Consider the following 85,073-nt stretch of genomic DNA (forward strand, 5'->3'; position numbering starts at 1 on the left):
GGCGGAATTGGTAGACGCACTAGTTTCAGGTACTAGCGGGTAAAACCGTGGAGGTTCGAGTCCTCTCCTGGGCACCACGACTCAAGATGATCAAACCCGCGAAAGCGGGTTTTTTCGTTTCCGGGGTTCGGGTATCACGCGATGGCGGCGTCCATCCACGCATGGCATGGATCTACTGGATGATCAAACCCGCGCAAGCGGGTTTTTTCATGTCCAGCGCTCAAGAGGGACGCTTGTTCCGGACCGGCTTCCCCATCTTGATTGTCGTATCCGGCATGACACGACGGATGCTCGAGCGCGCTGCGACAGTGCGGGCGCGCGTAGAGTGGGTTTGAGAACCAAACCCGTCGCACATTCCTCGCGGTTTCGTATTCTTCCTACACGAAATTCCCTTCGCGCCGGTCCTGGAACAGGCAGATTCATTGGTGCAGGTTGCCTGGCCCCATCGCGATGCTCTGCCTCCTGCGCCCCTATTCCGTGCAAAGGAGTCTTCATGCAGAGCATCACCTGTCCCCACTGTCACACCACGTCAAACCGCGGTGTTCGCGTCTGCGTCGGATGCCAGGCAGAGGTGCACTACGGGGCGCCGAGAGAAGCCAGCATCGCCATTGTGATTGCAGCCATCGTCTGCGGCTTGTTCGCGGGCACCTACCTGCAGTCGGCTGTGGGCTGGGTGGCCGGCGCGGCCGTCCTCGTGGGCGGAATCTGGTCCATCACCCAGCTATACCGCGATCGTGTCGAGTTCAAACGTATCTACCGCACGCGGTAACCCGGTCCCAAAAACAGAAACCCCGCCTTCCGGCGGGGCTTCTGCATTGCATGGATGCGTTTCGCGGAAGCCGCCGGGCATGGCCCGGCGCTACCGGGTGGCAGATCGATCAGTGTCCGCCACCGGCGGCCGCGCCTGCACCCGCACCGAACGGCGGCTTGGCCAGCCACAGGAACGCGATGATCGCCAGGAAGATCCAGCCCAGCAGGAAGAAGATGTCGTTGAAGCCCATCTGCGATGCCTGGTGGTTGATCATGTTGTTCAGTACCGCTGCGCCGTGCTGCAGGTCGCCCTGCCCCATCGCCGTGACCTGGTCCTGCATGCCCGGCTGATAGGCCGAGATGTGCTCGGTCAGGTCGGCATGGTGCACCTGGGTGCGCCGCGCCCACAGCCACGTCGTCAGCGACGCCGCGAAACTGCCACCCAGCGTTCGCAGGAAGGTGGCCAGGCCGGAGCCGGCCGCGATCTCGCGCCCATCCAGGTCCGACAGCAGGATCTGCAGCACCGGCATGAAGAACAGCGCCACACCAATACCCATGATCAGCTGTACGCCGGCCACGTGCATGTAGTCCACCTGCAGGTTGAAGTTCGAACGCAGGAAGCTGGTCATGGACAGCACGATGAAGGCCACCGTGGCCAGCATGCGCATGTCGAAGCGCGATGCGTACTTGCCCACGAACGGGGTCATGATCACCGGCAGGATGCCGATAGGCGCCGTCGCCAGGCCTGCCCAGATCGCGGTGTAGCCCATGTCACGCTGCAGCCACTGCGGAATCAGCAGGGCGACACTGAAGAACGCCGCGTAGGCGACCACCATCGCCAACGTACCGGCGCGGAAGTTGCGGTGCCGGAACAGCTTCAGGTCGACGATCGGGTCCTTGTCGGTCAGCTCCCAGATCAGGAACACCGTCAGCGCCACCACCGCCACGCAGGCCAGCACCACGATCTTCATCGACGAGAACCAATCCTCATCGTTGCCCAGATCGAGCACCAGCTGCAGCGCACCAACGCCGATCACCAGGGTGACCAGGCCGACGTAGTCCATCTTCGGCTTCTCGATGTGCTCCGGGCGCCCCTTCAACTGGTTGCCCACCACCAGCGCGGCGAAGATGCCCAACGGCACGTTGATCAGGAAGATCCATTCCCAGCTGTAGTTGTCGGTGATCCAGCCACCGAGGATCGGTCCGCAGATCGGCGCCACCACGGTGATCATCGCCAGCAGCGCCAAGGCCTGTCCGCGTTTCTCGCGCGGATAGATCGAGACCAGCAGCGACTGCGTGATCGGGTACATCGGGCCGGCCACGAAACCCTGCAGTGCACGCGACAGCACCAGCATGCCCATGCTCTGCGCCAGGCCGCACAGCAGCGAGGTGATGACGAAGGCCAGCGTGGCCCAGACGAACAGCTTGCGCTCACCGAAGCGACGGCTGAGCCAGCCGGTCAGCGGCAGCGCGATGGCCGTGCTGACCGCGAACGAGGTGATGACCCAGGTCGCCTGCTGCGAACTGGCGCCGAGATTACCGGCGATGGTCGGCAGCGAGACGTTGGCGATGGTGGTGTCGAGCACCTGCATGAACGAGGCCATCGCCAGGCCAACGGTACACAGGGCGACGCTGGGCGGCAGGAACCCGGAGGCCGCACCCGGCGCCGCCGGTGCGCCCGGAGTGCCGGGCGCGGCTGGAGCTTGTGCGGACATGGCGACCTCAGCCCACCTTTGCCTGCTGCTGCGGCAGGTTGCCCTGGATGATCGTGTGGATCACCTCGTCGGCATCATGCAGCTGCTTGGCATACACGTCGGTGTCGAACACCGTGCCCTTGGCCGGGGTGCTCGGCAGCACTTCGCCCTTCTGGTCGCGCAGGCTCACTTCAGCCTTCATCGACAGGCCGATGCGCAGCGGGTGTTCGGCCAGCTGCTTGGCATCGATGGCGATGCGCACCGGCACACGCTGCACGATCTTGATCCAGTTGCCGCTGGCGTTCTGCGCCGGCAGCAGCGAGAACGCCGAGCCGGTGCCCAGGCCCAGGCTCTGGATGCGACCCTTGTACTTCACGTCACCGGCGTACAGGTCCGACTTCAGTTCCACTTCCTGGCCCAGGCGCATGTGGCGCAGCTGGGTTTCCTTGAAGTTGGCCTCGACCCACATCTGCTCGGTCGGCACCACCGCCATCAGCGCATTGCCCGGCTGCACGCGCTGGCCGACCTGCACCGAACGACGGGCAACATAGCCGGTGACCGGCGCGACGATGCCGGCGCGGGCGTTGTTGAGGAAGGCCTGGCGCAGCTGCGCGGCGGCGGCCTGCACGTCCGGCTGGGTGGCGATCACGGTGTCGTCGACCAGCGCGCGGTTGCGCTCGACGGTCTCGCGCGAACCGGCCACGGCCGCTTCGGCAGCGGCCAGCTCATCACGGGCATGGGCCAGTTCTTCGTTGGAGATGGCGCCGGTGGCAGCCAGGTCCTTGCGGCGGGCGAAGTCGTCGCGCACGCGCTTCAGGGTCACCTGGCGGGCGTTCAAGTCCGCCTGGGCGCCTTCCACGCTGCGGTACAGACCACGGGTCTGGCGCACCGTCTTGGCCAGGTTGGCTTCGGCCTGCTGCAGTGCCACCGAGGTGTCGGACGGGTCCAGCTGCACCAGCAGCTGGCCGCGCTCCACGCGCATGCCGTCATCGGCATTGATGGCGACCACGGTACCGGCCACCAGCGGGGTGATCTGCACCTGGTTGCCCTGCACGTAGGCATCGTCGGTCTCTTCGAACCAACGGCCGAACATGAAGTACCACAGCGCCAGTGCGGCAAGCAGCAGCACGACGATCACGAACAGGCCGCGCAGCAGGTTGCCGCGGCGGTTGGGAGCGGCCGGGGCCGCGGTGTCTTGGGTCTGGCTCATGGCGGGCGTCTTCAGGAATGCGAGGAATTGGAATGGGAGGCGATCGGTGCGCGGTCGGCGTCAGCGGGCTGGAAACCACCGCCCAGCGCCTTGCTCAGGCGCACCGAGGACTGCACCTGCTGCGACTGCAGCCCGACCAGCTGCTGCTGCGACTGCAGCAGGGTGGACTGCGCGGTCAGCACGTCCAGGTAGCTGCCGATGCCGGCGCGGTAGCGCTGCTGGGCCAGGTCGAAGGCCGAGCGCGCGGTGTCCACCGCCTGCTGCTGCGAGTGCGCCTGCTGCGCCAGCGAACGCACCGCGTTGACCTGGTCGGCAACGTCGCGCAATGCGTCGAGCACGGCCTGGTTGTAGTTGGCCACCGCCAGGTCGTACTGCGCATCGGTGTTGGCCAGGTTGGCGCGCAGCTTGCCGCCCTCGAAGATCGGCAGGCTCAGCGCCGGGCCGATGTAGGCGAAGGTGGAGCTGCTCTTCAGCAGATCACCCACGTTCGGGGCGACTACACCGGCCAGCGCGGTCAGGTTGAAGCTCGGGTAGAACTTGGTCCTGGCGACCTTGATCTGCTTGTCGGCCGCTTCCACGCGCCAGCGTGCGGCGACGATGTCGGGGCGACGGCCGAGCAGTTCGCTGGGCAGCACGCCCGGCAGCTGCAGGGCCATCGGATTCAACGGCTGCGGGCGCTGGATCGACAGGCCGCGGTCCGGGCCCTTGCCGACCAGTGCCGCCAGCGCGGTGCGGGCGGCATCGATGCGCTGCTGCGCGGCCTGCACCTGCTGCTGCGCGGCCGGCACGCGGGCTTCGGCCTGGCGCACCTGCAGATCGCTGTCGATGCCGGCGCTGCGGCGCTGGCGGGTCAGCTGCAGCGACCTCTGCGAACGGGCCAGCTCTTCCTCGGCCACGTCGTTGAGCTGCCACGCGTAGGCCAGGTCGGCATAGGCCTGGGTGATGCCGGTGGACAGGTTCAGGCGCGCGGCCTGGGCCTCGACGGTGGCGGCATGCGCGCCATCCACGGCGGCTTCCCAGGCGGCGCGCTTGCCGCCCCACAGGTCCACGCCATAGCTGAAGTCGAAGGCGACCTGGCTGCTGCCACCGTAGCGGCCGCCCATCTCACTGCGGACCATCGACTCGGGCAGGCGCAGGCCGGTGTAGCCACCGGACACCGACAGGCTGGGCAGCTCATCGGCACGCGCAGTGCCAACCTGGGCCTGGGCCTGGCGCAGGCGCGCATCGGCGGCATCCAGGCTCGGATGACCGGCCAGGCCTTCGGCAACCAGCGCGTCCAGCTGCGCATCGCCCAGTGCCTTCCACCAGTCCTGCGCCGGGAAGCCGGTGGCGCTCAGGTCGGTGTCGGCCAAGGTGCGTTCGCTGTGCAGGCTGTCCACATCGAGCACGTGGCCCTGCGGGTTGAGGCCACGGCTGCTGGCGCAGGCGGCCAGGGCCAGGGCCAGCGCTGACACCAGCAGCGCGCGCCCGGACCGGCGGAGAGTGGAATGCGGGATCGGGTTCATGGGGTCGTCAGGGAATCGCGGATTCGGGTAAGGAGGGACAGCAGCAGCGTGCGCTCGTCGGCGGAAAGATCACGCAGCGCGTAATCCATCACCGCGTCGCCGCGCAGCTTCAGCCGCGCCCACAGCGCGCGGCCTTCATCGGTCAGCACGATCTGCAGCGCACGCCGGTCCTGCGCATGCGGCTCGCGGCGGACGCAGCCCAGCGCCTCGAGCTTGTCCAGCAGGCGGGTGACCGCGCTGGGTACCTGGTCGATGGCCTGGGCCAGTTCATTGGCCGTGCACGGCGCCATGTTGGAAAGCACCTTCAACCCGATGTAGTGGGTGAAGCCGATACCCAGATCTTCTTCAGCCATGGACGCGTCGAGTTGCCGGACCAGGCCGTCGCGCACCTGGCGCAGCAGCAGGCCGAAGCTGGGGGGAGTGGTTGCAGGACAGATCATGGGGGAGCATTCTCTTCCAAAAAAAATATTTCTCAATGGAAATATTCGATCTGGCATCGAATGCTGTGTTGCAGCAGTGGGCTGGATCGGTGAAGGCGCCTACCTTAATGATCTGGTCAGGTGGCCCGGTAGTACAATCCAGCCAATGGATGACACATTTCAGCCAGCGGATATGATGAACAAGGCAGAAATCCCCCCTCCCAAGCGCCTGCTGCGCGACGACGCGCTGGACTGGTTCGAGCGCAACGACGGCCCGCCAGTGGTGGCCTTCCGCTTCGACAGCCCCCTCGGCCTGGTCAGGGAAGTGGACTGGCATCACCACCAGCGCGCCCAGCTGATCTGCGTCGAACGCGGCCTGCTGACCACCCGCACCTCGCATGGCACCTGGTCGCTGGCGCCGGGTTCGGCCGGCTGGATGCCGCCGCTGGAGCCGCATACGGTCACCCTGGACGGTCCGCTGCGTGGCTGGGGCATGGCGCTGGCCGCGCCGGCCTGCGCCACCCTGCCGGCCGATCCCTGCGTGCTGGGCCTGTCCAAGCTGGCGCAGGCGCTGGCCGACCGCATCTGCGAATGGCCACTGGGTTACGACACCACGCCCGAGCGCCAGCACATCATCGACGTGCTGCTGGACGAGATCCGTACCGCGCCGCGCCAGCGCATGCACCTGCCGATGCCTCATGACCGGCGCCTGCTGAAGATCGCCTCGCAGCTGCTGGCCGACCCATCCGACGAGCGCAGCCTGGCCGAGTGGGCGCACTGGGCCGGCCTGTCGCCGCGCAGCCTTACCCGCCACTTCCGCGACGAGACCACCCTCAGCTTCGCCCAGTGGCGGCAGCAGGCCCGGCTGTCCGAAGCCCTGCGCCAGCTGACCGACGGCCGCAGCGTGGCCGACATCGCCCATGCGTTGGGCTTCAGCAGCGCCAGCGCCTTCGTCACCGTGTTCCGCCGCCACTTCGGGCTGCCGCCGGGGCGCTACCTGGCACGGGCCGGGCATGGCCTGGAAACCGGGCTGGACCCTGCGCGTGGCTTGGCATCCCCCGCCGCATCCGGATAATCACAGGATTGCGAGCGGCGACCGCCGTCGCCGCCTCCCGACAACAGGTAACAACGCCGCATGACCGAACTTGCCCGCCCCGTGTTCCACGGATTCGAACAACTGCCGCTGCGCGAGTACGCCGAACGCGCCTACCTCGACTACTCGATGTATGTGGTCCTGGACCGCGCCCTGCCCTTCATCGGCGACGGCCTGAAGCCGGTGCAGCGCCGCATCATCTATTCGATGAGCGAGCTGGGCCTGAATGCCGCGTCCAAGCCGAAGAAGTCCGCGCGCACCGTCGGTGACGTCATCGGTAAGTACCACCCGCACGGCGACAGCGCGTGCTACGAAGCGCTGGTGCTGATGGCACAGCCGTTCTCGTACCGCTACCCGCTGATCGAGGGCCAGGGCAACTTCGGCTCCAGCGACGACCCGAAGTCGTTCGCGGCGATGCGTTACACCGAATCCAAGCTGACCCCGATCGCCGAAGTGCTGCTGGGCGAACTGGGCCAGGGCACCACCGACTGGGCACCGAACTTCGACGGCACCCTGCAGGAACCGACCTGGATGCCGGCGCGGCTGCCGCACCTGCTGCTGAACGGCACCACCGGCATCGCCGTGGGCATGGCCACCGACGTGCCGCCGCACAATCTCAACGAGATCGTCAGCGCGCTGCTGCACCTGCTGGACAACCCCGACGCCACCGTGCGCGACCTGTGCGAACACGTGCAGGGCCCGGACTACCCGTCCAGCGCCGAGATCATCACCGCGGCCAACGACCTGCGCACGATGTACGAGACCGGCAACGGCAGCGTGCGTGCGCGTGCAACCTTCACCAAGGAAGCCAACAACATCGTGGTGACGGCGCTGCCGTTCCAGGTGTCGCCGTCGAAGGTGATCGAGCAGATCGCCGCGCAGATGCGCGCCAAGAAGCTGCCGTGGCTGGAGGACATCCGCGATGAATCCGACCACGCCAACCCGGTGCGCGTGGTGCTGGTGCCGCGCTCCAACCGCGTGGACGCCGAACAGCTGATGGGCCACCTGTTCGCCACCACGGACATGGAGCGCAGCTACCGCGTCAACCTCAACGTGATCGGGCTGGACGGCCGTCCGCAGGTGAAGAACCTGAAGATGCTGCTCAGCGAATGGCTGACCTTCCGCAGCAACACCGTCACCCGCCGCCTGCAGCACCGCCTGCAGAAGGTCGAGCGCCGCCTGCACCTGTTGGAAGGCCTGCTGGTCGCCTTCCTCAACCTGGACGAGGTGATCCACATCATCCGTACCGAGGACGAACCGAAGGCGGCGCTGATCGCGCGCTTCGGCCTGTCCGACGACCAGGCCGAGTACATCCTGGAAACCAAGCTGAAGCAGCTGGCCCGCCTGGAAGAGATGAAGATCCGCGGCGAGCAGGACGAGCTGGCCAAGGAGCGCGAGAAGATCCTCGGCATCCTCGACAGCAAGGCCAAGCTGAAGAAGCTGATCCGCGACGAACTGACCGCCGATGCCAGGAAGTTCGGCGACGCACGCCGTTCGCCGCTGGTGCAGCGCCAGGCCGCGCAGGCCATCGACGAGACCGAGCTGGTGCCGAGCGAGCCGATGACCGTGGTGTTGTCGGAGAAGGGCTGGATCCGCGCGGCCAAGGGCCACGACGTCGATGCGTCCGCCCTCTCCTACCGCGACGGTGATGCCCTGCAGGGCGCGGTGCGTGCGCGCAGCACCCAGCAGGTCGCGTTCCTCGACAGCGAAGGCCGCGCCTACTCGACGCCGGTGCATACCCTGCCCTCGGCGCGCGGCAACGGTGAACCGCTGACCGGCCGCTTCTCGCCGGCACCGGGCACCAGCTTCGTGACCCTGGCCAGTGCCGAGCCGGATGCCCGTTTCGTGCTGGCCTCCAGTCATGGCTATGGCTTTGTCACCCGTTTCGAGAACCTGATCGGTCGCAACAAGGCCGGCAAGGCAATGCTGAACCTGTCGTCCGGCTCGTCGGTGCTCACTCCATCGGTGCTCGCCAACGTGGCCACCGACCGCATCGTGGCGGTGACCAGTTCGGGCAACCTGCTGGCAATCGCCGCCAACGACCTACCGGAACTGGACAAGGGCAAGGGCAACAAGATCATCGAGATCCCGAAGGCCAAGCTCGCCACCGAACGCGTGGTCGCCATCGTGGCAATCAGCCCGGGGCAGACCCTGCAGGTGCGCAGTGGCCAGCGCACGATGGGGCTGAAGTTCAACGAGCTGGACGCCTACCTCGGCGCCCGCGCCACCCGCGGCCACCTGCTGCCGCGCGGCTGGCAGAAGGTGGAAGGGCTGGCGGTGGAGTAAGCGGTAGTGCCGGCCGCTGGCCGGCAACTGCTGGATGTTGCTGGGATCCAACGTTGCCGGCCAGCGGCCGGCACTACCGGAATCCAGGGACGTCAGACACGAAAAAGCCGGGGCATTCCCCGGCTTTTTCGTTGTCGGCTGGCGGGCGGTGGAGCGGCTGGCTGGCGAAAGCTGGCTGGCGATGCTCCGGTGCTGGCGGGCGACAGAACGCTGTGCTTCGTCTGGTAGAGCCGACCGCTGGTCGGCTGCTTTTCTGCTCCTGGTAGAGCCGACTGTTAGTCGGCTGCTCTTCTGCTCCTGGTAGAGCCGACTGTTAGTCGGCTGCTCTACCGAAAAGCAGCCGACCAGCGGTCGGCCCTACAGAGAGCGGTGCCGCTCAGTGCGCCGGGGCGCCGTTGCCGTCGATCTTGCTCAGCTGGTACAGCTCCAGGCCGATGCGCTTGATCAGGCCCAGCTGCTGCTCCAGCCACCAGGCGTGGTCTTCCTCGGTGTCCTTCAGCTGCGCCAGCAGGATGTCGCGGCTCACGTAGTCACCGTTCTCTTCGCACAGCTTCATGCCGGCGGCAAGATTGTTCCGAACGGCGTATTCAGTATCGAGATCCTTCTGCAGCATCTCTTCCACCGTCTTGCCGGGCTCGGTGGCATGCGGGCGCATGTCCGGGTCGCCGCCGAGGAACAGGATCCGGCGCAGCAGCGCGTCGGCGTGCTGGGTTTCCTCTTCCATCTCGTGGTTCAGGCGTTCGTACAGCGCGAACAGGCCCTGGTCCTCGTAGCGGCGGGAATGGATGAAGTACTGGTCGCGGGCAGCAAGCTCGCCGCGCAGCAGTTCCTTCAGGCAGGCGATGACGTCCGGGTTGCCTTTCATGGGGGGGCTCCTGTGAATCGATGGGACATAGGGTGCCGCATTTCAAAATACGGTGATCTAATCGGAATCAGTCGCAGTTGCGCCTGCGGCTACAATCGACCCACGAGTTCGGAAAGGACGTGCGATGCGACGTACATGGCGTTGGGTGCTGGGCGTGCTGATCGCCATCGTTTTGGTCACCGCCCTGGTGCTGTGGCTGCTGCTGCGTGGCAGCCTGGCCGACCTGGACGGCGAGCATGCCCTGCCGGGGCTGGCCAAGCCGGTCACCGTCGAGCGCGATGCGCTGGGCGTGGTCACCATCACCGCCGCCAGCCAGGCCGACGCCATGCGCGCATTGGGTCGCGTGCATGCGCAGGAACGCTATTTCGAAATGGACCTGATGCGCCGCAGTGCCGCCGGCGAGCTGTCGGCGCTGTTCGGGCCGAAGGCCATCGACGCTGACAAGCGCATGCGCGTGCATCGCCTGCGCGCACGCACCGAAGCGCACCTGGACGCTGCATTGGGCGACAACGGCGATGCCGTGCGTGCCTACGTGGATGGCGTCAACGAAGGCCTGGCCGATCTCTCCGTGCGCCCATGGGCCTACCTGCTGCTGCGGCAGTCACCGCAACCGTGGAAGGCCAGCGACAGCGTGCTGACCGGGCTGGCCATGTACGCCGACCTGCAGGATCCGGGCAACCAGACCGAGCTTGCGCTCAGCCGCATCCGCGCGGTGGTGCCGCCGGCGCTGTACGCGCTGATCACCCACGACGGCACTGAATGGGATGCACCGCTGTTCGGCGAACCCACCGGCAACGCCGCCCTGCCCGATGCCAGCCAGCTCGACCTGCGCACGTTGAAGGGAAAATCCGGCATCGCGCAGGAAGAGGCGGACGCCGTCGGCAGCAACAACTTCGCGGTGGCCGGGGCGCTTACCGCCGATGGCCGCGCGATCGTCGCCGACGACATGCACCTGGGCCTGCGCGCACCGGGCCTGTGGTTCCGCGTGCGCCTGCGCTACCCCGACCCGCAGGCTGCCGGCGGGCAGGTCGATGTCACCGGTTTCTCGCTGCCCGGCCTGCCTGCGGTGATCGTCGGCAGCAACGGGCACGTGGCCTGGGGCTTCACCAACAGCTACATCGACACGGCGGACTACCGCACTGAACCAGCCAACGCCGCGGCGACCGTACATGAAGAACGCATCACCGTAGCCGGTCAGGCCGACGTGGTGTTCCCGGTGCGCGAAACCGCCTGGGGGCCGATCCTGCATACCCACGCCGATGGCGGCGGCGACGCGCTGCGCTGGGTCGCCCAGCTGCCCGGCGCGGTGCGCCTGGACTTCGGTGACCTGGCTCGCGCTGGCGATCTGGACGCGGCCCTGCAGTTCGCCGACCGCGCCGGCATTCCCGCGCAGAACCTGGTGGTCGGCGACCGCAGCGGACGCATCGCCTGGCGCCTGATCGGCGCCCGCCCGGACCGCGGCCCCGGCTGTGCACCTGCGGGCTTCACCGCAGCCAACAACCAGGACTGCGCACCCTGGCCGATCCGCAGCGATGCCTCACCGGCACTGATCGACCCACCCAACCACCGCCTGTGGACCGCCAACGGCCGCGTTCTGGACGGCCAGGCACTGGCCACTGCCGGCAACGGCGGCTATGACCTCGGTGCGCGGGCGCGGCAGATCCGTGACCTGCTGGCGATCCAGGAGCGCTTCGACGAGCATGACCTGCTGGCGATCCAGCTCGATGACCGCGCCGTGTTCCTGCAGCGCTGGTGGGCCCTGCTGCACGACGTCATCGAACGCAGTGACGACCCTGCGCTGAAGCGATTGAAGGCAGTCAGCCATCAGTGGGGCGGGCGCGCTTCAGCCGACTCGGTCAGCTACAGGGTGGTGCGCGAGTTCCGCACGCAGGTGATGGAGACGCTGTCCGATGCGCTGCTGGCACCGGCCAATGCGCAGCTGGGTAAGGACTACCTCGATCCACGCCTGGCGCAGCTGGAAGGCGTAGCCTGGCCGATGCTGCAGCAGCGCCCGGCCAACCTGCTGCCGCCGGCGTTCGACAGCTGGGATGCGCTGCTGATCGATGCGGCACGTCGCACGGAAGCCGAGCTCTCCAGGCAAGGCCCACTGGCCAAGCGCACCTGGGGTGAACGCAACACCGCGGCGATCTGCCATCCCATTGCTCGCGCGTTGCCGGACATCGCCAAGCGCTGGCTGTGCATGCCCGCCGACCGGCTGCCTGGTGACCGCGACATGCCGCGCGTGCAGACGCCGAACTTCGGTGCTTCCGAGCGCATGGTGGTGTCGCCCGGCCACGAGGCCGACGGCATCGTGCACATGCCCGGCGGCCAGAGCGGGCATCCCCTGTCTCCGTACTGGGGCGCCGGCCACGAAGACTGGGTGCATGGCCGCCCGACCCCGTTCCTGCCCGGCAAGGCGCAGCACATCATGACCCTGGTGCCGGCGCGGTAGCGCCAGCGCGGTAGTGCCGGCCGCTGGCCGGCAACCTCATGATGCTGGACACACCAGCCTGGATGCCGGCCAGCGGCCGGCACTACCCTCCGCACTCAGGCCCTGCGCCGCTCGATCAGGTTCAACAGCGGCCCGGTCATCGCCGTGGTCACCAGCGCCATGATCACCAGCACCGCGAACAGGCGGTCGCCGAGCAGGCCCAGCTCGTAGCCCAGGTTGAGCACGATCAGCTCCATCAGGCCGCGGGTATTCATCAGCGCGCCCAGCCGCCAGGCCTCGCGCGTGGGCATGCCGGCACTGCGCGCAGCGCTGAAGGTGCCCAGCAGCTTGCCGGCCGTGGCCACCACGATCACCACCGCGCACAGCACGATATCGCTGGCCTGCAATGCATCGGCGCGCATGCGCAGACCGGTCATGGCGAAGAACAGCGGCAGCAGCAGCGTCACCGCGAACGGTTCGACGCGGGCCATCAGCAGCTCGCGCAGTTGCACGTTGGACGACACCGCCACGCCGGCAGCGAACGCACCGAACAAGGCGTGGATGCCGAGCATTTCGGTGACCAGCGCGCTGGCCAGCGACAGCAGCAGGATGCCCAGCAGCCAGCGCCCCTCGCGGCCCGGCGCAACCTGCTGGCGGGCGAACCAGGGCTTCACCAGCCCCAGCATCAACGCCACGAACGCAACCACGCACAGCAGGTTGAGGCTGGCCGGCAGCCAGCCACTGGCCTGGGCCGCGGCGACGATCAAGGCCAGCAGGCACCACGCGGTGGCGTCGCCCAAGGCGGCGCAGGCGATGGCGGTCTGGCCCAGCGATGTCTGGGTGATGCCACGGTCGGCGAGGATGCGCAGCAGCACCGGGAACGCGGTGATGCTCATCGAGATGCCGACGAACAGCGCGAACGCGGTGAAGCCCACACCTTCGGGGCCGTGCTGCGGGTACAGCCAGATCGCCAGCGCGATGCCGAGCACGAACGGCACCGCGATGCCGGCATGGCTGACCGTGAACGCAAAACGCCGTCGCCCGCGCAGCGCGGCCAGATCCAGCTCGGCACCGGCCACCAGCAGGAACATCAGCACGCCCAGCTGGCTGAGCATGCCCAGCGGCCCCAGCGAACTGGCCGGGAACAGCGCCCCATGCAGCTGCGGCAGCACGCTGCCCAGCACCAGCGGGCCCATCATCAGGCCGGCCGCCATCTCTCCAATCACCGCCGGCTGGCCCAGCCGCTTCAGCAGTGCACCGGCCCCCTTGGCCACCAGCAACAACACCAGCAGCTGCAGCAGGAACAGGCCCAACGGCGAGGCCAGATGCTGCGCCCAGCCGCCCTCGGCGGCGGCCGTGGCGCGGGCAACCGCAGCGGGTGCAGCCGGACCAGCGAAGCGCGCCAGCAGCACACCGGCCAGCAGGGGCAGCGCGGCCCATGCCAGATAGCGCCATCCCCATTTCATCGGCGGCCGTTGGCTCCCGCGCGGTACGTCCATGAACATTCCCCAATGTGCAGGGCGCCGATGATACGTCGCAAAATGGGGACGGAGGGGATTAAGTCGTTTGTGCCTCAAACGACTTAATCCCCTCCGTCCCCTTTTTGCCGGATCAGGCCAGGGCTTGTTCGTGCACGCCGGCGATCGCGCGTCCGGAAGGGTCGGCCGCCGCCGCGAAGCTGGCATCCCAGGCGATCGCCGCCGGCGAGGAACAGGCAATCGACTTGCCGCCCGGCACGGTCTCGGCGGCCGCGCGGCTCGGGAAGAACTGCTCGAACAGGTGGCGGTAGTAGTACGCCTCCTTGGTCTGCGGCGGGTTGTGCGGGAAGCGCTTGTCAGCCGCCGCCAGCACACGGTCACTCACCTGCGCCTCGGCATGCGCTTTGAGGCCATCAATCCAGCCGTAGCCGACGCCATCGCTGAACTGCTCCTTCTGCCGCCACAGGATGCTGTCCGGCAGGTAGCCATCGAACGCCTCGCGCAACACCGCCTTCTCGATGCGGCGGCCACCGAACCCGGCACCGACCATCTTGTGCGCGGCATCGAAGCGCATCGCCACGTCGAGGAATTCGCGATCCAGGAACGGCACGCGCGGCTCCACGCCCCAGGCCATCATCGACTTGTTGGCACGCAGGCAATCGTAGTTGTGCAGGGCGTCGAGCTTGCGCACCAGCTCGTCGTGGAATTCGCGCGCGTCCGGTGCCTTGTGGAAGTACAGGTAGCCGCCGAAGATCTCGTCGCTGCCCTCGCCGGAGAGCACCATCTTCACCCCCATCGCCTTGATCCGCCGCGCAAGCAGGAACATCGGCGTCGATGCACGGATGGTGGTGACGTCGTAGGTTTCGATATGGCGGATCACTTCCGGCAGTGCATCCAGGCCTTCTTCGAAGGTGTATTCGAAGCCGTGATGCACGGTGCCCAGCGCTTCGGCGGCGATCGCAGCGGCGGCCAGATCGGGCGAGCCCTTCAATCCGATCGCGAACGAGTGCAGGCGCGGCCACCAGGCTTCGGTCTGCCCGCCGTCTTCGATGCGGCGGCGTGCATAGCGTGCGGCCACGGCGGCCACCAGCGATGAATCCAGGCCACCGGACAACAGCACGCCGTACGGCACATCGCTCATCAACTGGCGCTCCACGGCGTGCTCGAATGCCTGCCGCAGTTCGGCGAGGTCGGCCTGGCGGCCCTGCACATCCGCGTATTCACGCCACGGCTGCTGGTAGTAGCGCACCAGCTCGCCGCTGGCGCTGTCGAAATAGTGGCCCGGCGGGAACTGCGCGACATCGGCGCAGGAATCAACCAGCGCCTTCATCTCCGAGGACACCCGCAGGCGTCCCTGCGCATCGTGGCCCCAGTACAGCGGCACCACGCCGATCGGGTCGCGTGCCACCAGCACGCGGCCACTGTCACGGTCCCACAGCGCGAAGGCGAAGATGCCGTTGAGCTGCTCCAGCCACTGCGCCGGCGATCCGCCCTGGCGGTACAGCGCGTTGATCACTTCGCAGTCCGAGCCGGTCTGGAAGTCGTAGGCGGTGGTCAGCACGGCCTTCAGTTGCTGGTGGTTGTAGATTTCGCCGTTCACCGCCAGCGCCAGCTGGCCGTCGGCCGACAGCAGTGGTTGCGAGCCGCCGGCCGGGTCGACGATGGCCAGCCGCTCGTGGACCAGCAGCGCGCCTTCGTCCAGGTACACGCCGCTCCAGTCCGGGCCACGGTGGCGCTGGCGCTGCGACAGTTCCAGCGCATGACGGCGCAGGGCGGGAAGATCGTCACCGGCCTGCAGGCCGAAGATTCCGAAGATCGAACACATGGCGGAGCTCCTGTTGGGGGATTTCACGAGGGGAAGGTGTTCGACCGGCCATCCAGGCCCGGGAAGGCTGCGCCCGGGCACAAAAAAACCCGCATCGGCCGATGCGGGTTTTCTGGTGTCCGGGCGTGTGTTGCTGTCTATCTACCCAGGGCGCAGTCCCGCATCGGCCGCGCACGATTATTCGCGCGCAGATTATTGCGGTTGTTGTTATTGAAGGCGGTGGCCAGGCGGATCGACATGGGATCGACCCTACCCCGGTTTCCGGTGCAGCGCAACAGTTGCGTTGGCAACCACAGGCGAAGCGCATAATGGCGCGCCCTGCAATGTGTAATGGAAATGCAACACCGCACTGGATGCACCGCCGTACTGGCCGCCCTGCTCTGCCTGGGCCTGACCGCCTGCCAGAGCCTGCCCCCGCCCTCCAGGCTGCCACCGGCACAGCAGCAGGCCCTGGAACAACGCGGCAGTGACGGCAGCTTTGACGGCGCCTGGGATACCGCAGAAACCTTCGAGCGCTTCAACGATCCGCGCGCAGTCGCCTACTACGAGCGTGCCGCAGTGGTCACGCCCTGGACCTTCCACAACACCAGGGCGGAAGAAGCACTGGGCCGGATCTGGACCTCCGGCACGCTGCGGCATGCCGACAGCCCCCGCATCGATCCTGCGCCGGTGCTGCGTGCTTCGTGGCGACGCGGCGAGCGCGCCTACCTGGCCGCGGCAAAGCACGGCAATCCCTACGCGTTCTACGGGCTCGCCAAGGCCTATCGCCAGCGAGGCGACGCGCAGCAGGCGCTGCGCTGGGACCTGCGCGGAATGATCTACGAGCGCTACCCGAGTTCATCGTCGCGACTGCCGGAGGCGGTGGCCGCACAGGGTGGCACCGTGCATCCGCGGGTGGCGCAGATCCAGCGTCGCGCCGAGCGCGGCGACGCCGAAGCGCAGGTCGACCTGGGCGCGCTGCTGGAAAAGGGCATGGGACTGCCGCGCGATCCGGCACGTGCGCTGCAGCTGTACCAGCGCGCCGGTGAGAAGGGCAATGTGTTCGGCCAGTACTTCGCCGGTCTGCTGCTGTGCCGCAGTGCGCCGGGCGTAGAGAAGGACACCGGGGCGGCGGCACGCTGGTTTGCGAAGGCCGAAGCGCAGCACTTCTACATGGCAGCGCCAAGCTACTGGAAGAAAGCGGTCGAGCCGCCGTTCTTCATTTTTTCCGAGTAGAGCCGAGCCATGCTCGGCTGGGCGTTCCCTGCAGAAGCAGCCGAGCATGGCTCGGCTCTACAGGAAAGCAGTACCGGCGGGTGGTGTGCCGACCAGCGATCGGCACCCACCTCAGCAGGATCGAGGCCTACCCACCACTGGGCTCACGCCAGCAGCCGTTCCACCAGCCGCCGGTACAGACCCGGCAATGCTTCCAGTTCGTCCACGCGCACGTTCTCGTCCACCTGGTGGATGCTGGCGTTGACCGGGCCTACTTCGATGCACTGCGCACCCAGCGGCGCGATGAAGCGCGCATCGGAGGTACCGCCGCCGGTGCTTTCTTCCGGCGCGCGGCCGATGTGCTCGGCCAGCACTGCCCGTGCGGCGGCGCGCAGCGTGCCTTCCGGGGTATAGAACGGCTCGCCGCTGCGGTGCCACTTCAGCGTGTACTGCAGGCCATGCCGGTCCAGCAGTGCGGCGATCTCTTCTTCCAGCTTCGGCGCGTCCCAATGCGGGTTGTAGCGGAGGTTGAAATCCACTTCGAGCTCGCCAGGAATCACGTTGTTGGCACCGGTGCCGGCGTGGATGTTGGAAATCTGCAGGCTGGTCGGCGGGAAGCTCTCGTAGCCGTCGTCCCAGCGTCGTGCACTCAGTTCGGCCAGTGCCGGCGCCGCCTGGTGGATCGGATTGCGCGCCTTCTCCGGATACGCCACATGCCCCTGCACGCCCTGCACGCGCAGCTTGGCGGACAGGCTGCCGCGGCGGCCCACGCGCAGCAGGTCGCCCAGCGTCGCGGTCGACGACGGCTCACCGGTGATGCACCAGTCGATGCGCTGCCCGCGTGCGGCGAACAGCCGTGCAACGTGGCGCACGCCATCGATGGCATCACCCTCCTCGTCGCTGGTCAGCAGTACCGCCAGCGTGCCGGGATGGTCGGGATGCGCGGCGACGAACTGCTCGGCGGCGACCACGAACGCCGCCACGCTGCCTTTCATGTCGGCGGCACCCCGCCCGTACAGCACGCCATCGCGGATCTGCGGGCTGAACGGGTCGCTGGCCCAGGCCTCACGCGGGCCGGTTGGCACCACATCGGTGTGGCCCAGCAGGACCAGCACCGGTGCACCCTGGCCATGGGTCGCCCACAGATTGTCGACGTCGCCCAGACGCAGGTGGTCACAGTGGAATCCAGCCTGCTTCAGCCGCGCCGCCAACAGCGCCTGGCAACCAGCATCGTCCGGCGTTACCGAAGGTCGCGCAATCAGCTCGCAGGCCAGGTCGAGGACGGCACTCATGCGTCGCCCACGCCGAAGCGCGCCTTGAAGCCGTTGTCACTGAAACCCTGGCTGGCCCTGCCATCGGCGGTGACCACCAGCGGGCGCTTGATCAGCTGCGGGTACTCGCGCAGCAGCAGCTTCCACTCGGCCTCGGAATCAGCGGCCTTGCGGTTGTCCGGCAGCTGCCGCCAGGTGGTGGAGGACTTGTTGACCATGGTCGCCAGTCCCCCCAGCTGCGCGGCCCATTCCAGCAGCATTTCCGGACTGGGTTTGTTCTCGCGGTAGTCGACGAAGGTGTACGGCACGCCGAAGCGGTCCAGCCACTTGGTCGCCTTCTTGCAGGTATCGCAGTTCTTCAAACCGTAGACAGTGGTGCTCATGGCCATCTGTGATGCTGGAAAACAGGGGTCCAGAATCTCACAACAGGCGCTCGGACACGACCCGGAACGGCACCCCCGGCAAACGGAAAGCCAGGCCCGATTCAAGCGCCACACCCATCGCCTGCAGGCGCGGGCAATGCAGTTCGCCTTCCAGGCGCAGCGGCTGCAGGCTGTCGACGTCCACCGGCAGCGCGATACGGGTGCTGGCCCAGCGGCGATCACAGGTGCGGGCAATGGCTTCGTCCTGGCAGGTCAGGAAGCGCAGCAGGGCCTGGTGGCCACCGAAGCCTGCCGCCCACGCGTCCTGCTGCCAGCCATCGGCGGCCTGCCACTGCAGGCCCAATGCGGGTGCACTGCCCTGCCCGCCTTCGATCAGCGTGTGGCCACGACCGGCGGCATCCAGCACATGTTCGAAGCGGGTGGAAAGATGCGGCTGCATGGCATCACTGAACGCACGCGCGCCGGCGACGAAGGCCAGTTGGTCCATCACGTTGCGATCAAACAGCACCACCGGCGTTGCGTCCGGATCATCGTCACGGCGCAGGTACCAGCGCCAGTTGCTCTGCTGCGGCGACGGCATCAGCGCGCGCAGCGGCCCGGCCAGCGCGGGCCCGAAGTGCCCGTGACGGTAGCTGAGGATGGTGTACGGCGTGCGCCCGGCATGCACCACGTAGTGATGGCCCGGTGGCGGCAGCGGTGCATGGCGCACGTCGACCCACCAGTTCGCGTAGACCACGTCGCGCACATCGCTGGCCAGCGCCGGCATCGGCCAACGCCGTGACAGCGCGCGACGCAGCCGGCTCCAGCGGGATGCATGCAGCAGGCGCGGCAGCATCCGCCCGAACGCGTTGTCGGACGGATGCCGGTAGATCGCGGACTGCGCCAGGTCTTCCGGCGCAGCCACCTTCAGTCGGCCAGGCCGCGCAGCAGATCGTTGACGCTGGTCTTGCTGCGGGTCCTGGCATCGACCTGCTTGACGATCACTGCGCAGTACAGCGAATGGGTGCCGTCCTTGCTCGGCAGCGAGCCGGATACCACCACGCTGTACGGCGGGATGTAGCCGTAGCTGATCTCGCCGGTTGCGCGGTTGTAGATGCGGGTGCTCTGGCTGAGGAACACGCCCATGCCGATCACGCTGTGGTGGCCGACCACCACGCCTTCCACCACTTCCGAACGCGCGCCGATGAAGCAGTGGTCTTCGATGATGGTCGGGCTGGCCTGCAGCGGCTCCAGCACGCCGCCGATGCCGGCGCCGCCGGACAGGTGGCAGTGCTGGCCGATCTGTGCGCACGAACCCACGGTGGCCCAGGTATCGACCATGGTGCCTTCACCGACATACGCGCCGATGTTGGTGAAGCTCGGCATCAGCACCACGTCCTTGCCGAAGTACGTACCGCGGCGGGCAATGGCGCCCGGCACCACGCGCACGCCACCACGGCGGAACCTGGCTTCGTCATAACCGGCAAAACGCGATTCGACCTTGTCCCAGAACGGCGCCGGGCGCGCATCGACCACGGCCATGTCGTTGACGCGGAAGTACAGCAGCACCGCCTTCTTCAGCCATTCGTTGACCTTCCAGCCACCGTGGCCGTCCGGTTCGGCAACGCGGAATTCGCCGCTTTCCAGGCCATCGATCACGCGGTTGACCAGCGGCTTGGTCGAGCCTTCCAGTTCGTGCAGGGTCAGCGTGGCGCGGCGTTCGAAAGCACTCTCGATGCCGAACTTCAGTTCTTCCACGCCCGGCGCGGCGGGCTTGCGCAGCGACTTGCGGGCGATGGTTTCGGCGCGTGCGGCTTCGGCGCTCTTGACCGGGGCCTTCTTCGGCGCAGCCACCTTCTTCGCCGGGGCCTTCACCGCTGCGGCTTTCTTCGGCGCGGCCGCCTTCTTCGCGGCCGGCACGGCGGCAATCTGACCAGCCTTCGGCTGTTGTGGAGCGTTCTTGGCCGCTGCGCTCTTGGCGGTGGCAGCAGTCTTCTTAACAGGCTTGGTGGCCATCAGGCGGGGTCTCCGGCGTTTCGATCAGGGTCCAGGCAGGCCAGCATCGCGTCATGCAGCTGCTGCCGGGCAGGTTCAGTCAGGGGGAGGTCGTGTTCGTCACTGATCACGAAGGTGTCTTCGGCGCGTTCGCCGAACGTGGCAATGCGCGCATCATGCACGCGCAGGCCCTGGTTGCGCAGCACGAACGCCACGTCGGCCAGCAGGCCGGGGCGGTCGGGTGCGACCAGGGCAAAACGGGTTGCGCCCGGTTCATCACGGAACTCGATGCGCGGGGCGAAGCGGAAATGGCGCAGCTGGCGTGGCACCACCCGACGCGACGGGCGCAGGCGCGACAGGTCACCATTGAGTGCCTCGCGCAGCGCGGCCTCCAGGTTGGCGCTGCTGCCATCGGCGAAGCTGTCGGCCGGGTTCACTTCGAAGGTATCGAAAATGGTGTCGGCCGGACCATCCAGCACGCGCGCGCGATGGATGCCGTAGCCCTTGCGGTCCAGCGTCATCACGATGGCGGCGAACAGGCCGTCGCGGTCCGGCGAATGCACGAACACTTCCAGTGCCGGGTCGTCAACGCTGATGCGGCGCACTTTCACCAGCGCCTGGCCCTGTTTCACCGGTACCAGCGCGGCGGCCTGCCAGGCCAGCTGCTCCGGGCGCAGGCGGATGAAGCCTTCGTCGGGCATCACGGCGAACTGGCGGTCGATGGTGGCATCGTCGTACCCCTGCTCACGCACCAGCGCACGCACGCTGTCACGCGCCTCGGCCACGCGCTCGGCGGCAGGCACCGGGTGCTCGAGGCCTTCACGCAGCGCGCGCCGGGTCGCGAAGTACAGGTCGGCCAGCAGGCGGTCCTTCCACGCATTCCACAGCTTCGGGCTGGTGCCGGCGATGTCGGCGCAGGTCAGCAGGTACAGATAGTCCAGGCGGTCGCGGCTGCCGACCAGGGTCGCAAAGCGGTGGATCACCACCGGATCGGCGATGTCCTGTTTCTGCGCGGTCACCGACATGCGCAGATGCTGTTCGACCAGCCAGGCCACCAGTTCGGTGTCGGAGATGCTCAGGGCATGCGCCTGGCAGAACGCGCGCGCATCGACCGCGCCCAGTTCGGAGTGGTCGCCACCGCGCCCCTTGGCAATGTCATGGAACAGGCCGGCCAGCAGCAGCAGCTCCGGCTTGCGCAGGCGCGGCCACACCTCATGTGCGATCGAGAAGCGCTCGTCGGCACGGCTGCTGGCGAACTGGCCGATGTTGCGCAGGACCATCAGCGTGTGCTGGTCCACCGTATAGACATGGAACAGATCGAACTGCATTCGCCCGCTAACCTGGGCGAATGCCGGAATCCACTGGCCGAGCACGCCCAGCCGCGCCATGCGCGAAAGCGTGTCGACCGGGCGCTGGCCACGCAGCAGGGCCAGGAACTGCTCGCGCGCGTCGGCGTCGGCATGGTCGTAGGCCGGCAGCAGCGGCAGCGATTCGGCCAGCGCGCGCGCGGTCAGCGAATGCAGGCCGCGCACCTGCGGATTGTTGGCCCAGCTGGAGAACAGCGCGAACACCTGGCCGATATCGCCGCGCGGCCAGTCGGCATCATTGGCCGCCAGATAGCCGCGTCGCAGGGAAAAACCCACGGTCAGCGGTTCCGGCTGCGCCTCGCCGTCGAACTGTTCCTCGAAGCGCTGCAGCAGGCGGTCACTGATCCGGCGCACCACCAGCGCGGCGCGGTAGAAGCCCTGCATCATTTTTTCGACACCGAGATTCTCGGCATCGTCTTCGAAGCCCAGGCGCGCGGCCAGGGTCTTCTGGTAATCGAAACGCAGGCGTTCTTCCGGGCGACGCGCGACCAGATGCAAGCCAAAGCGCAGTCGCGCCAGCACCGCACGCTCGCGCTTCAGCGCGGCCGCTTCGTCGGCACCCAGGTGGCCCAGGCCGACCAGCGCTTCCAGGTCGCGCACGCCGAAGGCGCGCAGCGCCATCCAGCCCAGCGTGTTGAGATCGCGCAGGCCACCGGGACCATCTTTCAGGTCCGGCTCCAGGTTGTCGGCGGTGTCGCCGAAACGCTGGTGGCGGTTGCGCAGCTCTTCCAGCTTGGCCAGGAAGAAGGCACGCGCCGGCCACAGCTCACGGTCGTCGATGGCCTCGCGCAGCGCGCGGCGGGCCGCGTCCTCGGCCAGGATCGGGCGCGCCTCGATCAGCGCGGTCAACACGGTCTGGTCGGCAGCAGCCTCGCGGCACTGCGCAGCGCTGCGCACCGCATGGCTGACCGCCAGCCCGCAATCCCACAGCAGCGCGAACAGCCGCGCCAGTGCGGATTCGTGCGCCAACTGTGCCGGCGGATCGCCGAACACCAGCAGGTCGATGTCCGAGCGCGGGAACAGCTCACCGCGCCCATACCCCCCCACCGCGAACAGCGACAGGCCGCTGTCGGCCGGCAGGCAACGCTGCCAGGCCAGGCGGATCAGATGGTCGGCGGCACGCGCGCGCAGCGCCAGCAGGCGCTCGATGTTGTCGCCCTGGTCGAAGCGACGGTACAGGCGCGCGTCGGCCTGCTGCAGCGCCTGGCGCGCAGCAGCAGCCCAGTCCGGGTCGTTGAGCGACGCGGCCGGCGTGTCCAGCAGCGAACTCGCCGGCAGCATCCTCAGGAGACCTGCGACTCGCCCGGCGACAGCGTCAGCACGTCCACGCCGGTCTCGGTGACCGCGATCATGTGCTCCCACTGCGCCGACAGCTTGCGGTCCTTGGTCACCACGGTCCAGCCATCGGGCAGCACCTTGTTGTAGCGGGTGCCCTCGTTGATCATCGGCTCGATGGTGAAGGTCATGCCCGGCTGCAGCACCAGGCCCTGGCCCGGGCGGCCGTAATGCACCACCTGCGGCTCGTCGTGGTAGACCTTGCCGATGCCGTGGCCGCAGTACTCGCGAACCACGCTGAAACGCTCGCCTTCGGCGTAGCTCTGGATGGCATGGCCGATGTCGCCCAGGGTTGCGCCCGGACGCACCGCACGGATGCCGCGCCACATGGCTTCGTACGTGGTTTCCACCAGGCGGCGGGCCATCACCGACGGCGTGCCGACGAAGTACATGCGGCTGGTGTCGCCGTGCCAGCCGTCCTTGATGACGGTAACGTCGATATTGATGATGTCGCCATCCTTGAGCACCTTCCCTTCGCTGGGGATGCCGTGGCAGATGACGTTGTTGACCGAGGTGCACACGGTCTTGGGGAAGCCGCGGTAGCCGACGTTGGCCGGAATCGCGCCCTGCACGTTCACGATGTGGTCGTGGCAGATGCGGTCCAGCTCCTCGGTGGTGACACCGGGCTTGACGTGGGGGGTGACGATGTCGAGCACTTCGCTGGCCAGGCGGCCTGCGATGCGCATCATCTCGATTTCCTGCGGGGTTTTCAGATTCACGCTCATGGCGCCCATTATCGCCGATCCGGCTGCAATCTGAACGAACGCCACCCAACTGGCGATCCGGGGCATGCACGGTTCCGGCAAGGAAAGTGAAAGCGTGACGACCTCCACCCTTTCGCATGCCTATTTATCACGGATTACAGACACTTACCCGCACAAGCTGGCCGCGACCGTCTTCAAAGCGGCCCCGAACGTGCCGCCTTCGCCTTGTTCAACAGACCTTCGGGTCAGGGAGGTTGTCCATGCGATCCACGCTCCGCTCACCGCTCGCCTGGGCCCTGACCGGGCTGTTGCTGGCCGGCCCTGCACTGGCGGCCGATACCACGACCTTCAACGTCACCCTGGTGGTCACCAAGGCCTGCACGATCACGGCAGCGGCTGCCACCAACGTTGACTTCGGCACGGCGGCCTCGACCACGGCGACCCCCACCCTGGGCCAGGGCACGGTGACCGCCCAGTGCTCGGCCCTGACCCCCTACACGATTTCGCTGAACGCGGGCGCCAATGCCAGCACCGCCAACGACGTCACCACGCGCCGGATGAAGAACACCAATGCCGCGGTGACCGCCAACAACTTCGTCGGCTACCAGCTCTACCAGGACGCCGCGCATACCCTGGTGTGGGGTGCCACCTCTGGCACCAACACCCAGGCCGGCATCGGCACCGGCCTGGCCGTGCCCTACATCGTCTACGGCCAGATCCTGAACCTGAGTACCAACAACCCGGCCACCGGTAACTACCTGGATACGGTCACCGCCACGATCACCTATTGATGGAGCACGCCCGCATGGCCGGACCCCGCCCGTGGCGCGCCACCGGCGTGGCGCTGCTCGCCCTTTGCCTGCTGGCCGCGGCCCCTGCCGGTGCCACCAGCCTCCAGGTCGCCCCCACCAGCCTCCAGCTTGAGGCCCGCCAGCGCGCCGGCGAACTGTGGCTGACCAACAGTGGTACCTCGCCGGTCAGGCTGCAGGTGCGGGTCTTCCGCTGGGTACAGCAGGATGGCCAGGAACAACTGCTGCCCACTGATGAACTGCTGGCCACCCCTCCGATGCAGGAACTGGGCGCTGGCCAGCAGCAGCTGGTACGGGTGATGCGCCCGAACCACGAACCGCCAGCCGCACAGCAGTACTACCGGCTGATCGTCGACGAGGTGCCGGATCTGGCGACCCGTGCCAACGGCATGCAGTTCGTGCTGCGCTATTCGATTCCGGTGTTCGTGCAGCCCTCGGGCGGCAAGCTGGAGCCGCGCCTGCAGGCCAGCCTGGTCCGGCTGGAGGACGGACGCAACGGCGTTGAGGTGGCCAACACCGGCAACAGCTATGCGCAGATCGCCGACCTCGCACTGGGCAGCGCCCAGCGTCCGCGCATCGTGCACCCCGGCCTGCTGGGGTATGTACTGCCCGGGCAGGTGATGCGCTGGCCGATCGAGCGCACGGCCATCGACCGCGACAACGACCAGATCACGGCCAAGCTCAATGGCGAGTCGGAACAGACGCCACTGTCGCCACCACCGGCTCGCTGAGGCGTTGATGGGCGCGCTGTTTGCTGCCCTGGCTCCTGCGGCGACCGAGGCCGCCGATGTGTCCGGCATGACGGCTGCCGGGGCCGCGGATGTCTCCGGGGTGTCGGCCGATGCGATCCTGCCTGCCCCCACGCCCCTGACCGCCAGCCAGACGCTTTACCTGGACGTCTCGCTCAACAGCACGCCGCGCGGCCTGCTGCCGTTCACCGAAAACCGTGGCCGGCTGCAGGCCAGTCCGGAAGTGCTGCGCCAGCTCGGCTTCAGCGCCCGCGGCGATGCGCCGGTCTATCTGGACCAGATCAGCGGGGCCGTGGTGCGCTACGACGCGCATATGCAGACCCTGGCCCTGGACGTGCCACTGGACCTGCTGACCCTGCCGACCACCGTGCTCAGCCAGCCACAGACCCGCGCACCGGCCGGCAGCGCCTCGCCCGGCCTGCTGCTGAACTACGACGTCTATGGCAGCCGGGTCGATACGCTCGGCAACCTCAGCCTCAGCTCGGAGCTGCGCCTTTTCGGGATCGGCAACGGCACCTTCGAAAACACCGCGATCAGCCGCCGCTACCAGCAATCCGGTGACCGCCGCTGGCATGGCGAGAGCGTGCGCCTGGACACCCGGTGGAGCCTGGACTTCCCCGACAGGGCGATGACCCTGGACGTCGGCGACTTCTACAGTGGTTTCGTCGACTGGACCCGGCCCGTGCGCATGGGCGGCCTGCAGATCGGCCGCAACTACGGCCTGCAGCCCTACCGTGTGCTCACGCCCACCCCCAGCTTCCTCGGACAGGCGGTGGTGCCGTCCACGGTCGAGCTGTACGTCGATGGGCTGCGCCAGTACAGCGGGCAGGTGCCGGTCGGTCCATTCCAGCTGGCCGCGCAACCCGGCATCAGCGGCACCGGCAGTGCGCAGGTGGTGGTGACCGATGCGTTCGGCCGCATGCAGACGCTGGATTTCAGCTTCTACGGCACCCAGCAACTGCTTGCCAAGGGCCTGTCGGACTGGTCGGTCGGTGTTGGCCGCCTGCGTGAGGATTTCGGCCAGCGCTCCTTCGCCTACGACGATCGCACCGTGGCCAGTGCCAGCTGGCGCGGCGGCGTCAGCGACACCTTTACCGGCGAAGCACATGCCGAAGGCGGCGGCGGCCTGGCCCAGGCCGGCATCGGCGGCTGGTGGCTGCTCGGCGGCGCGGGCGTGTTCAACGCCGCCTATGCGCACAGTGACTATCACGGCCTGCAGGGCGGGCAATGGGCACTGGGCTACAGCTGGAACAACCGCCGGCTCAACTTCAATCTGCGCACCGTGCGCAGCCATGGTGATTACCGCGACCTGGGCGCACTGCAGGGCAACCTGCCGCCGAGCATCAGCGAACAGGCCACGGTCGGCGCCGATCTGCTGCGGCTGGGCACACTCAGCGCCAGCTACCTGCGCCTGCGCTATCCCGACGGCGAGGACAACCGCTACGCCAGCCTGTTCTGGTCGCGCACCTGGAGCCAGCGCTGGTCGGCTTACCTGTCGGTGAACCAGAACCTGGACAAGAGCGATGACCGCAGCATCTACCTGTCGGTCACCGCCAGCCTGGGCAACAACCGCCAGGCCAGCCTGTCCAGCCAGCGCAATGGCGACAGCCAGAGCTGGGTGGCCGATGTCACCCAGCCGGTGCCCGGCGACGGCAGCGCCGGCGGCGTCGGTTGGCGTGCGCAGGTGCGCCATGGCGAGGATGGCAATGGTGGCCTCGCCGAAGTGGGCATCCTCAATGCTATCGGTCGCTACTCATTCGGCGCCTCGCGCCAGGGCGGCCTGAACTACGCCTACGCCAGCGCCAGTGGCAGCCTGGTGTGGATGGGCGGGCATGCCTTCGCCACCCGCGAGGTCTCCGATGCATTCGCGGTGATCAGCACCAATGGCATCGGTGGCGTGCCGGTGCGGCTGGAAAACCGGCTGATCGGCGTGACCGATGATCGCGGCCTGCTGCTGGTCAGCCCGTTGCTGTCCTGGCAGCGCAACCGCGTCTCCATCGATACCCTGGACCTGCCCGAGGACATGCGCGCCGACCGCATCGAAGACTGGGTGACCCCACGCCAGCGCGCGGGCACGCGGGTGACCTTCGAACTGCGCTCGCGGCCCTCTCTGAGCCTGACCCTGCACGGCATGGACGGGCAACCGCTGGAGGTCGGCAGCGAGGTGCAGCTGCCGGACGGGCGCCAGGCGCTGGTGGGCTATGACGGCCTGCTGTACCTGGAAGACGTGGCCGCCGGCAGCGTGCTGTACATCACCACCAGCCGCGGCCAGTGCCGGGTGAAGGTGCCGGACCTGCCCAAGGTGGTGGCCACCGGTGCACGCCCCAAACCGGCGCCGCTGCAGTGCATTCCGGAGGTGGCGCCATGAAGGTGCTGCTGCTCGGATTGCTGCTGATAGCCGGCCTGCTGGCGGCGGCACCGGCACGTGCCACCGCGGTCTGCACCGCCATCGCCGATCCGACGCTGCCGTTCGGCAACGTGAACAGCAATGCGCCAGGCGCAACCACCGGCACGCTCAACATCACGGTGTCCTGCACCACCGCTGCGTTGAGCCTGCTGGCCACCACCGGCGTGCGGGTCTGCGTGGGCATCGGCGCCGGCAGCGGCGGCGGCAGCAGCTCCAGCTGGCGCACGATGAAGACCAGCGCCAGCGACAGCATGAATTTCCAGCTCTACAACACCTCCAACTTCAGCCAGGTAACCGGGCTGACCCCGCGTGGCACGCCGCCGGCACAGGAACTGGCCATGACCTACAGCGTGCCGTTGCTGACCGGTGGCAGCGGTGCGCAGTCGACCCAGCTGTTCGCGCAGATCCCGGCCAACCAGATCCTGGCGTCGGGCGCCTACAGCAGTACGTTCAGCGGTGCGAACGTGGTGCTGACCTGGGCCTGGAACGAAGTGCTGCTCGGCACGGCCACCGTGCCCGCCACCTGCAACGGCGGCGCCACCGGTACCAACAGCGCCAGTGCCGCCTTCAGCTTTACCGCCACCGCCAACGTGTTGCCGCAGTGCGGAAGCTATGTCACCACCAACATGAACTTCGGCAACGTCACCGGCAGCATTCCCGCCAACATCGACCAGACCGCCACCTTGACCCTGACATGCCTTAAGAACACCGCGTACCAGGTCAGCCTCAACAACGGCCAGAACAACCCCACCGCCACCAGCACGCGGCGCATGGCCACCACCATCGGCGCCAGCACCTACTACCTCACCTACGAGCTGTACCGCGATTCCACGCGCACCCAGCGCTGGGGCAACACGCTGACCGTCGATACCGCCAGCGGTACCGGCACTGGCAGCGCACAGCAGCTGACGATCTATGGCCGGGTGCCGCCGGTTACGGGCCAACCGCCGGCGGGTACCTACAACGACGTGGTGCAGGTGACGATCACCTACTGACCTGGGTGCCGGCCAACGGTCGGCACCCACCGGAAGGGTTTCGAATGGTCGGCCCCCACCACGACGGGTTCGGTAGATCCACGCCATGCGTGGATGATGGCGGCCTCCTGGTAGATCCACGCCATGCGTGGATGCGCGCATCACCCTTGCGCCAGGAGCAGTCGACTGACAGTCGACCCTACAGATTCGGCCGATCCAGCCGATACCGCGCAGCGAGATCTTTCAGCACGGTGGTTGGCAGGTGGTACGCGCATTTCTGATCGGGGCGATGCTGGTCGCCAGCACGCCAGCGTGGGCTGAACCCGGTCCCACGCCGCTACAGATCCGCCTGACCGTGGTCGAAGCCTGCAGCGATGCACCCGGCAGCACCCACTGCCCCGCCCCCCACCAGCGCAGCGACGCACCGCAACTGCCTCCCCAGGTCCGCGAGCTCGCACCTCCCGCCGACGACGAAGACTCGACGTCCGCCGTGACCGTCATCTACTGATGCGGGGCCTTCCGACCCTGCTGGCGATGCTGCTGGCGTTGCCTGCCGCGGCACTGGACCTGTTGCCGACCACACTGCAGCTGCCCGCCGAAGGTGGCCAGGGCGAACTGTGGCTCTACAACCCCGGTCCCGGCCGCTGGCAGGGCCGGGTGCAGATCCTGGCGTGGGAACAACAGACCGACGCCGAAGTGCTGCGTCCCACCGACCAGGTTGTCGCCAGCCCCACCCAGCTCGACATCCCGCCCGGCATCCGCCAGCGCATCTGGCTGCTGCCACGCCAGCCGACACCCGCTGTCGGTGAACAGGCCTATCGGGTCATCCTGGCCCCCTCCGCGCCTGGCCTGCAGCGCTATTCGCTGCCGTTGTTCCGCGGGCACGCCACACCGATGGCCCAGCCGCGGCTGCAGGCATGGATTGAAGCTTTCCAGTCGCATAGCGTCCTGCGAATGAACAACGCCGGTACCCTGCACGCACGCCTGAACGATCTCGCCTACATCACCAGCGACGGCCGACGTACCCTGCTGCTGCCGGGGCTTGCCGGCTATCTGCTGGCCGGCCGTGAGCGCCGCTGGGCCCTGCCCGCCCACGCGGGTGGCTACGCCGGCGGTCATTTCCAGGCCCGGCTGCAGGATGGCCGCGTGGTCGACCTGGTCGCTTCAGACCCGGCAATTGCAGCCAGCGCTCCGAGCGGGCTATAATCGACCGGATTCCTGCCGCCTGCGTGCGCGGGAACCCGTCCACACCGGACGTCACCGGTGAATCCACACCTGCTGCCCCCATCCGTGCCGGGGTGCTCCGCAAGGAGTTCGGCCACGGAGGCAACAGGGAAGCCCAACCCCGGAACCGATCGCGCTTCCACGCGTCCCGCATACCTATCCCCGCGGGCGGAATCGCTGGTTCCATATCAGGAGTATTGCAATGCCCCAGGTCACCATGCGTCAGATGCTGGAAGCCGGCGTCCACTTCGGCCACCAGACCCGCTACTGGAACCCGAAGATGGCTCCGTACATCTTCGGCGCCCGCGGCAAGATCCACATCATCAACCTGGAAAAGACCGTCCCGCTGTTCAACGACGCGATGAACTTCATCTCGTCGGTTGCCCAGAAGCGCGGCACCGTCCTGTTCCTGGGCACCAAGCGCAGCGCCCGCGAAACCATCAAGGAAGAAGCCGAGCGTTGCGGCATGCCGTTCATGAACCAGCGTTGGCTGGGCGGCACCCTGACCAACTTCCGTACCGTCAAGCAGTCGGTTGCCCGCCTGAAGGAACTGGAAGCCGGTGAAACCGACGGCACCTTCGAGAAGCTGGTCAAGCACGAAGTGCTGGGCCTGCGTCGCGAGCGCGACAAGCTGGAAGCCTCGCTGGGCGGCATCAAGGACATGAACCGCCTGCCGGACGCCATCTTCGTGATCGACATCGGCCACGAAGACATCGCGATCAAGGAAGCCAAGAAGCTGGGCATCCCGGTCATCGCCGTGGTCGACACCAACTACAACCCGGAACTGGTTGATTACGCCATCCCGGGCAACGACGACGCCATCCGCGCTGTGCAGCTGTACGCCCGCGCCGCTGCCGACGCCGTGCTGGAAGGCAAGGCTGCTGCACCGCACGCCGCTTCGGTGCGCGAGGAAGAGTTCGCTGAAGCCGCTGCCGAAGGCGAAGAGAAGCCGGCCCGCCGCGCTCCGGCCAAGAAGGCTGCCAAGAAGGGCGACGACGCCCAGGCCTGATCCAGGCCCCGGGGTGGACGCCCGGCGTCCACCCTCCCTGCGCGCAGCCCTTGGCGCGTGACAGGACCGTGTCACACGGGCCGGCCACCATGCCGGCCCTACCCCTTTCTTTCGTGAGGTAATCCCGTGGAAATCACTGCTTCCCTGGTCAAGGAACTGCGCGAGCGCACCGGCGCCGGCATGATGGAATGCAAGAAGGCGCTCACCGAAGCCAACGGCGACATCGACGCTGCTGCTGAAGCCATGCGCAAGTCCGGCGCCGCCAAGGCCGACAAGAAGGCAGACCGCGTGGCCGCCGAAGGCCGTCTGGGCCTGGCCCAGGACGGCGGCAAGGCCGTGCTGGTCGAAGTCAACTCGGAAACCGACTTCGTCGCCAACGATGACAACTTCAAGTCCTTCGTCAACGCCGTCGCCGCTGCCGCCCTGGCATCGGGCGCCAGCGACGTCGAGGCCGTGAAGGCTGCCAAGCTGGCCGATGGCCGCACCGTTGAAGAAGCCCGCGCCACCGCCGTGCAGACCCTGGGTGAGAACATCCAGATCCGTCGCATGGTGAAGGTTGATGGCAACAACACCATCGGCGCCTACGTCCACACCAACGGCAAGGTTGGCGTGCTGGTCGACCTGGTCGGCGGCGACGTCGAGCTGGCCCGCGGCCTGGCGATGCACGTGGCTGCCCTGAAGCCGCCGCACAACAAGGCTGCGGACGTCCCGGCCGAGTTCGTCGAGAAGGAAAAGGAAATCGAGCTGGCCAAGATGTCCGAAAAGGACAAGGCCAAGCCGGCCGAGATCCTGGAAAAGATCATCAGCGGCAAGATCAACAAGATCGTCAGCGACGTGACCCTGTACGGCCAGACCTACGTGCTGGGCGACACCACTGTCGAGCAGGTGGTCAAGGCCGCCGGTGCCGACGTGGCTGGCTTCCAGCTGCTGATCGTCGGCGAAGGCATCGAGAAGGTGGTGGAAGACTACGCCGCCGAAGTTGCCAAGGCGATGCAGGTCTGATTCCAGCCTTCGGGCTGTGAAACGACCAGAAGGAGCCGCGGGAAACCGCGGCTCTTTTTTTGTGCCCGGGACAATGGGAGGCCCTTGTTCCAACCGGGGGTGCGCACCGTCGGTGCGCACGCCGGCGCCGGGCACACCGGCACCTTTGCGTTGCGCGCGAATCAAGCCGATACTCGGCACAGGAATCAACAGTCACTTAGCAGGAACGAAAATCGCGGACTGTGATGAATTCCTAGGTATTCTTGTCCCAATGGAATTGAACGACCCGACATGCCTCCCGAGCTGACAGCTGCCCTGGCGCTCTGCCGCAACCTGCCCTCGCCACCCGGTATTGCCCTGCGCATCATCGAACTGGCACAGGACCCGGAAGCGGATATCGCCACCGCCGCCGACATCATCGCCATCGACATGGCGCTGAGTGCTCGCATGCTGCGCATCGCCAATTCGCCGCTGTACGCCAGCCGCCGCCGGATCGAGAACCTCGGCCAGGCACTGACCATGCTCGGCCTGAATGCCACGATCAGCCTCGCCCTGGGCTTCACCGTCACCCAGGGACTGACCGGCGGTACCGGCGCCGACCACGACCTGCGCCAACGCGCCTGGAAGCGCAGCATCCTCAGCGCACTGGCCGCCAGCCAGCTCGGCCAGGCGCGCGGCCTGCGCCGGCTGGAAGAACTGATGCTGGCCGGCCTGCTGCAGGACCTGGGCGTACTGTGCCTGGCCCAGGCCGAATCGGAGCGCTACCTGCCGCTGCTGCGCGAAGCGCGCGACAACATCGACCTGGTCGCGCGCGAGCGTGACGAACTGGGTTGCAGCCACGCCGAGGTGGGCGCCTGGGTGGCCGAGCAGTGGGGCCTGCCGCGCTACCTGGTGGAAAGCATCAGCCACAGCGAAGACCTGGACGCCGCGGAATCGCCGTTCCAGGCCTGCGTGCAGCTGTCCGGCGCGGTGGCCGACATCTGGCTGGACGATGACGCCGATGCCGCCCGCGAGCGCGCCCTGCAGCAGGTGCATGACCGGCTTGAACTGGACAGCGCCCGTTTCGACCAGGTCCTGACCCGCATCAGCGAGGCACTGCCGGACATCGCCAGCCTGTTCGAGGCTGGCCTGAACTCCCCCTCGCGGGTGCGCGAACTGATCGACCACGCGCAGGAGCTGGCAACCCTGCGCAACCTGCGCGAGCTGCAGGATGCCGACCAGGCCCGTCGCCGCGCCGACGAATTCGAAGCCCGGGCCAAGCGCCTGGCCGACCAGGCCCATCGCGATGCCCTCACCGGCGTGCTCAACCGGCGCCAGCTGGAGGCGGTGCTAGAGCAGGAGTTCCTGCGCGCCGGCCGCCAGGGCTGGCCACTGTCGGTGGCCTTCATCGACCTGGACGACTTCAAGAAGATCAACGATGCCCACGGCCACCTGACCGGCGACGAGGTGCTGCGCGCCTTCGCCGGCAAGCTGCAGGGGCAGCTGCGCAACAGCGACACCGTGGCCCGCTTCGGCGGCGAGGAGTTCGTCGCGCTGCTGCCCAACACCAGCGAAACGGTGGCACTGGACGTGATCCGCCGGGTGCTGGCCAACATCGTCGCCACGCCGATGGCCGAACTGGAAGGCGGCCCGCTGTTCGTCACCTTCTCCGCCGGTGTCGCCACCCAGGGCGGCTACGAGCGCTTCGCCGACGTGCAGGACCTGCTGCGTGCCGCCGACGACGTGCTGTACCGCTCCAAGAACCTCGGCCGCAACCGGGTGATCGCGCGCTCCCCCGGCGCCCTCGGCCACGACGAGCTGTCAGCGACCGCGGGCGCCGAGCTGGGCTGAACGGAAAGCCCCGGATGACCGGGGCGAACGCCAGGATTTTGCGCCGCAGTGCACAAAACACTATGGCCTGACGCCGCATGCGCGTAGAATCGCCCGCGATTTCCACGCACCCGAGGTCCCCATGTCCAAGCTCGCCTATCGCCGCATCCTTCTGAAACTGTCCGGGGAGGCGCTGATGGGAGATGAGGACTACGGCATCGACCCGAAGATCATCAACCGCCTGGCCCGTGAGGTCATCGAAGCCCAGCAGGCCGGTGCCGAAGTGGCGCTGGTGATCGGCGGCGGCAACATCTTCCGCGGCGCCGGCCTGGCCGCGGGCGGCATGGACCGGGTGACCGGCGACCAGATGGGCATGCTGGCCACCGTCATCAACGCCCTGGCCATGCAGGACGCCCTGGAGAAGCTGGGTGCCAAGGCCCGCGTGATGAGCGCGATCAAGATCAACGACGTGTGCGAGGACTACATCCGCCGCCGCGCCATCCGCCACCTTGAAAAGGGCCGACTGGTGATCTTCGCCGCCGGCGTCGGCAGCCCGTTCTTCACCACCGACTCCGGCGCCGCCCTGCGCGCGATCGAGATCGGCGCGGACCTGCTGCTGAAGGCCACCAAGGTCGACGGCGTGTACGACAAGGACCCGAACAAGCACAGCGATGCGGTCCGCTTCGACAGCCTGAGCTACGACGAAGTGATCCGCCGCGGCCTGGAAGTGATGGATACCGCCGCCTTCGCACTGGCCCGCGACAGCGACCTGCCGATGCGCGTGTTCGACATGGGCCAGCCTGGCGAGCTGCTGAAGATCCTCAACGGCGAGAACATCGGCACCCTGGTCCAGGGCCGCGATCCGGCCTGAGCCTGAGCGCGCGGCGACAACCGGGCCGATTCAGGCCCGGCAGCGTCCCGTATTCGCCTATAATCGCCCGATTCCAGATACATCCAGGACCGGGCGATGCTCAACGACATCAAGAACAACGCGCAGACGCGCATGGCCAAGAGCATCGACGCTCTGAAGCACACCCTCACCTCCATCCGGACCGGGCGTGCCACGCCGGCCCTGCTGGACCGCGTGACGGTCAATGCCTACGGCAACGCCAGCACCCCGCTGAACCAGGTTGCCTCGATCTCCAACGCCGACGCGCACTCGCTGCTGGTCACCCCGTTCGACAAGGGCATGATCAAGGAGATCGAAAAGGGTCTCTACAACGCCGAGTTCACCCCGAACACGCTGGGCACCGCGATCCGCATCAACATGCCGCCGCCGACTGAAGAGCGCCGCAAGGAACTGGCCAAGCAGGTGCAGAAGGAAGGCGAAGGCGCCAAGATCGCGATCCGCAACATCCGTCAGGACGCGAACAAGGAAATCGCCAAGCTGGTCAAGGACAAGGCGATCAGCGAAGACGAAAAGAAGCGCGGCGAAGACGACATCCAGAAGCTGACCGACGCCAACATCAAGGACGTCGACAAGGTCGTCGCCGACAAGGAAAAAGAACTGCTGTCGGTCTGAAGTCGATGCCTTCAGTCCCGCCTCCGTTGCCGGCCGCCCTGCCCCGCCACGTTGCCATCATCATGGATGGCAACGGGCGCTGGGCACAGCAGCGCCGCCGCCCGCGCGTGATCGGCCATCGCGCCGGCGCGCGCGCGGTCAATCGCACCATCGAGCGCTGCCTTGAACTGGGCATTCCGGCGCTGACCCTGTTCGCGTTTTCCAGCGAGAACTGGGGCCGGCCACAGGAAGAGGTCGACGCGCTGATGAAGCTGTTCCTCGGCGCGCTCGACCGCGAAGTGGACGAGCTGCACCGGCGTGGCGTGCGTGTACGCTTCATCGGCGAACGCGAGCGCTTCGGTGCCGGACTGGTCAGCCGCATGCAGCTGGCCGAGCAGCGCACCGCCGACAACACCACCCTGACCCTGTCGATCGCCGCAAGCTATGGCGGCCGCCAGGACATCGCCCGTGCCGCACGCGCGCTGGCCGCTGAAGTCGCCGCAGGTCGCCTGCTGCCCGAACAGATCGACGAATCGCTGCTGGGCAGCCAGGTTGCCCTGGCCGACCTGCCGCCGCCGGATCTGTTCATCCGTACCGGTGGCGACACCCGCATCAGCAACTTCCTGCTGTGGCAGCTGGCCTACACCGAGCTGTGGTTCACCGAGGCGCTGTGGCCGGACTTCGATGCCGTCCTGCTGCAGCAGGCGCTGGATGCCTATGGCAGCCGCGAGCGTCGTTTCGGCCTGACCAGCGCCCAGATCGCCGCACTGGCCACCGAGACCTCCAGCCCATGACCAAGACCCGAGTCCTCGCCGCGCTGATCATGGCGCCGGTCGCCATCGCCGCGATCCTGCTGCTGCCGACGCAATGGCTGGCCGCCGCCGCCGCCGCCGTGCTGCTGATCGGCCTGTGGGAATGGCTGAAGCTGGCCGGCATCGAAGACACCCTCGCGCGCACCGTGCTGCTGGTGCTGAACCTGCTGCTGATGGTGCTGCTGGTGTGGGCCGATGGCAGCACGCTGGTGCTGTTCCAGATCACCACATTGGCGGGTGTCGCCTGGTGGCTGGCGGCGCTGGTCTGGCTGCGCTTCTTCAACTTCGGTGCCCAGCCGACGGCCCCCTCCCGGATCGTGAAGATGCTGGCCGGCACCCTGGCCATCGTTCCGGCCTGGGCAGCGCTGGTGCTGATCCACGCTGGCGGTGACCCGCCGGGCCAGCAGGGCCACCTGTGGCTGCTGGCGGCACTGGCACTGGTCTGGGCAGCCGATTCGGGCGCCTATTTCGCCGGCCGTCACTTCGGCAAGCACAAGCTGGCGCCGCGGATCAGCCCCAACAAGACCTGGGAAGGCCTGTTCGGCGGCCTGCTGGCCGGTGTCGCCGTGGCCCTCGGCCTGGGCTGGCTGGCCGGCATCGACATCGCGCACCTGCCGGGCCTGCTGATCACCTCGGTGGTGGCCGTATTCGCGTCGGTGCTGGGTGATCTGTTCGAAAGCCTGATCAAGCGCCACGCCGGTGCCAAGGATTCGGGCAACCTGATTCCGGGCCATGGTGGCGTGCTCGACCGCGTCGACGGCGTCCTCGCCGCCGTGCCGGTATTCGCGCTGGGCAAGGAAATCTTCGGGTTCTGACCATGAATGCTGTCGCAGACCTGCGCCGGGTCGCCGTATACGGCGCCACCGGCTCGATCGGTGCCTCCACGCTGGACGTGATCGCCCGCCACCCGCAGCGCTACCAGGCCACGGTGCTGGCCGCCGGCCGCCAGGTGCAGGCGCTGCTGGCGCTGTGCCGCCAGCACAAGCCCGCGCACGCGGTCATCGCCGACGAAGCGCTGTTCACCGAACTGCGCGACGGCCTGCGCGATGCCGGGCTGTCCACCGAGGCCCACGCCGGTCCTGCCGCACTGGACCAGCTGGCAGCAAGCGATGCCTGCGACACCGTGGTCGCAGCCATTGTCGGTGCTGCCGGGCTGTCCTCGACCCTCGCCGCCGCTGCGGCCGGCAAGCGCATCCTGCTGGCCAACAAGGAATCACTGGTCCTGGCCGGCGAGCTGCTGACCCGCACCGCCGAGCGCGCCGGCGCCGAGATCATTCCGATCGACAGCGAACACAGCGCGATCTTCCAGTGCCTGCGTTCGCGCGACGCCAGCATCGACGGCGCCGGCGTGCGCCGGATCCTGCTGACCGCGTCGGGTGGCCCGTTCCGCGGCCGCAGCCGCGCCGAACTGGCCGAGGTCACCCCGGCCCAGGCCGTGGCCCACCCGAAGTGGTCGATGGGCCCGAAGATCTCGGTCGATTCGGCGACGTTGATGAACAAGGGCCTTGAAGTGATCGAGGCCCATCACCTGTTCGCGGTGCCCGGCGAGCGCATCGAAGTACTGGTGCACCCGCAGAGCCTGGTCCATTCGCTGGTGGAGTTCGTCGACGGCTCGACCCTGGCGCAGATGGGCCTGCCGGACATGCGCACCACCCTCGCCGTCGGCCTGGGCTGGCCGCAGCGCATCGAATCGGGCGTGGCCGGGCTGGATCTGCTGGCCCAGGGCCGGCTCGATTTCGAGGCGCCTGACACCGATGCCTTCCCCTGCCTGGCCCTGGCCTGGCAGGCAATGCAGGCCGGCGGCACCGCACCGGCGGTGCTGAACGCCGCCAATGAGGAGGCGGTTTCAGCATTTCTTCAGGGCCGGATCGGTTTCCTGACCATCCCGGAGCTGGTTGCTAACGCTCTTTCAACACTGCCGACGCAAGCAGCCGATACACTGGAGATCCTGTTGTCCGCCGACCAGCGGGCACGCCAGCTCACCCTGAACACCATCGACGCCGCCTGAACGACCGCCTCGCCCAGCATGACGACGCCGCCCCTGCCCGCCACTGTGAGCCTGCATGACTGACTTCATCGGATCGGTCTGGTGGATGATTGTCAGCCTCGGGCTGCTGGTCACGTTCCACGAGTTCGGGCATTACTGGGTCGGCCGCCTGTGCGGGGTCAAGATCCTGCGCTTCTCGGTCGGCTTCGGCCGCCCGCTGTGGTCGCGCCGCGACAGGCACGGTACCGAGTTCGCCATTGCCGCCATCCCGCTGGGTGGCTACGTGAAGTTCCTCGACGAACGTGAGGTCGAGGTCCATCCCCACGAGCGCGGCCAGGCCTTCAACCACAAGACCGTGTGGCAGCGCATCGCCATTGTCGCCGCAGGGCCGATCGCCAACCTTCTGCTGTGCATCCTGCTGCTGTGGGCGATGTTCGTGATCGGCAAGCAGGACTACTCGCCGACGATCGGCCGGGTTGACGGCATCGCCGCCAGTGCCGGCCTGGTCAGTGGTGACCGCGTTCTGCGGGTGGATGACCGCCAGGTCGCCACCCTGGGCGAGGCCAGCATGGCGCTGACCGCCGCCGCGATGGATCGCCGCGACGTCAAGCTTGAAGTACTCGACCCCGCAGACCAGGTGCGCGTGCGCACCCTGCCGCTGTCGCAGCTGCCCGCCGGTTTCGATGAACGACGGGTGCCGATCCTGGCCGGCCTTTATTGGCAGTCGTGGCTGCAGCCGGCGCTGGTCGACTCGCTCACCGCCGATTCGGTGGTCACCGGGCTGCTGCAGCCGGGCGACCTGATCGTGGCGATCGACGGCCAGCGCATCGACAGCGTCGACCAGGTGATCGGCGAGATCCAGGCCCTCGGCCGTGCCGGAGGCCCTGGCATGATCGAGGTCCTGCGAGGTGGTGAACGCCTTGCACTGGAAGTCACGCCCCGCCAGGGCAAGGATGGCAAGGGCAACCCGGCCTGGCAGATCGGCGTCGGCTTTCCCACCACCTACAGCCCTTCCTACGACACCCTGCTGCGCTATGGGCCGCTGGATGCAGTGACCGTCGCCGTACGTGAAACCGGCCGGCTTGCCGCCGATTCGCTGGGCATGATGGGCCGCATCGTCACCGGCAAAGCCTCGCTGCAGAACGTTTCCGGGCCCGTCACCATTGCCCGCGTGGCCAATGTCTCTGCCAAACGCGGCCTCGACTGGTTCCTGCAGTTCCTTGCCCTGCTGTCACTCAGCCTGTGCATCATCAACCTGTTGCCGATCCCCATCTTGGACGGCGGGCACCTGCTGTATTACCTTATCGAGTTGGTCAAGGGCAGCCCGCTGAGCGAGCGTGCCATCGCCGCCGGCCAATACATCGGCCTGGCGTTGCTGGCCGGGCTGATGGGGTTGGCGTTCTACAACGACATCCTCGGCCTGGTCCCGCGATGAACTTTTCCACGTTGTTGCCGTCTACAGCGTCGGCATCCCGCACCAATGAAATCGACCTTCCTACCGGACGTGACATGACGCGACTCCCCAATCGCCGCCTGCTGGCCCTCGCCCTCGCCGCCGTCACCGGCGCTCCCGCCCTGGCCCAGGCAGCCGAGCCCTTCACTGTCAGCGACATCCGCGTCGATGGCCTGCAGCGCATCAGCTCGGGCACGGTGTTCACCTACCTGCCGGTGGAACGTGGCGAGACGATCACCGACAACAAGGTCGGCGAGACCATCCGCGCCCTGTACAAGACCGGCTTCTTCGAAGACGTGCAGCTGGACCGCCAGGGCAGCATCCTGGTGGTGACCGTCAAGGAACGCCCGGCGATCAACAAGCTGACCGTGACCGGCAACAAGGACATCAAGTCCGAGCAGCTGCTCAAGGGCCTGTCCGACATCGGCCTGACCGAAGGCGGCACCTTCGACCGCCTGAGCCTGGACCGCGTGACCCAGGAGCTTCGCCGCCAGTACAACGACCGCGGCAAGTACACCGTCGAGATCACCCCGACCGTGAGCCCGCTGGACCGCAACCGCGTGGACATCGCGATCGCCATCAAGGAAGGCAAGGCGGCCAAGATCCGCCACGTCAACCTGGTCGGCACCGAGAAGTTCGAGAGCAAGGACATCCTGGAAACCTGGGAGTCCAAGGAGCACAACTGGGCCTCGTGGTACCGCCGTGACGACCAGTACTCCAAGGAAAAGCTGTCCGGCGACCTGGAAAAGCTCAACTCCTGGTACCTGGACCGCGGCTACGTCGACTTCAGCATCGATTCCACCCAGGTTTCGATCAGCCCTGACAAGCGCGACATGTTCCTCACCGCGGGCGTGACCGAGGGTGCGCAGTACAAGATCTCCGAGATCAAGGTCAGTGGCGACACCATCCTCCCGCAGGAGGACGTCGAGCGAATGGTGATCCAGAAGTCCGGCGACACGTTCTCGCGTGCCCTGCTGGAATTCAGCTCGGACACCATCACCAACTCGCTGTCCAACATCGGCTACGCGTTTGCCAAGGTGAACCCGATCCCGACCACCAACCGCCCCGACCAGACCGTGGCCATCAACATGCAGGTCGTTCCGGGCCCGCGCGTGTCGGTGCGCCGCATCCTGTTCCGTGGCAACACCCGCACCTCCGACGAAGTGATGCGTCGCGAAATGCGCCAGTTCGAGAACAGCTGGTACTCGCAGGCCGCGATCGACCGCTCCAAGATCCGCCTGCAGCGCCTGGGCTACTTCGAATCGGTGGACGTGGAAACCCCGGCCGTCAGCGGCAGCAACGACCAGGTCGACGTCGTCTACAACGTCAAGGAAACCACCTCCGGCAGCTTCGTGTTCGGCCTGGGCTATTCGCAGTCCTACGGCATGACCACCTCGGTGCAGCTGTCGCAGAACAACTTCCTCGGCGGCGGCAACCGCGTGTCGGTCGAAGCCTCGCGCAGCAGCTACCTGCAGCGCTACGGCTTCAGCTACACCAACCCGTACTTCACCGATGACGGCGTGTCACTGGGCTACAACCTGTCCTGGCGTGAACTGGACTACTCCGACTTCAACACCGCCCAGTACAACAGCACCAATGGTTCGGCACAGGTGGTGTTCGGCGTGCCGCTGACCGAGACCGACACCGTCTCGCTGATGTTCGGCATCGACAGCAACCAGATCACTACATATCGCAACTCGACCCCGGACTCGATCATCGATTACATCGATGCGGTCGGTTCGCGCACCTTCCATGCCTGGCGTACCGAGCTCGGCTGGGCGCGCGATTCGCGCAACGATTACTTCATGCCGACCCGCGGTACCTACCAGCGCGTCGGCCTGGAAACGACCCTGCCAGGTTCGACCATCGAGTACTACAAGCTGAACTACCAGATCAGCAAGTACTGGCCGATCATGCCGTCGCTGGTGATCAACACCCGCGCCGAAGTGGGCTACGGCGATGCCTACGGCAAGGACTACACCCGCACGATCACCGACGCCGACGGCAAAACCCGTACCGTCACCGCCAGCGGCCTGCCGTTCTTCGAGAACTTCTACGCCGGTGGTACCAACTCGGTACGCGGCTTCGAGGACAACACCCTCGGTCCGCGCGAAGTGACCCAGGGTTACCCGGAAGGCCAGCCGCTGGGTGGTTCCCTGAAGACCGTCGGCTCGGTCGAAGCCTACTTCCCGCGCCTGTTCGACAGCCCCTCGGCCCGCGTGTCGGCCTTCGTCGACTTCGGCAACGTCTACAACGGCACCAAGAACTTCAAGGCCAACGAGCTGCGCGTGTCCTCCGGTGTGGCCCTGCTGTGGCGCGCCCCGGTCGGACCGATCTCGATCAGCTACGCGTTCCCGCTGAAGAAGGAAGACGGCGACAAGATCGAGCGCCTGCAATTCACGTTCGGTGGCCAGTTCTGAGGAACGTTGTTCCTCAGAACTGATCCACCTCCGGTGAATTGCCCGCGCATTTCACCTATCCCCCGCGCCGCTGGCGCGCCCCCCTTAACAGAAGGGGGGCTCTCCACCAGACGGGGTGCGAAGCGCCGGGCATTGCCCGGCGTTTTCGTTTTACTTGCTCGCCGCCGCCGTTACTTCCCGCGCTCGCGTGAAATCATCTGGTGATGGCGCAGGGGGCTGACCAGGACCGTTGGCGCCATGGATGGCGCCATCGAGCCCCCAGGGATGGGTTTACGGCGTGTCCAGGTCAGCCCCCTGCGCCATCACCCCGGGACGTCAGGCAGGCGCCGCTTTTGACCCCGCATGACCGCAATGGCCTCACACGTTAAACTCCCGCCGTGAATACTCCCACCTACACCGCCCAGCAACTCGCCGAGCAGTTCGGCCTGCAGGTCCATGGCGACCCCGCCACCGCCATCCATGGCGTGGCCACCCTCGCCCATGCCGGTCCTGGCCAGCTGACTTTCCTCGCCAACCCGCGCTACCGCGCCCAGCTGGCCGACAGCCAGGCCTCGCTGGTGGTCCTGCGTGCCGACGACGCCGAGGCCGCCCCCGGCGCCGCGCTCGTGGCCAAGGACCCGTACACCACCTTCGCCAAGATCGCCGCGCTGTTCGACATCGCGCCGACGCGCCCGCCGGGCATCCACCCCAGCGCCGTCATTGATCCCAGCGCCCAGGTCGCCGCCAGCGCCCATATCGGTCCCTTCGTCTCCATCGGCGCGCGCAGCGTGGTCGGCGAGAACTGCATCATCGGCACCGGCAGCGTGATCGGCGAAGACTGCAGCCTGGACAATGGCTGCGAGCTGATCGCGCGGGTCACCCTGGTCACCCGGGTCAAGCTCGGCAAGCGCGTGCGTGTGCATCCCGGTGCCGTGCTCGGCGCCGATGGCTTCGGCCTGGCCATGGACGCCGGCAAGTGGATCAAGGTGCCGCAGCTCGGCGGCGTGCGCATCGGCGACGACTGCGAGATCGGCGCCAACACCTGCGTCGACCGTGGTGCGCTGGAAGACACCGTGCTGGACGAAGACGTGCGCCTGGACAACCTGGTGCAGATCGCGCACAACGTGCAGATCGGCGCGCACTCGGCCATCGCGGGCTGCACCGGCATCGCCGGCAGTGCCAGGATCGGCCGCTACTGCCTGCTCGGCGGCCACGTCGGCGTGGTCGGCCACCTCGAGATCTGCGACAAGGTCGTGATCACCGGCAAGTCGGTGGTCCGCAATTCCATCCATGAGCCGGGCGAGTACTCGTCCGGCACCCCGTTGACCGACAACCGCACGTGGCGCAAGAACGCCGCGCGCTTCAAGCAGCTGGACGCATTGGCTCGCCGCGTGCTGGCTGCTGGCAAGGAGAAAGAATGAACGACACGCTGCAGCTTCCTATCGACGTCTGCCAGATCCAGGAACTGCTCCCGCACCGTTACCCGTTCCTGCTGGTGGACCGGGTGCTTGAACTGGACATCGACGCCAAGCGCATCCTGGCGCAGAAGAACGTCAGCATCAACGAGCCGTTCTTCCAGGGCCACTTCCCGGGCCGCCCGATCATGCCCGGCGTGCTGATCATCGAAGCGCTGGCCCAGGCCGGTGGCGTGATGACCCAGCTGACGCTCGGCCGCGACGCGCAGTCCAAGCTGTTCTACATGGTCAAGGTGGAAAACGCCCGCTTCAACAAGCAGGTCGTCCCCGGCGACGTGCTGATGCTGGACGTGCAGATGAGGCGCCTGATCCGCAACATGGGCTGGTACTACGGCGAAGCCAAGGTCAACGGTGAAGTCGTTGCCTCGGCCGAGGTCATGTGCGCCGGTGCCAAGGGCTGATCCACGGGAGGCAGCAATGACTGACAACGCACCACGGATCCACCCGACTGCCGTCATCGATCCGGCCGCGCGCCTGGCCGACGACGTCCAGGTCGGCGCGTTCACCCTGATCGGTGCCGATGTCGAAATCGGTGCCGGCACGGTGGTGGGCCCCCATTGCAGCATCCACGGCCCGACGAAGATCGGCCGTGACAACCGCTTCGTGGGCCACGCCGCGGTTGGTGGCGAGCCGCAGGACAAGAAGTTCGCTGGCGAACGCACCGAACTGGTGATCGGCGACCGCAACGTGTTCCGCGAGTTCGTCACCCTGAACCGTGGCACCGGCGGCGGCGGCGGCATCACCACCATCGGCAACGACAACTGGATGCTGGCCTACACGCACGTGGCGCACGACTGCCATGTCGGCAACTTCTGCGTGTTCTCCAACAACACCACTCTGGCTGGCCACGTGACCGTGGGCGACTACGTGATCATCAGCGGCTTCGCCGGTGCCCACCAGTTCTGCCGCATCGGTGCGCATGCCTTCCTGGGCATGGGCGCGCTGACCAATGGCGACGTACCACCGTTCACCATGGTCGGCACCGATTCGCTGGGCCGCCCGCGTGGTATCAACAGCGAAGGCCTGAAGCGCCGCGGCTTCGATGCCGAGCGCATCTCCGCCATCAAGCGTGCCTACCGTACCCTGTACGTGGCAGGCCTGCCGCTGGCCGAAGCCAAGGTGCAGCTGACCGAACAGGCGCGTGACAGCGATGACGTGAGGGCGATGCTGGACTTCATCGAGCACGCCGAGAGGCCCTTGCTGCGATGAGCAGCACGACCGGCCAGGCGCCAGCCGGCGCCGCCGTGATTCCGCTGGCCTCGATGGCCGGCAGCGTCCCTGCCCAGCGGGTGCTCAGCGAGCGCCCGTTGCGGATCGCCCTGGTGGCCGGTGAGGCCTCCGGCGATCTGCTCGGTGCGGGCCTGGTGCGCGAACTGAAAGCGCGCTTCCCGAATGCCGAATTCGCCGGCATCGGCGGCGATGCCATGCGCAGCGCCGGCTGCCAGACCTGGCACGACGCCAGCGAACTGGCAGTGATGGGCCTGACTGAAGTACTGCGCCATCTCCCACGCCTGTTGAAACTGCGTTCGGCGTTCCGCCAGCGTGCGCTGGAATGGCAGCCGGACGTGTTCATCGGCATCGACGCGCCCGACTTCAACCTGGGCATCGAGCGATGGCTGAAGCAGCGCGGCGTGCGCACCGTGCACTACGTCAGCCCCTCCGTCTGGGCCTGGCGCGAGAAGCGGGCGGAGAAGATCGGCAGCAGCGCCGACCTGGTGCTGTGCCTGTTCCCGATGGAACCGCCGATCTATGCCAGGCACGGCATCGACGCGCGCTTCGTCGGCCACCCGATGGCCGATGACATTCCGCTGCAGGGCAACCGCGAGCAGGCCCGTGCCGCGCTTGGCCTGCCGACCTCGGCCAAGGTACTGGCAGTGTTGCCGGGCAGCCGCCTCGGCGAGATTTCGCGCCTGGGCGAACCGTTCTTCGAGGCCGCCTGGCAGGTCTCCGAACGCATCCCCGGCCTGCACGTGGTGGTGCCTGCGGCCAACCCGGCCTGCAAGCGCCTGATCGAAGAGCAGCTGTCACGCTCGGCGTTGCCGGTGGCCTTCTCGCACGTACTCGACGGCGAGGCACGCAACGCGATGATCGCCGCCGATGTGGTGGTGCTGGCCTCGGGCACCGCGACGCTGGAGGCGATGCTGGTCAAGCGGCCGATGGTGGTCGGTTACCGCGTCAACGAGCTGACCTACCGCCTGGTCAAGGCGCTGGGCCTGATCAAGGTCGATCGCTTCGCCCTGCCCAACATCCTGGCCGGCCAGGACCTGGCACCGGAACTGATGCAGCACGACTGCACGCCGGACAAGCTGGCGGCAGCCATCCAGCAGTGGTTCGACCACCCGCAGCGGGTGACCGACCTGCAGGACACCTATGCCCGCCTGCATGAGCGCCTGCGCCGCAATGCCTCGGCCCGCGCGGCAGACGCAGTGGGCGAGCTGCTGATGCGCGACCAGGCCCAGGCATGAGCCGCCGCCACGCCGCAGCGGCCAGCCTGGCCCTGTTCAACGGCGCCGCCGTGGTCGAGCCGGAGCGTCTGGTCGCCGGCGTCGACGAAGCCGGCCGCGGTCCACTGGCCGGACCGGTCGCGGTGGCGGCAGTGGTGTTCGATCCATCCCGGCCGCGCATCAACGGCCTGGACGATTCCAAGCAACTCACCGCAGCCCGCCGCGAGCAACTGCATGACCGCATCATCGAACGTGCCCTGGCCTGGCATGTGGTGCTGGTGGACGTGGACACCATCGACCGCCTGAACATCTACCAGGCCACCCTGCAGGGCATGCGCGACGTGGTCGCGGCGGTGGCCCACGTGGCCGGCTTCGCCCGCATCGACGGCAACGTCGTGCCCAAGGGCCTGGTGCTCCCCGCACAGGCCCTGGTCGGCGGCGACGGCATCGACCGTTCGATCATGGCCGCTTCGATCCTGGCCAAGGTCTCGCGCGATCGCTACATGCAGGACGTGCACGCCCGCCACCCTCAGTATGGGTTCGAGCAGCACAAGGGCTATGGCACCCCGGCGCACCTGGCCGCGTTGCGCACGCACGGCCCCTGTGACGAGCACCGGCGCAGCTTTGCCCCGGTACGTGACTGCCTGGAAGCACCGCAGGCGGCGGCCGACATCGCGATTGCCTGAATCGCCTGAACGCCCGCTGCAATCCGTCTGGGGAAGAGTCCCCCTGAGTCAGGGGGACGCGCCTACGGCGCGGGGGTCTGGAAGCATGGTGAGACGGGGCCCGCGGTTCGCCTGCGAGCCGTGGGAAGCGATAGCGCGAATGCGATATCGCGTGCCGTCAAGAGCTTGTCGCGCCCCCCTGCCCTCGCTACCCTGACCGGGCACTCCAGCGCTTCCCGACCCCGGCGACGATTCCCCCCGTCGGCACCCGGGGCCCGCGCGCTCCAACCTGGTCCGGCATGTCCAACTCCCGCTTCGTACATCTCCACGTCCACACCGAGTTCTCGCTGGCGGACTCGACCATCCGTGTGCCGGCCAAGCCGGACCAGGCCGACCCGAAAAAGGCCAAGCAGGCCAACCTGCTGTCGCGCTCGGTGGAACTCGGCCTGCCCGCGCTGGCGGTGACCGACCTCAACAACCTGTTCGCCCTGGTCAAGTTCTACAAGGCGGCCGAAGGCGTGGGCATCAAGCCGATCGCCGGTGCCGACGTGCTGATCGCCGAGGAAGGACAGGACCCGTGGCGGATGACCCTGCTGTGCCGCGACCGCGAGGGCTACCTGAGCCTGTCGCGGTTGCTGACCCGCGCCTGGATGGAAGGCCATCGCCCGGAAGGCGGCGTGGCCATCCACCCGGACTGGCTGAAGGCTGGCAATGCCAACCTGTTCGCGCTGGCCGGCCGGCAGAGCCTGGCCGGGCGCCTGGCGCTGGACGGCAAGCATGAGCTGGCCGAGCAGCAGCTGGCCGACTGGCAGCGCGTGTTCGGCGATGGCCTGCACCTGGAACTGACCCGTACCGGCCGCGAGGGCGAGGAAACCTTCAACCAGTTCGCGCTGATGGCGGCCGGCCAGCGTGGCCTGCCGGTGGTGGCCAGCAACGACGTGCGGTTCCTGTCGCCGACCGATTTCAGCGCGCACGAAGCGCGCGTGTGCATTTCCACCGGGCGCGTGCTGGACGACCCCAAGCGCCCGCGCGAGTACAGCGACCAGCAGTACCTGAAGTCGGCCGAGGAGATGTGCGCGCTGTTCGCCGACATCCCCGATGCGATCGACAACACGCTGGCGCTGGCCGAGCGCTGCAACATCGAGATGCGGCTGGGCACCTACTTCCTGCCCAACTACCCGGTGCCCGACGACGAGACCCTGGACACCTGGATCCAGAAGATGTCCCGCGACGGCCTGGAAGAGCGCCTGGAGAAGAATCCGCTGGCGCCGGGCAAGACCCGCGAAGAGTACTTCGAACGCCTGGAATTCGAGCTCAACACCATCATCAAGATGGGCTTCCCGGGCTACTTCCTGATCGTGGCCGACTTCATCCAGTGGGGCAAGAACCAGGGCATCCCGATCGGCCCGGGCCGTGGTTCGGGTGCCGGTTCACTGGTGGCGTGGGCGCTGAAGATCACCGATCTGGACCCGCTGCCGTACAACCTGCTGTTCGAGCGCTTCCTGAACCCGGAACGCGTGTCGATGCCCGACTTCGACATCGACTTCTGCATGGACCGCCGTGACGAGGTGATCGACTACGTCGCGCGCAAGTACGGGCGCGAGCGCGTCAGCCAGATCATCACCTACGGCACCATGGCCGCCAAGGCGGTGGTGCGCGACTCCGGCCGCGTGCTCGGTTTCCCGTACGGCCTGGTCGACGGCGTCTCCAAGCTGATCCCGAACATCCTCGGCATCCACCTGAAGGATGCGCTGGGCAAGGGCAAGGAAGGCCCCAGCTCGGAAATGGCCTCGCCGGAGCTGATCCAGCGCTACGAGACCGAGGATGATGTCCGCGACCTGATCGACCTGGCGCTGCAGCTGGAAGACCTGACCCGCAACGCCGGCAAGCACGCCGGTGGCGTGGTGATCGGGCCCGAGCCGCTGAGCGAGTTCTGCCCGCTGTACGCCGAACACGACGAGAACGGCCTGGGCAAGAATCCGGTCACCCAGTTCGACAAGAACGACGTGGAAGAAGTGGGCCTGGTGAAGTTCGACTTCCTCGGCCTGCGCACGCTGACCATCATCGACTGGGCGGTGAAGGCGATCAACAAGCGCCACGAACGCGCGGGTATTCCGCCGGTGGACATCGCCGCGATTCCGCTGGACGACACGCCCACCTACAAGGACATCTTCGCCAACGGCAACACCGGCGCGGTGTTCCAGTTCGAATCCTCGGGCATGCGCCGCCTGCTGAAGGACGCGCGCCCCGACCGTTTCGAAGACCTGATCGCACTGGTGTCGCTGTACCGCCCCGGCCCGATGGACCTGATTCCTTCGTTCAACGCGCGTAAGCACGGCCAGGAAGAAATCATCTATCCCGATCCGCGCACCGAAGCCATCCTGAAAGACACCTACGGCATCATGGTGTACCAGGAGCAGGTGATGCAGATGGCGCAGATCGTCGGCGGCTACTCGCTGGGCGGCGCCGACCTGCTGCGCCGTGCGATGGGCAAGAAGGTGCCGGCCGAAATGGCCAAGCACCGCGAGATCTTCCGCGAAGGTGCGGCCAAGGACGGCGTGGACGAAGCCAAGGCCGATGCGATCTTCGACCTGATGGAAAAGTTCGCCGGCTACGGCTTCAACAAGTCGCACGCCGCCGCCTACGCGCTGGTCAGCTACCAGACCGCGTGGTTGAAGCGCCATTACCCGGCCGAGTTCATGGCCGCGACGCTGTCGTCCGACCTGGACAACACCGACAAGGTGGTCGGCTTCCTCGACGAAGTACGCAACCTCGGCCTGACCGTGCTGCCGCCGAAGGTGAACCAGTCGGCCTTCATGTTCGAAGCGGTCACCCCGGACACCATCCAGTACGGCCTGGGCGCGATCAAGGGCGTTGGCCAGGGGGCCTGCGAAGCGGTGGTGGACGAGCGCCTGAAAGGCGGCGAGTACAAGGACCTGCTCGACTTCTGCACCCGCGTCGGCTCGGCCAAGCTCAACCGGCGCACGCTGGAAGCGATGATCAACTGCGGTGCGCTGGACGAGCTCGGCCGCAATCGTGCATCGCTGATGTTGCAGTTGCCGGAGGTGATCAAGGCCACCGACCAGATGGCGCGCGAGCGTGCGTCCGGGCAGAACTCGCTGTTCGGCGGGCCCGACCCGAGCACCGTGTCGATCCAGCTGGACCTGCCCGAGGCCGAGGAATGGCCGTTGCTGCAGCGCCTGAACGGCGAGCGCGACACGCTGGGCTTCTACCTGAGCGGCCATCCATTCGACCCCTGGCGTGACGATGTGCGCGACCTGGTCGGCAACGATCTGGGCTCGGTGGAGAAGATCTGGAGCGCCAACAGCGGTGGCGGCGGTGGCGGCGAAAAGCGCTGGCGACCGGAAGTGCAGACCGTGCTGGCCGGCCAGGTGGTGGGCGTGCGCCGCAAGGGCGAAAGCCAGATCTTCATCCAGCTGGAAGATGGCCGTGGCCGCGTCGAGTGCAGCGCGTTCTCCGATGCGATGGCCGAGTTCGGCCACCTGATGACCAAGGACCGCATCCTGGTGGTCAAGGGTGGCCTGCGCGAGGACGAGTTCAACGGCGGCTATGCATTGCGCATCCGCCAGTGCTGGGACTTCGACGAAGTCTGCGCCAACTACGCCACGCGGCTGTCACTGCGCCTGGACCTGCGCCAGCAGCGCCCGGTCTGGGAGCGCATCGACGCCCTGCTCGACCGCCACCGCCCCGGGCGTACCCCTCTGCGCCTGGACCTGCTGCTGAAGGGCCCGCAGGGTGGCGTCGCCGGCATGCTCGATGTCTCCGGGCAGAGCGCGGTGCGCATCGACTCCAAGTTGATGGAGGCGCTGCGCGCCGACCCGGCCGTGCGCACGCTGAAAGTGCGCTACAGCCCGCCGTGGGCCAGCTGAGGCTGGCTCTCTGGTTTTCCTGCCTCCCCTGTTTCCCCGTTCCAAGTATCAAGGACGATTGCCGATGAAGACCCTGCTGTTCCCGTTCGCTGCCGCTCTGGCCCTGGCCGCCTGCTCGCCGTCGAAGATCGAGTTCCAGATCGACAACCCGACCGACATGCCGCTGGCGCTGAGCATCGATGGCAAGGACCTGCCGGTGGCCGCACAGGGTTCGCGCCCGATCTCGCTCGCCGTCGGTGAGCACCGCCTGCACACCGACAAACTGGGCGATGTGCGCTTCATCGTCTACGTCGATGGCCGCGGCGGACTGATCAACCCGACCCTGAGCGAGTACGTGGTCGCCCGCGAGATCTACGTCACCGACGAGAGCAAGCTGAAGAACTTCGGCACCGGCAAGGCCGGCATCGAGCTGGGTGGCGTCGACTTCGAAGGCCCGTTCGAGAAGCACCACGAACTGTTCATCGACAAGACCTGGACCTACGGCGTGCGCGAGCCCTTCCCGAAGGAGAAGGTGGTGGCCCACGTCGATTCCAGCGGCGGCCAGATCGTGGCCAAGGTGTTCACCGCGCCGGACTTCATCGCCTACGTCGAAGAAGGCATGGGCGAGCCGGGTGCGTTCAAGCGCGAGCAGCCGGCCGGCTACGTGGCCCCGGCATACCGCCTGGAACCGGCCCCGGCCAGCCTGCCGGTGCTGGTCCCGGCCTTCGAGACCCACGCCGCGCCGCTGCGCGAGGTCTATGCGCGCTGGCTGAAGGCCACCACCGCCGATGAACAGAAGGCCCTGCGCAAGCAGGACTTCGCCGCACAGATGGCCTTCACCTCGGCCACCGCCACGCTGGGCAGCGGGCTGGGCCGGGACGCCAACGAGGCCTACAACGACTTCGTCTCCCAGCGCAGCCAGCTGATGGGCCGCAGCGCCCTGGTGGTGCCCTGAGCTGACTGGCGCGCCCTGCCCGGCTGCGCTACCGTCGCCTTCCAGACGAGGGCGTACGGGTGGTTTGCACGCATTCGGCTAGAATTCCCCTCTTCTTTACACGACGGCTTCCGATGAATCCGAACTACCTCGACTTCGAGCAACCCATCGCCGACCTGGAAGCCAAGATCCAGGAACTGCGCAACGCCAGTGCCGGGCCGGCGGTCAATGTCGAGGCGGAAGTGCACGCGCTGCAGGACAAGCTGCGCATGCGCACCGCGCAGATCTTCCGCAACCTGACCTCGTGGCAGGTGCTGCAGCTGGCCCGCCACCCGTCGCGGCCGTACACCGCCGACTACCTGCGCATCATCTGCGATGAGTTCCAGGAACTGGCCGGTGACCGTGCCTTCGCCGACGACAAGGCCATCATGGGCGGCCTGGCCCGCATCAATGGCCGTTCGGTGATGGTGATCGGCCACCAGAAGGGCCGCGACACCAAGGAAAAGATCAAGCGCAACTTCGGCATGCCCAAGCCGGAGGGCTACCGCAAGGCCCTGCGCCTGATGAAGATGGCCGAGCGCTTCGGCCTGCCGGTGCTGACCCTGATCGACACCGCCGGCGCCTGGCCGGGCATCGACGCCGAATCGCGCGGCCAGTCCGAAGCGATCGCACGCAACCTGATCGAGATGGCCGAACTGAAGGTGCCGATCATCTGCACCGTGATCGGTGAAGGCGGCTCCGGCGGCGCGCTGGCGCTGGGCGTAGGCGACCGCACCGTAATGCTGGAGTACTCGGTGTACTCGACCATCACCCCGGAAGGCTGCGCCTCGATCCTGTGGAAGGATGCCGGCAAGGCCAAGGATGCCGCCGAGCAGCTGGGCCTGACCGCCCCGCGCCTGAAGAGCCTGGGCCTGGTCGACAAGGTCGTGCGCGAGCCCACCGGTGGCGCCCACCGCAACCCGACGCAGATGGCCAAGCGCCTGAAGGCCGTGCTGCTGAACGAGCTGGACGCGCTGGACAAGCTGTCCACCGAGCAGCTGCTGGAGCAGCGCTACACCCGCCTGCGCAGCTACGGCACGTACGAAGCAGCGTAATCGCTACCTGACGTCGGACAAAGAAAAAGCCGGGCAGATGCCCGGCTTTTTTGTCTGTACCTCGCACAGCATCTACGCATAGCGTGAATTCACTGGGTGCAGCTGCGGCCGTTGATGTTCGGGCCCGCCATGAGCGAGCCGAGCATCGCAGGGGAATCAGGGGCGAAGAGGCGCCGGTGTCTGAGCGCAGCGAGTTCGGCGCCGTCCCCTGATTCACCGAGAAGCACAGGGAACCGGTGCGCAGCACCGGCTCGCGTTCGGCGGCGTGTTCTTTGGTTACTTTCTTGCACGAGCAAGAAAGTGACATGTTCGAACGCCCGGGATCTCAGAACGGCTTTGCCAGCACCAGCCACACGATCGGGATGAACGCCAGCAGCGGGATCTCGTTGATCCAGCGCAGCGCGCGCGACGACGGCAGTGCGCGGCCCTTGGCCACGCCCTTCAGCAGCCGCCCGATCCAGATGAAATACACCAGCAGCACCACCACCAGCCCCAGCTTGGCGTGCAGCCAACCGGCGCCACCGGGCGCGACCATGGTCGGGAAATCCGGAATGACCTTGTATCCCAGCCAGAGCACCAGGCCCAGCAGGAAGGCCAGCCCGAACATCGAATGGCCGAAACGGTACAGGCGCAGGCCCATCAGCTGCAGGCGCTCGGTCACTGCTGGTTGCCCCGCCGTCTCGGCCAGATTCACCAGGATGCGCGGCAGGTAGAACACCGTCGCCATCCAGGCCACCACGAACACGATGTGGAAGGTCTTCACCCAGTAGTAGCTCTGCATGCGCTCGCTCCGGCGGCTGGCGTAGGTTGGCGGCTATTCTCGCATGCCGTGGCAAAGCCACTGCAGGCACGCATGCCGCGACACATCGACGCATGGCGCGTCGCAACACCGTACGATAGGCGCCGTTTTCCCCGACCGTGCACCGCCCCATGGACAAGACCTACGACGCCGCCTACTTCCAGCGCTGGTACCGCCGCGCCGACATCGGCGGCAGCGCCCGCCTGGCGCGCAAGGTCGCCCTGGCCGTTGCCAGCGCCGAGTACTACCTGGAACGACCGATCCGCAGCGTGCTGGACATCGGCTGCGGCGAAGGCGCCTGGCGCGCGCCGCTGCTGAAGCTGCGTCCGAAGGTCGAATACCTCGGCTTCGACAGCAGCGAGTACGCTGTGCGCCGCTACGGCCGCACCCGCAACCTGCACCTGGCCAGCTTCGGCGACTTCGCCTGGCTGCGGCCCTGCGCCCCGGTCGATCTGCTGGTGTGTTCGGACGTGATGCACTACGTGCCCGACCGCGAACTGCGTGCCGGCCTGGCCGGCGTGGCGGAACTGACCGGCGGCGTGGCCTTCCTGGAGACCTTCGCCGCCGAGGACGCGTTCGAGGGCGACCACGAGGGTTTCCAGGCCCGCCCGGCGCGCTGGTACCGCCGGACGCTGGCCCGGCACGGCCTGCAGCCGGTAGGGTCGCACTGCTGGCTCGGCCCCGCCCTGGCAGGCGATGCGGCTGCGCTGGAACGGATGTGAATCCGGATTCATTATTTTCAGCCGACTTAACCTGCGGGACACCCGGATGGGATATGCTGCGCGGCAACATATGACCATACATATTCGGTCGTCATGCTCTATCAACTGCACGAACTGACCCGCAACCTGCTCGCCCCCTGGGTGCACCAGGCCCAGGCCAACGCCAAATTCTTCGCCAACCAGGGCCACTGGTGGTCGCAGATGCCGGGCGCTGATCGCCTGGCGGCGGTCAATGAGCTCTTCCATCGCATCGGCAAGGATTACGAGAAGCCCGAGTGGGGCATCAACGAAATCGACGTCGATGGCGAGCGCGTGCCGATCGTCGTGCACGAGGAAGTGAGCAAGCCGTTCTGCAAGCTGCTGCGCTTCAAGCGCCACAGCAATGAAGCCGACCAGCTGCACACCATGCTCAACCAGCCGTTCGTGCTGGTGGTGGCGCCGCTGTCCGGCCACCACGCCACGCTGCTGCGCGATACCGTGCGCACGCTGCTGCGCGACCACCGCGTGTACGTTACCGACTGGGTGGATGCGCGCATGGTGCCGGCCAGCGAAGGCGAGTTCGGCCTGGACGACTACATCGCCTACATCCAGGAATTCATCCGCCACCTCGGCGTCGAGCGCCTGCACGTGGTGAGCGTGTGCCAGCCGACCGTACCGGTGCTGGCGGCGGTTTCGCTGATGGCCAGCCGAGGCGAGCCGACCCCGCGCACGCTGGTGATGATGGGCGGCCCGATCGACGCACGCTGCAGCCCCACCGCGGTGAACAACCTGGCCACGCAGAACCCGCTGTCGTGGTTCGAGAACAACGTCATCCACACCGTGCCGGCCAGCTATCCCGGCGCCGGTCGCCGCGTGTACCCGGGCTTCCTGCAGCACGCCGGCTTCCTGTCGATGAACCCCAGCCGCCACTTCAGCTCGCACTGGGATTTCTACACCGACCTGGTCAAGGGCGACCTGGAAGACGCCGACGCGCACCGTCGTTTCTACGACGAGTACAACGCGGTGCTGGACATGCCGGCCAAGTACTACCTGGACACGATTTCCGTGGTGTTCCAGGACTTCCTGCTGCCGCGCGGCGAGTGGGTGGTCAACGGCGAGAAGGTCGATCCGTCGGCCATCCGCGATACCGCGCTGCTGAGCATCGAAGGCGAACTGGACGACATCGCCGGCCTTGGCCAGACCGAAGCCGCGCAGGCACTGTGCACCGGCATCGACGCTGATCGCCGCGAGCATTTCATCGTCGAAGGTGCCGGCCACTACGGCATCTTCAGCGGCCGTCGCTGGCGCGAAGTGGTGTATCCGAAGGTGCGCGACTTCTTCGCCGCGCATGCCGAAGCACCGGCGGCGAAGGCCACGAAGAAGAAGAGCAACGTCACTCCGCTGCGCCGCAAGGCGGGGTAATGCCCCGCCCGACCCGGGGTCGGATCCCTTTCCAACGGAAAGGGCTCTGACCCCAGCACGATCGGATCCGGGGTCAGAGCCCTGTTCTGCGAAAAGGGATCCGACCCCTGACCACTTACAACCGCACCAGCAGGTTCTTGGCGATCAGCCCGTGCAGCTTGCCGATGCCGCGTGCCAGGTGCATCGTCAGCAGCAGCAGAAGCGCTCCCGCCGCGGCGACCGCGATCGCCACCAGCGGCGAGGCCGCCATCGGCAGTACATTCACGCCATCGACGTACACGCCCGGAATCTCGCCGCTGAAGATCGCCGCGACCGGCGCCCAGATCAGGCCCAGCGACAGCGACAGCAGCGTCACCGCGATGGTGAAGTAGATGACGCCCAACGGCAGCATCAGCACGAAGTAAAGCAGCGTCAGCCAGGTGCGGCCGTCGATGAACATGTCGCCGATGCGCTGCAGCCATGTGCGGCTGCGGTCGGTGTAACGCGGACGCCGCGGCATGCGCTCGCCCAGCAGCGCTTCCACCAGCCGCCCTTCCAGCAACGCCAGCCCGCGCACCGAGCCGAAGAACAGCACGGTCAGCGGGATGCCGATGATCAGGATCAGCAGGCCCAGCGACAGCGACAGGCCGGTCACCACCCAGGTGAAGAAGAAGATGCCGGTGGCCAGCGACAGCAGCATGTAGAACAGCGCGCCATAGGTGTGCGGATCAGCCACCACGCCGAAAAAGCGGGCCAGCAGCGAGCGCTGTACCGGCGCCGGTGGCGGCGCGGCCGGCTCGACACCACTGGCTTCGGCCGCCGCACGCAGCACCGGCGCGGTATCCGCACGCGGCGTACGCAGCGCGCGGTTTACCGTCACTTCGGTCTCGCGGTAGATCTCGGCCACTTCGTCCGGCGCGCCGTAGCTGCCGGCAACGTCGGCGATCACCTCGGCCTCGCTGCGGCCCGGCTGCGCCGCCAGTTCCGAGCGCAGGTATTCCTCGGCGTCGTACAGCGCGTCCTGCACCATCGCCGGGTCGGCGCCTTCCAGCGCCGCGCGCAGTTGCGCCAGATACTGCGGGATGGTGGTCGGCAGGGCTCGGCCTGCCAGGCTCGGGTCGTTCATTGTGGTACCCCCTCCAACACGGAATCGACGGAATCGCGGGTGGCCTGCCAGGCCTGGCGCCACTGCGCCAGCACTTCACGGCCACGTTCATTGATGCGGTAGTAGCGCCGCGGCGGGCCGCTGCTGGACGGCTCCACGTGGCTTTCCAGCAGGCCGGCGCCCTCCAGGTTGCGCAGCACCGGGTAAAGCGCGCTCTGCTTGCCGCTCAGCACGCCCTCGCCCACCCGCTCCAGCTCCTTGGCGATCAGATACCCGTACAGCGGCTCGCCGGCCCGGGCCAGCACCGCCAGCAGGGCCAGCGACACCGTCCCGGCGCTGAGCTCCTTCTGGAACTTCTTCAGCTGGACATCGTCCTCGGACATGACCGGCCCTCCACTACGTTGAAGTCCACAGTAGTGCGAAGTTCGGTATAGCGAATGTGTCGTTAGTCATCGTGCCGGTTGGCGTGGCCGGGCCGCTCACGCAGAATCGAAGCCTCGTTCATGTTCCGGGGTTCCCATGCCGCACCGTCGTCGCCTTGCCCTGACCGCCCTCGCCCTGTCCTGCCTGCTGCCCGTCCTGGCCGGCGCGGCCACGCCCTACCGCAGCCCGCAGCAGATCCTCGATGCGTCAGCGGCCAGCGACTGGCGCACCCCGGACCCGGCCAACCTGCTTTACATGGACCTGCCGGCCGGGCGGGTGATCATCGAGCTGGCACCGCAGTTCGCTCCGCGCCATGTCGGCAATATCCAGACCTTCGCCCACGAGCACTTCTGGGACGGCACCAGCATCTACCGCTCACAGGACAACTTCGTGGTGCAGTTCGGCGATGCCGACGCCGATGACGCGGCCAAGGCCAAGCCGTTCGGCAGCGCCGAGCGCAAGCTGCCGGCCGAGTTCGAACGTGCCAGCACCGGACTGAAGGTGAGCGTGCTGCCGGACCGCGATGGCTGGGCGGCGCAGACCGGATTCGTCGACGGTTTCCCGGTCGGCCAGGACCCGCAGGCCGGCAAGGCCTGGCTGGCGCATTGCTACGGCATGCTCGGTGCTGGCCGCAGCAACGAGGAAGACAGCAGCATCGGCGCCGAACTCTATGTGGTGACCGGTCAGTCGCCGCGCCAGCTGGACCGCAACATCACCCTGGTTGGTCGCGTGCTGAAGGGCATGGAACTGCTCAGCGCGATCCCGCGTGGGCCGGCGCCGATGGGCTTCTACACCGACCCGAAGCTGCGTACGCCGATCGTGTCGATCCGCCGTGCCAGCGACGTGCCGGTGGCCGAGCGCACGCCGATCCAGGTGCTGCGTACCGATTCGAAGACCTTCGCCGATACGGTGGAGGCGCGTCGCAATCGCGTGGACGATTTCTACAAGCGCCCGGCGGGGCATATCGATCTGTGCAATGTTCCGGTGCCGGTGCGGTGATGGTTTCCGCACGTTACGCGTGCTGAAGGCGCTTCACTGTTCAGGGGCGTCACTTTTCTTTTCGCGCGAAAAGAAAAGTAACCAAAAGAAACGCGCCGCCAGGTCGCGAGCCGCCGTGCTTCGCACGTCGGTCCCCTGCGCTTCTCGGTGAATCAGGGGACGGTGCGAGGAAGTCAGCCGACTAGCAGTCGGCTCTACAGGACATCGGCACCTCTTCGCCCCTGATTCCCCTGCGATGCTCGGCTCACTCAAGGCGGACCCAAGGTCAAGAGCCACAGCTGCACGACGATGCATGGTAGTGCCGGGCCGGGCCGGGCCCGGCGAGCGAAGCGACCGCTTCTGCCTTTGATCTTGGATCCGCCTTGAGCGAGCCGAGCACCGCAGGTCCGGCGAGGGCGAAGAGGCGCGGGTGTCTGAGCGCAGCGAGTTCCCGCGCCGTCCCTCGACGGGCCGAGGAGCGCAGGGCACCGGTGCGCAGCACCGGCTCGCGGCCGGCGGAACGTTTCTTTTGGTTACTTTTCTTTGCGTACAAAGAAAAGTAACGCCCATGAACAGTGAAGCACCTTCAGCACGCGCAACGCGCAAAACGCCAATTCCTCAGCCCTTCTGACTCACCGCCACGCTACCCAGAATCAGCACACCGGCAATCAGCATCTGCACCGTCACCGCCTCACCCAGGAACAACCACGCAAACGCCGCGCCGAACAGCGGAATCAGGTAGGTCACCGTCGACGCGCGCGACGGGCCGATACGCCCGATCAGGCGATAGAACATCAGGAACGCCAGCCCGGTGCAGGCTACGCCCAAGGCGATCGCCGCGCCCCAGGCCTTCAGCGGAATCGCCGCCTGAGGCCAGTGGCTGACCGCCATCGGCAGCATCCAAAGCGAGGCACACGACAGCGTGGCTGCCGCAGCCGCCGCCGACGGCAGGCCGGTCATGTGCCGCTTCACCAGGTTCACTCCCAGGCCATACAGCAACGACGCTGCAGCGCCTGCGATCACCGCGGTACCGATGCTCAGGCCGGAAACCTTGGCCGTGGCCAGCACCACCACGCCAGCGAAGCCGACCAGCAGTGCGCCGGCACGACGCATGCCGATCTTCTCGCCGAAGAACAGGAAGGCGATCAGCGCGGCGAACAGCACGGTCATCGCATTGCAGATCGCACCGATCGCGGCCGGCGCCTGCTCGGCGGCATAGGCAAACAGCACGAACGGCAGCGCCGAGTTGATCAGGCCGATCGGCGCCAGCCACAGCCAGCGCCGCGGCGGGAACTGCGCCCGCGCGCGCCACAGGAACGGCAGCAGCACCAGCGCGCCCAGCACCAGCCGCACCTCGACCAGCGCGAACGGGCCGAACGACGGCACCGCCACGCGCATGAACAGGAACGAGCAGCCCCAGATGGCGCCCAACAGAGTCAACTCCAGCGGTGTGCGCCAGTCGCGCTCGGCCGCCTGTGGGACCGCATTCATGCCCTGCCTCCGTCCATCGTCTGTTCCTCGCCAAGGCAGACAGGATCGGGCGCAGACGCCCGCCGCACAAGCGCGTAGTATCGCTGCCAGCCACAAATATGGTTTGAGGCTCAACATGCAGCTACGCCCTTCCCTGCTCCCCGCGCTGGCCGTGTTCGCGGTTGCCGCGCGTCACCAGAATTTCGCCCAGGCCGCGCAGGAACTGCACCTGACCGCCAGCGCGGTCAGCCACCATGTGCGCCGGCTGGAAGAGGTGCTGGAAACCCGGCTGTTCCTGCGCCACGCCCGCGGCGTGCGTCTGACTGCCGAGGGCCGGCAGCTGGCCGACGCCGCCAGCGCCGCCTTCTCCGATGTCGCGGCCGTCGCCCATCACCTGCAGCCGGATGCGGACAGCGTGCCGTTGCGGATCACCACGCTGCGCTCGCTTTCCTACTGCTGGCTGCTGCCGCGACTGCCACGCTTCACCCAGGCCCATCCGCACATCCGCATCGAGCTGCATACCGGCAGCGGTCTTGACCGCTACGACGATAACGGTCCGGAGGTCGGCATCCGTTACGGACTGGGCCAGTGGCCCGGCCTGCACGCGCAGCATCTGATGGACGACTATCTGTTCCCGGTGGCCTCACCCGCACTGGCCGGCGTCGAAACCCTGGACGACCCGGCGCGCATCGCCGAGCTGCCGCTGCTGACCGACCTGTCGCCGCAGGGGTGGCGCGACTGGTTCCGCCATGCCGGCGTGCGCCCGCCCTCACCGCTGCCACCGATGCACACCTTTGCCGACAGTACCGATGCGATGCGCGCGGCGGTGTATGGCATGGGCGCGGTGCTGGCACGCACCCACGTCGCCCAGCCCTACCTGCAGCGCTATGAAGTGGTGCGCCTGCCCGGCCCTGCGCTGAAGGCCCGTTACGCCTACTACGTGGTGCATGCCGAAGGGCAGCCGCCGAGCCCTGCGGCACGCCTGTTCATCGACTGGCTGCTGGAGCAGGCGCAGGACGAGCGCACACCGATTCCCGCGCTGCCGGGCAGTCTGTTGGGGCGCCCGGCCACGCGCGGCTGACTGCGCCCTCACCCGCTCTTTGCTTCGTGCTGGCTAGGCTGCAGTCGAACCCTTCCACGTGCCCCTGACATGAGCCTGCTGCGACTGCGCATCACCGGAACCGAAGACGACGCCCGCGCCATCAGCGATCTGCTGCTCGGCCTGGAGGGCATCGAGCATGTCGAGGAAACCGACGACCTGATGCCGCACATGGACGACGACGACTCCAGTTCGGCCGGACTGTCCGATGACATCGGTCCGGGCATCCACGAACTGGAAGTGGAAGTCGGCAACGAAAGCACCGCGCAGAAGGTACGCGATGCGGTGCAGGAACTGGCACTGGAACTCGATGTGTTCATCGAGTACGAGACCGACGAGGGGTGAGCTTCGCCGGGCATGGCCCGGCGCTGCCTTCCACCTGTCCGGTAGCGCCGGTCGACGACCGGCCGGCGCATCGTTCGATCAGGCCTTGCGACGGCGGCGGCGCCACCACGCCCGCACACCCCATCCTGCAGTCAACGCCAGTACCGCGACCGGCAGCAATGCGGCCGCCGCACGGATCAGGAACGCGACACTGGTGCTGAGAATGCTGCCCGATTCGCTCAGTGCTTCGCCGATCTCGCTGCGGCTGCGCTGCCCCGAGGTGGTGCCGAAGTGCATCGTCACCAGCTGGGTATCAATGCGTCGGCGCTGCTGCGCTGAATCCTTGTTGGCCTGCTCGACGCCCGCCTCGATCTCCGACAGGCGCGTGGTGATCGCCATCAGGTCTTCGATCTTGAGATCCTTGCGATCCTGGTAGGACAGCAGCCGCGCGTGTTCCTTCTCCAGCCGCGCCTTGGTCAAGGCCGTGTCCGCCACCTGCTGTGCGAGGTCTTCGGCGCGCGTGCTGCGCGATTGCAGCTTGCCGCCTTCACCCGCCATCGTGATCAGCGGCTCGGTGCCCTTCGGTGCAATGCGGACCTTGACCTCGCCGCTGGGCTGCTCGCCACTGCGCTGATCAACCTGCAGCACCGCACAATCCCCGAACTTCGCGCTTTGGCAGGCCTGCGCCACCTGCTGGATGCGTGGTGCGATCTGCGCAGCGTCCAGCTGGATCTGCACGTCATGCTCGTAGGCCAGGAACGCACCTTCCGGCGAAGCGACCGCGGCTTCGGCACCGCCTCCGGCATCGGCCGCGGCGTCGCCATGCTGTCCGCACGCTGCCAGCGCCAGAAGCAGCACCGGCATCGCCACCCTGCGCATCCATGCGCGCACCGGCCTCACAGTGCGGCTCCGTCGTAGGAAACCACCGCCAACGTGGCCAGGTCCATTGCAGGCACGCAGCGCACGTTCACCGCCACCATCGGCGTACCGCTGCGCGGATCCACCGCCTCGCTGTAGGGCGCGATGCCGCATTCGCGGCAGTGGTGGTGGTCGATGTGGGCCTTGTTGAAGTGGTAGGTGGCCACGTCCGCCGGATCGGTGCTCAGCTGGAACGCTTCGCGCGGGGCGAACCACAGCAGGCTGCCGCGGCGGCGGCACATCGAGCAGTTGCAGTCGATGACATCGCTGATCGGCGCCCCGGCCTGTACGGTGAATGCGATCCTGCCGCAATGGCAGCTTCCCTGGTATTCCATGTCCTGTGCTCCGCTGGAGGGTCCGTGTCTGCGCCCATGGTAATCCTATGGCACGGGGACAAAGCAGCCCCGGGGCCCTATGCTCGGGGTTTGACCCTGTACAGGAACGCCGATGCGCCCGCATCTCCTTGCCCTCGCCCTGGTCGCCGCCCTGGCCGGTTGCCAGCCGGCCGACGCCCCGACCAACGCTTCCACCCCGGCCGCCAGCCAGCAGGCCGGTGACGCAGCGGTCGATGCTGCCTTCGCCGATCTGTCCAAGCGCGCCCTGGACACCTGGATGCAGCTTTCGCCGGTCAGCGCCACCCAGATCGGTGACCACCGCTACGACAGCGAACTGGACGACCTGAGCGCCGCCGGCCAGCAGAAGACCGTGGCCGCCTACAAGGCATTGCTGGGCGAGCTGGACAAGATCGAGGTGGCCAAGCTGGGCCGCGAGAACCAGGTGGACGCAGCGATCCTGCGCAACCAGCTGCAGTCGGAAATCTGGAACGCCGAGGTGCTGCAGTCCGGCAAGTGGGACCCGCAGCTGTACAACGGCATCGCCGGCAGCGCGATCTACGGCCTGATGGCGCGTGAATTCGCACCGCTGCCGGAGCGCCTGAAGTCGGCCACCGCGCGCATGGAGAAGCTGCCGGCGATCTTCGCCCAGGCCCGCGAGAACCTGGATCCGGCGCGCGTGCCGAAGATCCATGCCGAGACCGTGGCCAAGCAGAACAAGGGCATCCTCAGCATCGTCGATACCTTCATCACCCCGCACATCGGTGAACTGCCGCAGGCCGACCAGCAGCGCCTGCAGGCTGCCATCGACGGTCTGAAGAAAGCAGTCGACGAGCAGCAGACCTGGCTGGACAAGACCCTGGTGCCGAACGCCAAGGGTGATTTCCGCATCGGTGCGGAAAAGTACGACCAGAAGCTGAAGTTCGCGCTGAGCTCCTCGCTGTCGCGCCAGGAGATCGGTGAGCGCGCACGTGCCGAACTCAAGCGCGTGCGCGAGGACATGTACGGCATCGCGCAGACGGTGCTGAAGGACAAGCCGGGTGCGCCGGAGATGCCGGCCCAGCCGACCGACGAGCAGCAGCAGAAGGCGATCGAGGCCGCGCTGGAACTGGCCTACGCCGACAAGCCGGCACGCGACAAGGTGGTGGACGATGCCAAGGCCGCGCTGGAGCAGTCCACCGCCTTCGTGCGCGAGCACGACCTGGTGACCCTGCCCGACGCGCCGGTGGACATCATCCTGATGCCGGAATTCCAGCGTGGCGTGGCCGTGGCCTACTGCGATTCGCCGGGCCCGCTGGACAAGAACCTGAAGACCTTCTACGCCGTGTCGCCGATTCCGGACGACTGGAACGACAAGCAGGTCGAGTCGTTCCTGCGTGAGTACAACTCGCGCATGATCCACCTGCTGAGCATCCACGAAGGCACCCCGGGCCACTACCTGGAAGGCTGGCACTCGGCCAAGTTCCCCTCCACCCTGCGTGCGGTGCTGCGTTCGGGCCTGTTCGCCGAAGGCTGGGCGGTCTACACCGAGCGCATGATGCAGGAGCAGGGCTACCTCAACAACGACCCGCTGTTCCACCTGGTGCAGCTGAAGTTCTACCTGCGCACGATCTCCAACGCGATCCTCGACCAGGGCGTGCACGTGGACAACTGGGATCGCGAGAAGGCGATGCACCTGATGACCCACGACGCGTTCCAGCAGGAAAGCGAAGCCGCCGGCAAGTGGGTGCGCGCGCAGCTGACCTCGGCGCAGCTGCCGACCTACTTCGTCGGTGCGCAGGAACACTTCGACACCCGCAAGGCGGTGCAGGAGAAACTGGGCGACAAGTTCAACCTGAAGGCGTACCACGACCAGGTGCTGTCCTACGGCGCACCGCCGGTGCGCTTCGCCCGCCAGCTGATGCTGGACCAGCCGATCGAATGATCGGGGTGGCGTAAGCTGGAAGCGCAACGGCCCGGGGAGACCCGGGCCGTTTTTCTTGTTCCGCATCTCCGGATGGGCCCATCCACGCATGGCGTGGATCTACGGCACCCCATCTACGCGTGGCATGGATGTTCACGGTTTGCCAGTAGATCCACGCCATGCGTGGATGGCACTCACTTCACTGCGCGATGCAGCAGGTGATCGAACTGCACGTCACTGCATCCGTCCTGCCCGCATCCCGGCAGGGTCAGCTTCACCCGACCCGGCGGCTGAGCGTCGGTCAACGCAACCGCACCGCGCAACTGCTCGCCGGTGGGGTAGACATACACCAGCCGGTAGCGCGCTTCCCCGCTGCGCCCGCGCCAGCGCTCGAACTGCAGCAGGCCACCGATCGGCGTCTTCTCGTACTGGCCTGGCAACGTGTAGTCAGCGATTCCCAACGCAGCCAGCACGGAGCCGATGTTGGAGTCGTGGCCGACCAGCAGCGTCACCTTCGGTGACGCCGGATCCTTGAACAGCGCGTCCACCCGTGCCAGCAGCGGCGCGGCCACGTCACGGGCGACCTCGGGGGTGCCGAACAGGATGTCCTGGTAGCGGTTGCGGATCTGCGCCAGCGCCTGCCACTGCGCCTCGGTGGTCAACCGGCCCCAGCCTTCGCGCGGGATGCCACTTCCCTGGTAGTGCTCCATCAGCAGCGCATCCACCACCCCGCTGGCCAGCGCCAGTGAACCCGAAGCGCGAGGCTCGCTGCCCGGCTCCGCACTGAGGGTGGTGTCGGCCAGCATCAGATGGCAGTCGCCGCGGCCGGTACACGCCGCCGACTCCGGGTAGCGGGTGACCGCCGCCACCACCGCCAGTGCTGGCGTCAGTTGCGATGCAGCCAGCGCTTGCTGCATTGCCGACAGCGCGCGCTCGCGGAAGAGCGTGTCTCTGTTGTGGATCACCGGGTCGAACAACGGATCCATCGTGCCCAGCGGGCGGCGCTGTTCCACCGCAACATGGCAGCCTGGGAAGGCACCTGCAACGAAGAACTGTGCGGTCGCCTGGGTACGCTGCAGGCTGTTGGCGTGCGCGTGGAAGTCGCTCGGCTGCGGGCAGCCCGTTGCCGGCAGCAACTGTGCCTGCCGCAGCCATTGGCCGATGTAGCGGCCCATGTAGACCTCCAGCACGCCGCCCTTGGTGGTCAGCTCGCCCGGTGCCACCTCCCAGCGCGGCCAGGTCTCGGGTGTCGCATTGGCGAGCGCGCCGGAGGCCACCACCGGCGCGCGCAGGTTGTGGCGGCTGAGCAGGATGACCTGCTCGAGCGTGTCGCCGTGCACGGGGACTGGCGCGGCTGCCGCGGCTGAACTGACCAGGGCAAGCGCAAGCAGCAAAGGGCGTAGCGGGTGGATCATGCGGGTCTCCGGAAACACACTGGGGTCAGAGCCCTTTCCTGCGGAAAGGGATCCGACCCCAAGGGATGCATCCACGCATGGCGTGGATCTACTGATCGGCGGCAACAAACCCACCGGTCTGCCGCGCCCACAATCGCGCGTACAGGCCACCGGCGGCGATCAATTCAGCATGGCTGCCGGTCTCGACGATGCGCCCCTGGTCCATCACCACCAGCCGGTCCATGCGCGCGATGGTCGACAGCCGGTGCGCGATCGCGATCACCGTCTTGCCGCCCATCAGTTCGTCCAGACTGTCCTGGATCGCCGCTTCCACCTCCGAATCCAGCGCGGAGGTCGCTTCGTCCAGCACCAGGATCGGTGCGTCCTTCAGCAGCACGCGGGCAATGGCGATACGCTGGCGCTGGCCACCGGACAGCTTCACGCCGCGCTCGCCGACATGCGCGTCGTAGCCACGACGCCCCTGCCCGTCCACCAGCGTATCGATGAAAGCGGCCGCGCGTGCCTTGGCCACGGCCGCATGCAGCTGCTCATCGGTGGCATCCGGGCGGCCGTACAGCAGGTTGTCGCGGATCGAACGGTGCAGCAGCGAGGTGTCCTGGGTGACCACGCCGATCTGCTGGCGCAGGCTTTCCTGGGTGACATGGGCAATGTCTTGCCCATCGATCAGGATGCGACCGCTTTCCAGGTCGTACAGGCGCAGCAGGATGTTGACCAGGGTCGACTTGCCGGCGCCGGACGGACCGACCAGGCCGATCTTTTCGCCGGGCTTGACCACCAGGTCCAGGCCAGCGATCACACCGCCCTTCTTGCCGTAATGGAAATGGATGTCCTGGAAGTGCACGCCGCCACGCGTCACCTGCAGCGGCACCGCATCCTCGCGATCCTGCACGGTCAGCGGCTGGGCGATGGTGGTGATGCCGTCCTGCACCGTGCCGATGTCCTCGAAGATGCCGTTGATGGTCCACATGATCCAGCCGGACATGTTGTGGATGCGGATCACCAGGCCGGTGGCCAGGGTGATCGCGCCGACGGTGATGTGCCCGCCATTCCACAGCCACAGCGCCAGCCCACAGGTACCGGCGATCAGGAAGCCGTTGACGATGGCGATGGTCAGGTCCATGCCGGTGGTGATACGGGTCTGCGCGCGGTGCTTGACCGCCAGTTCCTGGATCGACTCGGCCACGTAAGCCTGCTCGCGCCCGCCATGGGCGAACAGCTTCAGCGTGGGAATGTTGGTGTAGCCATCGACGATGCGGCCCATCGCCTTGGAACGTGCCTCGGAAGCGATCCATGCCCGTTCCTTCGCGCGTGGAACGAAGTAGGCCAGGATCACCGCATAGGCCAGCAGCCACAGGATCAGCGGCACCATCAGCCGCCAGTCGGCCTGCGCGAACAGGTACAGCGCGGTACCGGTGTAGACCACGATGTACCAGAGCGAATCGACCATCTGCACCGCCGACTCGCGTAGCGAGGTACCGGTCTGCATCACCCGGTTGGCGACGCTGCCAGCGAAGTCGTTCTGGAAGAAACTCAGGCTCTGCCGCACCACGTAGTTGTGCATCAGCCAGCGCGAGCGGTTGCTCAGGCCGGGCACGATCGCCTGGTTGACCAGCAGGTTGTGCAGACCGACCAGGATCGGCCGCGCGATGACTGTGATGAACAGCATCCAGCCCAGTTCATTGGCGTGGCGCTTGAAGAAGTCGGCGCCCGGCTGCTCGGCGACCATGTCGACGATGCGGCCCAGGTAGTCGAACATCGCCACTTCCACCAGCGCCAGCAGCAGGCCGGCGATAAGGGTGGCCAGCAGCACCGGCCACACCGGGCGCAGGTAGTGCAGGTAGAACGGCAGCACCTTGCGCGGTGGCATGCGCCCATCCACGGGCGGGAACACCGGGATCAGGGATTCAAACCAACGGAACATCGCATTCCCTCGCCAACATTGGCCGGCGGAGTATCCCACGCCGGATGTGTACGCCAGCCGATGATCACCGCGGTTCCGGTAGTGCCGGCCGCTGGCCGGCACCCTCGCGACGCTTCCGGAGATCATCAGGTTGCCGGCCAGCGGCCGGCACTACCGATGGGATTCGTCAAACGGCAGCGCCGGGCCACGCCCGGCGGCGTCATTTCACCGGGGTGAACAGCAGGTCCTGGAAATCGAAACTGAAATCGGTCAGGTCGGAAATCGGCTGCATGCGCACCTCGCGCACCTTGCCATCCGGGTCCAGGCTGAAGTTCACGAATGCGTCGGCGTTGAGCGAACGGTCGTCCCAGCGCACGATGAAGGTGTCGTGCTGCCAGTGCTCCAGGCGCCCGCTCAGTTGCGCGGTCTTCGCAAAGCGCAGGCGCAGGCCCTTGCCCTCGTTGCTGACCTGCATATCGCCATACCAGCGGTCACGGAAGGTGCCGGTGTAGCCGGCCAGCGCCAGCGATGGCCGGCTGCCCTTGTCGCGTGCACTCTGGTGCTTGGCCCAGGCCTCGTCGGCCTTGTCCTGCCCCTTGGCCACGGCCTTGGCATAGGCGTCCACCCAGTCATGCGTTTCACCGCCAAGGTAGGCGTCAAGCACGCTCAGGGTGATCGCGTTGAACGCCGCGCCCACCTCTTGGTTGGTCAGCACCACCACGCCCAGCTTCTCGCCCGGCACCAGGGTCAGTCGCGAGACCATGCCCGGCCAGCCACCGGTATGCCAGACCAGCTTCTGCCCGCGATAGTCGCTCAGGCTCCAGCCCTCGCCATAGCCGGCGAAATTGGCCCGCGCCGGTGCCAGCTCCGGCACGCTCGGCACCGGAATCGACTGTGGCGTGATCATCCGCCACATCTGCTGCTGGCTCTTTTCGGTGAACAGCGGCGTGCCATCGGCCAGCTTGCCCTCGGCCAGCTGCACCTGCATCCAGCGCGCCATGTCATGCGCGCTGGAATAGATGCCACCGGCGCCGGCGTTGTTCGACCAGGTCAGCGGCGCAACGGTGCGCAGGTCCTTGAAATCGTACTTGGCGTGACCGACCGCGGCCTTGTCACCGGGCTTCAGGTGATCGGCGTTGTAGCGCGTGCCGGCCATGCCGACCTTGTCGAAGATGCGCGTCTGCAGGAACTGCTGGTAGCTCATGCCGGAGACGTGCTCGATCACCTGCTGGGCGACCGCGTACAGGATGTTGTCGTAGGCATAGCCTTCGCGGAAACCGCCCTTCAGCGGCACCTTGCCCAGGCGCTCCACCACTTCGGCATTGCTGTAGGACGTGGTCGGCCAGAACAGCAGGTCACCGGCGCCCAGGCTCAGGCCGCTGCGGTGTGACAGCAGGTCACGGATCGTCATCTGGCCGGTCACGAACGGGTCGGACATGCGGAACGACGGCAGGTGGTCGATCACCTTGTCGTCCATCTTCAGCTTGCCGTCCTCGGCCAGCAGGTTCAGCGAGGTTGCGGTGAACGCCTTGGTATTGGACGCAATGGCGAACAGGGTGTCGGCCTGGACCGGCTCCGGCCTGCCCTGTTCACGCACGCCCCAGCCGCGCTCGAGCACCACCTGGCCGTCCTTGACCACGGCCACGGCAATGCCGGGCACGTCGAACTGCGCGCGCACGCGCTCGACGGTCGCATCCAGGTCCTGCAGCTGCGCCGGGGTGGCCGCGCTTGCCATGGTCGTGCATGCCAGCAGCACGGCTCCTCCAATCCAGGGTTTCATCCAGCACGATCTCCGAACAGGGGTGGCGGCCATGTGCAGGCCGTCATCAGGGGTTCGCGCGATGGTAACGGTCATCGGCGCAGGCTGGCCTGTGCCATAGGAGGGGTGTCATGGACGGGAACGGCCAACCGAGCAATGGATCCACCATCATTCCCTGCCTACGCTACCGCGATGCGCAGGCGGCGATCGACTGGCTGCAGCGCGCCTTCGGCTTCCATGCCCAGGCGGTGTATGCCGACGGCGATACCGTGTTCCACGCCCAGCTGACCTTCGGCAACGGCATGATCATGCTCGGCTCGGCCAACAAGGAAAGCGCCTGGAGCCAACATGCCGCGATGCCGGACGAGGTGGGCGGCCGCCAGACCCAGAGTGCCTGCGTGATCGTCACCGATGCCGACGCGCACTACGCCCGGGCCAAGGCGGCCGGGGCACGCATCGTCATCGACATCGCCGACCAGGACTACGGCGGCCGTGGCTATGCCTGCGCCGATCCGGAAGGCTACCTGTGGTGGTTCGGCAGCTACGATCCGTGGCGCGCGGACCACGGCCAGTGACCGCGACCGCCCCGCGGGCGGAGATCCGCTGCGGCATCGGCGGCTGGGTGTTTCCCGAATGGCGCGGCGGCGTGTTCTATCCCGCCGGCCTGCCGCAGCGCGAAGAGCTGGCACACGCCAGCCGTGCGCTGCGCTGCATCGAGATCAACGGCACCTTCTACCGCACGCCAACCGCAGTGCAATGCGCGCAATGGGCAGCGCAGACCCCTGAAGGTTTCCGCTTCTCGCTGAAGGCGCCGCGTTATCTGGTGCAGCGCCGCGACCTGTCCAGCACGGTGGATGCCGCAGCGCCGTTCCTGCAGGCCGCACTCGCACTCGGCGATCGGCTGGGCCCGCTGCTGTGGCAGTTCGATCCACGTCATCCGGCCGACGCCGAAGCGCTGGAGCGGCTGATGGCGCAGCTGCCGAAACAGCTGGACGGCGTGCCGCTGCAGCACGCCCTGGAAGTCCGCAATGCCGAGGCGCATTGCCCGGCACTGGTTACCGCTGCGCGCGCGCATGGCGTGGCCCTGGTGATCGAGGACAGCGCGGAGGCGCCCCTGCACGGCGATGTCAGCGCCGGCTTCGTCTACGCACGGATCAAGCGCAGCCAGGCCCGTTTGAACGAGGGCCTGCCGGCATCGGTGCAGCAGCGCTGGGCCGAACGGGCCCGGCGCTGGTCGCGCGGCGAGCCGGTGGACGACCTGCCCTGCCTGGCCGGGCCCGCTCCTGAAACCCCGCGCGAGGTCTACCTGCTGTGCATCGGCGCAGGCAAGGCGCGCAACCCGGCGGCAGCGATGGCGCTGCAACGGCAGGTTGACCAGGACAGCAATTCCTCACGCGGATAGCGCTGCGACGTTCGCCTTGCCTCACAATAGGCGGATGAGCACACCCGACACCCGCAAAGCGCTGTGGCAGATCCACTTCTGTGTCCTGCTGTGGGGCGTCACCGCCATCCTCGGCAAGCTGATCACACTGCCCGCGCTGCCGCTGGTGTGGTGGCGCATGCTGCTGGTGACGGCGATGCTGGCCCTGCTGCCGCGGGTATGGCGCGGGTTGCGCACCCTGCCCTTGCGCCTGGTGGCAGGCTACGCCGGCATCGGCGCGCTGGTCGCCCTGCACTGGTTGACCTTCTACGGTGCGGTGAAGCTGGCCAACGCCTCGGTGGCCGCCACCTGCATCGCGCTGGCACCGGTGTTCACCTCGATCATCGAACCCTGGGTGGCCAAGCGGCCGTTCCAGCTGCGTGAACTGGCCTTCGGCCTGGCCGTGCTGCCGGGCGTGGCACTGGTGGTCGGTGGCGTGCCCGATGGCATGCGCCTGGGTGTGTTGATCGGCGCGATCTCGGCGCTGCTGGTGGCGGTGTTCGGCTCGCTCAACAAGCGCATGGTCAGCCACGCCGATCCGCTTACGGTCACGGCGCTGGAGCTGGGTGCAGGTACCCTCACCCTGACCCTGCTGGCACCGCTGATGCCCTACCTGCTACCGGCGCTGGCCAGCCCGCTGTGGGTGGTTCCGGACCTGCACGACGGCATCCTGCTGCTGGTACTGGCCGGGTTCTGCACGCTGCTGCCGTTCGCCCTGGCCCTGGTCGCGCTGCGCCACCTGAGCGCCTACACCGTACAGCTGGTGACCAACCTGGAACCTGTCTACGCAGTGGTGCTGGCGGTGGTGCTGCTGCGCGAACAGCACGAGGTCACGCCATGGTTCTACCTGGGCGTGGCGATCATCGTCGGTGCTGTGTTCCTGCATCCGCTGCTCAATCGCCGCAAGCCGGTGCAGCATCCGGAAATCCTTGGCACGGCCGAGGCGCGCAACATCGCCGATTGAGTGCATCCACGCATGGCGTGGATCTACCGCGCGAATCGACGTTTCAGCGCTGCGGCCAGTGCCATGCAGGGGCATCCAGCAACCCCTGCCCACTCAACAACGTGCGGCCCTGCTCCTTGTGCAGGTGCAGCGAATGACAGCCGGGCGCTTGCTCCAACGCGGCGATCAGGCGGCTGGCGTGTGAGACCACCCAGACCTGGCTGCGTGCACTGGCGGCGACGATCAGCCGCGCCAGCGCCGGCAGCAGGTCCGGATGCAGGCTGGTCTCCGGCTCGTTGAGCACCAGCAGCGGCGGCGGGCGCGGTGTGTGCAGCGCGGCAGCCAGCAGCAGGAAACGCAGGGTGCCATCGGACAGCTCGGTCATCGACAAGGGCCGCAGCAGCCCGGGCTGGTGGAAGCGCAGGGCCAATCGGCCATCCAGCTCCTCGAAGCCGATCGTCGCACCCGGGAAGGCATCGTCCACGCTGCGTGCCAAGGCAACCGGATCTCCGATCTCGAGGATGGTCACCCAGGCCGCCGCCAGATCGCGGCCGTCGTGATGCAGCACCGGCGTGCGCGTGGCCATCGCCGGCTGCCGCGCCGGCGCATCGGCATCGCTGCGGAAATGATCGTAGAAGCGCCAACGGCGGATGTACTCGCGCAGGGCGATGGTTTCCGGCATGCGCTGCGGATCGCCGACCTGGGTGAACAGGCTGTCGAACAGCGACAAGCGGTCATCCACAAGATCCCAGCCGCGCGCATGGCGTTGCCGCACCATCGCCCCACGTCGATCAACCAGCAGGTTGGCGCTGCGCAGGAACGGGCCTGCCCAGATCGCCTCGGCCTTGATCTGCGGGTCCAGTGCGAACGCTGAACGGCTGGGCGGCGGATAGCCCAGATCGATCGCATAGCCGAACTGGTCAGTGGCGAAGCCGAGCTTCAGGCCCACCGCTTCCTGGCGCGGGCCACCCTGCAGGGGAATGTCGCCCGCAGTGACCCGGCGGTCGATCTTTTCCGGGCCGGCCCACAGCGCCGAACCGAGTCCACCTTCGCGGGCCAGAACTGCGGCCACCCCGCCCTGCGCGGTCTCCGCCAGCAGGCGCAGCGCGCGGTACAGGCTGGATTTGCCACTGCCGTTGTCGCCGGTGACCACATTCAACGGCTGCAGCGGCAGCACCAGCCCATGCAGTGAACGATAGTGGGCGATGGCCAGGGTCTGCAGCATGGTCGGCGTCCGCGGGAACAGATGCGCCATGCTGGCCGGTCGTGGTCGCAGGGATTGCGACGCGACGGTGTTGAAGCGGAAACAGCATCCACGCATGGCGTGGATCTACCGGGCGGGGTGTTTCAGCCCGCCCGTTCCACCCGGTTGCGGCCATTGCCCTTGGCCCGGTACAGCGCCTTGTCGGCACGTGCCAGGGTCTCGTCCACGCTCTCGCCAGTGCGGTGCTGGGCGACACCGATACTAATCGTGACCGGGAAACCCAGCGGAAGGTCGGCCACCGCCAGGCGCAGGAACTCGCATTGCAGTTCTGCGGTGCGCAGGTCGGTACCGGGCATCACCGCCACGAACTCTTCGCCGCCATAGCGCGCGGCCATGCCGCGGCCGGCGAAGTGCGAGCGCAGCAGCGCTCCCAGTTCGGCCAGTACCCGGTCGCCGGTGGCGTGCCCCTGGAAGTCGTTGATGTGCTTGAAATGGTCGATGTCCAGCAGCGCCACGCAGGCCGCACTCGGCGGGTTCCCGGCCACCGCCTCCTCCAGCGCAGCCGCCATCGCACGGCGGTTGGGCAGCCCAGTCAAGGCATCGGTACGGCTCTGTGCGGCCAGGTCGGCATTCTGCGCCAGCAGCACGTCCTGGTATTCCGACAACAGGCGCTCGTAATCGTCCCGCTCCAGCATGTGCTTCTGGATGTCGAGGGCGAAGCGGCGCAGTTCCATCACCAGCATCACCTGCCGCGACAGTGCGGCCAGCGCTTCGGCCTTGTCGCTGGCCAGGTGCTGCGGATGCGCATCGAACACGCACAGCGTGCCCAGCGGCAGGCCATCGGAACTGATCAGCGGCGCACCGGCATAGAAGCGGATGTGCGGATCGCCGGTCACCACCGGATTGTCGTGGAAGCGGATGTCCTGCAGCGCGTCCTCGACCACCATGATTTCCTGCGGCTGCAGGATGGCGTGGCCGCACATCGATTCGCTGCGCAGGTTCTCCGCCGCATCGATGCCCTGGATCGACTTGAACCATTGCCGTTCGACGTCGATCAGGGTCACCGCCGCCATCGAGGTGCCGCAGACCGCCTTGGCGATCACCACCAGGTCGTCGAAGGATTTTTCGCGCTCCGAATCCAGGATGCGGTAGCGGTACAGCGCCTCAAGCCGAAGGGCTTCATTGGCAGGCTTGTCGGGCTTGATCATGCAGCGTCACGTTCCGGCAGGTCACCGCGGAGTCTAGCCGATGCCGATGCGTAATCCGCACAACGGGTAGTGCCGGCCGCWGGCCGGCATCCCGCGCTCATTCGATGCCWGGTGCAGCCGGCCGGCGGCCGGCACTACCGCGCGTTACCAGTCCAGCTGCTTCGGCAACAGGCCCTGCAGCTCCTGCTCGGTCAGGTTGCGCCACTGGCCCGGCTTCAGCGCGCCGATCTTGATGTTGTCGATGCGCACACGGCGCAGCTGGGTCACGCGGTAGCCGAACTCAGCGGCCATCAGCCGGATCTGCCGGTTCAGGCCCTGCTGCAGGGTGATGCGGAAACCGAACTTGGCGATGCGCGAGGTCTTGCACGGCAGGGTCATCTGGTCGTGGATGCGCACGCCGCGGGCCATGCCACGCAGGAACTCATCGGTAACCGGCTTGTTCACCGCCACCAGGTACTCCTTCTGGTGGCCGTTCTCGGCGCGCAGGATCTGGTTGACGATGTCGCCGTTGCTGGTCATCAGGATCAGGCCTTCGGACTCCTTGTCCAGGCGGCCGATCGGGAAGATGCGCTGTTCATGGCCGACGAAGTCGACGATGTTGCCCTTGACCGATGTTTCGGTGGTGCAGGTGACGCCGACCGGCTTGTTCAGCGCGATGTAGACGTGGCGGCGGGTGCCGGGCTTGCGGGCGACGCGGGCGCGCAGCGGCTGGCCGTCGACCAGCACCTGGTCTTCTTCACCCACCACCGCACCGGTGCCGGCCGGATGGCCGTTGACGGTGACGCGGCGGGCGGCGATCAGGCGATCGGCCTCGCGGCGGGAGCAGAAGCCGGTGTCGGCGATGTGTTTGTTGAGTCGGGTGGTCATCGCCCTATTATCAGGCATCGCCGACCGCTGCGCCTCATGCCGGGCCGGGCGGATCGAGCTCTTCACCGTCGAACACACGGTTGCGGCCGGCGCGCTTGGCCACGTACATGGCATGGTCGGCCCGCCGCAGCAGTGCCGCCAGGTCATCCTCGCCCGGCCGCCACTGTGCCAGGCCGATGCTGGCGGTCACCTCCAGCCCCGCTACCTGCAGCGCCTGGCCGGCCTCGGTGATGCGCTGGCGAAGGCGGTCCAACCGCGCCGATGCCGCCTCACGCGGCATGCCCGGCATCAGCAGCAGGAACTCCTCGCCGCCCATCCGCACCACTTCATCCTGGCTGCGCACCGCCGTGCGCAGGGCCCGCGCGACGGCCACCAGCACCTGGTCGCCAACCGCGTGGCCATGCCGGTCGTTGATGTCCTTGAACAGGTCGATGTCGAGGAAGCCGATCACCAGCGGCCCGCCCTCGCGGTTGACACGCTCCAGATGCCGCGCCAGCTGCTGCAGGCCGGCACGACGGTTGGGCAGGCCGGTCAGGCCATCGGTCTCGGCCAGCTGGCGCAGCTCGTCACGCTGCTGGCGCAGGCGGCCAAGCCGCTGGTTCAGGGCGTAGGCAGCCATCATCAACAACCAGGTCACCGCCAGCTGCAGCGCCTCCACCCGGTACTCCAGCAGCCACTCCGCAGCACAGGCGTCGGCGATGATCAGTGCCAGCATCGGTGCCAGCGCAGCCAGACCCGCCTGCGCCCAACGATCACCGCGCCAGCGTGCCCATATGCCGACCAGCAGTGCCAGGCCACACCCGGACAGATAGGACACCTGCAGGCCCTGTGCGACCCAGGCCAGATGCTCCCAGCGCAGCCACGGCACCAGCGCGGCCAACGCCATCAGGGTCCACAACACCAGCAGCTGCGCCGGGCGCGATCGAGGCAGCACGCGGTCGCCTCCGTTCAGCCGCCACAGCGCCGGCAGCACCAGCGCCTGCGAGGCTGCGGTCAACGACAGCAGCCACCTCGCGCCGTGCTCCCCCACCGGCAGCCAGGGTTCCGGGTAGCCACTGAGCCCACCGAGGATGGCCTGCCACAGCACCAGCACGGTGGTGCAGGCGATGTAGACCAGGAAGCTGCGGTCGCGCGTGGTCAGGAACGCCATCAGCGCCGACAGCGCCAGCGCGATCGCCACCGCGATGCAGGCGGCACGCACCAGCAGGCGCGCGGTATCGTTCTGCTGCACTGGGCTGGGCGCGCCCAGCCGCAGGGTCGGCACCCAGCGTGCTTTCAGCGGTGTCTGCCAGGAAACCAGGAAGGGCTCGTGGCTGCCCGCCGGCGGTACGGCCACCATGCCGATACCTGCACGGAAACGCGAATCGCGGGTACGGGCATCATGCATGTCGCCGCAGATTTCGCGGTCGCCATGCTGGACGCGCACTTCACCGGCAAAGACGTTGAACACATCCAGTGCCTGCGGCTCCCCCGACCAGCCCGTGGGCGGTGCCGGCACCTCGGCCTGCTGGCGGGCGCCGGACAGCATCTGCGGCGTGCACGCACGGTGCGGCGTCGGCTCGTCGGTAGCGCCGCCGACCAGAAGGTAGTCACGGCCCGACACGGCCTCTGCAGCCTGAAGCGGCCACGGCAACGCCAACCACACCATCAGGACGGCCAGCACCGCTCCTGTTCCATACCGCCACTGCCTGCCGCCCACGCCACGTCCTGTTCCTGCTTACGTCCGCGCCCACTGCGCGTCGCCCCTGGCGCGCATTATCGCAGCCGGGCACGCCGCGCATGTGTAGACCAAAGTCGGCGCCCGCGGTTCAGCCAGCGCTGGGCGGTCCCTTCACGGCCACCAGCCGGAACGGCCTCAGATCCGCCAGGGTCATCCGTTCCAGCGGCTGCGGGCGCTCGATCGCATAGCCCTGCAGGCCCTGTACGCCGAGCCGCGTCAGTGCCCCGGCCACCTCCGTGGTCTCCACCCATTCGGCCACCACCTCCATCTGCAGCTCGCGCCCCAGTTCACTGATCGCGCGTACGGTGGCGTGGCTGACCGGGTCGGTGTCCATGTCGCGGACGAAGGCGCCGTCGATCTTGAGCATGTCGGCCGGCAGCTGGCGCAGATAACCGAACGAAGAGAGCCCGGACCCGAAGTCGTCCAACGCCATCCGGCAGCCGCGCGCCTTCACCGCGTCGATGAACGCACGGGCCTGGCTGAGGTTGCTGATCGCGGCCGTTTCGGTGATCTCGAAACACAACTTGGATGCCAGCGCACGGTTGCGTTCGAGCAGGTCGCAGACGAAGGCGAGGAAACCCGGTTCGGCAATCGACTGGGCAGATACATTGACGTTGCACAGCCCTAGCTGGCGGACATGCACCGGGCAGACCTGCAGGTGGCGGAACAACAGTCCGAGCACGTGCCGGTCCAGCGCGACCGCCATGCCGTAGCGCTCCACCGCGGGCATGAACTGTCCTGGCAGGTGCAGGCTGCCGTCGGTGCCGCGCATGCGCACCAGCACTTCGTAGTGCAGGTAGGACGGATCGCCGACACGGGCGATGCGCTGCGCATACAGCAGCATCCGGTTCTCGGCCATCGCCAGGCTGACACCCTGCAGGCGTTCGGCCTCCTGCCGCCGCTCCTCCAGTGCCATGCGGTTCTCGTTGAAGCAGTGCACGCGGTTGCGGCCGGCCTGCTTGGCGGCATAGCAGGCACTGTCGGCAGCGCTCATCAACCAGTTCACATCGGGTGCATCGGCGCTGACTTCGACCACGCCGATGCTGCAGCTCAGCTGCGGGCTGCCTTCACTGACAGGGAAGGTCGCCTGCCCCAGATTGCGGATCACCCGCTGCAGCACCCGCTTGGCTTCGTCCTGGCTGGCATGGGCAAGGAATACCGCGAACTCATCGGCGCCAAGTCGCCCGACCCAGTCGCCATCACGCACCGCAGCCACCAGGTAGTCGGCAAAGCTGCGCAGCATCTGATCGCCGGCGGCGTGGCCGAAACTGTCGTTGACCAGCTTGAAGTGGTCCAGGTTGATGTAGCACAGCGCATGCGTTCCGCCATCGCTGCGCACCTGCAGCAGTGCACGTTCCAGCAGGCGTTCGATCTCGCGACGGTTGATCAGGCCGGTCAACGGATCATGGCTGGCGTGGTGCTCGATCTCGCGTGCCAGCGCATGGTTCTGGCTGACGTCCTCGATGATCGCGAACACCGACAGGCCACCGCCGGCGCTGCGCACGCCGGTACCGCTCCAGCGCCCCCAGACCAGGCTGCCGTCACGGCGTCGGAAGCGCAGTTCGCTCGGCCGCAGCTGCCGGTCCCAGTCGATGCGGCCGACGCCGTCGAGGACCAGCTCGCCCTCCATCAGCAGATCGCCGAGCGACATCTGCAGCATCACCTCACGCCGGTAATCGAGGATATCGGCCATCGCCTGGTTGGCCTCGACCACCCTGCCTTCGGCGTCAAGCTTGAGCATGCCGACGTTGGCCTGGTAGAACGCCGCACGGAAGCGGCTCTCGTGTTCGGTCAGGTCCTTGCCTACGCGGCGCGCGAGGGCCACCGCCATCAGGCTGATCGCCAGCACCGACAGCCCTCCCACCACCAGCGTCGCGATGCGCACCATGGTGGCCATCCGCAGCAATGCCTGCGAGAACGCCTGCGCCTGCACCTGCAGGCGACGGTCGAGATCACGCAGCTGTTGAAGGTAGCGGTCACGCGCAGCGACCGGCAGCACGCCCTGGCCATGCCGCTGCTGCAGCTCATCCACCAGCCGCTGCACCGCCATCAGGTCGCCGTCGGTCTTCCGCCACAGCGCGGTTGCTTCGCGGAAGGCACCGATGTCGCGTGCATAGCGGAACGAGAACACCAGGCGCGGGATATCGGCGCGCGCGTTGCCGCCCTGCAGGAAGCCCTGCCTGGCTTTGGCCTCATCCGGCTCGGCCTGTTCCAGCGCCAACCGCGCCTGCAGATCGCCCAATGGCACCTGCAGGGCCTGGCGTGCGTCGTCCAGGTCCTGGGCATCACCGCGCGCCAGATAGCGGCTGAGTGCGGCGGTCGCATCCTGCTGACCACGCGACCAGTAACCCTGGCCGGCGATCCAGGCGGTGGAAGCCGCCTGCAGTTCCTGGATCAAGGCGGACAGTGCGACAAGTCCAATCGCCATGCCCGTCAACAACGCAAACCGCAGTCCCAGGCCGCGGGTCATCGGTACCCGCCGGCTCTGTTGGTCCGTGCCACTCCTACCCATCCCGGATCCCCCCGAATGTGATGCGGTGACAACCTCCTTTGGAACCGCTCCAGCCTAGGACCGGGAATGTGTTGGCCATGCGAAAAAGGGGACGGAGGGGATTAAGTCGTTTTCGGCATAAGCGCCCCGGCCAGCCATTTACGACTTAATCCCCTCCGTCCCCTTTTCCAGCCCCATAACGCACAACGCCAGCCCGGAGGCTGGCGTTGTTCAGGGCTTAGAAGCTGCGCGGACCGCGCGGCTTGAAGCCGTCACGACGCGGCGGGCGGCTGTCGCGGTCACCGCCGCGGTCACCGCCGCGGTCGCCGCCGTGGCCACCCGGACCACCACGACGCGGGCCACCCGGGCCGCCCGGACCACGCTTGTCGAAGCGTGGCTTGAACGGACGCGGGGCCGGGTTGGTGTCTTCACCCGGGGCCAGCGCACGCATCTGCAGCTGCTGGCCGGATACCCACACCTTCTGCAGGTGCGACAGCACGTCCGGCGGCATCTGCGCCGGCAGGTCCAGCAGCGAGAAGTCGTCGTGGATGTCGATGCGGCCGATGAAGCGGCTTTCCAGGCCGGCCTCGTTGGCGATGGCGCCGACGATGTTGGCCGGCTTCACGCCGTGCTGGTGGCCGACCGAAATACGGTAGGTCTCCATGCCCTGCTCCGGCGCACCACGCGGCGGAACCTCGCGGCGCGGACGCTGCTCGAAACCACCTTCGGCGTCGTCGCGGCGCGGGCCACGCTCGAAGCGCGGACCACGCTCATTGCGGTCGAAGCGATCGCCACGTTCCGGGCGGTCGCCACGGTCGAAACGCTCGCGCGGCGCACGCTCTTCACGCGGTGCACGCACCGGCGGCTGCAGCAGGAACGGGGTATCGCCCTGCAGCATCTTGGCCAGCGCGGCAGCCACTTCGATGGCCGGCACGTTCTGCTCGTTCTCGAAACGCTCCAGCAGCTGGCGGTAGAAGTCCAGGCCACCGGCAGCGAGGGTTTCGGTGATGCGCGAGGTGAACTTGCTGATGCGGGTGTCGTTGACCGCTTCCACGCTCGGCAGCTGCATTTCTTCGATCGGCTGGCGGGTGGCGCGCTCGATCTGGCGCAGCATGCCCTTCTCGCGCGGGGTGGCGAACAGGATCGCCTCGCCGCTGCGGCCGGCACGGCCGGTACGGCCGATGCGGTGCACGTAGCTTTCGGTGTCGTACGGGATGTCGTAGTTCAGCACGTGGCTGATGCGCTCCACGTCCAGGCCGCGCGCGGCCACGTCGGTGGCCACCAGGATGTCCAGCTTGCCTTCCTTCAGCATGGCGATGGTGCGCTCACGCTGCGCCTGCTGCATGTCACCGTTGATGGCGGCAGCGGCCAGGCCACGGGCCTGCAGCTTGCTGGCCAGCTCTTCGGTGCCGGCCTTGGTACGCGCGAAGATGATCATCGCGTCGAACGGCTCGACCTCCAGGATGCGGGTCAGCGCATCCAGCTTGTGCATGCCGCTCACCCACCAGTAACGCTGGCGGATGTTGGCCGAAGTGGTGGTCTTGGCCGCGATGGTCACTTCCACCGGGTCCTGCAGGTAGGTCTGCGCGATGCGGCGGATCTGCGGCGGCATGGTGGCCGAGAACAGGGCCACCTGGCGCTGCTCCGGCAGCTTCTTCAGCACGGCTTCGACGTCGTCGATGAAGCCCATGCGCAGCATTTCATCGGCTTCGTCCAGCACCAGCGTCTTCAGCTCGGACAGGTCCAGGGTACTGCGGTCGAGGTGGTCGATCACGCGGCCGGGGGTGCCGACCACGATGTGCACGCCACGACGCAGGGCCGACAGCTGCTGGCCGTAAGGCTGGCCACCGTACACCGGCAGCACGCGGAAGCCCGGGATCTTCGACGAGTAGGACTGGAACGCCTCGGCGACCTGGATGGCCAGCTCGCGGGTCGGCGCCAGGATCAGGGCCTGGGGCTTGATCTGCTGCAGGTCGATGTTGGACAGTACCGGCAGGGCGAAGGCCGCCGTCTTGCCGGTACCGGTCTGGGCCTGGCCCAGCACGTCGCGGCCTTCCAGCATCGCCGGGATGGTGGCGGCCTGGATCGGCGACGGGGTTTCGTAGCCGATGGCAGTGACTGCCTGCATCACGGGCTCGGACAGGCCGAGCTGCGCAAACTGCAGCGGCGCTTGGGAATCTTGGGACATGGGGAACTCCGAAGGCACTGCCGTCTTCCTGGCAGTGCGATAAAAAAGGTGATGGTCCGCGCTTTGGGCGCCCTTCTTATCGCGTGCCCTGGCGCTGCTCGGTCGGAGGAGATTTCACTCGCTCAGAGCGGAATGATACCGCATTGATCCTGAACGAGGCGTACAGCTTGCCGTGCGTGTGCCGTCATGCCCCGCGCTGGCGCACAATACGCGCCCTCTTCCCCGGCCCGGCCGCTGGCCCGCGCCCCTCTCCAGGAAACCGCTCCATGCAGATTCTCGAATTCGACCTCGACGGTGACTACGTTGAACTCAAGCAGCTGCTCAAGCTGGCCGACCTGGTCACCAGCGGCGGCGAGGCCAAGATGGTCATCAGCGAAGGCCAGGTACGGGTCGACGGCGAGGTTGAGCTGCGCAAGGCCTGCAAGATCCGCGCAGGCCAGGTGGTCGAGTTCGCCGACAGCCAGATCCGGGTGCTGGCTGCCGGCTGATCTGAAGCTGTTCAGGCCACGCGCTGGGTCAGGTGCGAGGCGATCAGCTGCCTGAACGGTGCCACGCCCTGCGCCAGGCGCAGACCGGCCGCACGCAGCAGGCGCGCCGGGCGGCGGTCGTCGGTGTACAGGCTGGCGATCGCGTTGGTGGCCTCGTACAGGGGCCGCGACGCCAGCCGATGACCGCGCTGGTAGCTGGCCAGCATGCCCGCGGCGGCAATGTCGGCACCACGTCGCTGCTGGGCGACGATGCCCTGCGCCAGCCGCTGCGCGCTGGCCAGTCCCAGGTTGAAGCCATGCGCGGTGACCGGGTGCATGCCCACCGCGGCATCGCCGATCAGCGCCGAACGCTGGCCGACGAAGCGATGCGCGTACACACCCACCAGCGGATACGCCTGCGGCGTGGCTACCGGCTGCATCCGGCCGAGGCGCTGCTCGAAGCAGGCACTGACGGCCTCACCGAAAGCCACCTCGTCCATCGCCAGCAGCTCTTCGATCTGCCGCGGTGGCAGCGTGATCACCGCCGATGCCTGGCCCTCGTTGAGCGGCAGCAGCGCCATGGTGCGGCCGTAGCCGAACCACTCCCACGCGGTGTGGTGATGGTCGCGCTCAACCTGCATGCGGCACACCAGCATCGACTTGCCGAAGTCGCGCATCTGCGCGCCGATGCCGAGCATGCGCCGGGTGGCGGAGAAGCGGCTGTCGGCGGCAACCAGCAGGCGTGCATGCAGTTGGCTGCCGTCATCGAGCTTGATCACGTGGCCCTGCGCATCGGCCTGCACGGCCTGCACCTTGCGTCCGTCGAACAGTTCCAGGCCGTCCTGCCCCTGCACGGCATCCCATGCAGCGCGGCGGATCAGATGGTTGGGCACCAGCCAACCCAGCGGCTGGCCGTCCACCTGGCTGCTGGCGAAGGTCAGCGCGAACGGCGAGCCACCGTTCATCACCTTGGCATCGCGCAGTTCGGCAACTTCGGCGTGCGGCAGGCGCTGCCACAGGCCCAGCTGTTCCAAGCTCTGCCGCGAGGCGTGCGTCAACGCGATTTCGCGGCCATCGAAGGCGGCTTCGGCCAGGGCCTGGCGCGGCTGGACTTCGACCAGCCCGACCTGCAGGCCGCTGCCGGCCAGCGCGCGCGCGAAGCACAGGCCTGCCGGCCCGGCACCGACCACCACCACGTCCATCCTGCGCATGCGCGCCTCCCGCCGTTGATTCAGTCCGCGCCAGCATAGCGCCGCGCACCTGACCGGCCTTGATCTGGATCAGGCCGGGATCACAACAACGCGAACACCAGCGCCAGGATCGACAGCAGCGACACCGCCCAGACCAGGCTGCGCACGTAAGGCACGCCCGCGGCATACAGCGGCAGGTAGGCCACGCGCGCCCAGAAGTAGGCCTGCGCCGCCAGCGCCGTGGTGTCGCTGGCACGCCCGGCCACCACCACTGCGATCGCGGCGGTGGCGAAGAACGGGAAGGTTTCCAGGAAGTTGGCCTGGGCCCGCTGCAGGCGGCCGGCCAACGGGCTGACCGGTTTGGCCTCGCCATCGCGTGCCGAAGCATTCCACTTCATCCCGCGCTCGCGGGTGACCACGGTGGAAGCAGCAAAGATGTAGACAAAGCCCAGCAGCACCGACCAGGCCAGCATCGTCAGTTCAGTTGCCATCGATCATCTCCTCAGGGTGCCGACGCACGCAGGCTGTAACCGGCCAGGCGCCACACCTGGTCCTCGTCGAAACGGAACGAGACCAGCTCGCGCACCGGCTGCGCGCTGTTGGCGAAACGGGTCGGGAAGCTGACGTTGATGTACAGCCCTTCCGGCACGGCAGCACCGGCGCTGTACTTGACCCGGGTGATGGTCGGCTGGCCACGCCCGGCCAGCGCCCCCAGGCGCGTGCGCTCGGTGGTCAGCTGGCTGACGAAGGCGGCCTTCGGCACCGCGCGACGCGCGACCGCAGAGGCGCCATCCCACAATTCGCCAGCGCGGTTGGCATCAACCAGCTGCGCCGCCTTCACTGCGGCCGCGCCCATTTCCGCATCCTGTTTCTGCACCTGCGCCTGCTGCGCGGCGGTCAATGCCGGTGCGCCGGCCGTGGCCGGCTTCGCAGCCGCCGGCGATGCCGGGGCCGGGCGTGCCGGGGCCGGTGCAGGCGTGGGCGGCACAGGTGCCTGCGCCAATACGGTCAGGGGCAGCAGGGACAGCAGCAGGAGCACGCGCTTCATGGACACCGCCGGTTCTCGGGAAAGAACCGCAGTCTACGCCAGCGCAGTGAGCCGTTCGTCAGCGCGCGTGGGCGTTGCCTTCCACCGCGGCGGCATCGGCCTGCGCGGCCTGCGTGCCGGTGTCTGCTGGCGCCTGTTCGGCCACCGGCGGCGGCTCGGACGGTGCCGGCGGCAGCGTTGCCACATCGATCTCCGACAGCGGGCTTTCTTCCGGGCACACCGCATCCGGGAACCCGAAGCGCTGCTTCAAGGCCTGGCCGCAGCTGTTGATCGATTCCATGTCGGCGCCTTCGCGCTTGCACTGCTGATCGAAGGCGATCAGGAACGCATCCTTGCGCTGCACGAAGTCATCGCCGCAGGCGCGCATCTGCTTGATCCGTTCCAGATCGTCCTGCACCGCGTTGGTGCCATCCAGGCCGTACTGGCGCAGCTCGTCCGGGGTCAGCAGGCGCAGGCTGCGGTTGGGCACGGTCATCATCAGATCAGCCACGCCCACCGCCACGCCGTTGCGCTGCAGGTAGTCCTTCACGTTGTCGTAGACCTCGTGCAGCTCGCGGTTGAGTTCCGCCCGCGAGGTGGCCTTGGAGCTGATGCGCATCATGCGGTGGATGCCGACCTTGCCCGACAGCAGGCGGTTGTCACCTGCCGCCAGCACGAACACGCAGGCGCTGTGGCAGATCGAGCCTTCGCGCACCCAGATGGTCCAGCCCGATTCACCGATGCTGTCACCGGCGACGATCGCCGATTCCACCTGGCCACCGCTGGAGTCCAGATCGAGGATGCGCTTGTGGATCTTCTGCTCGTCAGCGACCACGGCCAACCGCCACATCATTTCGGCGAAGCCCGGATTGATCTTGCCGGCGTAACGCACGCGCATCAGGCCGCGCTCGGCACACGGCGCCAGCACCTGGCTGATCTGCTCGCGCTGCAGGCCTTCCAGCTCGACACCGTCGCCCGCATCGCCGGCATATTCGGTGCTGCAGCTGACCCAGGCGCGGCCATTCTCCAGCTGCGCCTGCGGCCAAGGCCGATCCGCGCGACTGCGCGGCGGCGCCGGCGGCGGCGGTGCGTCAGCCGCATTGATCGACACCATGTTCTCGCCATCGCTGGCTGGCGCCCGCGCCGCCTTGTCGGCAGCGGTCACATTGCCCGGATTCTCCAGCTGACTGCAGCCCGCCAGGGCCAGGCACAACAGGGGCAACCAGCGGAGTTTGGCGGACATCGGGCAACCAGTCTTCACGTGAGCAAGAGCCACAGTCTACCCGTCCAGGCCGCGCATTCAGCGCGTGGCACTGAACCCCTTCTGACCCTTGGCGAAAAGCGTGTCGACCAAGGTCGACACCTACCAGAGCGGGATGCCCTTCCGGCAGACCGCGGGAAACTGTCGAAGGCGGGGTGGGTCCGGTTGCAGGGGCGTGAGC

The 85,073-nt window shown here is 67.3% G+C and carries 72 protein-coding genes and 1 tRNA gene; 41 read left to right on the top strand and 32 right to left on the bottom strand.

The genetic code is table 11. The features are described from left to right. The 3 genes from D7T59_RS11585 (at position 1) to D7T59_RS11595 (ending at position 769) form a co-directional block, all read left to right on the top strand. A tRNA-Leu gene (locus tag D7T59_RS11585) sits at positions 1 to 77 on the top strand. Between the two features lie 9 nt (positions 78 to 86). Then, on the top strand, positions 87 to 335 hold the full coding sequence (locus D7T59_RS11590) for a hypothetical protein (RefSeq protein WP_180852440.1): 249 nt from the start codon (positions 87 to 89) through the stop codon (positions 333 to 335). Between the two features lie 158 nt (positions 336 to 493). Beyond that, positions 494 to 769: a hypothetical protein gene (locus D7T59_RS11595; RefSeq protein ID WP_180852441.1), complete on the top strand. Its 276-nt coding sequence runs from the start codon at positions 494 to 496 to the stop codon at positions 767 to 769. A 109-nt stretch (positions 770 to 878) separates the two neighbouring features. On the opposite strand, the gene emrB is transcribed toward D7T59_RS11595, so the two are convergent. The 4 genes from emrB to emrR are packed head-to-tail and all read right to left on the bottom strand — an operon-like array spanning position 879 to position 5,599. Beyond that, positions 879 to 2,465: a multidrug efflux MFS transporter permease subunit EmrB gene (gene emrB, locus D7T59_RS11600; protein WP_164136404.1), complete on the bottom strand. Its 1,587-nt coding sequence runs from the start codon at positions 2,463 to 2,465 to the stop codon at positions 879 to 881. 7 nt (positions 2,466 to 2,472) lie between these two features. After that, on the bottom strand, positions 2,473 to 3,654 hold the full coding sequence (emrA, locus tag D7T59_RS11605) for a multidrug efflux MFS transporter periplasmic adaptor subunit EmrA (protein ID WP_106550639.1): 1,182 nt from the start codon (positions 3,652 to 3,654) through the stop codon (positions 2,473 to 2,475). Between the two features lie 11 nt (positions 3,655 to 3,665). After that, positions 3,666 to 5,159, bottom strand: a complete 1,494-nt coding sequence (gene emrC / locus D7T59_RS11610) for a multidrug efflux transporter outer membrane subunit EmrC (RefSeq protein WP_180852442.1) — start codon at positions 5,157 to 5,159, stop codon at positions 3,666 to 3,668. Next, positions 5,156 to 5,599, bottom strand: coding sequence for a multidrug efflux system transcriptional regulator EmrR (gene emrR / locus D7T59_RS11615; RefSeq protein ID WP_005415875.1), 444 nt, complete (start codon positions 5,597 to 5,599; stop codon positions 5,156 to 5,158). Before emrR ends, emrC begins: the two co-directional genes overlap by 4 nt. Before the next feature lie 172 nt (positions 5,600 to 5,771). Here emrR and D7T59_RS11620 point away from each other — a divergent pair, with 172 nt between their 5' ends. Further along, a complete protein-coding gene (locus tag D7T59_RS11620; protein ID WP_180849161.1) occupies positions 5,772 to 6,653 on the top strand; it encodes a helix-turn-helix domain-containing protein in 882 nt (293 codons plus the stop codon). Positions 6,654 to 6,713: 60 nt separating this feature from the next. Then, positions 6,714 to 8,957 carry a DNA topoisomerase IV subunit A gene (parC, locus tag D7T59_RS11625; RefSeq protein ID WP_180852443.1) on the top strand — a complete coding sequence of 748 codons (2,244 nt, stop codon included), beginning with the start codon at positions 6,714 to 6,716 and terminating at the stop codon, positions 8,955 to 8,957. A 376-nt stretch (positions 8,958 to 9,333) separates the two neighbouring features. Here the strand turns inward: parC and bfr are convergent, their stop codons facing one another. Further along, entirely contained in the window at positions 9,334 to 9,822 is a 489-nt protein-coding gene (bfr, locus tag D7T59_RS11630; protein ID WP_010486279.1) for a bacterioferritin, read from the bottom strand. A gap of 124 nt (positions 9,823 to 9,946) precedes the next feature. Here bfr and D7T59_RS11635 point away from each other — a divergent pair, with 124 nt between their 5' ends. After that, the gene (locus D7T59_RS11635; RefSeq protein ID WP_180852444.1) at positions 9,947 to 12,274 is read left to right on the top strand and encodes a penicillin acylase family protein; all 2,328 of its coding nucleotides are present in this window, start codon (positions 9,947 to 9,949) and stop codon (positions 12,272 to 12,274) included. Positions 12,275 to 12,369: 95 nt separating this feature from the next. On the opposite strand, the gene D7T59_RS11640 is transcribed toward D7T59_RS11635, so the two are convergent. After that, positions 12,370 to 13,758 (bottom strand): cation:proton antiporter domain-containing protein, encoded by a 1,389-nt coding sequence (locus tag D7T59_RS11640; RefSeq protein ID WP_180852445.1) that lies wholly within the window; start codon positions 13,756 to 13,758, stop codon positions 12,370 to 12,372. Positions 13,759 to 13,864: 106 nt separating this feature from the next. Continuing rightward, positions 13,865 to 15,556 (bottom strand): asparagine synthase B, encoded by a 1,692-nt coding sequence (gene asnB, locus D7T59_RS11645; RefSeq protein WP_180852446.1) that lies wholly within the window; start codon positions 15,554 to 15,556, stop codon positions 13,865 to 13,867. A 330-nt stretch (positions 15,557 to 15,886) separates the two neighbouring features. Between asnB and D7T59_RS11650 the strand changes: the two genes are divergently transcribed. Next, positions 15,887 to 16,771 (top strand): tetratricopeptide repeat protein, encoded by an 885-nt coding sequence (locus D7T59_RS11650; RefSeq protein WP_180852447.1) that lies wholly within the window; start codon positions 15,887 to 15,889, stop codon positions 16,769 to 16,771. Positions 16,772 to 16,914: 143 nt separating this feature from the next. Here D7T59_RS11650 and dapE read toward each other — a convergent pair whose 3' ends face one another. The 6 genes from dapE to map are packed head-to-tail and all read right to left on the bottom strand — an operon-like array spanning position 16,915 to position 23,871. Next, positions 16,915 to 18,042 carry a succinyl-diaminopimelate desuccinylase gene (dapE, locus tag D7T59_RS11655; RefSeq protein ID WP_180852448.1) on the bottom strand — a complete coding sequence of 376 codons (1,128 nt, stop codon included), beginning with the start codon at positions 18,040 to 18,042 and terminating at the stop codon, positions 16,915 to 16,917. Beyond that, a complete protein-coding gene (locus D7T59_RS11660) occupies positions 18,039 to 18,410 on the bottom strand; it encodes an arsenate reductase (RefSeq protein WP_180852449.1) in 372 nt (123 codons plus the stop codon). Before D7T59_RS11660 ends, dapE begins: the two co-directional genes overlap by 4 nt. A 31-nt stretch (positions 18,411 to 18,441) precedes the next feature. Beyond that, positions 18,442 to 19,308 (bottom strand): hypothetical protein, encoded by an 867-nt coding sequence (locus tag D7T59_RS11665; protein ID WP_180852450.1) that lies wholly within the window; start codon positions 19,306 to 19,308, stop codon positions 18,442 to 18,444. Positions 19,309 to 19,310: 2 nt separating this feature from the next. Then, entirely contained in the window at positions 19,311 to 20,399 is a 1,089-nt protein-coding gene (dapD, locus tag D7T59_RS11670) for a 2,3,4,5-tetrahydropyridine-2,6-dicarboxylate N-succinyltransferase (RefSeq protein ID WP_180852451.1), read from the bottom strand. Then, positions 20,399 to 23,008 carry a [protein-PII] uridylyltransferase gene (locus D7T59_RS11675; protein ID WP_475283647.1) on the bottom strand — a complete coding sequence of 870 codons (2,610 nt, stop codon included), beginning with the start codon at positions 23,006 to 23,008 and terminating at the stop codon, positions 20,399 to 20,401. Before D7T59_RS11675 ends, dapD begins: the two co-directional genes overlap by 1 nt. Positions 23,009 to 23,028: 20 nt before the next feature. Further along, on the bottom strand, positions 23,029 to 23,871 hold the full coding sequence (gene map, locus D7T59_RS11680; protein ID WP_005408754.1) for a type I methionyl aminopeptidase: 843 nt from the start codon (positions 23,869 to 23,871) through the stop codon (positions 23,029 to 23,031). Between the two features lie 173 nt (positions 23,872 to 24,044). On the opposite strand from map, the gene D7T59_RS11685 reads away from it, so the two are divergent. From D7T59_RS11685 to D7T59_RS11800, 24 genes are all read left to right on the top strand, one after another. Continuing rightward, a complete protein-coding gene (locus D7T59_RS11685; RefSeq protein ID WP_099551070.1) occupies positions 24,045 to 24,575 on the top strand; it encodes a Csu type fimbrial protein in 531 nt (176 codons plus the stop codon). Continuing rightward, positions 24,575 to 25,324 (top strand): fimbrial biogenesis chaperone, encoded by a 750-nt coding sequence (locus D7T59_RS11690; protein WP_180852453.1) that lies wholly within the window; start codon positions 24,575 to 24,577, stop codon positions 25,322 to 25,324. The genes D7T59_RS11685 and D7T59_RS11690 overlap by 1 nt, the downstream gene beginning before the upstream one ends. A gap of 7 nt (positions 25,325 to 25,331) precedes the next feature. Continuing rightward, positions 25,332 to 27,710 carry a fimbria/pilus outer membrane usher protein gene (locus D7T59_RS11695; protein ID WP_180852454.1) on the top strand — a complete coding sequence of 793 codons (2,379 nt, stop codon included), beginning with the start codon at positions 25,332 to 25,334 and terminating at the stop codon, positions 27,708 to 27,710. Next, positions 27,707 to 28,744, top strand: coding sequence for a Csu type fimbrial protein (locus D7T59_RS11700; protein ID WP_099551067.1), 1,038 nt, complete (start codon positions 27,707 to 27,709; stop codon positions 28,742 to 28,744). Before D7T59_RS11695 ends, D7T59_RS11700 begins: the two co-directional genes overlap by 4 nt. Positions 28,745 to 29,012: 268 nt before the next feature. Continuing rightward, positions 29,013 to 29,231 carry a hypothetical protein gene (locus D7T59_RS11705; protein ID WP_180852479.1) on the top strand — a complete coding sequence of 73 codons (219 nt, stop codon included), beginning with the start codon at positions 29,013 to 29,015 and terminating at the stop codon, positions 29,229 to 29,231. After that, positions 29,231 to 29,929, top strand: coding sequence for a fimbrial biogenesis chaperone (locus D7T59_RS11710; protein ID WP_180852455.1), 699 nt, complete (start codon positions 29,231 to 29,233; stop codon positions 29,927 to 29,929). Before D7T59_RS11705 ends, D7T59_RS11710 begins: the two co-directional genes overlap by 1 nt. A gap of 220 nt (positions 29,930 to 30,149) precedes the next feature. Next, positions 30,150 to 30,956: a 30S ribosomal protein S2 gene (rpsB, locus tag D7T59_RS11715; RefSeq protein ID WP_005408748.1), complete on the top strand. Its 807-nt coding sequence runs from the start codon at positions 30,150 to 30,152 to the stop codon at positions 30,954 to 30,956. A gap of 126 nt (positions 30,957 to 31,082) precedes the next feature. Continuing rightward, entirely contained in the window at positions 31,083 to 31,958 is an 876-nt protein-coding gene (tsf, locus tag D7T59_RS11720; RefSeq protein WP_099551341.1) for a translation elongation factor Ts, read from the top strand. A 270-nt stretch (positions 31,959 to 32,228) separates the two neighbouring features. After that, on the top strand, positions 32,229 to 33,767 hold the full coding sequence (locus D7T59_RS11725; protein ID WP_164136387.1) for a GGDEF domain-containing protein: 1,539 nt from the start codon (positions 32,229 to 32,231) through the stop codon (positions 33,765 to 33,767). Positions 33,768 to 33,888: 121 nt separating this feature from the next. Next, complete coding sequence (pyrH, locus tag D7T59_RS11730) at positions 33,889 to 34,617, top strand: UMP kinase (protein WP_005408745.1); 729 nt, start codon at positions 33,889 to 33,891, stop codon at positions 34,615 to 34,617. 96 nt (positions 34,618 to 34,713) lie between these two features. Next, entirely contained in the window at positions 34,714 to 35,268 is a 555-nt protein-coding gene (gene frr, locus D7T59_RS11735; RefSeq protein ID WP_049427358.1) for a ribosome recycling factor, read from the top strand. Between the two features lie 5 nt (positions 35,269 to 35,273). Further along, positions 35,274 to 36,041 (top strand): polyprenyl diphosphate synthase, encoded by a 768-nt coding sequence (uppS, locus tag D7T59_RS11740; protein ID WP_164136386.1) that lies wholly within the window; start codon positions 35,274 to 35,276, stop codon positions 36,039 to 36,041. After that, positions 36,038 to 36,874 (top strand): phosphatidate cytidylyltransferase, encoded by an 837-nt coding sequence (locus D7T59_RS11745; protein WP_164136385.1) that lies wholly within the window; start codon positions 36,038 to 36,040, stop codon positions 36,872 to 36,874. Before uppS ends, D7T59_RS11745 begins: the two co-directional genes overlap by 4 nt. Before the next feature lie 2 nt (positions 36,875 to 36,876). After that, positions 36,877 to 38,067 (top strand): 1-deoxy-D-xylulose-5-phosphate reductoisomerase, encoded by a 1,191-nt coding sequence (locus tag D7T59_RS11750; RefSeq protein ID WP_164136384.1) that lies wholly within the window; start codon positions 36,877 to 36,879, stop codon positions 38,065 to 38,067. Positions 38,068 to 38,122: 55 nt separating this feature from the next. Further along, a complete protein-coding gene (gene rseP, locus D7T59_RS11755) occupies positions 38,123 to 39,481 on the top strand; it encodes an RIP metalloprotease RseP (RefSeq protein WP_180852456.1) in 1,359 nt (452 codons plus the stop codon). A gap of 74 nt (positions 39,482 to 39,555) precedes the next feature. After that, a complete protein-coding gene (bamA, locus tag D7T59_RS11760; protein ID WP_180852457.1) occupies positions 39,556 to 41,919 on the top strand; it encodes an outer membrane protein assembly factor BamA in 2,364 nt (787 codons plus the stop codon). Positions 41,920 to 42,296: 377 nt separating this feature from the next. Continuing rightward, the gene (lpxD, locus tag D7T59_RS11765) at positions 42,297 to 43,319 is read left to right on the top strand and encodes a UDP-3-O-(3-hydroxymyristoyl)glucosamine N-acyltransferase (RefSeq protein WP_088025400.1); all 1,023 of its coding nucleotides are present in this window, start codon (positions 42,297 to 42,299) and stop codon (positions 43,317 to 43,319) included. Beyond that, entirely contained in the window at positions 43,316 to 43,774 is a 459-nt protein-coding gene (gene fabZ / locus D7T59_RS11770) for a 3-hydroxyacyl-ACP dehydratase FabZ (RefSeq protein ID WP_164136383.1), read from the top strand. The genes lpxD and fabZ overlap by 4 nt, the downstream gene beginning before the upstream one ends. 16 nt (positions 43,775 to 43,790) lie before the next feature. Then, positions 43,791 to 44,582, top strand: a complete 792-nt coding sequence (gene lpxA, locus D7T59_RS11775; protein WP_164136382.1) for an acyl-ACP--UDP-N-acetylglucosamine O-acyltransferase — start codon at positions 43,791 to 43,793, stop codon at positions 44,580 to 44,582. Positions 44,583 to 44,635: 53 nt separating this feature from the next. Then, the gene (gene lpxB, locus D7T59_RS11780) at positions 44,636 to 45,838 is read left to right on the top strand and encodes a lipid-A-disaccharide synthase (RefSeq protein WP_239506856.1); all 1,203 of its coding nucleotides are present in this window, start codon (positions 44,636 to 44,638) and stop codon (positions 45,836 to 45,838) included. Continuing rightward, the gene (locus D7T59_RS11785; protein ID WP_180852458.1) at positions 45,835 to 46,503 is read left to right on the top strand and encodes a ribonuclease HII; all 669 of its coding nucleotides are present in this window, start codon (positions 45,835 to 45,837) and stop codon (positions 46,501 to 46,503) included. Before lpxB ends, D7T59_RS11785 begins: the two co-directional genes overlap by 4 nt. Before the next feature lie 278 nt (positions 46,504 to 46,781). Further along, positions 46,782 to 50,372, top strand: a complete 3,591-nt coding sequence (gene dnaE / locus D7T59_RS11790) for a DNA polymerase III subunit alpha (RefSeq protein WP_180852459.1) — start codon at positions 46,782 to 46,784, stop codon at positions 50,370 to 50,372. A gap of 64 nt (positions 50,373 to 50,436) precedes the next feature. Beyond that, the gene (locus D7T59_RS11795; RefSeq protein ID WP_180852460.1) at positions 50,437 to 51,306 is read left to right on the top strand and encodes a hypothetical protein; all 870 of its coding nucleotides are present in this window, start codon (positions 50,437 to 50,439) and stop codon (positions 51,304 to 51,306) included. 113 nt (positions 51,307 to 51,419) lie between these two features. Then, positions 51,420 to 52,379 (top strand): acetyl-CoA carboxylase carboxyltransferase subunit alpha, encoded by a 960-nt coding sequence (locus tag D7T59_RS11800; protein WP_180852461.1) that lies wholly within the window; start codon positions 51,420 to 51,422, stop codon positions 52,377 to 52,379. A 325-nt stretch (positions 52,380 to 52,704) separates the two neighbouring features. Here the strand turns inward: D7T59_RS11800 and D7T59_RS11805 are convergent, their stop codons facing one another. Beyond that, positions 52,705 to 53,160: a CopD family protein gene (locus D7T59_RS11805; protein ID WP_180852462.1), complete on the bottom strand. Its 456-nt coding sequence runs from the start codon at positions 53,158 to 53,160 to the stop codon at positions 52,705 to 52,707. A 149-nt stretch (positions 53,161 to 53,309) separates the two neighbouring features. Between D7T59_RS11805 and D7T59_RS11810 the strand changes: the two genes are divergently transcribed. Continuing rightward, complete coding sequence (locus D7T59_RS11810) at positions 53,310 to 53,900, top strand: class I SAM-dependent DNA methyltransferase (RefSeq protein ID WP_087921982.1); 591 nt, start codon at positions 53,310 to 53,312, stop codon at positions 53,898 to 53,900. Between the two features lie 93 nt (positions 53,901 to 53,993). After that, entirely contained in the window at positions 53,994 to 55,301 is a 1,308-nt protein-coding gene (locus D7T59_RS11815) for a polyhydroxyalkanoate depolymerase (protein ID WP_180852463.1), read from the top strand. 115 nt (positions 55,302 to 55,416) lie between these two features. Here the strand turns inward: D7T59_RS11815 and D7T59_RS11820 are convergent, their stop codons facing one another. Continuing rightward, positions 55,417 to 56,406: a sensor domain-containing protein gene (locus D7T59_RS11820; RefSeq protein WP_164136375.1), complete on the bottom strand. Its 990-nt coding sequence runs from the start codon at positions 56,404 to 56,406 to the stop codon at positions 55,417 to 55,419. Next, entirely contained in the window at positions 56,403 to 56,768 is a 366-nt protein-coding gene (locus tag D7T59_RS11825; protein WP_032128337.1) for a PadR family transcriptional regulator, read from the bottom strand. The genes D7T59_RS11820 and D7T59_RS11825 overlap by 4 nt, the downstream gene beginning before the upstream one ends. 136 nt (positions 56,769 to 56,904) lie before the next feature. Here D7T59_RS11825 and D7T59_RS11830 point away from each other — a divergent pair, with 136 nt between their 5' ends. After that, positions 56,905 to 57,807: a peptidylprolyl isomerase gene (locus D7T59_RS11830; RefSeq protein WP_164136374.1), complete on the top strand. Its 903-nt coding sequence runs from the start codon at positions 56,905 to 56,907 to the stop codon at positions 57,805 to 57,807. Between the two features lie 597 nt (positions 57,808 to 58,404). Here the strand turns inward: D7T59_RS11830 and D7T59_RS11835 are convergent. Next, complete coding sequence (locus D7T59_RS11835; RefSeq protein ID WP_164138253.1) at positions 58,405 to 59,277, bottom strand: DMT family transporter; 873 nt, start codon at positions 59,275 to 59,277, stop codon at positions 58,405 to 58,407. Positions 59,278 to 59,392: 115 nt separating this feature from the next. On the opposite strand from D7T59_RS11835, the gene D7T59_RS11840 reads away from it, so the two are divergent. Together D7T59_RS11840 and D7T59_RS11845 are read left to right on the top strand one after the other, a co-directional pair. Further along, a complete protein-coding gene (locus D7T59_RS11840; protein ID WP_180852464.1) occupies positions 59,393 to 60,337 on the top strand; it encodes a LysR substrate-binding domain-containing protein in 945 nt (314 codons plus the stop codon). Positions 60,338 to 60,406: 69 nt separating this feature from the next. Beyond that, on the top strand, positions 60,407 to 60,700 hold the full coding sequence (locus D7T59_RS11845; RefSeq protein ID WP_106550374.1) for a hypothetical protein: 294 nt from the start codon (positions 60,407 to 60,409) through the stop codon (positions 60,698 to 60,700). 78 nt (positions 60,701 to 60,778) lie between these two features. Here D7T59_RS11845 and D7T59_RS11850 read toward each other — a convergent pair whose 3' ends face one another. After that, positions 60,779 to 61,543 (bottom strand): DUF4349 domain-containing protein, encoded by a 765-nt coding sequence (locus D7T59_RS11850; protein ID WP_180852465.1) that lies wholly within the window; start codon positions 61,541 to 61,543, stop codon positions 60,779 to 60,781. Positions 61,544 to 61,575: 32 nt separating this feature from the next. Beyond that, positions 61,576 to 61,932: a GFA family protein gene (locus D7T59_RS11855; RefSeq protein ID WP_180852466.1), complete on the bottom strand. Its 357-nt coding sequence runs from the start codon at positions 61,930 to 61,932 to the stop codon at positions 61,576 to 61,578. Between the two features lie 112 nt (positions 61,933 to 62,044). Here D7T59_RS11855 and D7T59_RS11860 point away from each other — a divergent pair, with 112 nt between their 5' ends. Next, positions 62,045 to 63,853, top strand: a complete 1,809-nt coding sequence (locus tag D7T59_RS11860; protein ID WP_180852467.1) for a DUF885 domain-containing protein — start codon at positions 62,045 to 62,047, stop codon at positions 63,851 to 63,853. Positions 63,854 to 64,026: 173 nt separating this feature from the next. On the opposite strand, the gene agp is transcribed toward D7T59_RS11860, so the two are convergent. The 3 genes from agp to D7T59_RS11875 form a co-directional block, all read right to left on the bottom strand. Then, positions 64,027 to 65,247 carry a bifunctional glucose-1-phosphatase/inositol phosphatase gene (gene agp, locus D7T59_RS11865; protein ID WP_180852468.1) on the bottom strand — a complete coding sequence of 407 codons (1,221 nt, stop codon included), beginning with the start codon at positions 65,245 to 65,247 and terminating at the stop codon, positions 64,027 to 64,029. Positions 65,248 to 65,335: 88 nt separating this feature from the next. Further along, positions 65,336 to 67,168 carry a multidrug efflux ABC transporter SmrA gene (smrA, locus tag D7T59_RS11870; protein ID WP_180852469.1) on the bottom strand — a complete coding sequence of 611 codons (1,833 nt, stop codon included), beginning with the start codon at positions 67,166 to 67,168 and terminating at the stop codon, positions 65,336 to 65,338. A gap of 199 nt (positions 67,169 to 67,367) precedes the next feature. Continuing rightward, complete coding sequence (locus tag D7T59_RS11875) at positions 67,368 to 68,927, bottom strand: serine hydrolase (RefSeq protein WP_180852470.1); 1,560 nt, start codon at positions 68,925 to 68,927, stop codon at positions 67,368 to 67,370. A gap of 110 nt (positions 68,928 to 69,037) precedes the next feature. Between D7T59_RS11875 and D7T59_RS11880 the strand changes: the two genes are divergently transcribed. From D7T59_RS11880 to D7T59_RS11890, 3 genes are read left to right on the top strand one after another with little or no spacing between them, the layout of a single operon-like run. Continuing rightward, on the top strand, positions 69,038 to 69,481 hold the full coding sequence (locus D7T59_RS11880; RefSeq protein WP_049427701.1) for a VOC family protein: 444 nt from the start codon (positions 69,038 to 69,040) through the stop codon (positions 69,479 to 69,481). Further along, positions 69,478 to 70,308, top strand: a complete 831-nt coding sequence (locus D7T59_RS11885; RefSeq protein WP_180852471.1) for a DUF72 domain-containing protein — start codon at positions 69,478 to 69,480, stop codon at positions 70,306 to 70,308. Before D7T59_RS11880 ends, D7T59_RS11885 begins: the two co-directional genes overlap by 4 nt. A gap of 34 nt (positions 70,309 to 70,342) precedes the next feature. Then, the gene (locus D7T59_RS11890; protein WP_032128349.1) at positions 70,343 to 71,290 is read left to right on the top strand and encodes a DMT family transporter; all 948 of its coding nucleotides are present in this window, start codon (positions 70,343 to 70,345) and stop codon (positions 71,288 to 71,290) included. 43 nt (positions 71,291 to 71,333) lie between these two features. On the opposite strand, the gene D7T59_RS11895 is transcribed toward D7T59_RS11890, so the two are convergent. The 6 genes from D7T59_RS11895 to D7T59_RS11920 all read right to left on the bottom strand — a co-directional run bounded on the left by D7T59_RS11895 (position 71,334) and on the right by D7T59_RS11920 (position 80,947). Further along, positions 71,334 to 72,494 carry an AAA family ATPase gene (locus D7T59_RS11895; RefSeq protein ID WP_180852480.1) on the bottom strand — a complete coding sequence of 387 codons (1,161 nt, stop codon included), beginning with the start codon at positions 72,492 to 72,494 and terminating at the stop codon, positions 71,334 to 71,336. A gap of 122 nt (positions 72,495 to 72,616) precedes the next feature. Then, positions 72,617 to 73,681, bottom strand: coding sequence for a sensor domain-containing diguanylate cyclase (locus D7T59_RS11900; protein WP_180852472.1), 1,065 nt, complete (start codon positions 73,679 to 73,681; stop codon positions 72,617 to 72,619). A 144-nt stretch (positions 73,682 to 73,825) separates the two neighbouring features. Then, positions 73,826 to 74,548, bottom strand: coding sequence for a pseudouridine synthase (locus D7T59_RS11905; protein WP_012510490.1), 723 nt, complete (start codon positions 74,546 to 74,548; stop codon positions 73,826 to 73,828). 34 nt (positions 74,549 to 74,582) lie between these two features. Further along, positions 74,583 to 76,247 (bottom strand): diguanylate cyclase, encoded by a 1,665-nt coding sequence (locus D7T59_RS11910; RefSeq protein ID WP_180852473.1) that lies wholly within the window; start codon positions 76,245 to 76,247, stop codon positions 74,583 to 74,585. Positions 76,248 to 76,356: 109 nt separating this feature from the next. Continuing rightward, positions 76,357 to 78,780: a putative bifunctional diguanylate cyclase/phosphodiesterase gene (locus tag D7T59_RS11915; RefSeq protein WP_164138275.1), complete on the bottom strand. Its 2,424-nt coding sequence runs from the start codon at positions 78,778 to 78,780 to the stop codon at positions 76,357 to 76,359. Between the two features lie 217 nt (positions 78,781 to 78,997). After that, the gene (locus D7T59_RS11920; RefSeq protein ID WP_180852474.1) at positions 78,998 to 80,947 is read right to left on the bottom strand and encodes a DEAD/DEAH box helicase; all 1,950 of its coding nucleotides are present in this window, start codon (positions 80,945 to 80,947) and stop codon (positions 78,998 to 79,000) included. A gap of 266 nt (positions 80,948 to 81,213) precedes the next feature. Here D7T59_RS11920 and D7T59_RS11925 point away from each other — a divergent pair, with 266 nt between their 5' ends. After that, entirely contained in the window at positions 81,214 to 81,435 is a 222-nt protein-coding gene (locus D7T59_RS11925; RefSeq protein ID WP_014036469.1) for an RNA-binding S4 domain-containing protein, read from the top strand. Between the two features lie 11 nt (positions 81,436 to 81,446). Here the strand turns inward: D7T59_RS11925 and ubiM are convergent, their stop codons facing one another. The 4 genes from ubiM to D7T59_RS11945 form a co-directional block, all read right to left on the bottom strand. Continuing rightward, positions 81,447 to 82,625, bottom strand: coding sequence for a 5-demethoxyubiquinol-8 5-hydroxylase UbiM (gene ubiM / locus D7T59_RS11930; RefSeq protein WP_180852475.1), 1,179 nt, complete (start codon positions 82,623 to 82,625; stop codon positions 81,447 to 81,449). A gap of 80 nt (positions 82,626 to 82,705) precedes the next feature. Next, entirely contained in the window at positions 82,706 to 83,095 is a 390-nt protein-coding gene (locus D7T59_RS11935; protein WP_180852476.1) for an MAPEG family protein, read from the bottom strand. Positions 83,096 to 83,106: 11 nt separating this feature from the next. Beyond that, positions 83,107 to 83,652 (bottom strand): DUF4019 domain-containing protein, encoded by a 546-nt coding sequence (locus D7T59_RS11940; RefSeq protein ID WP_180852477.1) that lies wholly within the window; start codon positions 83,650 to 83,652, stop codon positions 83,107 to 83,109. Between the two features lie 58 nt (positions 83,653 to 83,710). After that, a complete protein-coding gene (locus tag D7T59_RS11945; RefSeq protein ID WP_180852478.1) occupies positions 83,711 to 84,874 on the bottom strand; it encodes a COG3904 family protein in 1,164 nt (387 codons plus the stop codon). Between the last annotated feature and the right edge of the window lie 199 nt (positions 84,875 to 85,073).

The organism is Stenotrophomonas maltophilia, assembly GCF_013464915.1.
Lineage (GTDB): Bacteria > Pseudomonadota > Gammaproteobacteria > Xanthomonadales > Xanthomonadaceae > Stenotrophomonas > Stenotrophomonas maltophilia_AT.

What these genes read in the sequence shown, in the direction of transcription:
- D7T59_RS11590 (WP_180852440.1), top strand. Translation starts at nt 87, where the DNA reads ATGATCAAACCCGCGAAAGCGGGTTTTTTCGTTTCCGGGGTTCGGGTA.
- D7T59_RS11595 (WP_180852441.1), top strand. Translation starts at nt 494, where the DNA reads ATGCAGAGCATCACCTGTCCCCACTGTCACACCACGTCAAACCGCGGT.
- emrB (WP_164136404.1), bottom strand. Translation starts at nt 2,465, where the DNA reads ATGTCCGCACAAGCTCCAGCCGCGCCCGGCACTCCGGGCGCACCGGCG.
- emrA (WP_106550639.1), bottom strand. Translation starts at nt 3,654, where the DNA reads ATGAGCCAGACCCAAGACACCGCGGCCCCGGCCGCTCCCAACCGCCGC.
- emrC (WP_180852442.1), bottom strand. Translation starts at nt 5,159, where the DNA reads ATGAACCCGATCCCGCATTCCACTCTCCGCCGGTCCGGGCGCGCGCTG.
- emrR (WP_005415875.1), bottom strand. Translation starts at nt 5,599, where the DNA reads ATGATCTGTCCTGCAACCACTCCCCCCAGCTTCGGCCTGCTGCTGCGC.
- D7T59_RS11620 (WP_180849161.1), top strand. Translation starts at nt 5,772, where the DNA reads ATGATGAACAAGGCAGAAATCCCCCCTCCCAAGCGCCTGCTGCGCGAC.
- parC (WP_180852443.1), top strand. Translation starts at nt 6,714, where the DNA reads ATGACCGAACTTGCCCGCCCCGTGTTCCACGGATTCGAACAACTGCCG.
- bfr (WP_010486279.1), bottom strand. Translation starts at nt 9,822, where the DNA reads ATGAAAGGCAACCCGGACGTCATCGCCTGCCTGAAGGAACTGCTGCGC.
- D7T59_RS11635 (WP_180852444.1), top strand. Translation starts at nt 9,947, where the DNA reads ATGCGACGTACATGGCGTTGGGTGCTGGGCGTGCTGATCGCCATCGTT.
- D7T59_RS11640 (WP_180852445.1), bottom strand. Translation starts at nt 13,758, where the DNA reads ATGTTCATGGACGTACCGCGCGGGAGCCAACGGCCGCCGATGAAATGG.
- asnB (WP_180852446.1), bottom strand. Translation starts at nt 15,556, where the DNA reads ATGTGTTCGATCTTCGGAATCTTCGGCCTGCAGGCCGGTGACGATCTT.
- D7T59_RS11650 (WP_180852447.1), top strand. Translation starts at nt 15,887, where the DNA reads ATGGAAATGCAACACCGCACTGGATGCACCGCCGTACTGGCCGCCCTG.
- dapE (WP_180852448.1), bottom strand. Translation starts at nt 18,042, where the DNA reads ATGAGTGCCGTCCTCGACCTGGCCTGCGAGCTGATTGCGCGACCTTCG.
- D7T59_RS11660 (WP_180852449.1), bottom strand. Translation starts at nt 18,410, where the DNA reads ATGGCCATGAGCACCACTGTCTACGGTTTGAAGAACTGCGATACCTGC.
- dapD (WP_180852451.1), bottom strand. Translation starts at nt 20,399, where the DNA reads ATGGCCACCAAGCCTGTTAAGAAGACTGCTGCCACCGCCAAGAGCGCA.
- map (WP_005408754.1), bottom strand. Translation starts at nt 23,871, where the DNA reads ATGCCCCGGATCGCCAGTTGGGTGGCGTTCGTTCAGATTGCAGCCGGA.
- D7T59_RS11685 (WP_099551070.1), top strand. Translation starts at nt 24,045, where the DNA reads ATGCGATCCACGCTCCGCTCACCGCTCGCCTGGGCCCTGACCGGGCTG.
- D7T59_RS11690 (WP_180852453.1), top strand. Translation starts at nt 24,575, where the DNA reads ATGGAGCACGCCCGCATGGCCGGACCCCGCCCGTGGCGCGCCACCGGC.
- D7T59_RS11695 (WP_180852454.1), top strand. Translation starts at nt 25,332, where the DNA reads ATGGGCGCGCTGTTTGCTGCCCTGGCTCCTGCGGCGACCGAGGCCGCC.
- D7T59_RS11700 (WP_099551067.1), top strand. Translation starts at nt 27,707, where the DNA reads ATGAAGGTGCTGCTGCTCGGATTGCTGCTGATAGCCGGCCTGCTGGCG.
- D7T59_RS11705 (WP_180852479.1), top strand. Translation starts at nt 29,013, where the DNA reads ATGCTGGTCGCCAGCACGCCAGCGTGGGCTGAACCCGGTCCCACGCCG.
- D7T59_RS11710 (WP_180852455.1), top strand. Translation starts at nt 29,231, where the DNA reads ATGCGGGGCCTTCCGACCCTGCTGGCGATGCTGCTGGCGTTGCCTGCC.
- rpsB (WP_005408748.1), top strand. Translation starts at nt 30,150, where the DNA reads ATGCCCCAGGTCACCATGCGTCAGATGCTGGAAGCCGGCGTCCACTTC.
- D7T59_RS11725 (WP_164136387.1), top strand. Translation starts at nt 32,229, where the DNA reads ATGCCTCCCGAGCTGACAGCTGCCCTGGCGCTCTGCCGCAACCTGCCC.
- pyrH (WP_005408745.1), top strand. Translation starts at nt 33,889, where the DNA reads ATGTCCAAGCTCGCCTATCGCCGCATCCTTCTGAAACTGTCCGGGGAG.
- frr (WP_049427358.1), top strand. Translation starts at nt 34,714, where the DNA reads ATGCTCAACGACATCAAGAACAACGCGCAGACGCGCATGGCCAAGAGC.
- uppS (WP_164136386.1), top strand. Translation starts at nt 35,274, where the DNA reads ATGCCTTCAGTCCCGCCTCCGTTGCCGGCCGCCCTGCCCCGCCACGTT.
- D7T59_RS11745 (WP_164136385.1), top strand. Translation starts at nt 36,038, where the DNA reads ATGACCAAGACCCGAGTCCTCGCCGCGCTGATCATGGCGCCGGTCGCC.
- D7T59_RS11750 (WP_164136384.1), top strand. Translation starts at nt 36,877, where the DNA reads ATGAATGCTGTCGCAGACCTGCGCCGGGTCGCCGTATACGGCGCCACC.
- rseP (WP_180852456.1), top strand. Translation starts at nt 38,123, where the DNA reads ATGACTGACTTCATCGGATCGGTCTGGTGGATGATTGTCAGCCTCGGG.
- bamA (WP_180852457.1), top strand. Translation starts at nt 39,556, where the DNA reads ATGACGCGACTCCCCAATCGCCGCCTGCTGGCCCTCGCCCTCGCCGCC.
- fabZ (WP_164136383.1), top strand. Translation starts at nt 43,316, where the DNA reads ATGAACGACACGCTGCAGCTTCCTATCGACGTCTGCCAGATCCAGGAA.
- lpxA (WP_164136382.1), top strand. Translation starts at nt 43,791, where the DNA reads ATGACTGACAACGCACCACGGATCCACCCGACTGCCGTCATCGATCCG.
- lpxB (WP_239506856.1), top strand. Translation starts at nt 44,636, where the DNA reads ATGGCCGGCAGCGTCCCTGCCCAGCGGGTGCTCAGCGAGCGCCCGTTG.
- D7T59_RS11785 (WP_180852458.1), top strand. Translation starts at nt 45,835, where the DNA reads ATGAGCCGCCGCCACGCCGCAGCGGCCAGCCTGGCCCTGTTCAACGGC.
- dnaE (WP_180852459.1), top strand. Translation starts at nt 46,782, where the DNA reads ATGTCCAACTCCCGCTTCGTACATCTCCACGTCCACACCGAGTTCTCG.
- D7T59_RS11795 (WP_180852460.1), top strand. Translation starts at nt 50,437, where the DNA reads ATGAAGACCCTGCTGTTCCCGTTCGCTGCCGCTCTGGCCCTGGCCGCC.
- D7T59_RS11800 (WP_180852461.1), top strand. Translation starts at nt 51,420, where the DNA reads ATGAATCCGAACTACCTCGACTTCGAGCAACCCATCGCCGACCTGGAA.
- D7T59_RS11805 (WP_180852462.1), bottom strand. Translation starts at nt 53,160, where the DNA reads ATGCAGAGCTACTACTGGGTGAAGACCTTCCACATCGTGTTCGTGGTG.
- D7T59_RS11810 (WP_087921982.1), top strand. Translation starts at nt 53,310, where the DNA reads ATGGACAAGACCTACGACGCCGCCTACTTCCAGCGCTGGTACCGCCGC.
- D7T59_RS11815 (WP_180852463.1), top strand. Translation starts at nt 53,994, where the DNA reads ATGCTCTATCAACTGCACGAACTGACCCGCAACCTGCTCGCCCCCTGG.
- D7T59_RS11820 (WP_164136375.1), bottom strand. Translation starts at nt 56,406, where the DNA reads ATGAACGACCCGAGCCTGGCAGGCCGAGCCCTGCCGACCACCATCCCG.
- D7T59_RS11825 (WP_032128337.1), bottom strand. Translation starts at nt 56,768, where the DNA reads ATGTCCGAGGACGATGTCCAGCTGAAGAAGTTCCAGAAGGAGCTCAGC.
- D7T59_RS11830 (WP_164136374.1), top strand. Translation starts at nt 56,905, where the DNA reads ATGCCGCACCGTCGTCGCCTTGCCCTGACCGCCCTCGCCCTGTCCTGC.
- D7T59_RS11835 (WP_164138253.1), bottom strand. Translation starts at nt 59,277, where the DNA reads ATGAATGCGGTCCCACAGGCGGCCGAGCGCGACTGGCGCACACCGCTG.
- D7T59_RS11840 (WP_180852464.1), top strand. Translation starts at nt 59,393, where the DNA reads ATGCAGCTACGCCCTTCCCTGCTCCCCGCGCTGGCCGTGTTCGCGGTT.
- D7T59_RS11845 (WP_106550374.1), top strand. Translation starts at nt 60,407, where the DNA reads ATGAGCCTGCTGCGACTGCGCATCACCGGAACCGAAGACGACGCCCGC.
- D7T59_RS11850 (WP_180852465.1), bottom strand. Translation starts at nt 61,543, where the DNA reads ATGCCGGTGCTGCTTCTGGCGCTGGCAGCGTGCGGACAGCATGGCGAC.
- D7T59_RS11855 (WP_180852466.1), bottom strand. Translation starts at nt 61,932, where the DNA reads ATGGAATACCAGGGAAGCTGCCATTGCGGCAGGATCGCATTCACCGTA.
- D7T59_RS11860 (WP_180852467.1), top strand. Translation starts at nt 62,045, where the DNA reads ATGCGCCCGCATCTCCTTGCCCTCGCCCTGGTCGCCGCCCTGGCCGGT.
- agp (WP_180852468.1), bottom strand. Translation starts at nt 65,247, where the DNA reads ATGATCCACCCGCTACGCCCTTTGCTGCTTGCGCTTGCCCTGGTCAGT.
- smrA (WP_180852469.1), bottom strand. Translation starts at nt 67,168, where the DNA reads ATGTTCCGTTGGTTTGAATCCCTGATCCCGGTGTTCCCGCCCGTGGAT.
- D7T59_RS11875 (WP_180852470.1), bottom strand. Translation starts at nt 68,927, where the DNA reads ATGAAACCCTGGATTGGAGGAGCCGTGCTGCTGGCATGCACGACCATG.
- D7T59_RS11880 (WP_049427701.1), top strand. Translation starts at nt 69,038, where the DNA reads ATGGACGGGAACGGCCAACCGAGCAATGGATCCACCATCATTCCCTGC.
- D7T59_RS11890 (WP_032128349.1), top strand. Translation starts at nt 70,343, where the DNA reads ATGAGCACACCCGACACCCGCAAAGCGCTGTGGCAGATCCACTTCTGT.
- D7T59_RS11895 (WP_180852480.1), bottom strand. Translation starts at nt 72,494, where the DNA reads ATGCTGCAGACCCTGGCCATCGCCCACTATCGTTCACTGCATGGGCTG.
- D7T59_RS11900 (WP_180852472.1), bottom strand. Translation starts at nt 73,681, where the DNA reads ATGATCAAGCCCGACAAGCCTGCCAATGAAGCCCTTCGGCTTGAGGCG.
- D7T59_RS11905 (WP_012510490.1), bottom strand. Translation starts at nt 74,548, where the DNA reads ATGACCACCCGACTCAACAAACACATCGCCGACACCGGCTTCTGCTCC.
- D7T59_RS11915 (WP_164138275.1), bottom strand. Translation starts at nt 78,780, where the DNA reads ATGGGTAGGAGTGGCACGGACCAACAGAGCCGGCGGGTACCGATGACC.
- D7T59_RS11920 (WP_180852474.1), bottom strand. Translation starts at nt 80,947, where the DNA reads ATGTCCCAAGATTCCCAAGCGCCGCTGCAGTTTGCGCAGCTCGGCCTG.
- D7T59_RS11925 (WP_014036469.1), top strand. Translation starts at nt 81,214, where the DNA reads ATGCAGATTCTCGAATTCGACCTCGACGGTGACTACGTTGAACTCAAG.
- ubiM (WP_180852475.1), bottom strand. Translation starts at nt 82,625, where the DNA reads ATGCGCAGGATGGACGTGGTGGTGGTCGGTGCCGGGCCGGCAGGCCTG.
- D7T59_RS11935 (WP_180852476.1), bottom strand. Translation starts at nt 83,095, where the DNA reads ATGGCAACTGAACTGACGATGCTGGCCTGGTCGGTGCTGCTGGGCTTT.
- D7T59_RS11940 (WP_180852477.1), bottom strand. Translation starts at nt 83,652, where the DNA reads ATGAAGCGCGTGCTCCTGCTGCTGTCCCTGCTGCCCCTGACCGTATTG.
- D7T59_RS11945 (WP_180852478.1), bottom strand. Translation starts at nt 84,874, where the DNA reads ATGTCCGCCAAACTCCGCTGGTTGCCCCTGTTGTGCCTGGCCCTGGCG.